This window comes from Leptospira ryugenii (assembly GCF_003114855.1).
GTDB lineage: Bacteria > Spirochaetota > Leptospiria > Leptospirales > Leptospiraceae > Leptospira_A > Leptospira_A ryugenii.
This window is the reverse complement of sequence record NZ_BFBB01000003.1, coordinates 1-109907: the sequence shown is the minus strand read 5'-3', so window position 1 is coordinate 109907 and position 109907 is coordinate 1. Positions and strand designations below refer to the sequence as shown.

Annotated in this window: 135 protein-coding genes, 2 tRNA genes and 1 pseudogene (1 of these 138 running past the window's edge); 66 read left to right on the top strand and 72 right to left on the bottom strand. The window is 37.8% G+C overall.

All coding sequences use genetic code 11. The annotated features are described in order from the left end of the window. Together DI060_RS04840 and DI060_RS04835 are read left to right on the top strand one after the other, a co-directional pair. Nucleotides 1-669, top strand: partial view of a hypothetical protein gene (locus tag DI060_RS04840; RefSeq protein WP_108974341.1) — the 3' portion only. It extends 51 nt beyond the left edge of the window; 669 of the gene's 720 nt are visible here — the last part of the coding sequence; the start codon falls outside the window, past its left edge; its stop codon occupies nucleotides 667-669. A gap of 291 nt (nucleotides 670-960) precedes the next feature. After that, nucleotides 961-1182 (top strand): hypothetical protein, encoded by a 222-nt coding sequence (locus DI060_RS04835; RefSeq protein WP_108974339.1) that lies wholly within the window; start codon nucleotides 961-963, stop codon nucleotides 1180-1182. 387 nt (nucleotides 1183-1569) lie between these two features. On the opposite strand, the gene DI060_RS04830 is transcribed toward DI060_RS04835, so the two are convergent. After that, the gene (locus DI060_RS04830) at nucleotides 1570-1851 is read right to left on the bottom strand and encodes a hypothetical protein (protein ID WP_135354995.1); all 282 of its coding nucleotides are present in this window, start codon (nucleotides 1849-1851) and stop codon (nucleotides 1570-1572) included. A 230-nt stretch (nucleotides 1852-2081) separates the two neighbouring features. Beyond that, complete coding sequence (locus tag DI060_RS04825; RefSeq protein WP_108974335.1) at nucleotides 2082-2300, bottom strand: helix-turn-helix domain-containing protein; 219 nt, start codon at nucleotides 2298-2300, stop codon at nucleotides 2082-2084. Between the two features lie 142 nt (nucleotides 2301-2442). Here DI060_RS04825 and DI060_RS04820 point away from each other — a divergent pair, with 142 nt between their 5' ends. Next, a complete protein-coding gene (locus tag DI060_RS04820; RefSeq protein ID WP_108974333.1) occupies nucleotides 2443-3381 on the top strand; it encodes a hypothetical protein in 939 nt (312 codons plus the stop codon). Nucleotides 3382-3483: 102 nt separating this feature from the next. Here the strand turns inward: DI060_RS04820 and DI060_RS04815 are convergent, their stop codons facing one another. Then, nucleotides 3484-5574, bottom strand: coding sequence for a bifunctional DNA primase/polymerase (locus DI060_RS04815; RefSeq protein WP_108974331.1), 2091 nt, complete (start codon nucleotides 5572-5574; stop codon nucleotides 3484-3486). 363 nt (nucleotides 5575-5937) lie between these two features. Continuing rightward, nucleotides 5938-6546: a hypothetical protein gene (locus DI060_RS04810; protein ID WP_108974329.1), complete on the bottom strand. Its 609-nt coding sequence runs from the start codon at nucleotides 6544-6546 to the stop codon at nucleotides 5938-5940. Nucleotides 6547-7132: 586 nt separating this feature from the next. On the opposite strand from DI060_RS04810, the gene DI060_RS04805 reads away from it, so the two are divergent. The 7 genes from DI060_RS04805 (at nucleotide 7133) to DI060_RS04775 (ending at nucleotide 10777) form a co-directional block, all read left to right on the top strand. Next, complete coding sequence (locus DI060_RS04805) at nucleotides 7133-7360, top strand: hypothetical protein (RefSeq protein ID WP_108974327.1); 228 nt, start codon at nucleotides 7133-7135, stop codon at nucleotides 7358-7360. Nucleotides 7361-7410: 50 nt separating this feature from the next. Further along, nucleotides 7411-8076: a tyrosine-type recombinase/integrase gene (locus DI060_RS04800; protein ID WP_108974325.1), complete on the top strand. Its 666-nt coding sequence runs from the start codon at nucleotides 7411-7413 to the stop codon at nucleotides 8074-8076. A 186-nt stretch (nucleotides 8077-8262) separates the two neighbouring features. Then, nucleotides 8263-8877 carry a hypothetical protein gene (locus DI060_RS04795; protein ID WP_108974323.1) on the top strand — a complete coding sequence of 205 codons (615 nt, stop codon included), beginning with the start codon at nucleotides 8263-8265 and terminating at the stop codon, nucleotides 8875-8877. 255 nt (nucleotides 8878-9132) lie between these two features. Further along, complete coding sequence (locus DI060_RS04790; RefSeq protein WP_135354994.1) at nucleotides 9133-9324, top strand: hypothetical protein; 192 nt, start codon at nucleotides 9133-9135, stop codon at nucleotides 9322-9324. Nucleotides 9325-9359: 35 nt separating this feature from the next. Next, entirely contained in the window at nucleotides 9360-9956 is a 597-nt protein-coding gene (locus tag DI060_RS04785) for a metallophosphoesterase (protein ID WP_135354993.1), read from the top strand. Between the two features lie 18 nt (nucleotides 9957-9974). Next, nucleotides 9975-10349: a hypothetical protein gene (locus DI060_RS04780; protein ID WP_108974317.1), complete on the top strand. Its 375-nt coding sequence runs from the start codon at nucleotides 9975-9977 to the stop codon at nucleotides 10347-10349. Between the two features lie 29 nt (nucleotides 10350-10378). Further along, nucleotides 10379-10777 (top strand): hypothetical protein, encoded by a 399-nt coding sequence (locus tag DI060_RS04775; protein ID WP_108974315.1) that lies wholly within the window; start codon nucleotides 10379-10381, stop codon nucleotides 10775-10777. A gap of 490 nt (nucleotides 10778-11267) precedes the next feature. On the opposite strand, the gene DI060_RS04765 is transcribed toward DI060_RS04775, so the two are convergent. Genes DI060_RS04765 through DI060_RS04740 form a run of 6 tightly spaced genes read right to left on the bottom strand, consistent with a single transcriptional unit; the run spans nucleotide 11268 to nucleotide 20239 of the window. Continuing rightward, the gene (locus tag DI060_RS04765) at nucleotides 11268-11585 is read right to left on the bottom strand and encodes a hypothetical protein (protein WP_135354992.1); all 318 of its coding nucleotides are present in this window, start codon (nucleotides 11583-11585) and stop codon (nucleotides 11268-11270) included. A 40-nt stretch (nucleotides 11586-11625) separates the two neighbouring features. After that, the gene (locus DI060_RS04760) at nucleotides 11626-12345 is read right to left on the bottom strand and encodes a hypothetical protein (RefSeq protein WP_108974309.1); all 720 of its coding nucleotides are present in this window, start codon (nucleotides 12343-12345) and stop codon (nucleotides 11626-11628) included. Between the two features lie 41 nt (nucleotides 12346-12386). Beyond that, nucleotides 12387-14303, bottom strand: a complete 1917-nt coding sequence (locus DI060_RS04755; protein ID WP_108974307.1) for an RNA-binding domain-containing protein — start codon at nucleotides 14301-14303, stop codon at nucleotides 12387-12389. Further along, on the bottom strand, nucleotides 14300-17389 hold the full coding sequence (locus DI060_RS04750; RefSeq protein WP_108974305.1) for a type I restriction endonuclease subunit R: 3090 nt from the start codon (nucleotides 17387-17389) through the stop codon (nucleotides 14300-14302). Before DI060_RS04750 ends, DI060_RS04755 begins: the two co-directional genes overlap by 4 nt. Further along, complete coding sequence (locus tag DI060_RS18910; protein WP_167836919.1) at nucleotides 17386-18690, bottom strand: restriction endonuclease subunit S; 1305 nt, start codon at nucleotides 18688-18690, stop codon at nucleotides 17386-17388. Before DI060_RS18910 ends, DI060_RS04750 begins: the two co-directional genes overlap by 4 nt. After that, nucleotides 18680-20239 (bottom strand): class I SAM-dependent DNA methyltransferase, encoded by a 1560-nt coding sequence (locus DI060_RS04740; protein WP_108974303.1) that lies wholly within the window; start codon nucleotides 20237-20239, stop codon nucleotides 18680-18682. The genes DI060_RS18910 and DI060_RS04740 overlap by 11 nt, the downstream gene beginning before the upstream one ends. A gap of 577 nt (nucleotides 20240-20816) precedes the next feature. Here DI060_RS04740 and DI060_RS04735 point away from each other — a divergent pair. Then, nucleotides 20817-21026: a hypothetical protein gene (locus tag DI060_RS04735; protein ID WP_135354991.1), complete on the top strand. Its 210-nt coding sequence runs from the start codon at nucleotides 20817-20819 to the stop codon at nucleotides 21024-21026. 461 nt (nucleotides 21027-21487) lie between these two features. On the opposite strand, the gene DI060_RS04725 is transcribed toward DI060_RS04735, so the two are convergent. Then, entirely contained in the window at nucleotides 21488-22408 is a 921-nt protein-coding gene (locus DI060_RS04725; protein WP_108974297.1) for a hypothetical protein, read from the bottom strand. A gap of 1010 nt (nucleotides 22409-23418) precedes the next feature. Here DI060_RS04725 and DI060_RS19380 point away from each other — a divergent pair. Further along, nucleotides 23419-23565 (top strand): DUF4884 domain-containing protein, encoded by a 147-nt coding sequence (locus DI060_RS19380; protein ID WP_476737848.1) that lies wholly within the window; start codon nucleotides 23419-23421, stop codon nucleotides 23563-23565. Nucleotides 23566-23588: 23 nt separating this feature from the next. Here DI060_RS19380 and DI060_RS04720 read toward each other — a convergent pair whose 3' ends face one another. Both DI060_RS04720 and DI060_RS04710 read right to left on the bottom strand, forming a co-directional pair. After that, nucleotides 23589-24545, bottom strand: coding sequence for a hypothetical protein (locus DI060_RS04720; protein ID WP_108974295.1), 957 nt, complete (start codon nucleotides 24543-24545; stop codon nucleotides 23589-23591). Nucleotides 24546-26103: 1558 nt separating this feature from the next. Beyond that, the gene (locus tag DI060_RS04710; RefSeq protein ID WP_108974291.1) at nucleotides 26104-27021 is read right to left on the bottom strand and encodes a hypothetical protein; all 918 of its coding nucleotides are present in this window, start codon (nucleotides 27019-27021) and stop codon (nucleotides 26104-26106) included. 341 nt (nucleotides 27022-27362) lie between these two features. Between DI060_RS04710 and DI060_RS04705 the strand changes: the two genes are divergently transcribed. The 23 genes from DI060_RS04705 (at nucleotide 27363) to DI060_RS04600 (ending at nucleotide 42548) form a co-directional block, all read left to right on the top strand. Further along, complete coding sequence (locus DI060_RS04705) at nucleotides 27363-28649, top strand: transposase (RefSeq protein WP_244594286.1); 1287 nt, start codon at nucleotides 27363-27365, stop codon at nucleotides 28647-28649. Nucleotides 28650-28714: 65 nt separating this feature from the next. After that, nucleotides 28715-29545 (top strand): tyrosine-type recombinase/integrase, encoded by an 831-nt coding sequence (locus DI060_RS04700; protein WP_108974289.1) that lies wholly within the window; start codon nucleotides 28715-28717, stop codon nucleotides 29543-29545. A 166-nt stretch (nucleotides 29546-29711) separates the two neighbouring features. Further along, nucleotides 29712-31178 carry a VapE domain-containing protein gene (locus DI060_RS04695; protein WP_108974287.1) on the top strand — a complete coding sequence of 489 codons (1467 nt, stop codon included), beginning with the start codon at nucleotides 29712-29714 and terminating at the stop codon, nucleotides 31176-31178. Between the two features lie 55 nt (nucleotides 31179-31233). After that, nucleotides 31234-31401, top strand: a complete 168-nt coding sequence (locus DI060_RS18905; protein ID WP_167836918.1) for a hypothetical protein — start codon at nucleotides 31234-31236, stop codon at nucleotides 31399-31401. Nucleotides 31402-31491: 90 nt separating this feature from the next. Next, a complete protein-coding gene (locus DI060_RS04685; protein WP_135354990.1) occupies nucleotides 31492-31914 on the top strand; it encodes a hypothetical protein in 423 nt (140 codons plus the stop codon). Nucleotides 31915-32256: 342 nt separating this feature from the next. Beyond that, entirely contained in the window at nucleotides 32257-32457 is a 201-nt protein-coding gene (locus tag DI060_RS04680; RefSeq protein WP_108974281.1) for a hypothetical protein, read from the top strand. Further along, on the top strand, nucleotides 32454-32891 hold the full coding sequence (locus DI060_RS04675; protein WP_108974279.1) for a hypothetical protein: 438 nt from the start codon (nucleotides 32454-32456) through the stop codon (nucleotides 32889-32891). Before DI060_RS04680 ends, DI060_RS04675 begins: the two co-directional genes overlap by 4 nt. Further along, nucleotides 32869-33102, top strand: coding sequence for a hypothetical protein (locus DI060_RS04670; protein ID WP_108974277.1), 234 nt, complete (start codon nucleotides 32869-32871; stop codon nucleotides 33100-33102). The genes DI060_RS04675 and DI060_RS04670 overlap by 23 nt, the downstream gene beginning before the upstream one ends. Further along, nucleotides 33099-33443 (top strand): hypothetical protein, encoded by a 345-nt coding sequence (locus tag DI060_RS04665; RefSeq protein ID WP_108974275.1) that lies wholly within the window; start codon nucleotides 33099-33101, stop codon nucleotides 33441-33443. Before DI060_RS04670 ends, DI060_RS04665 begins: the two co-directional genes overlap by 4 nt. Continuing rightward, nucleotides 33433-33600 carry a hypothetical protein gene (locus DI060_RS18900; RefSeq protein ID WP_167836917.1) on the top strand — a complete coding sequence of 56 codons (168 nt, stop codon included), beginning with the start codon at nucleotides 33433-33435 and terminating at the stop codon, nucleotides 33598-33600. The genes DI060_RS04665 and DI060_RS18900 overlap by 11 nt, the downstream gene beginning before the upstream one ends. A 33-nt stretch (nucleotides 33601-33633) precedes the next feature. After that, nucleotides 33634-34173 carry a hypothetical protein gene (locus DI060_RS04660; RefSeq protein ID WP_108974273.1) on the top strand — a complete coding sequence of 180 codons (540 nt, stop codon included), beginning with the start codon at nucleotides 33634-33636 and terminating at the stop codon, nucleotides 34171-34173. Nucleotides 34174-34397: 224 nt separating this feature from the next. Further along, nucleotides 34398-35480 (top strand): hypothetical protein, encoded by a 1083-nt coding sequence (locus DI060_RS04655; protein WP_135354989.1) that lies wholly within the window; start codon nucleotides 34398-34400, stop codon nucleotides 35478-35480. Between the two features lie 10 nt (nucleotides 35481-35490). Beyond that, on the top strand, nucleotides 35491-35688 hold the full coding sequence (locus DI060_RS04650) for a hypothetical protein (protein ID WP_108974269.1): 198 nt from the start codon (nucleotides 35491-35493) through the stop codon (nucleotides 35686-35688). Between the two features lies 1 nt (nucleotide 35689). Then, nucleotides 35690-36244 (top strand): hypothetical protein, encoded by a 555-nt coding sequence (locus DI060_RS04645; protein ID WP_108974267.1) that lies wholly within the window; start codon nucleotides 35690-35692, stop codon nucleotides 36242-36244. Nucleotides 36245-36304: 60 nt separating this feature from the next. Next, on the top strand, nucleotides 36305-36952 hold the full coding sequence (locus DI060_RS04640; RefSeq protein ID WP_108974265.1) for a hypothetical protein: 648 nt from the start codon (nucleotides 36305-36307) through the stop codon (nucleotides 36950-36952). A 60-nt stretch (nucleotides 36953-37012) separates the two neighbouring features. Further along, a complete protein-coding gene (locus DI060_RS04635) occupies nucleotides 37013-37816 on the top strand; it encodes a hypothetical protein (protein WP_108974263.1) in 804 nt (267 codons plus the stop codon). A 1-nt stretch (nucleotide 37817) separates the two neighbouring features. Continuing rightward, nucleotides 37818-38468: a hypothetical protein gene (locus DI060_RS04630; protein ID WP_108974261.1), complete on the top strand. Its 651-nt coding sequence runs from the start codon at nucleotides 37818-37820 to the stop codon at nucleotides 38466-38468. A gap of 5 nt (nucleotides 38469-38473) precedes the next feature. Beyond that, nucleotides 38474-40234 (top strand): hypothetical protein, encoded by a 1761-nt coding sequence (locus DI060_RS04625; RefSeq protein WP_108974259.1) that lies wholly within the window; start codon nucleotides 38474-38476, stop codon nucleotides 40232-40234. 1 nt (nucleotide 40235) lies between these two features. Next, the gene (locus DI060_RS04620) at nucleotides 40236-40520 is read left to right on the top strand and encodes a hypothetical protein (RefSeq protein ID WP_108974256.1); all 285 of its coding nucleotides are present in this window, start codon (nucleotides 40236-40238) and stop codon (nucleotides 40518-40520) included. Further along, nucleotides 40492-41022 carry a hypothetical protein gene (locus DI060_RS04615; protein WP_108974254.1) on the top strand — a complete coding sequence of 177 codons (531 nt, stop codon included), beginning with the start codon at nucleotides 40492-40494 and terminating at the stop codon, nucleotides 41020-41022. Before DI060_RS04620 ends, DI060_RS04615 begins: the two co-directional genes overlap by 29 nt. A 4-nt stretch (nucleotides 41023-41026) precedes the next feature. Beyond that, complete coding sequence (locus DI060_RS04610; protein ID WP_108974252.1) at nucleotides 41027-41518, top strand: M15 family metallopeptidase; 492 nt, start codon at nucleotides 41027-41029, stop codon at nucleotides 41516-41518. After that, nucleotides 41515-41862, top strand: a complete 348-nt coding sequence (locus tag DI060_RS04605) for a hypothetical protein (RefSeq protein WP_108974250.1) — start codon at nucleotides 41515-41517, stop codon at nucleotides 41860-41862. The genes DI060_RS04610 and DI060_RS04605 overlap by 4 nt, the downstream gene beginning before the upstream one ends. Before the next feature lie 8 nt (nucleotides 41863-41870). Further along, complete coding sequence (locus tag DI060_RS04600; RefSeq protein ID WP_108974248.1) at nucleotides 41871-42548, top strand: hypothetical protein; 678 nt, start codon at nucleotides 41871-41873, stop codon at nucleotides 42546-42548. An 82-nt stretch (nucleotides 42549-42630) separates the two neighbouring features. Here DI060_RS04600 and DI060_RS18895 read toward each other — a convergent pair whose 3' ends face one another. Further along, nucleotides 42631-42789 carry a hypothetical protein gene (locus tag DI060_RS18895; RefSeq protein ID WP_167836916.1) on the bottom strand — a complete coding sequence of 53 codons (159 nt, stop codon included), beginning with the start codon at nucleotides 42787-42789 and terminating at the stop codon, nucleotides 42631-42633. A gap of 366 nt (nucleotides 42790-43155) precedes the next feature. Next, nucleotides 43156-43356 carry a hypothetical protein gene (locus DI060_RS04585; protein ID WP_135354988.1) on the bottom strand — a complete coding sequence of 67 codons (201 nt, stop codon included), beginning with the start codon at nucleotides 43354-43356 and terminating at the stop codon, nucleotides 43156-43158. Between the two features lie 225 nt (nucleotides 43357-43581). On the opposite strand from DI060_RS04585, the gene DI060_RS04580 reads away from it, so the two are divergent. From DI060_RS04580 to DI060_RS04570, 4 genes are all read left to right on the top strand, one after another. Next, complete coding sequence (locus tag DI060_RS04580; protein ID WP_108974239.1) at nucleotides 43582-44316, top strand: hypothetical protein; 735 nt, start codon at nucleotides 43582-43584, stop codon at nucleotides 44314-44316. Beyond that, entirely contained in the window at nucleotides 44291-44557 is a 267-nt protein-coding gene (locus DI060_RS04575; RefSeq protein ID WP_135354986.1) for a hypothetical protein, read from the top strand. The genes DI060_RS04580 and DI060_RS04575 overlap by 26 nt, the downstream gene beginning before the upstream one ends. Then, nucleotides 44535-44687: a hypothetical protein gene (locus DI060_RS18890; protein ID WP_167836915.1), complete on the top strand. Its 153-nt coding sequence runs from the start codon at nucleotides 44535-44537 to the stop codon at nucleotides 44685-44687. The genes DI060_RS04575 and DI060_RS18890 overlap by 23 nt, the downstream gene beginning before the upstream one ends. A 109-nt stretch (nucleotides 44688-44796) precedes the next feature. Next, a complete protein-coding gene (locus DI060_RS04570) occupies nucleotides 44797-44994 on the top strand; it encodes a hypothetical protein (RefSeq protein ID WP_108974235.1) in 198 nt (65 codons plus the stop codon). Between the two features lie 70 nt (nucleotides 44995-45064). On the opposite strand, the gene DI060_RS04565 is transcribed toward DI060_RS04570, so the two are convergent. From DI060_RS04565 to DI060_RS04555, 3 genes are read right to left on the bottom strand one after another with little or no spacing between them, the layout of a single operon-like run. Then, on the bottom strand, nucleotides 45065-45565 hold the full coding sequence (locus tag DI060_RS04565) for a protein-export chaperone SecB (RefSeq protein WP_108974233.1): 501 nt from the start codon (nucleotides 45563-45565) through the stop codon (nucleotides 45065-45067). Then, nucleotides 45547-45975: a hypothetical protein gene (locus tag DI060_RS04560; RefSeq protein WP_108974231.1), complete on the bottom strand. Its 429-nt coding sequence runs from the start codon at nucleotides 45973-45975 to the stop codon at nucleotides 45547-45549. Before DI060_RS04560 ends, DI060_RS04565 begins: the two co-directional genes overlap by 19 nt. Next, nucleotides 45968-46384 carry a hypothetical protein gene (locus DI060_RS04555; RefSeq protein ID WP_108974229.1) on the bottom strand — a complete coding sequence of 139 codons (417 nt, stop codon included), beginning with the start codon at nucleotides 46382-46384 and terminating at the stop codon, nucleotides 45968-45970. Before DI060_RS04555 ends, DI060_RS04560 begins: the two co-directional genes overlap by 8 nt. Nucleotides 46385-46703: 319 nt before the next feature. Here DI060_RS04555 and DI060_RS04550 point away from each other — a divergent pair, with 319 nt between their 5' ends. Further along, a complete protein-coding gene (locus DI060_RS04550; protein ID WP_135354985.1) occupies nucleotides 46704-46892 on the top strand; it encodes a hypothetical protein in 189 nt (62 codons plus the stop codon). Nucleotides 46893-46938: 46 nt separating this feature from the next. On the opposite strand, the gene DI060_RS04545 is transcribed toward DI060_RS04550, so the two are convergent. The 4 genes from DI060_RS04545 to DI060_RS04530 all read right to left on the bottom strand — a co-directional run bounded on the left by DI060_RS04545 (nucleotide 46939) and on the right by DI060_RS04530 (nucleotide 49556). Next, a tRNA-Leu gene (locus DI060_RS04545) sits at nucleotides 46939-47020 on the bottom strand. 160 nt (nucleotides 47021-47180) lie between these two features. Beyond that, complete coding sequence (locus DI060_RS04540; protein ID WP_108974224.1) at nucleotides 47181-47912, bottom strand: SPOR domain-containing protein; 732 nt, start codon at nucleotides 47910-47912, stop codon at nucleotides 47181-47183. After that, on the bottom strand, nucleotides 47909-48535 hold the full coding sequence (coaE, locus tag DI060_RS04535; protein WP_108974222.1) for a dephospho-CoA kinase: 627 nt from the start codon (nucleotides 48533-48535) through the stop codon (nucleotides 47909-47911). Before coaE ends, DI060_RS04540 begins: the two co-directional genes overlap by 4 nt. A gap of 82 nt (nucleotides 48536-48617) precedes the next feature. Continuing rightward, nucleotides 48618-49556 (bottom strand): alpha/beta fold hydrolase, encoded by a 939-nt coding sequence (locus tag DI060_RS04530; protein ID WP_108974220.1) that lies wholly within the window; start codon nucleotides 49554-49556, stop codon nucleotides 48618-48620. 73 nt (nucleotides 49557-49629) lie between these two features. On the opposite strand from DI060_RS04530, the gene DI060_RS04525 reads away from it, so the two are divergent. Beyond that, a tRNA-Phe gene (locus tag DI060_RS04525) sits at nucleotides 49630-49702 on the top strand. Nucleotides 49703-49711: 9 nt separating this feature from the next. Here the strand turns inward: DI060_RS04525 and DI060_RS04520 are convergent. Then, nucleotides 49712-49966, bottom strand: coding sequence for a hypothetical protein (locus DI060_RS04520; RefSeq protein WP_108974218.1), 255 nt, complete (start codon nucleotides 49964-49966; stop codon nucleotides 49712-49714). A gap of 67 nt (nucleotides 49967-50033) precedes the next feature. After that, complete coding sequence (locus DI060_RS04515) at nucleotides 50034-50378, bottom strand: hypothetical protein (protein WP_108974216.1); 345 nt, start codon at nucleotides 50376-50378, stop codon at nucleotides 50034-50036. Between the two features lie 129 nt (nucleotides 50379-50507). Here DI060_RS04515 and DI060_RS04510 point away from each other — a divergent pair, with 129 nt between their 5' ends. Together DI060_RS04510 and DI060_RS04505 are read left to right on the top strand one after the other, a co-directional pair. After that, entirely contained in the window at nucleotides 50508-50693 is a 186-nt protein-coding gene (locus DI060_RS04510; protein WP_108974214.1) for a YegP family protein, read from the top strand. After that, nucleotides 50686-51408: an ankyrin repeat domain-containing protein gene (locus DI060_RS04505; protein ID WP_167836914.1), complete on the top strand. Its 723-nt coding sequence runs from the start codon at nucleotides 50686-50688 to the stop codon at nucleotides 51406-51408. Before DI060_RS04510 ends, DI060_RS04505 begins: the two co-directional genes overlap by 8 nt. Here DI060_RS04505 and DI060_RS04500 read toward each other — a convergent pair. After that, nucleotides 51392-51913: a nucleoside 2-deoxyribosyltransferase gene (locus DI060_RS04500; RefSeq protein WP_108974210.1), complete on the bottom strand. Its 522-nt coding sequence runs from the start codon at nucleotides 51911-51913 to the stop codon at nucleotides 51392-51394. The two genes, DI060_RS04505 and DI060_RS04500, sit on opposite strands and share 17 nt — an antisense overlap. A gap of 84 nt (nucleotides 51914-51997) precedes the next feature. On the opposite strand from DI060_RS04500, the gene DI060_RS04495 reads away from it, so the two are divergent. Beyond that, entirely contained in the window at nucleotides 51998-52342 is a 345-nt protein-coding gene (locus tag DI060_RS04495) for a hypothetical protein (protein ID WP_135354984.1), read from the top strand. 15 nt (nucleotides 52343-52357) lie between these two features. Continuing rightward, nucleotides 52358-52789, top strand: coding sequence for a hypothetical protein (locus tag DI060_RS04490; RefSeq protein WP_108974206.1), 432 nt, complete (start codon nucleotides 52358-52360; stop codon nucleotides 52787-52789). Between the two features lies 1 nt (nucleotide 52790). Here DI060_RS04490 and DI060_RS04485 read toward each other — a convergent pair whose 3' ends face one another. Beyond that, a complete protein-coding gene (locus tag DI060_RS04485; protein ID WP_108974204.1) occupies nucleotides 52791-54875 on the bottom strand; it encodes a PP2C family protein-serine/threonine phosphatase in 2085 nt (694 codons plus the stop codon). A 30-nt stretch (nucleotides 54876-54905) separates the two neighbouring features. Next, nucleotides 54906-56228 (bottom strand): radical SAM protein, encoded by a 1323-nt coding sequence (locus tag DI060_RS04480; protein WP_108974202.1) that lies wholly within the window; start codon nucleotides 56226-56228, stop codon nucleotides 54906-54908. Nucleotides 56229-56419: 191 nt separating this feature from the next. Between DI060_RS04480 and DI060_RS04475 the strand changes: the two genes are divergently transcribed. Then, nucleotides 56420-57601 carry a lipoprotein LipL45 gene (locus tag DI060_RS04475; protein WP_108974200.1) on the top strand — a complete coding sequence of 394 codons (1182 nt, stop codon included), beginning with the start codon at nucleotides 56420-56422 and terminating at the stop codon, nucleotides 57599-57601. Nucleotides 57602-57660: 59 nt separating this feature from the next. Here the strand turns inward: DI060_RS04475 and DI060_RS04470 are convergent, their stop codons facing one another. Together DI060_RS04470 and lipA are read right to left on the bottom strand one after the other, a co-directional pair. Continuing rightward, nucleotides 57661-57948 (bottom strand): hypothetical protein, encoded by a 288-nt coding sequence (locus DI060_RS04470; protein WP_108974198.1) that lies wholly within the window; start codon nucleotides 57946-57948, stop codon nucleotides 57661-57663. Beyond that, complete coding sequence (gene lipA, locus DI060_RS04465; protein WP_108975621.1) at nucleotides 57935-58843, bottom strand: lipoyl synthase; 909 nt, start codon at nucleotides 58841-58843, stop codon at nucleotides 57935-57937. The genes DI060_RS04470 and lipA overlap by 14 nt, the downstream gene beginning before the upstream one ends. A gap of 48 nt (nucleotides 58844-58891) precedes the next feature. Between lipA and DI060_RS04460 the strand changes: the two genes are divergently transcribed. Both DI060_RS04460 and DI060_RS04455 read left to right on the top strand, forming a co-directional pair. Next, the gene (locus tag DI060_RS04460) at nucleotides 58892-59608 is read left to right on the top strand and encodes a pseudouridine synthase (RefSeq protein ID WP_108974196.1); all 717 of its coding nucleotides are present in this window, start codon (nucleotides 58892-58894) and stop codon (nucleotides 59606-59608) included. A 59-nt stretch (nucleotides 59609-59667) separates the two neighbouring features. Beyond that, entirely contained in the window at nucleotides 59668-60693 is a 1026-nt protein-coding gene (locus tag DI060_RS04455) for a DUF1574 domain-containing protein (protein WP_108975619.1), read from the top strand. Between the two features lie 23 nt (nucleotides 60694-60716). On the opposite strand, the gene fsa is transcribed toward DI060_RS04455, so the two are convergent. Genes fsa through purN form a run of 5 tightly spaced genes read right to left on the bottom strand, consistent with a single transcriptional unit; the run spans nucleotide 60717 to nucleotide 64998 of the window. After that, nucleotides 60717-61361, bottom strand: coding sequence for a fructose-6-phosphate aldolase (gene fsa / locus DI060_RS04450; protein WP_108974193.1), 645 nt, complete (start codon nucleotides 61359-61361; stop codon nucleotides 60717-60719). A gap of 42 nt (nucleotides 61362-61403) precedes the next feature. Beyond that, nucleotides 61404-62084: a hypothetical protein gene (locus DI060_RS04445; protein WP_108975617.1), complete on the bottom strand. Its 681-nt coding sequence runs from the start codon at nucleotides 62082-62084 to the stop codon at nucleotides 61404-61406. A 37-nt stretch (nucleotides 62085-62121) separates the two neighbouring features. Further along, on the bottom strand, nucleotides 62122-62829 hold the full coding sequence (locus DI060_RS04440) for a hypothetical protein (RefSeq protein WP_108974191.1): 708 nt from the start codon (nucleotides 62827-62829) through the stop codon (nucleotides 62122-62124). Nucleotide 62830: 1 nt separating this feature from the next. Next, on the bottom strand, nucleotides 62831-64372 hold the full coding sequence (purH, locus tag DI060_RS04435; RefSeq protein ID WP_108974189.1) for a bifunctional phosphoribosylaminoimidazolecarboxamide formyltransferase/IMP cyclohydrolase: 1542 nt from the start codon (nucleotides 64370-64372) through the stop codon (nucleotides 62831-62833). Continuing rightward, nucleotides 64369-64998: a phosphoribosylglycinamide formyltransferase gene (gene purN / locus DI060_RS04430; RefSeq protein ID WP_439956898.1), complete on the bottom strand. Its 630-nt coding sequence runs from the start codon at nucleotides 64996-64998 to the stop codon at nucleotides 64369-64371. Before purN ends, purH begins: the two co-directional genes overlap by 4 nt. Nucleotides 64999-65087: 89 nt before the next feature. On the opposite strand from purN, the gene fliS reads away from it, so the two are divergent. Genes fliS through DI060_RS04415 form a run of 3 tightly spaced genes read left to right on the top strand, consistent with a single transcriptional unit; the run spans nucleotide 65088 to nucleotide 66406 of the window. Next, nucleotides 65088-65534 carry a flagellar export chaperone FliS gene (gene fliS, locus DI060_RS04425; protein ID WP_108975614.1) on the top strand — a complete coding sequence of 149 codons (447 nt, stop codon included), beginning with the start codon at nucleotides 65088-65090 and terminating at the stop codon, nucleotides 65532-65534. A gap of 9 nt (nucleotides 65535-65543) precedes the next feature. Further along, complete coding sequence (locus DI060_RS04420) at nucleotides 65544-65939, top strand: flagellar protein FlgN (protein ID WP_108974185.1); 396 nt, start codon at nucleotides 65544-65546, stop codon at nucleotides 65937-65939. Further along, nucleotides 65918-66406, top strand: coding sequence for a DnaJ domain-containing protein (locus DI060_RS04415; protein WP_108974183.1), 489 nt, complete (start codon nucleotides 65918-65920; stop codon nucleotides 66404-66406). The genes DI060_RS04420 and DI060_RS04415 overlap by 22 nt, the downstream gene beginning before the upstream one ends. Before the next feature lie 34 nt (nucleotides 66407-66440). Here DI060_RS04415 and DI060_RS04410 read toward each other — a convergent pair whose 3' ends face one another. From DI060_RS04410 to DI060_RS04385, 6 genes are all read right to left on the bottom strand, one after another. Next, nucleotides 66441-67745, bottom strand: coding sequence for a TRAP transporter large permease (locus DI060_RS04410; RefSeq protein WP_108974181.1), 1305 nt, complete (start codon nucleotides 67743-67745; stop codon nucleotides 66441-66443). After that, nucleotides 67742-68440 (bottom strand): TRAP transporter small permease, encoded by a 699-nt coding sequence (locus DI060_RS04405; RefSeq protein ID WP_108974179.1) that lies wholly within the window; start codon nucleotides 68438-68440, stop codon nucleotides 67742-67744. Before DI060_RS04405 ends, DI060_RS04410 begins: the two co-directional genes overlap by 4 nt. Before the next feature lie 31 nt (nucleotides 68441-68471). Next, complete coding sequence (gene dctP / locus DI060_RS04400) at nucleotides 68472-69479, bottom strand: TRAP transporter substrate-binding protein DctP (RefSeq protein WP_108974177.1); 1008 nt, start codon at nucleotides 69477-69479, stop codon at nucleotides 68472-68474. A gap of 14 nt (nucleotides 69480-69493) precedes the next feature. Beyond that, nucleotides 69494-70429, bottom strand: coding sequence for a TRAP transporter TatT component family protein (locus DI060_RS04395; protein ID WP_244594285.1), 936 nt, complete (start codon nucleotides 70427-70429; stop codon nucleotides 69494-69496). A gap of 137 nt (nucleotides 70430-70566) precedes the next feature. After that, nucleotides 70567-71046, bottom strand: coding sequence for an LIC11661 family lipoprotein (locus DI060_RS04390; protein WP_135354983.1), 480 nt, complete (start codon nucleotides 71044-71046; stop codon nucleotides 70567-70569). A gap of 11 nt (nucleotides 71047-71057) precedes the next feature. After that, nucleotides 71058-71672, bottom strand: a complete 615-nt coding sequence (locus DI060_RS04385; RefSeq protein WP_108974173.1) for a DedA family protein — start codon at nucleotides 71670-71672, stop codon at nucleotides 71058-71060. A 51-nt stretch (nucleotides 71673-71723) separates the two neighbouring features. Here DI060_RS04385 and DI060_RS04380 point away from each other — a divergent pair, with 51 nt between their 5' ends. Beyond that, nucleotides 71724-72896, top strand: coding sequence for a deoxyguanosinetriphosphate triphosphohydrolase (locus DI060_RS04380; RefSeq protein ID WP_108974171.1), 1173 nt, complete (start codon nucleotides 71724-71726; stop codon nucleotides 72894-72896). Nucleotides 72897-72929: 33 nt separating this feature from the next. Beyond that, nucleotides 72930-73544 carry a glutathione S-transferase family protein gene (locus DI060_RS04375; RefSeq protein ID WP_108974169.1) on the top strand — a complete coding sequence of 205 codons (615 nt, stop codon included), beginning with the start codon at nucleotides 72930-72932 and terminating at the stop codon, nucleotides 73542-73544. On the opposite strand, the gene DI060_RS04370 is transcribed toward DI060_RS04375, so the two are convergent. From DI060_RS04370 to DI060_RS04360, 3 genes are read right to left on the bottom strand one after another with little or no spacing between them, the layout of a single operon-like run. After that, nucleotides 73527-74123: a phosphorylase gene (locus DI060_RS04370; protein WP_108974167.1), complete on the bottom strand. Its 597-nt coding sequence runs from the start codon at nucleotides 74121-74123 to the stop codon at nucleotides 73527-73529. The genes DI060_RS04375 and DI060_RS04370 overlap by 18 nt on opposite strands. Next, a complete protein-coding gene (argC, locus tag DI060_RS04365) occupies nucleotides 74107-75126 on the bottom strand; it encodes an N-acetyl-gamma-glutamyl-phosphate reductase (protein ID WP_108974165.1) in 1020 nt (339 codons plus the stop codon). The genes DI060_RS04370 and argC overlap by 17 nt, the downstream gene beginning before the upstream one ends. Nucleotides 75127-75164: 38 nt before the next feature. Further along, nucleotides 75165-76028, bottom strand: coding sequence for an MBL fold metallo-hydrolase (locus tag DI060_RS04360; protein ID WP_108974163.1), 864 nt, complete (start codon nucleotides 76026-76028; stop codon nucleotides 75165-75167). A 114-nt stretch (nucleotides 76029-76142) separates the two neighbouring features. Between DI060_RS04360 and DI060_RS04355 the strand changes: the two genes are divergently transcribed. Further along, a complete protein-coding gene (locus DI060_RS04355) occupies nucleotides 76143-77381 on the top strand; it encodes a C40 family peptidase (RefSeq protein ID WP_135354982.1) in 1239 nt (412 codons plus the stop codon). Between the two features lies 1 nt (nucleotide 77382). After that, on the top strand, nucleotides 77383-78270 hold the full coding sequence (locus DI060_RS04350) for a patatin-like phospholipase family protein (protein ID WP_108974158.1): 888 nt from the start codon (nucleotides 77383-77385) through the stop codon (nucleotides 78268-78270). A 1-nt stretch (nucleotide 78271) separates the two neighbouring features. Here DI060_RS04350 and DI060_RS04345 read toward each other — a convergent pair whose 3' ends face one another. Both DI060_RS04345 and DI060_RS04340 read right to left on the bottom strand, forming a co-directional pair. Continuing rightward, nucleotides 78272-78643, bottom strand: a complete 372-nt coding sequence (locus DI060_RS04345; RefSeq protein ID WP_108974156.1) for a photoactive yellow protein — start codon at nucleotides 78641-78643, stop codon at nucleotides 78272-78274. Between the two features lie 62 nt (nucleotides 78644-78705). Next, nucleotides 78706-80181 (bottom strand): aromatic amino acid ammonia-lyase, encoded by a 1476-nt coding sequence (locus tag DI060_RS04340; protein WP_108974154.1) that lies wholly within the window; start codon nucleotides 80179-80181, stop codon nucleotides 78706-78708. A gap of 88 nt (nucleotides 80182-80269) precedes the next feature. On the opposite strand from DI060_RS04340, the gene DI060_RS04335 reads away from it, so the two are divergent. The 3 genes from DI060_RS04335 to DI060_RS04325 are packed head-to-tail and all read left to right on the top strand — an operon-like array spanning nucleotide 80270 to nucleotide 81640. Beyond that, nucleotides 80270-80515 (top strand): hypothetical protein, encoded by a 246-nt coding sequence (locus DI060_RS04335; RefSeq protein WP_108974152.1) that lies wholly within the window; start codon nucleotides 80270-80272, stop codon nucleotides 80513-80515. Nucleotides 80516-80519: 4 nt separating this feature from the next. Beyond that, nucleotides 80520-80948: a PAS domain-containing protein gene (locus DI060_RS04330; RefSeq protein WP_108974150.1), complete on the top strand. Its 429-nt coding sequence runs from the start codon at nucleotides 80520-80522 to the stop codon at nucleotides 80946-80948. Then, nucleotides 80939-81640, top strand: a complete 702-nt coding sequence (locus DI060_RS04325; RefSeq protein ID WP_108974148.1) for a hypothetical protein — start codon at nucleotides 80939-80941, stop codon at nucleotides 81638-81640. Before DI060_RS04330 ends, DI060_RS04325 begins: the two co-directional genes overlap by 10 nt. Here DI060_RS04325 and DI060_RS04320 read toward each other — a convergent pair. Next, on the bottom strand, nucleotides 81551-82462 hold the full coding sequence (locus DI060_RS04320) for a hypothetical protein (RefSeq protein WP_108974146.1): 912 nt from the start codon (nucleotides 82460-82462) through the stop codon (nucleotides 81551-81553). The two genes, DI060_RS04325 and DI060_RS04320, sit on opposite strands and share 90 nt — an antisense overlap. Continuing rightward, entirely contained in the window at nucleotides 82452-82769 is a 318-nt protein-coding gene (locus DI060_RS04315) for a YkvA family protein (protein WP_108974144.1), read from the bottom strand. The genes DI060_RS04320 and DI060_RS04315 overlap by 11 nt, the downstream gene beginning before the upstream one ends. A gap of 103 nt (nucleotides 82770-82872) precedes the next feature. On the opposite strand from DI060_RS04315, the gene DI060_RS04310 reads away from it, so the two are divergent. The 4 genes and pseudogenes from DI060_RS04310 to DI060_RS19135 form a co-directional block, all read left to right on the top strand. After that, on the top strand, nucleotides 82873-83262 hold the full coding sequence (locus tag DI060_RS04310; RefSeq protein ID WP_108974142.1) for a YvaD family protein: 390 nt from the start codon (nucleotides 82873-82875) through the stop codon (nucleotides 83260-83262). A 361-nt stretch (nucleotides 83263-83623) separates the two neighbouring features. Then, complete coding sequence (locus tag DI060_RS19140) at nucleotides 83624-84964, top strand: M23 family metallopeptidase (RefSeq protein WP_244594284.1); 1341 nt, start codon at nucleotides 83624-83626, stop codon at nucleotides 84962-84964. After that, nucleotides 84961-85653 (top strand): hypothetical protein, encoded by a 693-nt coding sequence (locus DI060_RS04300; protein ID WP_108974139.1) that lies wholly within the window; start codon nucleotides 84961-84963, stop codon nucleotides 85651-85653. Before DI060_RS19140 ends, DI060_RS04300 begins: the two co-directional genes overlap by 4 nt. Before the next feature lie 745 nt (nucleotides 85654-86398). Further along, nucleotides 86399-86584, top strand: a pseudogene (locus DI060_RS19135) (IS3 family transposase); the annotation flags it as partial. Nucleotides 86585-86779: 195 nt separating this feature from the next. Here the strand turns inward: DI060_RS19135 and DI060_RS04290 are convergent. The 3 genes from DI060_RS04290 to DI060_RS04280 form a co-directional block, all read right to left on the bottom strand. After that, complete coding sequence (locus DI060_RS04290) at nucleotides 86780-87730, bottom strand: hypothetical protein (RefSeq protein ID WP_108974135.1); 951 nt, start codon at nucleotides 87728-87730, stop codon at nucleotides 86780-86782. Nucleotides 87731-88375: 645 nt separating this feature from the next. Further along, on the bottom strand, nucleotides 88376-89350 hold the full coding sequence (locus tag DI060_RS04285) for a hypothetical protein (protein WP_108974133.1): 975 nt from the start codon (nucleotides 89348-89350) through the stop codon (nucleotides 88376-88378). Between the two features lie 340 nt (nucleotides 89351-89690). Further along, complete coding sequence (locus DI060_RS04280; protein ID WP_108974131.1) at nucleotides 89691-90458, bottom strand: hypothetical protein; 768 nt, start codon at nucleotides 90456-90458, stop codon at nucleotides 89691-89693. Between the two features lie 153 nt (nucleotides 90459-90611). On the opposite strand from DI060_RS04280, the gene DI060_RS04275 reads away from it, so the two are divergent. Then, nucleotides 90612-91073 carry a VOC family protein gene (locus DI060_RS04275; protein WP_108974129.1) on the top strand — a complete coding sequence of 154 codons (462 nt, stop codon included), beginning with the start codon at nucleotides 90612-90614 and terminating at the stop codon, nucleotides 91071-91073. A gap of 11 nt (nucleotides 91074-91084) precedes the next feature. On the opposite strand, the gene DI060_RS04270 is transcribed toward DI060_RS04275, so the two are convergent. The 5 genes from DI060_RS04270 to DI060_RS04250 are packed head-to-tail and all read right to left on the bottom strand — an operon-like array spanning nucleotide 91085 to nucleotide 94595. Continuing rightward, on the bottom strand, nucleotides 91085-92059 hold the full coding sequence (locus tag DI060_RS04270; RefSeq protein WP_108974127.1) for a lysylphosphatidylglycerol synthase transmembrane domain-containing protein: 975 nt from the start codon (nucleotides 92057-92059) through the stop codon (nucleotides 91085-91087). Nucleotides 92060-92075: 16 nt separating this feature from the next. Beyond that, complete coding sequence (locus DI060_RS04265; protein ID WP_108974125.1) at nucleotides 92076-92429, bottom strand: histidine triad nucleotide-binding protein; 354 nt, start codon at nucleotides 92427-92429, stop codon at nucleotides 92076-92078. Next, complete coding sequence (locus DI060_RS04260) at nucleotides 92426-93328, bottom strand: ROK family protein (protein WP_108974123.1); 903 nt, start codon at nucleotides 93326-93328, stop codon at nucleotides 92426-92428. Before DI060_RS04260 ends, DI060_RS04265 begins: the two co-directional genes overlap by 4 nt. Beyond that, the gene (locus DI060_RS04255; RefSeq protein WP_108974121.1) at nucleotides 93325-93996 is read right to left on the bottom strand and encodes an ABC transporter ATP-binding protein; all 672 of its coding nucleotides are present in this window, start codon (nucleotides 93994-93996) and stop codon (nucleotides 93325-93327) included. Before DI060_RS04255 ends, DI060_RS04260 begins: the two co-directional genes overlap by 4 nt. After that, complete coding sequence (locus DI060_RS04250; RefSeq protein WP_108974119.1) at nucleotides 93996-94595, bottom strand: FtsX-like permease family protein; 600 nt, start codon at nucleotides 94593-94595, stop codon at nucleotides 93996-93998. Before DI060_RS04250 ends, DI060_RS04255 begins: the two co-directional genes overlap by 1 nt. On the opposite strand from DI060_RS04250, the gene DI060_RS04245 reads away from it, so the two are divergent. Together DI060_RS04245 and DI060_RS04240 are read left to right on the top strand one after the other, a co-directional pair. Next, nucleotides 94595-96139 (top strand): restriction endonuclease, encoded by a 1545-nt coding sequence (locus DI060_RS04245; protein WP_108974117.1) that lies wholly within the window; start codon nucleotides 94595-94597, stop codon nucleotides 96137-96139. The genes DI060_RS04250 and DI060_RS04245 overlap by 1 nt on opposite strands. Nucleotides 96140-96142: 3 nt before the next feature. After that, nucleotides 96143-96691 carry a hypothetical protein gene (locus DI060_RS04240; RefSeq protein WP_108974115.1) on the top strand — a complete coding sequence of 183 codons (549 nt, stop codon included), beginning with the start codon at nucleotides 96143-96145 and terminating at the stop codon, nucleotides 96689-96691. A gap of 1 nt (nucleotide 96692) precedes the next feature. Here DI060_RS04240 and ruvA read toward each other — a convergent pair whose 3' ends face one another. After that, complete coding sequence (ruvA, locus tag DI060_RS04235; protein WP_108974113.1) at nucleotides 96693-97286, bottom strand: Holliday junction branch migration protein RuvA; 594 nt, start codon at nucleotides 97284-97286, stop codon at nucleotides 96693-96695. Further along, a complete protein-coding gene (locus tag DI060_RS04230; RefSeq protein WP_167836913.1) occupies nucleotides 97283-98119 on the bottom strand; it encodes a DUF2225 domain-containing protein in 837 nt (278 codons plus the stop codon). Before DI060_RS04230 ends, ruvA begins: the two co-directional genes overlap by 4 nt. Before the next feature lie 79 nt (nucleotides 98120-98198). On the opposite strand from DI060_RS04230, the gene DI060_RS04225 reads away from it, so the two are divergent. Then, a complete protein-coding gene (locus tag DI060_RS04225) occupies nucleotides 98199-98852 on the top strand; it encodes a class I SAM-dependent methyltransferase (RefSeq protein WP_108974109.1) in 654 nt (217 codons plus the stop codon). Here the strand turns inward: DI060_RS04225 and DI060_RS04220 are convergent. The 15 genes from DI060_RS04220 to DI060_RS19050 form a co-directional block, all read right to left on the bottom strand. Further along, nucleotides 98830-100122 (bottom strand): chloride channel protein, encoded by a 1293-nt coding sequence (locus DI060_RS04220; RefSeq protein ID WP_108974107.1) that lies wholly within the window; start codon nucleotides 100120-100122, stop codon nucleotides 98830-98832. The two genes, DI060_RS04225 and DI060_RS04220, sit on opposite strands and share 23 nt — an antisense overlap. Nucleotides 100123-100147: 25 nt before the next feature. Then, nucleotides 100148-100735, bottom strand: a complete 588-nt coding sequence (locus DI060_RS04215; RefSeq protein WP_108974105.1) for an NAD(P)H-dependent oxidoreductase — start codon at nucleotides 100733-100735, stop codon at nucleotides 100148-100150. A gap of 101 nt (nucleotides 100736-100836) precedes the next feature. Then, nucleotides 100837-101994: a serine hydrolase domain-containing protein gene (locus DI060_RS04210; protein WP_108974103.1), complete on the bottom strand. Its 1158-nt coding sequence runs from the start codon at nucleotides 101992-101994 to the stop codon at nucleotides 100837-100839. A gap of 249 nt (nucleotides 101995-102243) precedes the next feature. Beyond that, nucleotides 102244-102624 (bottom strand): VOC family protein, encoded by a 381-nt coding sequence (locus DI060_RS04205; RefSeq protein ID WP_108974101.1) that lies wholly within the window; start codon nucleotides 102622-102624, stop codon nucleotides 102244-102246. 74 nt (nucleotides 102625-102698) lie between these two features. Then, entirely contained in the window at nucleotides 102699-103448 is a 750-nt protein-coding gene (locus tag DI060_RS04200; RefSeq protein ID WP_108974099.1) for a helix-turn-helix domain-containing protein, read from the bottom strand. Between the two features lie 40 nt (nucleotides 103449-103488). Further along, nucleotides 103489-103917, bottom strand: a complete 429-nt coding sequence (locus tag DI060_RS04195) for a VOC family protein (protein WP_108974097.1) — start codon at nucleotides 103915-103917, stop codon at nucleotides 103489-103491. A gap of 183 nt (nucleotides 103918-104100) precedes the next feature. Next, nucleotides 104101-104655 carry a chlorite dismutase family protein gene (locus tag DI060_RS04190; RefSeq protein ID WP_108974095.1) on the bottom strand — a complete coding sequence of 185 codons (555 nt, stop codon included), beginning with the start codon at nucleotides 104653-104655 and terminating at the stop codon, nucleotides 104101-104103. Nucleotides 104656-104766: 111 nt separating this feature from the next. Beyond that, nucleotides 104767-105213 carry a DUF6428 family protein gene (locus DI060_RS04185; protein ID WP_108974093.1) on the bottom strand — a complete coding sequence of 149 codons (447 nt, stop codon included), beginning with the start codon at nucleotides 105211-105213 and terminating at the stop codon, nucleotides 104767-104769. A gap of 61 nt (nucleotides 105214-105274) precedes the next feature. Next, nucleotides 105275-105604, bottom strand: coding sequence for an ArsR/SmtB family transcription factor (locus DI060_RS04180; RefSeq protein WP_108974091.1), 330 nt, complete (start codon nucleotides 105602-105604; stop codon nucleotides 105275-105277). Between the two features lie 705 nt (nucleotides 105605-106309). Next, nucleotides 106310-106756, bottom strand: coding sequence for a VOC family protein (locus tag DI060_RS04170; RefSeq protein ID WP_108974087.1), 447 nt, complete (start codon nucleotides 106754-106756; stop codon nucleotides 106310-106312). 60 nt (nucleotides 106757-106816) lie between these two features. Beyond that, a complete protein-coding gene (locus DI060_RS04165; RefSeq protein ID WP_108974085.1) occupies nucleotides 106817-107632 on the bottom strand; it encodes an AraC family transcriptional regulator in 816 nt (271 codons plus the stop codon). 140 nt (nucleotides 107633-107772) lie between these two features. Continuing rightward, nucleotides 107773-108258: a GNAT family N-acetyltransferase gene (locus DI060_RS04160; RefSeq protein WP_108974083.1), complete on the bottom strand. Its 486-nt coding sequence runs from the start codon at nucleotides 108256-108258 to the stop codon at nucleotides 107773-107775. 262 nt (nucleotides 108259-108520) lie between these two features. Further along, a complete protein-coding gene (locus DI060_RS19130; protein WP_244594283.1) occupies nucleotides 108521-108682 on the bottom strand; it encodes a leucine zipper domain-containing protein in 162 nt (53 codons plus the stop codon). Between the two features lie 204 nt (nucleotides 108683-108886). After that, entirely contained in the window at nucleotides 108887-109534 is a 648-nt protein-coding gene (locus DI060_RS04150) for a hypothetical protein (RefSeq protein WP_135354981.1), read from the bottom strand. A gap of 99 nt (nucleotides 109535-109633) precedes the next feature. After that, nucleotides 109634-109907, bottom strand: a 274-nt coding sequence (locus tag DI060_RS19050; RefSeq protein WP_209451983.1) for a hypothetical protein, incomplete at its 5' end; no start/stop codon positions are given.

The window sequence follows — 109907 nt, the reverse complement described above, 5'->3', positions numbered from 1 at the left end:
GGGGCGATAATAATACTTTATTCTATTTATCTAACAGCTCTTAATTTAATAAATATTACTACAATTTGGAATTTCGGGATAATTCAGTATGCTAAGAATATAGTACATATTCATGCTGATAATTACATAAAATTAACTCGAAACTTTGATGTGTATGATGGTCAATTGTCAATTGAAGACACTGAAAATCAAGCTAACATAAAATATAAATTGAAGAGTGGTCAAATAGTTAAGTATAAGGGTTATTCTGGCACAAGTAATATATCCTACATAGCAATTCAATTTTTTGAAGAGTCAAAGAAAGTTTCTGGCTACATACTTTTACCTAAGCCAAAAAAATGGGATTTTTTTGAGTTGGAGAATGAGGAAAATTTTTGGTATAATATTAAGATAGATAATTTCAAAAATTCATTACGAAATAAGTATTTGCATGAAGTGAAGAGCAAAATTAAATTTCAGACAGAATCAAATTCATTAAAAGCTGAAAAATTAATTCAATCTAAGGAGTTTCAAAGTGAATATAGGGTAATTGATGATCCAGATTATTACACGATTCCTAAAGTTGGTATTCTTTACATACCAAACAATGATTATCCATTACTTAAAGAAATTTATGGGAATTATTTTGGAAAAGATATTGAAGTAGATTTTTTACAATTGTCGAAATAATGTTTCCTTATCACTATCTGTTTCGCCTAGACAAAATAGTAAAAAATGTTATACCTTATCATTGCTGAACTTGAGAAAAGTAATCTAGGAATATCAGGTTTAGATTCAATAGGATGGTGGTAGAGGAGATTATGCCATCCGCTATTGAATCTAGGTTAGCCGAACATGTTCAAGACATGAATTTAAAATGCTGAAAATCTAACAACGTAGCCTATATTTTAAGTAATAATATATTCTCTAAATAGAATAAAAAAGAATAACATTTCTTATTGTTTGTGAGAAGGTAAAAGTGTGGATTTCGATTTAGGACGTTATCAAGATATAGATTACACTCTCAAAAAGCATCAAGTTGGAAAGGACGGTGCAATGTATTGGTTTGTTGTGGAGGGACATCTATCTGAAAAGTTCTATTATCCCAAAGAGATAAAGAAAATGGAGATCATTAGAGAATTAAAAATTAAATGCGAAGCATATATGAATAAAGAATTATTAAAAAAGCTAGTAGGAAATTGAAGAAAGAATAAGTCAGTATTCATTTTCAATATATTTCAATTCAACTTCCTTTAATCCGCATAATGTCGCCTTATGTCTCAAAGGTATTATTTGACAATCTGGTTTGGTGGGATATAATCCATGGTTTTATTAAAAGTAAAGAATGAATTTAAATGCACATATATTAGAGATTACTAATTCAAGAGTGGGTAACTTACTTGTAGAAATAAATTTTGCTTAAATTACATAAGAAAAATTAAACTCTGAAAAAAAAGTAATTTCTTAATTATACCTATTGTTATACGAAAAGAGAAAAATATTTTACTAATTCTGATCAAATTAATAATTCGATTCATCCCGTTGCAGGTGTAATACCTAGTGTATATCAGTTAAGATTTTAGAAAATGGTTATTCCTTCATTAAATTAAATAGAGATAAATATGATTCACCATATAGATCTGGAAATTCCTTCATTAACCTAAAGTACTTTGTTATCAATTGTCTATGTTTATTTTTCTCTAATAATGGTAATTCGCTAGGTGGAAATGTCGAGAGAATATCGTCTAACCCGATCTTGTGAGAGTAGTAGTCCTGAAGAATAGCGTCAATATCCAATAACCTATCAGCCTCCATATCTGCCTGGAATTCATTCCAATCACTGACAATGAATTCGTCATTGACCTCTCCCATGGAGAACCTTAATCTCTTATTTTCCTTAAAATTCATAAAAAACCTCTCTGGAGGGCATTCTCCCTAAAGGATATATTTATTCAATAACATTTGTTAATGTAAGAACTTTACTTGACAAATATTCTAAAAAAAAAATATAAACTCGGAATTCATTTGAGAATTTTTTCATTGGGAGATGAAATTTCCCAAATTTTTAGAATTCGTTCTCACCTAGACAACTAATTATTTTTCTAGATATCAATTAGGTCTGATGGTTTAATTTTTAAATGTTTTGAAATATAAAAAAGCGATTTTGCGGTAAAATTAGTTCTTCCAGCCTCTATTTCCTGTATAGTCCGCACTGAGATGGCATAATCACCGAAATCAAATTCCTCCTGATTTAATCCTTTTTTCAATCTTTCGTTTTTAACTTTTTCTCCAAATTTCTTCAAAAAATCCTCAAATTTCATACGCAATATAATGCGGGGTAGTTGACAAAAAGTGAACGCAGTATAATGTGGGTAACTTGTTAACTGTATTCGAAATTCAAAGTATCTGGAATTTTTAGATAAAATAATGTTTTGTAAATTTGGTTAGTGAGGTAATGAAATTATGAAAGATAAAAGCTTTGTGATAGTTTTGATTTTAGTTGTCTTACAATTTCAATGTCAGTCGGCGGAAGAGCTAGAAAAGAAGAATCAAATAGAGAGAGATTTGATTATAAGTCAAAAGAAAGCTATGTTGCAGTCGAATCTCGATAAAATAGGAAATTATTCTTTTCCCATTCCTTCCGAAGATTCTGTTATATTGGTAAAAGAGGCTGAGGACATAAAGATGACAATCCCGAGTTACAGCAATAATTGGACTCTCGTAATGCCAAAAAAATTTATTGGATTTCCTCAACATCATGACCGAGGAGGCGAAAGAATTTTTCCAGAATTGACAGGCAATATTCCAGACAAGATAAGAAAAGTAGATGTTCGCCAATTCTTCGGATCAAAGCATCGAATTGAAACTGAAAATTACGAGAAAATAGACCCTTTTGAAAGGGAAAAGATAAAAAAAATTGATTTTGATTTAATTTATAATCAAAATAAATACTTCATTTATTTACTTGAATTTGATTTAAAAAATTATAATGCAGAAACTAAGAAATATAATTTCAAGGTAAGCTTTGCATTTGATGGTGAAATTACCGTAGAACACGAATTAATGAAGAAAGCTAGAGATTATAAGAATAAAGTCTTCTTAACATTACTAATTGAATTAAAGAAAGGAAAAAAATACTCGGAACCAAAGAAAGAATGTGTCATCTATAACCAATTTGCGGAAGATAAATGCCTTAAGTGGAAGTACTATGAAAAGCCGATACTTCTTTTCAGCGGAGCAATAATTAATTCAAGTTTTTTATTTACTAGTTTTGACCAGGAAACTGGTCTCTATATATTAAACGAATATTTTCAATTTCCTGTAAAAAGAAAAGAAATTAGTAAAATCTACTGGAGCAATTATACTCCCGATTATTTATATAGGTGCGAAGAATGTAAATAGAACCTTTATCTATAAACGGGCATAATCGTCTCTTGGAAATTTACATCTTTCATTTTTGATAGAAGAATTTTAACAAAAAATTATAACATAAATATACTATCTTTAGCCTTTTTCTCTTCTCTTGTTAATGAAATAGGCTTCCTGTTTATAATTAGTTATTTTTCTCTTAAGTGGATTCAATGCCCGTTCCTTTTTTTCAATATTTTTCTTTCCGAATTTTTCATTCACAAATTTTTCATAAATTTGATTTAATGGTTTTCCTGAAAGCTCAAGCTTTTCATTTTTTTTGATAACGACCTGATACCTTAACAATGTTTGTATTGTTTTATAAATGACTCTACGATGATCTTTTATATCCGTAAAGTATGCATATATTTCAGATGCACTTAAAAAGTCATGCTGGCGAAGCAATTCGATTATCTGCATTCCCTTTTCACCAATCGAAGGAATATAGACCAGGGGTTGATTTCCATCTTGAGGAATAAACCTAGGTAAATCTAGTTTCTTAGGTATCTTTAAAGTTGTTAGACTCTTTAGGGTGAATTTAATTGGATATGCCATTCTGTTTTGATTATAATCCATCCATTCTATATTTTCTATAATTTTATGTTTCTCGAAAATTTTAAGATATTCTTTGAGCGACTTATTATTAATCCGACCATTTGAGAGTAGAGAGATCTCTTTTAGGTTCATATTTATTTCAAGATCATTATTTATTGATGCGAGATTGAAAAAAACGTCTAATGCTAGTCTCATTTTCTCGCTATTCCTCTTACTGAATACCCGAAAATCAATTTGCCTTAGGATCGAAATTGACATTAATATATTTACCCACGTTGTATCTTGATTATTTAAGTATTGTGGGAAGTGTTTAAGAGTTTCTCCAACTCTAAGTGCTTGCTCGAGAAATTTAGGAGATGAAATGCATTTTGTTCTTTTTGAAAAATGCTTTCTTACCATATAAATTATATAAGTATCAGGAAAGTTTCTTACTTTTAAATTGGTTATGAATGCCATTTCAATTTCAGACCTTTGTCCTTCTTTTGCATCGTTTACCTTTTTGATTAAATTAGGTGGGAAAGAATGAAATTCACTATTTCTGTTAAATAATGTCGAGGCGATGTCATACTTGTAATTAATATTAAAAATTTGTTCTGTCTCAATATTGGAACATAGTAGTTCTTTAATTTCATTTTCTAGTTTTGTTTTTAAGTTTTTTTCTATTTCCTGCATTTCATAAGAGTAGGCGTTCTGGTAACCCTGAAGAATTAGAGAATCTTTTTCAGAGGCGTTCAGTAGCTTTTTATTTACCTCATCATATTTTTTTCTTAGCTCTTTCATTTGCTCTGTATTCAATATTATTCCTTTTATATTTTCTAATTCCTTTTCTTTCTTAATGGTTTCAGATATAATTGTATCTATATCTAAGCTACCTTCTTTTCTATCTTTTATAATAATTCTCCTTTTCTTCTCCTCTTTAGATTTTCCTTCGGTTTGTGCAAATATATAGCATAAGATGTTTTCTAAATCTTCTGAAACAGATTGAATATTTGAATTATTGAGAATACGATAGTCCCGATCTTGGATGAATCCTTTCTTGTTGATTTCTTTGAGAGATAACCCTGGAGCAATTACTAAACCTTTTGGAAGGTAATCAATTTTTATTACATCCACTTTTTTATCTATGGTATCGAATTTTTCTTTATAACTTTTTAAGAGATCACCATTAAGATGCAAGTTTACTTTAATCGCTCCAATTTTCCTCTCCTGAATTAACTTGCTAGGTCTTTTGATGTAATAGTGAATTCCTCCAGATGGAGTTCTTACGGAGAAGGTTTTTTCGAGTAGCTCCTTTTGGAATACAAGCCATTTTAAATTAAACTCTGGGTTATTATCCCTTAGGAATTTAATTTTTCTTTCAGTGCATTCTATGTCATCGAAATCTAGTACGACCAAATCAGACGCAAGAGGGTTTAAGAAGAAAGTCCAGTTGAAGTCCTCTAATTTTGATTTTCTAAAGCTTTCTATCGTTTTTTTTCGAATTATTTTAGAGTTTTCTATATTTGGTTTTTCATAAATAATGTAGTCAGCATATTTGATAGATGTGTAAAATTCCTTACCTTTGAAGTTTTTTGGAATTGGAATAAGTATGACATCGTTGGATTTTATCTTTGTGGTATGTATTAATTTCATATCTCTTTACCTATTTTTTTTAATTTGTATCTATAATTATTTAAAGGTGTATTTATTTAAGTATATATATTAGTAAATAAGGTATACCTTCCCATTATATTTGTGACTCTATATGAACAACATTCAAGATTATATAAAATTATAGTTTTAATCCAATAAGTTAAAAATAAACACCTATCATATGTTAAAATATATTTTAAATAGTTCATTTTTATTTATTTTATTCCTCCTCGCTTAAGATTATTTACTATCGAAAATATACCATATACTTTAAAAACACTGATTTTTGATATAAGCATGAATGATCCGTTCAATTTTCTTATATAGGAGGGAAGATCCATTTAGAATCAATCCCTCCAATACTTAGTTTTTCAAAATGTCTGGAAACGCAGTCAATATCAGCATCTCCAGTTTACCTAATGTAGAGTTTTTAACTCCATCCCAAGGCTTTTCGTAATTTGGAACACCTGCAATCGTTTCGCTAAAATGCCATGAGAATTGAAATCCTTTGAATTCTAAATAGTAAACAAACCGATGATATGGCTGATTCTCATCGAGTGAAAAACCATGAGTCAAGTTTAGGTCGTCCGCTAATGAAACGAGTGTTCTCAGAAGTGCTACCTTTTCATCATAGTAATTTCTACTAGTAATTCCAAAATATCTTTTAGCATTTAAATTTGCATCCTCAATGTCTAAGATATTTCTTAAGAGACGAGCTTCCTTGAAGAGAAAACTCCTTTTTGTTAATCGTCGCTTTACCCTATTTGTACCAATAGTGCAAAACACTTTCCGTGCGAGTCTTATACTCATACTTCTGTAGCCCCGTTCACGCTCATGAGGTGTAGTTAAAATTGAATCTATTACTTCTGTTATAGATTTACCAATTTCTTTAATCTTAACTTTAGAAGATAATCCGACTGTCGTCTTTATTACCTTCTCCCTTTCAATACTCAAATTCTGACAGCTTTTCATAATTTTTCCTCCTCTTAATCGCTATGCGATAAAGTATTGATTTGCTGTATCAGAATTTGAAATTAGCAGTAGCACTGATCGATACTCTTGTAACAATCGTTAAGTAATGGATTAACGATTGGTCAAAGTACAGAGCAGTGAACGGCTTTGTTCGAAATCTTTGATTTGAAATGTGTTTTGATTTGCTTGTAAGCATAATCTCTCCTGCCAATTCCGAAGAATTGGAAATTATTTAAAATTTGTTGGAGAGCAAGGTGAATAGAAATTCAGCTCTGGTTACAATTGGTATGTAATTCTACGTTCGAAGTGTGGGGAGTTTTGTCAACTTTTTTCAACTTTTTTATACAAACTTTTTTGAATTTTTTAAAAAGACTGAGTTATATGGTAATTTGATTTCCTCTCACCTAAAATGCCTTTCAGGTTAAAAGATTGAAGATTTCTGTATAAAAACTTCAATTTCTAACAATAGGCTAAGGTAACTTTGAAAATTCTGTGAAGTAACTGCCGAAATATTGCAGAATTCAGCAGTTAGATCGCTCATTTTTAAGGCTTGAAAAATTAAATTTATCTCTGATCGAATGTTGTTATGTCATTATCTATTGTGAAACAGGAAGTAATTACCGCAATTAGAGAAGAAGTTAAAAGGAGAGGGCTATCAATAAGGGGCATTGTTGATATTTCTGATTTATCATATACTCAGATTCAAAAAATCATATTTGAAGACCATCCCAATGTATCGCTCGATTCGCTATTGACCTTATGTGAAGCACTTAGAATTCCTTATGGATTGTATATAAAGAATAAAAAAACTTGACAATTAGTTAGCTGATCATTAAAGTGATCAGTCCATTAGGGGGTGTAACTATGGAAAATGCTAGAGTAATCCAATTTCCCTCTGAAAGAGTCTCAAAACCCAGCTTAAAACCTCACAGAATCGATTCTGAGCCATCTTTAGGACAAATGGTAGGTAAAGGTCTTACCGATGCAACAATGCGGGAATTAGCTATGAAATTTGCAAATCCAAAGACAGAAAAAGACCTCAGGAATAGACTCATTTTCTTATTAGCCTCATCCACAGGACTACGAGCCAAAGAGCTTGTTGGTTTAAGGTTCTCAAACGTTACTCACTCTCCTGAAGGCGATATCCTCGTAAAATATCGTAAGAAAGGAGGGAAGTTTGGTTACACAGTCATTTTGAAACATGTATTCGAAGAAATAAGTAATTATCAGAGCAAAATTGGAGAGAAATCTGATTTCTTTCTCTTGTCATTACCTAAAAGGAAGAATGGTAAACGATCTCCGTTAAGTACACGTGGACTTCAGTGGATTGTCAATAGCTGGAATGTAACAACTGCTTCAGGTAAATTAATTCACCCCCATGCGTTGAGACATACAGTTGCACAAAAGACTTTTGATCATTTTGGCTCTATAGCGACACAGAAGCTCCTTGGGCATAGCTCCGCCAATACGACATCTAATTACTACACTAGACCATATTTTAATGCGGGTTCTGTGCTAAATTGGGGTTAAAGATTTCATTTTTATAATTCCTCATTCAAAGTTTTCACAAGTTACGTCTGTTGTTCCCTTTTTTAGAATTCAAATCCTTCATTAAATTAGTAGAGTCTTTAAAAATATGTTGACAAAACTCTATTGGTGATATAGTGGGGCTGAAAATATTTTCGAAAGGAATTTAGAAAAGAGAGGTACCCATTTATGAATGAAAAAACAACGGTTGAAAAAGTAGCAAAAGACTACTTCACACAGACAGAGTTAAAAAACAGAGGTTGGACAAACAAAGCAATAATGCTCTTTTATTCTGAACCTGATCTATTGAAAAATAATCCAAGATATGCTTCGGCACCAAAAATGAAACTGTATGATATTGATAAAGTAAAAGAAATTGAAAGTTCCGAAGAATTTACGCAATTTCAAGAAAGAAATCAAAAAAGAGTTTTAGGTGCCGAGAAAGCGATATCGACGAAATATGAGAAAACTTTAGAGGAGATTGAGAATTTTAAAGTTGAAATCCCAATTTTACCAGAAAGAAAACTTTTTAAACTTGCGATTGAAAACTATAATGAAAATCAAATGGCTAGAGGAAACTTCCATAAATTTGCAAATCTTGATTCTGATACCGATTTTCTTCATAGAATAACTGTTAATTACATACGGCATGTACTCACGGACTACGAAATGAAATTACAAGAAATAAAGAGAAGGGTGGGTAGTGGCACAGCATATGAGATGCTACGTAAGAAAGTTTTTACAGCAATTAAAGAGGCTTATCCATATCTTATAGTAGAGGATACGTATTATCGAAACTTTTGAGTATCTCCTTTATCTATCAAAACTGGTTATCGTTACATAAGCAATTAAACAAAGAAATTGTACAATATTTGGAGGTGCTCTATTAAAAAAATTATTACGTCATACGGTTTCATCGCTTCATTAAAATGGAATGGCGAATGGTTCAGCGATAACCATAAGACATTCTCTCGAATTATCTTGCCAAACTTTATGGGCAAGGACGTCCCATTCGATAGTTTAAATTTAATTTCACTGGTGATTCCGAATTGCATTTTTATGAAAAATCATACGGAAGATTCCAATAGTTTTGATTCAACTTCTATGGTGATGAATTTAGATTCTAATTTTCTAAGACTCAATAAACCTGAATTCAAAGACTTCGGCTTTCTCTGGGCATTTAAAGAATCTAAATTTGCATTCATAAAGTATTTTACCATGGAGGAGATAAACAAATTATCACTGAACTAAATCAATTGGAAGTTAGCAGTTTTAAGGATCAGAAAATGTTCGAGAAATGGATCTCAATTGGCGATATTCATTCTAATTTTAATAATCTTTCCAAAATCATGCGGAAGATTGAGGAATTTCCACTTCATAAGCTAATCTTCCTCGGTGATTACCTAGAAGATCACGGAAAGAATTTAGGCGATGTGCTCGATACTTTTATCTCAATTGAAAGACCTGCTGTATTCCTTAAAGGAAATCATGAAGAGGAATTTTTAAACTTTTACTCAAAATATGGAACGGATAAGATTAAGAGAGGAAAAATCTTAAACTATTTTGGTATAGGGCTAGATCACATCGATTGGCTAAAAAACAATTTGGTTTATTCTTATGAAAATGATACTGCCTTCTTCAGTCATGCAGGTATTGATGATCGAAAGAGTTTAAGAGAGCAAACAAAATATGACCTATTAAACTCTGCATTTAAAGAGAACCTAGATCATATAACATCCAAATTTATAATTCAAGGGCACATTATAATGGGTAGCGTAAAATGCTTTGGGAATCATTGGTTCGTAGATACTGGATGCGGGCTAGGAGGACATTTAAGTGCCCTGGTTTTTCCTGAGTTAAAGATCATATCTTGCAATAATTGATGAAGGGAGGTGCTGATTATGGAAATAAATATAAAAAACAATGCAGGTGAACTGAAAATAGCTACTCGAAGGGTGGACTCTGAATATAAAGAAATTGAATATTCAATTGAATTGAATCCTCAGATTGATTTTAATCGATTATTCTCCAGGCTCGAACCGATGCCTTACAATGTTTCAGATTCACGGTGGGTATCGGGATATAAGGGAAAATTAGGGATTATTAAATCAGATACTGGAAGAACGATCTACTCAGGATTAAGGGATTTGTCAATTAATACTAACAAACTAAAAGGAATTGGAAGAGAAGAATATGGTAATGAGCACTTTCACCTATATTTAAAATCTTTCATAAATCGCTTCATTTACTTAGATGAAATCATTTTTGAACTTTAGCAAAACAAAAGGAAAAATGTGATATCGATATGTATAAACTTCGATTCAAAACAAAGAATATAGATGTATTGATTCGATATACGAAATCAACACAACCTAGAGGTCGAGGACAATTTGAAGATTTATACGATGGGAAAATCATTTTTAAAATCAAGTTTCCATATTTAAGTGATTATCTCCTACGAAAATTTGAGGAAAAACTGTATATTGAATTTGATGAGGAAGGAAATCATCTTTATTTTGCATCGTCTCCTCAAGTAATTTTACCTACTCGGAATGGTGGTCGATTTGAATCAAAATTTGTCCATCCGACATATTTGGATGATATAACATACAATTTGCGAAGTTATGTAAAAATTCTAACAGATTTAGATTTTTTAATCAAAGAGGCATTTTGGGAAAAAGACGCGAGTGAAATATCTTTTTAGATTTTAATTAATTGCAATTAGACGCCGTAATTCATCTAAAATTTAAACAATAAAATTCTTATATCTGAAAAATGAACTAATTTAAAATACGAAAGATTCTCTAGTCCCAATTTCCAATTTTTCCATTTTGGTTCATTTTTGTTTGGCATTTTGGACAAGGTTTTGTTTGCAAATTCCAAGGACTTAGCGTTTTTTTAACTCTGCAATTAGGACATTTAAAAAAATTCTCCTTTTCGAGCGGATATCTCTTATTGTGTTCTAATGCCATTTCTTCTGTAAATTTTTTACCACGAATCCCTACTAATACATCAACTAGCTCCATACATCGAGAACAATGGTAAGTTTCTAATACTGAAACAAAACCATAGCCATCAAACTTGTCGAATTCATAATTGCAATTAGGGCATTCGTAACCTATTAATTGACCCATTATTTTTTACCTCATATTATAAAAATAACAGCTAGGTGGGACAAAAAAATAGTTAAGTTCTCATTTATTTTTTTTTGGTTTTTCCCTTTGCTGATCCCAATATTTTACCTCTAAAATTTTCCCAAGATGAAATTCTAACTCACGATTCTTTTTATTCTTCATCACTTTAGTGACAATGATAGTAGCCTCAGGGACAGGAGGTAGCATCCCATTCAGCAATCGCAATTTGAATGGTGGCTTCCCGACTTTTTCAAGTCTAGTTAGCCAATAATCCGACATTGTTCTGTATTCTATTTTTTTACGCTGAGGTATTGATAGGATACTCGCAAACCAATCTCTCTTGATATTCATTGTTAAGGTATTAAGATTCTTTTTCATTGATTAAAAATAAGTGATTTAAAAATATTGAATTCATCTGTCAATTTAATGAGACACGATAGAGCTTAAATGAAGACCCTACCCAAACGATAACATTTACGAAGGTATTCGATCTTATTTCTAAAAAATACTCTTTCTTAAAATTATAAATACCTTCAAAAATTGCCGAAAGGTCGGTTATATTGCTATTATCTATAAATATCAAGATTTCTGTGTTTGCTGTTTGATTAATGGTATATTGTATTTCAGATATTTGTCTATTTTTTTCTAAAAGCTTCTTTTTGATATTGAAGTTCGGTGAAATAGGGCTGTAGACTTGGCAATTTAGCATAAGTCTATCCTTATTTGGTTTAACAAGATATAATATACGATCAATGTCAGTTGAGTATATTTTTCCCCTTATGATATGATTTGCCCAATACCAGAAGCTCTTTCCCTTCGTTGGATTCGATCCGAATGGATTAATGATGATTTCCTCACCCAAAGTTGGATTCGGATTATTTAAATATTTGACGGAACAGTATTGAGCAAGAACCCAAACTGCCGAATCTTCTTTTATTTTTGGAGAAATATCAGCATTCCTCTCATAGAATTTTTTAAATATTCCCTGATCAGGAAGAAGATTCGGAATCTTAAGTCGTTCATCGTAGAAATAATTTCTAGATTTTCTTAAAAATTCTGTTGCCGTTAATCCGAAATTACACTCGTATAATGTGTATTCCATTCTGTAGAAAAAGAGCGTTACCTCACTTATTTTCATTATTCTTTTTCTTAAGTATTGAGAGCAACTATATTGCCAAGTTATCGAGTGAATCGTTTATGATTTCTAACGTATTCGGTTAAATTTTTTCCTGTCAGTTTTTCGGATGAGGCAGGAGATCTTGCATAGAAAGTTTCATCTAAATTATTATTTTTATCTTTAGATTTTAAAAAGCAAGGTTCTTCCGAGGGAGAGCATTCGATCATTAAGACTTTTTTCTTTTCACAAAGTATAATATGTTCTTTGATTAACGGATAGAAAGCTTCGCCTATCCTGTTTTTAAGAACATTTCTATAATACAACAAAAAATCATCCTGGCTGTTCTTGTGTAATAATCTAATCTCTTCATCGATACCCGAAATAGATCCAGAATCCGTCACTCCTACCAATAATTTTCCTCCATCTGTATTAAGAAAGGCGACAATTGTTTTGAAAGCTGAATCTTCAATATAGACTTCTTTTCTTAAATTTACTATATCCATACTAAGAGTTTGCTTGAATTCAAGAATCTTAGATTCGCCAGTCCTGATAAGACTATACATTTTATCAGCATCGGTCGCTGTTCCAAGCACTTCCGATATTGAGTCTAATTGAGTTAATACTTCATATGAAGTGGTTGGGTTTAGAGCTAGCTCTTGTTCGAAATCTTCGATAGTATTTTTAAGATTTCTTAATTTTTCTTGAATATTTATGATATTCTTCTGTTCTTCTAAGGTAGGTATTGCAACTGGAATTTCCTTGAGCTCCTCTATACTTAGTGGTGTTAGAGTTAAGTTTTTTTTATGGACAGACTTTAAGATTAGCTTCCCCAAATCTGATTGAAAAAATAAATATATATAGTCTGAGAGAACTTTCTCGTTAAGAATGATTTGAAGCCACCTTTCTAAGCTATGATCTAACTTTTCATAAGCTTTAAAGGGGATTATTTGATTTCTCTGTATGAAGATTGAGTTTTTGTTTTCGACAATACTTCTATCAGAAGATATTAGATGTAAATCTAAAATTAAGTCTCTAAAAGTAAATTGGCTAAATACTTTATATTGGGTCTCTAGTTTTTCGATCTGTAGTTTTATGTGATGATTTTCTATTCCGCTATAACTATTAGGTCTAATATAGAATATGTTTGATAAATCATTTTTTCTTTCAAAGTAGTTAGTAAGTATAACCTGATTTTTGTCCTGATTATCTGTAAGCTCTGTAAGAAAAATTTTATCAATCGATTTCCTTCTAAAAATGATTAGGTTGGTTGGGATGCTAATACTGGTGAAAGTTTTTTCTGAAAGTGCGAATATAGCATCAATAAAGATTCCATCTTCGTTTAGTAATTTCTCATTCCTGGATTTGTTTGCAAAAAAACTATTTGTAACTAAAAAGACTGCAGTACCATCATGACTGAGCAGTTTGCACGACTTGATAATGATTTGAGTTGATAAATCGCTTGATTGTATTACGTTGTCATTTCGTGTTTTTACTCCCAAAGGAGAGAGTGAAGTAATTAAATCGAAAGCAGTATTCGTGGTGTTTAAAAAATCTATAACATCTGTATTGACAATCTCCAATAAGTGATTGGTGATTATTTTCTTTAATTGCTCAATTTCACCTTTATTGTTAGAGATTGCGGTGGTTTTACCTAAATCTAATAAGATACTCATAGAGGCGGGTGAAAACCATGGTTCTAAATGATTACTATATTTTTCTTGAGCGTATAGATCCTTAAGGAACTGCACTAAGTATTTCGGGAGGAAAAGGCAGTGCCTATCTGAAAATAAATTTGATAAGTTATCATCCTCGAGTATACGAAATGTAAAGTCTTTACCTTTAAATGCATAAATTGTTTTAATTGCTGGTAATAATTTTGAGGCACTTGAAACATTTTCCTTCTTACCTCTCCCAACTTCGATCAATTTAAATAATTCTTTTTCTTCATCATCTTCGAAAAGCAAGTCTAGTGAACTCATGCAACCTCCGCCTCTACCCAATCACCATATAACTCCTCAGCTTGCTCTAACACAAGTGCAGTTGCCTTTGCTTGCATGTCAGGTGGGTAGCCATATTTCTTTAAAATTTTCTTAATGTTAACACGAATCAATGCTTTGACTTGTTCTCTCTCAGACCAATTGATCTTAAGATTACTTTTGAGAGTTTTAACTAATTCCTTAGCGATAATTTTGATATCATCATTCTTCATTTCTCGGACAGCAGATTCATTTTCTAATAGTGCATCATAGAAAGCGACTTCGTCATCGGATAGTCCCAGATCTGCACCCCTTTTAGATTCTTCTCTCATTTTCTTTGCGAGTTCGATTAGGTGTTCTATGACTTGTGCAGTTTCTATAGCTCTGTTTTGGTATTTCTTGAGTGATGTCTCTAGCATTCCTAAAAATGTGCGGGTTTTAACAATATTTCGTTTGCCACTCATTTTACTTACTTCTTCTTTTAAAAGCTTTTGGAGTAGTTCCACCGCTAGGTTTTTTTGAGGCATACCTTGGACTTCTGCCAGAAACTCATCAGTGAGAATGGAAATATCAGGTTTGTTGAGTCCAACCGCTGAAAAGATATCTATGACTTCATTCGAGGATACTGCACCTGCAATCAATTGCCTAATCGCATAGTCTATGTCTTCAGGTGACTTTTTTTTCTCCTCACCTGACTTCTTTGTTAATGCGGATCTTACCGTTTGAAAGAAGGCGACTTCATCTCTGATTTCATTTGTTTTATCGTGAGGTACTGACAATGCGAAGGCTTGCGTAAGTTCTGTCACCATTTTCTGCAATTTAGATTTTCCATCTTCTTGAGAGAGGATATGTTCTAACGCCAATGGGAGGAGGTTCAATCGGTCTTTTGGTGATCCTGTGAGCCAAATGCTATAATCAAATCCATGAAATAAACCTTTCACGATTTCGTATTTTTCCAACATGACGGCAACTGCTTCCGCTTGATCAATTGCTGTAGATCCTTTCCCGCCTGACTGAGTGTAGAGGGCAAGAGCAGATTTTAGACTATCTGCAATTCCAATATAGTCGACAACAAGTCCACCAGCTTTATCCTTGAAGACTCGGTTTACTCTGGCAATAGCTTGCATGAGTCCGTGTCCGTTCATTGGTTTATCGATGTAGATTGTATTTAAACTAGGTGCATCGAATCCTGTGAGCCACATATCACGTACGATCACTATTTTGAATGATGATTTTGGGTTTTTAAAAATTTCTGCTAAATCCTTTCTTCGTTTCCCATTGCGGATATGCTTCTGCCAGTCGGGAGGGTCTGTCGCTGAACCTGTCATAATGACTTTGATCACACCTTTGTTGTCATCATCACTTTCCCATTCAGGATGAAGTTTAATGATTTCATTATAAAGATCTATTGCAATTCGCCTCGACATGGTGACGATCATAGCTTTCCCTTCCATGACATTTAATCGCAACTGCCAATGTTTTGAAAAATCGTTTGCTATGAGTTTCAGTCGATTCTTAGCACCAACTAACGCCTCAATCGCTCCCCATTTTGATTTGAGTTTTTGTTTGTCTCGTTCTTCTTCATCTTCCGTGATGGATTCAAATGTAGGATCAATATTTGGTTTTTCTGATTCTTTTAATTCTAGCTTAGCAAGTCGGCTTTCGTAAAAGATAGGAACTGTTGCTTTATCTAATACAGCTCTTTGGATGTCATAAATACTGATATACTCGCCGAAAACCGCTCTGGTATTCTTGTCGCTTAATTCGATTGGAGTTCCCGTAAATCCAATAAAGGAAGCATGAGGGAGTCCGTCACGCATATGCCGAGCAAATCCATCTATGAAATCGTATTGGCTACGATGAGCTTCATCAGCCATGACAATAATGTTTCTTCTTTCGGAAAGTAGAGGGTAGGTATCATACTTTTCTTCTGGAAAAAACTTTTGCACCGTTGTGAACACCACTCCACCAGATGCTACGGATAAGAGCTCTTTAAGATGATTTCTGTCGTTTGCTTGAATGGGTGTTTGGCGAAGTAGTTCCTTACAATTGGAAAAGGTTCCAAACAATTGGTTATCTAAGTCTTGCCTATCTGTTATAATTACGATTGTTGGATTTTGCATCTCTGGTTCAAGGATTGCCCGACCTGCAAAAAAGGTCATAGTTAAGGATTTTCCTGATCCTTGCGTATGCCATACAACTCCGATTCTACGATCACCCTTAGGCTTACTTGCTTCTATCGTTTGTTTAATCGCAGTGTTCACCGCATGGTACTGGTGGTAGCCTGCAATTTTCTTTACGTAGGAACCATTATCTTCTTTCTCGAATACAGTAAAGAATCGTATAAGATCCAGGAAGCGTTTCTTTTCAAAAACACCTTTGATCATGACTTCCAATTGAGACATAGAATTCGAAGCAAGTTTTTCTCCTTCGATGGTTCTCCAAACGGCAAATCTTTCTTTGTCTGCCGAAATCGAACCAATTCTAGCTTCTAATCCATCACTTATAATGAGAACTTCATTGAAGGTAAATAGACCAGGGATTTGCTCTTTATAGGTCTGCAACTGGCTATATGCTGACCAAATCGTTGTTGTGTGGTCAGATGGATTTTTGAGTTCTATGACTCCAAGTGGAAGACCATTCACAAAGATAAGTAAATCTGGTCTTCGGTTGTTTTGACCTTCTATTATCGTAAATTGATTGATAACATGAAATTGATTCTGATTGGGTTTTTCAAAATCTATGAGTTTTACCTTTTCGGTAACGATTCGTTCTTTTCCCTTATAGGTAACATCAATTCCTTCAGTAAGAAGCTTATGAAATTCATGGTTGCAAGCAAGGGTAGTAGGAAAGGAGATACGAGTTACTTTTCTAAAAGCTTCCTCGATCCCATCCGCTGGAATCGTTGGATTTAGTTTGGAAAGTGACGCTTTCAGGATAAAAGGAAGGAAAGATTCGTTTAGATTTTCTCTTTGGGCAGATGGCTCTTCAGGAAGGATGTCCTTTCCAAATAAATAGTCATAACCAAGTTCTTTGAAAAGATCAATGGCTATTTGTTCTACATCTGCTTCAGTGAGATTTGCTGTCATTTGGCAGATTCCAGAATCTTAGAGATAGAATCATCAGAAAGTTCGAGTTCGCCTGAGATTAGTTTTGGGAGAAGTATGTCTCGAAAGGACGATAATGTTTGAATTTCTAATAAGTTTTCATTTTGTTTTTTAAACAGTGGAGAGGCTAAATTTTCATAAGTTTGTGATAAATGAATATTAGGAATTAAAATATTTAGATTTAATACATCCTCGGACTTAACTCTTTGATGGCTACCAGATGTTCCATTTACCAAACCTTCAATTTTCTCATAAAAGGAATCCTCATTAAGAAGACTAAATAGAAAGGAATGTTGCGTTTTAATCTTAGAAGTAAATACGAGGAATTCTGTTGAACATATTGAATTCAGAATATCTTCTTTAATAAACCATATCCGTTTTATTCTAGGATTTAATTTCGAAAGTAGAATATCATTTATTCTAACAAGGTACTTATTACTAAGTATGGTATTTCCAGATTCAAGTTTAGCATTTTTACCTTCATCATAAGAAGGAAGGCTATAATGTTTGAAAATTTCCTCAGGTTTTTTCATTGGAGTAATTGCTTCTTTCCTAATACTGGCGACATCCCCCAGTTTTCCCACCTTCCAACCTTTCGGAATCTCGCCTAACTCTGAATCCTCAAACTCGCTAGGAAACAAGTCTTCAATTTCTTTTGGCAAACCTGTAGGCAATCCATCTGCTTTCTTACGCACAGGGTCAAAGTCCACAAACCAAGATTGGAATATGGCTCTTGCCATTGCCTCTAGGGTTTCATTCATTTGGCGAAGGAGTTCGATTTTGTCGTCTAGCGTTCCTAGGATATGGGCTATGGCTTTTTGGGTGGGGAGGGGTGGTGCAGAAAATTCATAATCACGAAGTAAGCCGAGACCTACGTTTTTAATTGTAGTACCAGTTGCATTGTTTTTTATATAGTTCTGGAAATGGTCGCTTATAAAAAGATAAAATATAAAGTTCTTATCAAAATATTCGTTTATATTAAAATATGCTGCACTCTTTCCCAAAATGCACTTTTCATTATTATAAATTGCAACATTTCCGATTGTACCATTAATACCGAGCAATATTGTCCTTTCAGATAAGTCTTTTTTGTATTTGTCAAATTCCTTCTCGTTTACTCTTTTTGTTTTTGAATCGATTACAATTTTTCTCTCAACTAGATTGCTCCCATTGATAAAAAAGTAACCTCCCTTAGTGTCATAAATTGGAGTACCGTGAAGTCCATCACCTAATTTTGTGACAGCATCCCTTCCCAATTTATAAGTTTTCCATTCAATCGCCATATCCAAGCACCTTTAAATTCTTGAATATTTCTTTTGTTAGCCTATCAGATTGAGTTACTTGCTCTTTGAGTTTTACAGTCAGTCCTTTCATCTTTTCCTCAAAGTCGATCCCATCCTCTTCTAGTTCTTCTGCACCGACAAAGCGACCTGGAGTCAATACATAGCCATGCTCGACGATTTCTGCTTGTTCCACTGATTTGCAGAAACCTTTAACATCCTCATATTTCTTTTTGCAGTCCTTATCCCCTCTCCATGCATGATAGGTTTCAGTAATTTTTGTTAAGTCCTCTTCTGTTAATTCTCGGTGGACTCGATCCACGAGGGTTCCCATCTTTCGGGCATCGATAAATAGAGTTTTCCCTTTTCGATTCTTAAACCTCGGATTATCTTTATTGCGAGTGAGAAACCAAATGCAAACAGGAATTTGGGTAGAATAGAAAAGTTGACCAGGCATGGCCACCATACAATCCACTAAGTCCGCATCCACGATTTGCTTACGGATTTCCCCTTCCCCAGAAGAATTAGAAGACATAGAACCATTCGCCAAGACAAAACCTGCCATTCCGTTTGGCTTTAGGTGGTGGATAAAGTGTTGCACCCATCCATAGTTTGCATTATTGGCGGGAGGAATCCCATACACCCATCGTTTATCATTGAGTAAGGAAGGCTGACCCCATTCCTTCATATTGAAGGGAGGATTCGCCATAACTAGATCAAACTTCTCATGAGGGTGTTGGTCTTTTAAGAAGGAGTCTGCTGGTTCTTTGCCTAGGTTCGCTTCGATTCCTCGAATCGCTAGGTTCATCATACAGAGTCGCCAGGTCGTAGGGTTTGACTCTTGCCCATAGACGGCAATGTCACCAATCCTTCCTGCATGGTGTTCTAAGAATTTCTCTGACTGAACAAAGAACCCACCAGAACCACAAGCTGGGTCATAGACCGACTGGTTCTTGGTAGGTGCTAACATTTCTACTATAAGTCGAACAACACTGGCAGGTGTGTAGAATTGACCTCCAAGTTTTCCTTCGGCAGAGGCAAACTTTGTGAGGAAGTATTCATAAACTCTTCCTAGTACGTCTTTGGAGCGGTTCTCTTTATCGCCTAGACCAATGGTTCCAACGAGGTCTACGAGCTCTCCCAGTTTGGTTTTGTCTAGGTCTGGACGTGCATAGTTTTTATTGAGAACACCCTTTAACTTGGGATTTTCTTTTTCTATAATGTCCATCGCATCATCTATGATTTTTCCAATCGAAGGTTCTTTGGCTTTCTTCTGGATGTAGTCCCACCGAGCCTTTTCAGACACCCAGAAGACATTCTTCGAGGTATATTCATCCCGATCTTCTGGGTCTGAGCCATTCTTAACATCAGCTTTTAGCTCAGCATGGAGGGACATGAAACTGTCAGAAATGTATTTGAGGAAAATTAATCCTAAAACGACATGTTTGTATTCCCCAGCATCCATGTTATTTCGGAGTTTGTCTGCCATCGTGAAGAGTTTTTCTTCAAAACCGATATTTGCTGTTGTTGATGCTTTCTTTGGCTTTGCCATTTAGAGTCCTAAAAAGAATAAAAATAGTCGATTTTCCCACATTTCATCTGTCAGCTTGTTGAATTCAAGTAAAAACCATTTATTTTAATTTAACCTGATAGGTAGGACAAAAAAGTAAAAATCCATGGAAATTTTTCTTATTTTTTCAAACTTGAATTTTCTAAAATACAAATTTTGAGAATTTAAATCAGAAAATTATATTTCTTTGATGAATACAAAAAAGTCTTTGCGTAACAGCGATAATATTTTCTAATTAATGAATAGGTAGTGATCTCTTGCATGCCAGAAATTAAGATAAGCGATGCAAAAATAAAAAAGAATATCTGAGTAAAAATTGAAAAACTGGAGTATTTAGGAAAATATCCAGGGAGAATTAAGTTAAATTATCGTTTATTCTGTCCCGCACGTTCACACAAAGATGCAATGCTTAATGCAGAGTCGGTTCATCAAGTTAGAACGTAAGAAAGATACTTTCATTGTTCGAAATGTAAAACTAAGACAAAGTGTATTCTTGATATCGATTTTAAAAATTACTTAGATTCGATTGATAAAGCAGAGAAAGAAAAAGAAAAAAAATGTGAAAATTCCAGAAAAGAATTCTGACAAAAATGATGGTCGTAAAATTATTCGTGAAGAAAAACCAGATTCAGGGCAAAATTTATTTTTTAATCAAATTCCTTTATCAAATTCAAAGAACGAAATTTATCGAAACTATTTTTCTAGCTCAAATTCAAAGAGTGGTTGTGGAACAATTATTTTAATAATACCTATTATTCTAATTCTCTAAATATGTATTATAATTTTTGATTCAGAAAAAGATAACTCTGCATACATACCAGAAGAACAAAAAGAATTCATAAAAATGAATGATTTGATTGTTTCTGAGATGAAATATGCTATTCTCTATGATGAAAAAGACTATAACAAATTGATTTCATTTCTTAAAAAAATAAGTACATCATTTATGGTTGGTATGTTAAGAACAAAAAAATTAAAATATACAATGAAAAGACTTACTTTGACTTCGAATTGTATGGGTCAGAAATAATATTTAAAAATCACCCATATTTTGTTCCAATTTCAGAAGATAAAATGGTTATAAAAATGACACTGAGATTAGTAAGTTTCTGTAAGCGAACAAAGATGCTGATTTTTTTATCAAAAATGCTGGATATAAAAACTTTGGAACCGTAAATTAGAAGAATGAAATTGGATGCTTTGAATTGCTTGAAATAAGATTACCTGATACTAAAGGCTGAGTGACTTTCTCCGATCTCTTGAGCTACTAATTTGATTTTGCTTCAGAGGATTTTTATAGCTTATGTTCTTTGACAACAAGGAGAAGTCTCCAGAACATACTTTCGTTGTGTTCGAGCTCAATTGTTTTTTTAATTTCCAATTGATAAACTCTTTAACAGAGTCGTCAAAATAGCAATAAAGAAGTTTAACATTATTCGATATACAAAGATTTAGCTTTAGTCTATCCCTTTTAATCTGTTTCCTGAACGCTCGCTTTCCTCCAAAGTAATCAATCGGTCGAACGTGTTGAGCACCTTGATACTCAATGGCGTATTTAATGCCATCTTTCTCAAAATAAAAGTCGAGTTCGAGTCCGCCGAGCCATTGGGGTCGATACCACCTTTTGATTCTTTTTGGTTCGATAACTTTTATTAGTTCTTTGTATAGGGTATGTTCTTGGACATTGCCTTCACCAATTCGCTTGTATCCTAATTTCTCTCTAAGTTGGTTTTCTGATTCACGAAGGCATTGTTTTAGTTTTTCACGAAGGAAAAGATAATAATAGAACTTGTTATTCTCATAAGATTCAAGTTTCGGAGCCCAATAGTCTTCATCTTTAACCTCAGAGATATAATGATCAATGAGTGGTTTTCGATAATTTGTTTTGAATTTTGGAAGATTCTTTTTTAGGATACGGATGTATAAATCTAAATTTGAAATAATCAGATCGGAAATTGGATATCGATCCTTAAAATAAAATAGAAACACTTTGTAGTCGATAGGATTTCGTTTTTTCGCATTTCGTTTTAGGAATTTTAAAGCATCTATGCTCAAGATATTTATTCCTACTTTTCCATTGTTAAGGATATAGCGATAGAGATAAGATTGGAAGAGTTTGTTAGAAAAGAATGGTTTTAAGACATTGAACACGTAGAGGATAAATTCTTCTCTGTGGGATAGAGGAAACTTTTTTAAATATATTTTAAATAGTTTGATCTGAATAAATTCTAGGTTATCATTCCAGAATTTCAGTGCAGTTGTGTATTCACCAGATCGACGCTGAATATCTATTTCGTATAGTTTGGATCTGAAGTCTTCTTTTGTATTACAAAGTAGAAGTTCTTTTTTGTATTTTGTTTCAATACTCTCTAATTTTAGTTTGTCATTTAATGTATCGATAGAATTACCCTCTCTTTTATTAAATATTTTTCTGAAAAGAAATCGACAATTCCCGACCTTACAGTTAAGCGGATTCCCTTTCTATAACATTTTTTGGTTCAGTTATCAATGTTGTTAAAGCCTTTTGTTGGTCTACGTTTAGGTAATAGCCGTTTCTTAAATTTAAATAGCCTATAAGCATAGCTATCGCCTATGCCCGAATGTCTACTTTTTTGATTTTGTATAGTTCTGGTGAAGAATTCACTTCGTTAAAAGAGAAAAGTTTATTTAGCTTCCGATAATTAGATGAATTCATCCATCAGTAATTTGATACCTGAAATTTCATTTTTTTGCAAATCCCATAGTTATCAATTTCCCTTTATACACTTTAATCGTCTTATAAACATATAGTGGTCTCCTTGCCTCTAACTTCTCTCTAGTTTGAAAAGGGGCAGGGATAATATCACGATCTCAGACTTTTTGTCAACTAAAAAAATAACCTGCTAATTAATTCTAAAAGAAAATAACGGCTAAGTTTTGCGTTAGGATGGGATAACAAAGCTGGGTTTTTATAAACTCAATGCTTGAAAATTATATCGTAGGGTTGAGATGACTGGTCTTATATTAAGTTAAGTTACTTTCATATAGTAGATAATTAACATTTGTAATTAATTTTCGAATATAAAAATTAGAGCGATCGTTTTCCAGAATAAGGTCACGAAAAGGTCAGGATAATAATTGGAGCTATTCTATTTCTAGTAAGCGTTAAAGTTAAGGTATCCATGGGAAGAGATCGAATTGCTTTGAAAAGGAAATATAATAACGACCTATTTAATGTAGAAGGATGTAAGTTGTATAGAATAGACGATGGGATGGAAAGACAATATTTTACAATATGTCCTCCCTATTGTAAGAATAAGAAGCAATAGTGTTCAATAAGGATACTCTTTGATTATTCTTCGTCTTCTTTGCCAAATATGAATGTTTTGAAATAATGCCATCTATTCTTATAAACAATAGGTTTCGGTGTTTTTCTTTTTAGTATATTTTCGAGATAAAAATTGGGATTTTCTTTAATTTCTCGATTATTAATAGAATTAATTTCTATTTTGAATTCAGTTTGAATAGGATGTTTAGCACAAATTAATCGTATTGATCTGCTGTTTTCTTCTCGTAAATTAAATTCGCCTTTTCTTTCAACTTCAACGTAGGTAGTACTCCAAGGCAAAGGTTCTATTTTTTCTTTTAATTTTATCTTAAGGTATTTCTTTAATAGTTCATCATCAAAACACTCAACTATGTATATGTAGTCATTAATTTTATAATATACTCTTCCAACAAAAGTTAAATTTTTATTAAAAAACGTTATTTTACTTTCTTTCGTTAGGAAGGAGACAAGCTCATCCTGTTCGAGTAATTCATTACTTTCTAAAATTTGTAAATATGGTTTTTTTTCATGGGATTTTAATAAATTAAGTAAGATTTCAATGATTGAAATAGATTGTTTGGTGATTTGATTATTTAAATCGATTTGCTTTTCCAGCTTACGCTGAAGATTTTTAATGTTATTTAGATGAATTTCGAGCTTCTCTTTTTCCTTTCGATTTTCAATGTAAGTATTAGTTTTCTCTTTGAAGTAAGTATAAACTATATCACTTAAATTTTGAATGAATATAGGAAAAACAAGCATCATTCCTGCTGGTAAACCTATTCGGTAAAGCGAATCACTATAAAGCGAGTCTTTGAAAAAAAATACAGCTAGAGGGTCTTGTATGTTTACAAATAATTCTATTAGAATGTCGTAGTTTGTTAAGATAAAAGTAAAGAAAAATGAACCTATGAAAGGATGTCCAATTCTCTCAAGTAAAGCTTGAGTAAATCCTCTGGTTAATTGATCGTCAGCAGACATATATTCTCCACAATGCATAAATAAAGCAAGGGTTTTTAGCTCTCGCTTCTATAACCTAACAAAAGGTTAATTCTGTCTATTTGTTAATTAGGGATAATTTTAATAAAGACTAAAAATAACGGCAAGGGGGGCAGCTTCGGATTTCCTGACTTGCTTCTCTAGCCACTCGCCTTACTTGGATAATTACTTCAAAAAAAGGAAACTAAGTAGGGAATTGCTCCATTGAATGATTGATCAAATTTTTATACAATAACTTCCTTATAATGTACAGTCTCCTCGCTACTGGTTATTTGAATTTTCAATGTTTGAGGTATATGGGGTAGGATTTCGAAGACCAATTAGATTGAAAGAATTAGTCATTGAGCTAGATTATCCCGTTTTTTTACTATTTATCCTTAAACCTTGATAATAATAGGAAAATCCTCTCCCTCTAGGATACCTTGCCTGAGGCATTAGTCGGATTTCCACAAGTCCGATGAGGCAATCCCAGCTCCAATTTTATCATGAGAATTCTAAGTGTTTTGCGATATAAATATATCAATTTGTGTTTTGCACCTTCGTGAGTAGTATTTTTCCTTTTCGTTGCTACAGCTAGATGTAAATAAGTAATTCAGAAGTTAAGAACGATATCGAGAATTTGTTGCTCTTGAAATTTTATCAAATGGTAGTAGAATCTTTATTTTATACATTCAAAATTTTTGACGGAATTGATCTTAACCGTATAACTTATATATCTAGTCAAGTATTCGATCTTTCAAAAATCAACAAAGTAAAGGAAAAGTCGAGGAACTTACAAAATTACGAAAAACTCGTTTCAAAAAGATAATCAGCAAAACAATCAGAAAATTCAAGATTCTACTTAAAGTAAATATTATAACAAAATGAACGATCTCTACAAATTTCCTTACTTATCCTCCGAGCCAACATTTCTAGTTTGGAGATTAGGAAAATTTATCCGACTCCTCGTAAAGCCCGTTCTCTCTAGCAATGGTTTATTCGGCGTAGATGATTTTGCAATTTTATCTCACATTGATTATTTAAAGTCCTGTTCCAAAATGGAAGCAATTGAAACGAATATTATAGATAACTCCACTGGAATAGAGATAATAAAAAGACTGATTCAACAGAAATTGATTATCGAAAAGGATAATCCTTAGGATAAAAGTCAAAAATTAATTTCATTGAGCAGTAAGGGTAAACATGTGTTAATTACAATTTACGAACAATTTGCAGGAATTCAAGACTTACTGGCTGATATGAATAAGAAGGAGCGGGAACAGTAAATTTCTCTGCTGAAAAGATTAGATTATTATCACAGAGAAAAAGTTTCAGGTTGAAGATGATCTTTCAATTTAAGGCTGATCATTACGGACGAGGAATTACATTTTTTCAACCAGCCTTCTCTATCACATACATTGCCCGATTTTGAAATGGATCGGGAACCATGCTTTCTTTTCCAAACTTGTTCATTGGTCATCTCGAAAGATTTCGAATTTTACCAATGACAGCAATGTATATGTTAGACGAATTTAAAATTTAGTTCTTCATTTTTTTTTGTTTATTGAAAGACTTCTAGATGGTTATTTTCTAAATAGAGATGAGCTTTTATTGAATTTAGCACTAGACCACCAAAAACATTTTTTGCCCGATATGCCATAGTTATATCAATATATTTTCCCTTATCGCTGTAAACAGTTTTCACATGTTCAAAACTACTCGGATCATGTAATCTATCCTTTACATATTCAACTAAACGTTTATTCGAGCCATTGAAATAAGAAAAGTGACTATCTATTTTCTTCTGTCTTTCTTTCTTTTCTGCAACAATTAATTTCATTTCTTCCAGTTTCAATTGTTCTAATTTCATTTGAGTCCATATTTTTTTATTATTTTTTAAGGTTTGGCTCAATAGTTTATTTAAATCATTGTTAGGAGTTAAATTGAGAAAATTTCCTTCCTCTATGGATAAGAACTGCTCTTCTGTAATTGATTTCAAAAGGTCGTTAAAATGTTTTATCTCCCTTATATTCTCTTTCGCACGTATTTTTATTGCTAGGAGTGTATTTTCATAAAGTAATAGTTCCTCATCCTTCAATCTATCTTTAATTGATTCTAATTTGGTGAGACCTTCGTCTATATTTCCAATTTCGATTAACTTTTTTCCTTCTTCATAAGTAAGATTTTTTTCCCTTATGGAAAGTAACTCAGGTGTTTTTATAGAGATCATTATACATGCAGAAATAATGTAGCCAAATAAAAGCATTTTGCCTAATGTATATTCTCCTGTTTTTTTTATAGATTTGAATAAAAGTAATATTTTTTTTCTTAAAAGTATAACACCTATCGGGAATAATAAAATAAATAAAGGGAGATCTTTTAGAGCTACAATTAATAAAATACATCCAACTAATTCTATGAGCGTAAGTTTGCTTTTATCATCAACTTGTTGATTTGAATCGGTTTCGTTTTCTGCCATGTTTTTTACCTACGATAATTTAATTGATAGCACAATGTAAACGTATAACGGGTAGCAATCTATCAAAAAGCTAACGTAGAGAGATGCGATCAAGAGAGCAACAAAATTAAATTTTGGATATCGATTTTTATTTCTCTGCGAGAGGAACTCGGAGGACTTGGTCACTCACCGCCAACCAGAAATGAGGTGAGGGACGGGAGCGAATAGCGGACTCCGAAGAACTCCGACCCCGTAACGAAGTGTAGGGGACTCGCCCAAAGCAAAGATTCTTAGCGATTACTCATGCCTATGTACATTCTTCCTTGACAGTTCTCCAAGCATCGTATAATGGAGACCAAGGCATGATAAATACCAATTCGAAAGAAATTCACCCTAATACTGCTATTCTATCCAATTCCACAGACTTACAAGCCCAGAGCCTTAAAATGACAAGAACCTCCCCAAGAAGCCACACAAAATTTACCTCTCGCCGTTCTCATTCACTCCCACCCTCATCTCTCTTATCCAAGTTCCTTCCTAACACCTATAGACCATACCCTAAGCATATCAACATCCTAGATACTCCTATCATCAGAAAGGAATACACTCTTAGAACACTCCATATCCTCCAAACTCTTTTCCCCAAACAATGTGATTGTAAAGAATCCAGAAAAGACCCAAGGCTCAGTTACTTTAAGGTAAAGGGAAGGGAATCCGTGGCACGCTGTTCTCATTGCCATAAACAAATCAGCCTAACAGCCAATACTCCCTTCCAGAATACCAAACTACCTCTATCCTATATATCCTTCATCTTACAGGATCAAATCCTCCAATACCCTAAGGTAGTGACCTCCCAAGAGATAGCAAGAAAGCTAAACCTTCCCTACAATACTGCCTATTTTTTAAAGAAGCGAATCCAAGTATTCCTCACACTTCTAAATGTAAGCCTGAAGAAACAACTCTACCAAGAACTAGAGGAAGCAAGTAAAGAGGTAAGGTTACCCTTAGAAGGAGACCTCAAAAAATCCCTTATGAATCAGCCTGTTGCGGTTGCGGATAGTGTAGTGCTCTATAGTTCCAGCCTAAGAGCCAACAAACACCGAAGTAGGCGGTATAAGACGGGAACTTCATCTATCTACTTAAGTAACTCACTTGGAGGGGAACAAAAGGGAGTATTAGTTCATACAGTAGGGATAAACCACGGAATGACTTTTTATAAGAGTATACCCTTAAACCATGAGAGGTATCTCGCAAAAGACTTAGATGACAAGATACCAAAGAACACCATACTTTTCACAGATGAAGGCTACACATTTATCTGGGATAGAAAGAACCATAGGATGGTGAATCATAGTAAGAAGAGTAATGATCCTAGGTATAACCTAAGTAGAGAAAGGTGGGTGACGAAAGAAGGAGTATCCTCAAATGGAGCGGAAGCAAGGAATAATATCTTAAAGCAGTCCTTTAGAAGTTACCACTATATAAGTCCTAAGTGGAGCCAGCTATACTTAGACGAGATGAGCTTTCTAGGGAACGTAAGGTATGCAGATGGTCTGAGGAGTCTTCTTCTAGGGAGTCGAGAGGAAGGAGAGTTTGTGTGGGATGTTAATGAGAACTGCGGGCGGAGGGACTTGAATTCCTCAGCCTAATTTAGAGATAATATCACCTAACTAATTTTTAATTTTAGACTCATGGTTATACGATTAGTATAACAATGAATAGAAGTATATCGCATAACAAAATTAAATTTAATCTCCTGAATAAGAGAGACAAGAATAGAGTTTTATTTTTCTTTAAAACTACAAATTGCAAAAAAATAGATCCTGAAACTTTAGTTAATTATTTATTAGAGCGAAGAAGGTTAGGAATTTCCACAAAAACATTGAAGGCTGATAAATTCGCCTTATTGCTCGCTGTTAAATTATCGACAGTTGGAAATCCTAAATTTGAAGGATTTGTAGAATATTTACACAAAGTTATTAAAGACTCAATAAAAATGAAGATCCCGAATAACAGACTGAGGGAATCGGATCTTTTGACGGTCTCAGAAATGGAACGTATCGTAAAACACGCTACAGATCGTCAGAGAGTCTTATGTAGATTCCTTTGGGCTACTGGAATTCGTCCAGGTGAGATAACACGCATAAAGCTTAAAGACTGTGCACCTTTAGATGGTGACATAGAAATTAAAATCAATGGAAAACAGGAGCGAATTCGTTTTATCTTAATTCCTAAATTACTATTTGAAGAGATTCGATCAACCTATGAAGGGAAGACTCATCTATTCGAATCAGTAACCGGAGACCCTCTTTCGGTAAACGCCATTGAAAAGATGGTTAATAAATTATCTAAGAATCTTCTTAAAAGAAGAATCTATCCTTACTTATTTAGGCATACCTTCGCAACAAATCAAATTAAAGATGGGAATGATATCGGAGCAGTATCCGAGTTTATGGGAAACAGTCCAGATATCTTAGCTCGTACTTATTTACATTCAAATTTATCGAAAGATGCCATTATGAAAAATTTCGGGAAGATCGCGTAGAGAATGAATAATCAGTATAAAGAAAAGGAAGTTGAGATTCCAAAATGTGCAAGTTGTGGTGCAATCAATGTTAAGTTATACCAATATAATTTATGCAAATTCTGCTTATCAGATTATTTTAAGAAAATCAAAGTCAGTATTTTAAAGCCTTCAAGGATTCGAGGATATGTCTGATCAAATTGAAAATCAAATAAAGAAAGAAATTGAAAAGGTCATTCCTAAAATGTATTATGATCGTTTTTTTAAGGAGTTTGCACTTCATAAATTAACTGATGCAAGAGTAATATTTTCATTAAATGGAACAGGTGCACTCAGTGTAAAAAAGCATATCGAGAATAAATACTTTGATCAGTTAGGCCAAGCAGTGGCCAATTCTATCGGTAAGAGAAAGGTCGAATTAATTGTATCGGAAAAAATTGATACGACAAAAGTTCAAAAGAAATCTGATAAGATCGACTATGACGGAGAAGTCCATAAACTTGAGAATTACCTAAATGAAAATTTGGTAGCAAGATTCAATGTTTTAAACCAATGCCTAGAATTTAAACCGAAAGGCTCCAAAGATTATATTCTTTGGAGTGATAGAGATTTTTCAGATCTTTACCTTAGCCTTAGAAGACAAAAAGAATTTAAGTATATTTCTAAAGATACACTTCTTTCTATCCTTAATTCGAGTTTCATTCCTTCTTATCATCCAGTTAAAGAATACTTTCCTTCAATAGCTGACCAATGGGATGGAAAGACCGATTGGATCGGGCAAGTATGCTCTTGTATTAAGGTTACGAATGAAATTAAATTTAGAACCTATTTTGAGAAGTGGCTCTTGGCTTCTCTTCATACTTTATATTCAGATTTGCCTTTTAGAAATGAATTTTGTCTCATTCTTCAAGGAGCACAGGGATGGTATAAATCTACCTTCATTAATGGATTAATTCCGAAAGCATTGCTTCCATACTATACAGCTCGGATTCCCGAAAATTTCAAATCTAAAGATTTGGTGATGATGGCTTCCGGAGTCTTTATTTGGAATTTAGATGAGATTGACCGGATAACAAAGAAAACCGAAGCCGCTGATTTAAAAGCCTTTCTTTCAAGTTCATTCGCAATCGAAAGAGCTGCTTACGGTAAGAACGCTCGACAGTGGGATAGGATGGCCAATTTTCTTGGTGCATGCAATAAGGTTGAGTTTCTAATTGATAATACCGGAAACCGTCGATTCATAGTCTTCTCTTTAGCAGAGCCAATTAAAGTTTCAAAATTCCAAAGAATACCTATAGAAAAATTTTGGTCGCAAGTATATCAAAAATATACTAAGGCAAAGATTCAAAACATTCGAATGACTCCGGAAGAGAATTTTGCGATTACAACAAATAATCTTCAATACGAATATTCTAATAATGAATTTGAGATCATTCTTAGATACTTCCGGCCACTACCTTTAAACCAAATAAATCTTAAAAATAAAAAGCATAAATGGTTAAGTGCTACTGATATTTACCTATACATTCATCCAAAGCATCCTTTCTTCAAAATGGACGTTCGTTGGATAGGTAGAGGCTTGGTTCAATTAGGATTCGAGAGAAGAAGAACGAATTCTTCCGGTAAACAATTCCTGGTAAATGAGCAAAATTAAGCCATGTCGTCATGTCGTCATTTTAACAAAAACTTTCAAAAAGGAGAAAAGTAAAATGGAGATACCGATTCAAAAGATTGAGGATTTGAGATCAAAAGCGGAAGCGGAGGCGAGAAAACTCTATAGTGGAAGTGAAGATCAAGTCTTGGATGATATAGATTATTTCAAAAGATCTATATTTATCTTAGGTGTCGAATTCGCCATTACGACGTTATTAAAATGATACCGATTTGTGATGTTTCTATTGATTCAGAGACGATGATAGTTCTTGTATCATTTGTCATAGGTTATGTTATCGCAAGGATATTTTAGTATGAGTGATTTTACATTTAAGCAACGAATAAGCCCTCTTGATTCGATGGATGCGAATAGATTTACTAAGGCGCAACTTGCAGAACTAAAAAAGAATCCAGAATGGATTAGGAATAGTATTAAATTTTCAAACTATTATCTCAAGTTTGGAACTTTAGGTAAGTCTATACCTAAATTCTCTGCTCTCATCGAGGTGCTTGTTGTTAACCTAGAAGACTTGAGTGAACCTTTCTTGAATTATGATACTCGATATCCAGGAGGAACATTCAAACTAATGAAGAAAGGAAAGTATCTATTATTATTCTTTCAGGATCATTACAACTTCACTATCTTTACAACTCTTAGAAAGTATTCGAAACGAAAGGAAGATTATTACAGAAAGAGAATTGGAAAGCTATTCCGAATTGAGATAGGATACGAATGAGAAAGCTGATAATCATTGTTACTTCATTTATCCTTACCTTTTGGATTTTTCGTCTTTCGGGATCAAAGAACTTTTGGGCTCCGGAGCGCATCCCGTATAGTCTTTTAGTTTTTATTGTACTAATAGAAATTTTGGACTACATATCCAGGAAGGACAGGAGAGAGCTATGAGACCGGCTGTGAGATTGGAACCTATTACCGGTGGCCTATTCGAAGAAATGTTTAGAGCCTTCATTTTTGATTCTCTAGTTCATACAGGAACGTTTGAAGAATGCCAAAGGATTTTACGAACTCATGGCGAGTATGTCACTCGATCTTCTATCTATCGAGGAAAAGAAAATTAATGGCTTTCTCAGATTTTACGCAAAAAAGAAGACTTCAAGAATTTTGTGAAGCTCAAGGATGCGAGTCTTTCGGAAAGCAAATCGTTAATGGCCGTTTATTATGTGATGATCATGTTTTAATAGAATATGATAAAGAGTTTTCATTTATAAAAGCGAAAATGGAAAGAGATAAAATATTATTCATCGGAGGAATAAGATGAGAACATATTTAGAAATTGCTGTGATTTTATTTGAAAACCAAGTCCCAGCAAGTACGGATTTGGAGCAATTCAGAGCTGAGGTAAATGCCTTGTTGGTTAATCGTAGTTTTAGCCCAATTACTACTTTCGAAGCCTTTCTGGTTTTGCAAAACTTAATCTGGGTGAGCTGGTGTTACCACCATAAATTTAATCCAGTATATGAAGGCTATCCTTCAGATGAGGATTTGATAAATATCTCAGAGTTTCCCCAACGTTACCTTGGTTTATCAATGCACAAGGCAATTCAAGATAAATTGTCCAAAGAGAATCAAAACCCATCTACCAATCAGAACAATTCACATGTTGAGCAAGCTAGCGGAGCAGATGCTTCTATTATTGAACCAAACAACAATATTGAGGAATCAAGTACAGATGGGCGCACTCAAGAGAACTGAACCGGCAAAGGCTTATATGGATTCATCAAATCTTAAACCGATATGGAAAAAGGAATTGGAGAAAGTCGAAGCTGAAATGATGGAGGTCGATAGGGAACTATCGACCACGATCAATAATCTTAACTATGTTAACGATAAGAGGGACAAGCTGGTTAAGAAGAGGGAAACCATACTTCAGAGAGCCGTGGAGCAAGATCTATTTTCGCCATGAAGGAGAATATTTTTAATTTTGAACCAAGCGAATGGTTCTTCCAGTTTTTTTACGATGAAGGTATCAATCGCACACATGTTGAAGATCATGGATTACAATTTCAGGACATTCATGCATTTTTTACTTATGGAAAATATTTGGAATTCAAAAGGAAAGATGGCTGTTTCGAGGCGATTGGCTATCTTGAAAAAGGAAATCCAACTGTTATTAAGGTTATTTACCGTAAGTTAAAAGATACCAAGCGAATGAGGCTTTATTTTATCATTACAGCCTACGATTATATGCTTGATCAAGATGAGAAAATAAATCTAAATGAAGGAGATGAAAAAGATGAAAAATAAGGTTACTTTTCAAGTTGTGGTTCCAGGCAAGTCTGAGGCTAAAAAATTGAGAAAGATAATTACTGAATCAGCAAATGAAAGATTTGATCTTTCCAAGGCGACTCATCCGGATGGAACTCCTGTTAAACATAAGAAAAAATCTAAAAAAGCCTCTTGACTTAATCCTTGATTTCCACCCCGAATTTCGACTATGCGAAAAGTTGAAAAGATCGGGGAATACACCCGCACCACAAAACCATTAATTTCTTACAAAGATACAGTTGCCGATTGCTTTGATTTAGCAAGGCTCTATTGGACAGATTTATTACTCTTCACTCACTGGGGAAGGCCATTGAAAGATCTTTCTATCAAAGAGTTTTATGAATTGATAAAATCTATCCGGTACGTACGCGATCCAGAAAAAAAAGAGCACGTTAGTAGGCCAAAGATTCTTTTAGAGAATGCAAATACAGATTTTCCATTTGATTGCGACGATAGATCCATTCTTTCATTAAGTTTCTTTCGATTGAAGAATGAACTCTTTAAAAATAATTTTGAAACTCGTCTCGTAGTTACCGGAAGATATGAAAGACCAAGACATATCTTTGTAGAATTCAGAGACAAAGACATTATAGGAAGCGAATGGACTCCATACGATTGCACCTATCCTTACAATGTCTTTGGAAAAACTCTCTATATACCTCAGTTTCGAAGAGTTTTCTATGAAAAAAACCACCCAAAGAAGAGTTAAGTGCCAGGATACAATGCATCCAAATGGATAACTTTGACTAAGTTGGATGCAACTCAGCCAAATGGATAACATTGACTAACTTGTATGCATCTCAGCCATTTGGCTAACTTTAAGACAAGTTACGTTCTGAGAATATTTTATCTTTACAAATTATAAAAAAGATAAGTGATTCATTCCAAGCGAAAATGACACAAGTGGAATCAGTAAGATTAGAGGGGGACGAAATGCCCCCTCAATCAATTCAAAATTATTTAGTAAGCTATAATTCTACTCTTCATGGTGAAGAGATAGTCGCTCCCATATTCTCCGATGAACCTATATTGTTATCCGGTGACGATGGAGAAGAGTATTTTCTATTAGGTGAAGATGAAGATACTGGTCTACTTGTTTATGGCTTTGAGGATGAGAATGAAGACACTGTCTTAGTCTACGGTGACTATGATGGAAACATTCACGAAATAGAAACCTTAGAAGGATTTGGCGGATTCAAAGGCTTTAAAGGTTTCAAGGGTATCAAGTTACCCAAAGCTCCAAAACTTCCAAAATTCAAAACAAAATTCAGAGCTCCTAAATTCAAAGCTAAAGGCTTAACCAAAGGATTTAGAAACGTCGGGAAATCGGTCTCCAAGGCCACTAAGGGCGTCCAGAAGGGCATTTCTAGCGGCGTAAAGGCCTATGGAAAGGCTTGGTCAGACGTTGGCAAGGGATTGAGTAAGGGAGTTTCAAATTTGGCCAAAGGAGCCGGGGATGTGCTTTCTCAGGTAGCTGAAGGAGCTGGAGGCCTACTCAATCCGGAAGGATCTCCGGAAGAGCCAGAAGAAGAGGAAGAAGAGCAAACCGAGGAAGATTTTGAAAGCGGTGAAAGCTATGAAGACATTCAAAGCGAAGAAGATCCAGAAACAAGCGAAAGTATCGAAGAGGATGAGATGAACGGAGAATTAGGATTTGCTCAATTTATACCGATGGCCATGAGCGCGGCAAGTACCATGCAACAGGGAGCTGCTCAAAAGAAACAAGCACGTAACCAAGCGAAAAACAAACGTAATACTGCTATTTTAGATTTAATAAGAAAGACAAAAGCTCCGGTAAAAGTGAAGCGAGCCTCATCTTCGAAAGTATCGAGCATTAAAGTTGCAAGGCCAACTGTCACAGCCCCATCGAAGATAACAGATAGATCTGCAAAAGCCGGAGGAGTTTTCGATTCTGAAATCACTCACAGCATAAAAGAAGATAGTAAACTTCCTTTGATACTAGGAGGAGTCGCTGTCATTGGTGTCATTTTTTTAGTAGGAAAGAAAAGCAAATAGGTAAGCGAAAATGAAGAAACCCAAACTCATTAAAATGCCTAAGCGTCCCAAGGAATCAGCCTCCGCTGAGGTATGGTTACGCTATGAGCAAAGAGTCAAATCCGTACAGGATAGGAATGCTAAGAAATTAGCTCCGTACTTGAAAGCCCAGTCGATTAAGGAACGAGTCAAGAAAAACGTTTCCAAAATCTCTGGCAAGGTGGCGTAAGATGTCTTTTAAAACAGAACTTATGTCAGGCGCAAAGATCGGAGGAGCTGCCTTTGTTGGTTATGCTCTCAATCGATTCCTTTCAACTATGGATTATGCAAAGCAGATCTTGAAAGAATCTCCGGAAACCGGAACAGTTCTTGTTTCAAGTGGGATCTCCGTGGCTGCGATCAAATTCCAAGGATCTGTAAAAGATAAGCTCGTTAGAGTTGGTCTAGTAGGTGGAAGCATTGCCGCTTCGATTCATCTTGCAACAAAGATACCTACGATTCAAAAGGCTCTTCCGGCAGGTATCGTAGATGCATTGTCAGGTGAAGAAGACTACGAGGAAATGTCTGGTGAAGAGTTGGAAAACCAAATCAATCAAGAGGTTGACTCTCGTATTAGAAAGGCCTTTCAAGATGGAAAGATCCAGTATGTTCAGCCAAGCAATAGTCAATTGTCTCTAGCTGGAAATGTAAATGAAACTCCAGAATTTGAATTAGATGGTGATCCTGATCCAATTTATTCTCTTGCTGGCACTGATTCGGATATCTATTCCGATATCGGAAAGTAGATCAAAAGAAGAAAAGAAATAGTTAAAGCCTAGTTAGGCAAGGAGAAGCAACAAATAACTATGGAAACACAAGCGAAAAAGAAAAAAGACCCGGTACGAGATGTAATCTCGTCCGGTAAACTCTTTGATACAAAACAATCTGTCTTCAAGTATGAAGCAGGTTCTACTAGAATCATTTTGTTTGGTGGTGAAGAGGTAAGAAAAAATTACCCTGGAAAGGCTCTTTACAATACGAATGGAAAGAACCCATTCGATGGAGCTGCGGGAAAGACATTAGGTTTGAAACTATACAGTTTTGGTCCTGATTTCACTCCTTTGAATCTAGCCGGTCCTGCAAACGATTATGCGCCGTTAAGCGCTTTAACCAAGCTTTTGAATCAGACAAAATTCAAAGTGACTCTTGGTAAAGATGAAGTGCGAAGCTTTCTTGCTATCGAAGCGCATGATCCTCTTCCTCAGATTCTTGGTTACCAAAAAGTTGGCAATGGTATCAGCCCATCCAATGAAACGGTAGCTGGATGGGTTTATCCTGAAGGTTCAATAGAAAATGAAAGAAATATCATTCGTCTTCCTTTGAATGTTGAGCAAGGCCAAACCTTCTCAATTATTGGTACACCTGAAGATGGTGTAACTCCAGGAAATACTCTTGTTGACTATTTGTTAGTTGGAAGACTCTTCGTGATCGAAGAGAAATCAGTTAACAAATAGCATTTAACCTTTTCCAGGGAGGCCAAGCTCCCTGGAATTCGAATTTTTGGGAAATAACATATGTCGGCAACTCAAATCAAAAATAAGTTCACATTATTATCTGGATACTCTAAGGCAATCGGAGCAAATTCCAATTCATTTCAGAGAGCAATTATATTAACTTCTAAGGTAAACATAAAGAAAAGAATCCATGGTATAGTACTACGGTACAAACCAGGATTGGAAGATGTTGGCTTCAATTTAGAAAGTAAATCGATAAAAAATCTAATCAGAGGTTATCTTCCTCTTTCAGTCATTGGTGCACCATATGGACAACCGGGATTTCATTGCTTTCCTCTGCTTGGCAGAAAGCCAATGATAGGATCTGGTGAAACAATTGAGATTAAACTCCAAACTCAGGCCGTTGGAATATCCGAAAAGGATGTATCTGTAAGTTTACTGGTAGAGGAAGTAGTTGAGGATGATCCTGAGTATGCAAAGAAGAAACCCTATTACTTTCTAGCAGGAAACTCTGATTCTGTTCTTCCTCAAAAAAACTCCCAAACTGCAATAACTCTGGCGAATTCTTTTGATACAGATATTCGAATCAATGGATGGATTTTAAGATATAAACCTGGTCTCGATAATGTAATGGTCGACTTAATTTCTTCGTCGATTCAACGGACAGGTGGAATCATTGAAGGATCAATGTCTCTAGCAGTAGCAGGCGCAATACATGGTTCTCCAGCGTACAATGTTTTTCCTATACCTGGCAAAAAACCGGTTCTTGGAGTAACAGATAACTTAGAAGTTCAATTAAGTACGAATAATGTTGGTGTAGATCCGAGAGATGTAGCTATTGCATTGGTCGTAGAGGAAATTTAGCATGTTAATTAACGTTTCTCATGCGTTTATATTTACTCAAAGTTTTAGACGTGAGAATGAACTTCCAGCACCAGATCATTTCTCGCGTTATACTGAGACAGCTTCTATCACAAAGGTAAATATTGAGAAAGCGAGAAATCTAAAAATAAGTAATCCTCTTTTTATGACTTATTATTTTAGATCAAAGCTTGCATTAGAAAATCCAGTTCAATTGGCTTTTCTTCTAGCGAATGAGAATATTGAGAGTGTATATAACGATGATTTCGATAAAATCATAGATCCAAACATTGGGATTTTCAATACCTTAATTTCTGCAAACTCAGATATTCCTCAGATCGCTCCAGAGGCTCTACAAACAAATTTTCCATTCCGTATCAATTACAAGGAGATTCCGGAGTTTGCAGACTTCCCTGCCAATTCACAAAACAATTACTTGGAGGCAACGACTGGAAAGATCGTACTTTCTAGAAAGGTGAAGAAACAGCTTGTAGGTGTATATATCGTTCAATCGAATACATTTTCTTCAACTGAAGAGATCCTGATTGAAAACACGAATGATTATGAGTTTTTGTATATCGTTCCTTTCTTACCTAAAATTCAACAAACTGAAATTGCTGTCGCAGGTAGAGTTAACTTTACCTTGGAGTATTAAAGAAAATGTCCTGGGAAGATAAAGCTACATTAGATGAGCTCTTACCGCAATTAGAAGCGTTAGCCGACTTTTGCGAAGCTAATTTTGATAATCCAGGACAGCCTGAACATTTTGACGCTACCTATAATGGATTTGATATCATAAATGATAAGCTTAAAACAATTGAAGAAGATATTTCTGATTTAAATACCGAATTAAACAATGAAGAAGCTGCAAGAATAAATGCAGATGCCATATTGCAAAATAATGTAGAGTTAATTTCTCAGCGTATAGATAACTTGTTGTATGATCCTATTCCAGAAACAGAAGTTTTAAATGGTTCAAGACAATACCTTAATGAATTTGTGGAAGTTTTTTCTACTGATCAAATAGATGGACTAACTCAAAAATTTGCATTTTTTACAAATGCTTTATCCGCAAAACTTTCTGATATTTTTGCGTCAGCCGGTACAGGACTAGTAATAGATAAATCCAATCCAGCGTTTCCTGTTATCATTCAAAACCGTCCATCTTATAATCAAATTCAGAATAAGCCCTCATCATTTCCATCATCGATACCTGAAGTTTCTGGACTCTCAAATGCTTTGGACTCAAAGGTTTCTCTCGATGCCGGAGGAAAGATTCCTGCTTCACTTCTTCCTAGCTACGTAGACGATGTATTAGAATTTTCTAATCTTGCAAGCTTCCCGGCTTCCGGAGAGTCTGGAAAGATCTACATTGCATTAGATACAAATCTATCTTATCGATGGAGCGGATCAGCTTATATACCGATTGTTTCTAGTCCAGGATCTACCGATTCATTAGCTGAAGGATCTATAAACAAATATTTTACAGAAGACCGGGTAAGGAATTCTATCTTAACCGGATTAACAGAAATTTCAGGAAATATTTTATCTTCCGATTCTATCTTATTGGCTTTCGGAAAAATAAAAAACTTCATTTCAAATTTTATCGTAAACGTTCTCAATGTAAACCTAACAGGTCTTTCAATCTTAACCGGTGGAAATATCACGGCTACCGATACAATCCTTGGAGCTCTAGGGAAGCTTCAGAATCAAATTTCAAATATTTTTTCTAGGCCACTTACAGGACTTAGTTTAACTTCCGGAGGAACGATCTCCGAAACAGATTCACTTTTACAAGCAATAGGTAAGCTTCAAAAACAGATTTCCGATCTTGAACTATCCTCCGATGGCTCAGAAGTTGGAGATATAAAATACACCATGCGAAATCAAACGTCTGGTAGGTGGCTATATGTCAGAGGAGGAACTATTGGAAATGATTCTTCCAATGCAACTGAACTTGCCAGTAACCAAGCATTAGATCTATTTTTATGGTTATGGAATAATTTCCCAAATTTAGTAGTGCGTAATTCTTCAGGAACAATTGTCACGCGGGGAGTAAGTGCATCGGCTGACTGGGCAGCCAATAGAACAATTCAGCTTTGGGATAGAAGGGGACGTTCTCCAAGGATCTGGGGTCAATCTGGAAATGGAAACAAAGCCAATGGACAGCCTTACAATGGTGGCAGTATTGGTGATTATGCTGATGATAAAATGCAGAGGTTTAGATTTGGTAAGGCTAACGGGATTCCGATTAGATCAACTAACGTAAATGCAGGTTCTGGAACAATCATTGAAATCATCACTGCCGATGGAAACTTAACAAACGATATTTTCCAAATCGAGGATGGAAATGGATCTCCAAGACTTGGTGACGAAACATCCCCGGCTACATATACGGAAAATTGCTGGATTCGATACTAACATGGAAAATATCAAAGACCTATATCCTTTAATTTCAATTCTTTCACTTGTATTAACTTACTTTGTACGTACTCAAGTTCAAATTAAAATCATGCAATTAGACAAGGAAATGACTAAGAAGATTTCCGGACTTGAGAAAGAATACAATGAAAAGATTCAAGAGATTCTTCTAAATAACAAAGAAGTAGAATCTACCGTTAAAGAAGTGAAAGGATTTGTATCCAAAATTTATGAATTATTAAGCAAAGGAAAAAAAGATGGCAATATTACCGCAAGATCAAAATAGATTTATTCAAACGATGCCCGAGGCTTCCTTTATTCCTGGATGGGATGTTCCATGGGAAGCAAATAGTAAGAATAGTGTTCCTCGATATGCTATTGATTACTCAGAGAGCGGATTGACTCAGCCAATTGGATTTTCCGTTGAGGAATTATCATATCTATCAAAATTCAAAAATTTGAAATTGAATCCGGAGCTGAAGAGAATTTCCTTCCAAGTTAAGCAAGGAACAGTATTCAAAAAATCCTTTACTACGAATTTATTTTCCACCGATCCGGATATAAACGACTTCAGGGATTTCATTTTATCCAAAAAGAGTAATCTTAAAAATTTAAAAGAATATGTATTTGAAGAAGGTGGTTGGGTAGATCCAGTTCGAGTAATTGCTGATGTAACCGGGAATAAAAAAGAAGATGTAAAGGCTGCGATTGATTGGACAAAGTTTCTTATTATCGGTGGAGGGATTGCTCTTATTTATTCTAAGTTAAAAGGTTCATCAAGAAAGTAGGAATATGAGTCTTGCTCTCGAACAAGTTGAGAATTCTATTGAGAAGGTAACTCCAAGATTAAAAAAATTTTGGTTAGATTTGCATTCTCTTATTCCAGAATCAAAACTATACGAAACGTATAGAACCAACGAAAGGCAAGAATATCTTTATGGCCAGGGAAGAACAAGATCCGGATCGATAGTCACTTATGCAAAAGCTGGCCACTCACCACATAATCATGGAATGGCTTTCGATATCGTTGGAGTAAACTTTTCTAAAAGAGAAAACGATATCAGAAAGCTCTTGGAAAAAAACTCAGATATAACTTGGGGAAAAGATTTCTGGAATATCGATCCGAAAACGAAAAAGAAAGTACGCTTCCCGGATGAGTCGCATTTTCAGATTAAGAATTGGAGACGATTTGTACCATCATTGAGTAATAAAGCAGCGATTACATTTCCACTAATCGCAATCATCGGATTTGCAATTTATAAAATAAGGAGTAAGCGAAAATGAAAGGACGATTCTATGTATATCTTCCAACAAATAAAAAGTACAACTATCCAAAGGCTGAGGGACTACTTTTTAACACACAAGAAAAAAGGTTTTCTTTTTTAGTGGATCTCGATGCTAGCGGAAAGGCCACCGGTGAAACGTCAGGAAGAGTTATCAGAGATTTTCAGAAGTTGAATCCGGGAATCTCAATCATTAAAGTTGAAACGAAAGCATTGAATACAAGTGTACCAATCGTGCAAACTCCTGTTAGAAATCAAGTTAAGCCCTCTGTAAAGAAAGATGACGATTCCTCCGGAATGGTGCTCGTAGCCGGACTTCTTATCATCGGTTCATTGTTGTTTTAAGAAAGCTTATGCCACTTTACACAGATACTTTTTTTACTCAGACAAAGTATAAAACTCAAAGAGATAATATTAATCCTTATACAATTGAGGATGGAATTGTTTATGATTTGAAAGGTAAGAAATTATTCTTACTAATAGACTTTGAAAAGTATGAGCATCTTCTCTTTGATAGAAGTTCTAAATGCTTCCTTTCTGCAGGTTCTATGTTTTGTGGAGCTCTAAAGGAAAAAGAAATAATCAAAGATGAAATCGATGAGGTCGCTTACGAGATTGCCTTAGATAATATTTTAAAGAAAGGTGAGACAAGATTTCATTGGGAAGCTCACAAAAGACTTTTAAATAATTTATTAAAAGACACTGACTTCACATTTGACTACGAGGTCTCCTCGATGTCTGGAATAATTGAGAGATCAGTAGAGGAAATGCCTTTTATGTGTTCGCTATATATAAAGCCTTGGTATCCTTCAGGGAAAGGACATTTAACTTTATTTAGTGGAAAAAGAAACAATTATGAAAATAAATTCATCGGTGGATTTCTGAAAGATCCTTTCGGTAAACTTCTTACCGGTTATAAGGACCATGATGGTGATAATTGTTTCATTCCAATTGAGGATCTACGAAAGGCAATTAAAGGACCGGCGAAAAGTCCATGTCATATAGGATTTATTAAAAAGAGGAAAAAATGAAAAGCGAAAATAAAATACTTCAATTCTTACAACGATTCGGAATAGTAATATTCTTTTTAGGATTTATTGCGGATGCGGTACTTCAATTCTTTGGAAAGGCTCCAATGGTATCTCTTACTGAATCGATGGGCTTCCCGGCTTTTTGGTCTTTATCAGTCATAGGACTCATCTTCATTGCATCACCAATCTTTCCTTTTGCTTGGGACAAATGGCAAAGGAGAAAATAATGAAAAGGATCCATTTTTACTTAGGTTTTTTGATTCTTTTATCTTTATTCTATTCTTGTACATCGATATCTAAATCTCCCGGATCTATCGCAAAACAAGTAGAACTTGTCAGAGACTTAGAAATCAAACTACCAATTGAAGACCGGCCAAGATATCAGAAATTTCTGAAGAACATTGTGGAAGAAGAAAGTATTCAAGATCGAACGATTGAAAGTACAAAGAGAGAGAGTGAGAAAAACTCTAAGCTGGCCATGAATGCATCGGAGGATGCCGGAAAATGGCAAGGGATAAGAAATACTTTCATAGCAATCGTTTCTATATTAATACTTTGTATTATTGGATATATAGTCTTTAGACTAGGAATTTTGAAGATCCCAATTCTAACCTAATTTCTTTTCGTCTTCAGTTAGATTCTCTACGAGCTCTGAAAGAAGGCGGAATTCTCTCTCTTCCTGATTTGATCTCTCTTTAAGTTTCAAAACATTCAGCCTTTTTACGTACAAATAATTTGTTTCTTTTGCCTTGTACAGAATTGAGCCTAGCACATCTGAGTCGGTAGGGTAGATCCCGTTTTGCCGCATGAATTCTTTTTTGTAATCATCCCATATTAAAATCAAATTATGTTCGCTTAACCTGGCTTGAATCCTGAGAGTTTTGTGCATAGAACGTAGTTATAACATAGTTTTCACTTGACAAGCTTAATAAAAATCTTTGAGTCACATAGTTAGAACATTGTTGGAACGATCTTTATACATTGTTTTAACGTTGTACAGACAATAAGCGAAGAAAAAAAGGACAATAATCAGATGATAAACTCAGACGAAGCTTTTCGATCGATGAAAACAGCTCACGGAAAAAGGAAAAGTGAGTATCCGGAATCCATATATACCTTTGAATTTTTTACCGAAACAGGAAAAACTATCGTCGATGGTGAAAATATTCCAACTTCCTTTAAAGTTTTGAATCATTTACTCAAACAGCCTTTATTTATTACTTATGAAATCAAAAAAGACGGTGAAGTATTTACAGCCGGTCAATTGAAAGTATTTGAACCGGAAGAAAAGGAAATAGCTCCACCTCCTCAAGTTATCGAAACTAGTCCTTTGGATATTATGAAGGCAACTTTCGAAATGAACCGACTTTACTCCGAGGATTTAGAACGAGTTACAAAAAAGTATTCTTCCAAGTTTGCAGAGTATGACCAAGAAGTTGAGCAAAGAATCAACAAGCAAAAAGAGGCATTGAATGAAAAGCTTGATACTATCGAGTATGCTAACAAACGGAAAATGGAGATCCAGCAAGAAGAGTTTGATTTGGAAAGAAAAAGATGGAATTTAGAGAAGGAGCAAATTTTAGCGAGAAGAAAGACTAGGGAAGAAAGATTTTCATTTGGTTCTGTCTTTGCTAAAGTGACTGAAGGCGCATTGGAAGCTTTGTCAGCGAATCCAGAGCAATCTATTAATCTTGCAATACATTTGGCCAAGATTGCCGGTAAAGCATGGCGTGGTGAAGCGATTGAAATCCCAGTCGAAAACTCATAAGATAGAAAGCGAACTTCCGAAGGGAAAGATTGCAATGGCAATTTTGACTGCGATTGCAAGAGAAGGATTTCCGTTTTTGCTTAAACGAATAGATCCTAAGATAAAAGAAGAAATAGAAAAGCTTCAATTATACATAGAGCAGACCGCCAAACAGGAAAAGATTAGGAAGAAGAATTTTCCGAATGCAATTATAGTAGAAGATTATAAGGTGATAGAAAATGACCAACGAACAGAAGATTAGTCGAATCATTGAAGTACTAGATAAAGTAGAGAGATTTGTTTCTGGTAAAATGCCAGGAGATGCCTTACTGAATCCTGAATTGAAAGCAATCAGGAAGGATATAAAAGAGTTAAAGAGCCAAGAGGCTTAAACAGTTGAACCAATTTCTGTTTGGAAAAGAAAGAAAGGTAGTCAGTTTGTTGAATCTTTAAAAAGAGGAGACCCGGCGGGGTTCTGATCAAAAATCCCGCCACTTGTTTATGAGAAAAAAAGAAGATCCCGATTCTATGGTGTTCTTGGAAAAATCTTCAAAAGAGATCATAGAAGATATTCACAAAATGAACGAATTATTTTTTGATCAGATTAAATTTCCAGATTTGTGGAACGATGAGGATGAGCCAGAGTATACTACAGAAGATCTGATATGGAAAAATCCAACTTTTAAAAAAAACATTTAAAAATTAATCTTATATAAAGATAACTACAAGAATTTAAATTTCTCCATAAATGTGTGATTTAGATACGAAACTACTCAACAACTCTAACTTCCATTGCTTCGCCGGCCTTTTTTGAGAGTTCATTAATATTTAATATAGGGAATAAGAATGCAGGAAAACCGGCTAGGGAGAGTAACAGAGTCATAGCAGCTCTGGCATAAGGAAATAATATAGTTGGTCCATTAATTTTAATGAGCCTCTCTTCAACCTCTAATGGAAGACGATTCTCATCAACGACACTAAACATCCCTGCAATACCAAGTTTTAAATCTATCATGCTCTCCGCTTTCTCGCGGTCTTCAATAGCTATTTCACTTTTATAAAATTTTACCTCAAGATTAAAACCAACGACATACAGCTTATCCGCCTTCAGAAACGTAGGCTCTCTTAAACCATAAGAAAACCAGACATTTACAAAATCCACCTGATTGTAATTTGCTAGTAGCTGAAGATAAGGCTTCATTTCTATATCCGCTTTATCAATCCTGTAGCTTTCGAATGCGATCGGGGCGATTATGCTGCTAGCTTCCATTCTTCACCAAAAATATCATAAAATGCTACCTCATTGTTTTCTGGGATCGAAATAATCGATTCAACTGAAAACTTTAGTTGAATTGAGCTAGTAATCGTTGTTTCGGCAACAGTCCGAAATGAGACAGTGTACTTATGAGCAAAGGCAGAAGAGATATTCTTTCCGCTTTCAATCTGATTTAATAGCCAAACTAAATAATCATAATCATTCTTATTTTTTAAAATTTTATCACCGATTAAATTTGCAAGATCTGTATCTTCTTCATTAAATTCAGAAGAAATCTCATCCAAATTACTTAATTTCTCGTAAGCTGTAGAGAAAGCTAATTCCGGTTCCAAATTTTTTATTCTTTCTTGCTCTAACTCAAACTTGATCCATTCAATTAAATAGGATTTTACTTTTTCATTCATGTTTATTAGACCAAAATAATCTAGTGCTCTCTAATGCATTTTTATATGATTGGTATTCCATTTCTTTCGTGGGGCAAACCAGAATGCCCGAACCGTTTTTTTTCGAGATTCTTGTCAAGAGTTCGTTTTCTAACAATTTCGTCTTAATGTAAAAGTAAGTTAGTAATTTTCCACCAAAATTTCTTTTTTCTTCCATATGTCTGAGATTCCTGACTTCCGAAACGGACATTCCTCCAGTGTTCGGAAATACCCTTCCATCCAAGGAAACGTCAATATCTACATTTTTTTCATTGTTTTGATTTTCACCATTTATACTTATTCTTACCCCTAGTTCCCCTAGGCGTTCACCAGTTAAGGGATAGCCATCTTCACAGGAAACCATCAGCCTAAAAACTGAATCATCCTTCATTGGATTTAACTATGATCCTTAATCTCGATAACATTAATATCTAATTTGCAAAATTGTTAAGATAAGAATCGAATCCCTTCAACTAACGTCTACAAAAAAACGATTTTCCCCTTTCAGGATTCGAAATTTCTCCACCACTTCTGGGTAGGGGGAGAATGCTCCCGGATTGGTTTTTTTTGAATCTGGCCAATTTTGCTAAAATGACGACATGACGACATGTTTAAAAAAAAAGTAAAAAGATTATAAAAGTTTAACATTTTTAATTGCATTTTTTCTTGTTATGTTTCATTATGTATCTATCCTAAAAGGAGGTAAAATCGTGGCTGTTACCAAAGATACTCAAATCGGAGCCAAGTTTGAACAGAAAATTGTCTCTGAAATTGATAAATATGCCGCATTGCATGAAATGGATAGATCTAAAGTAATCCGTTTGGCAGTGAAGCAATTTCTTGGGTTAACGCCTTCTAATCAACCTAGTCAAAAAGGAAAGTTAAGTAAGGTAGGTTAATCTTTTTTTCTGGTGGGGTTAAAGAACCTTGGTCTCGCATAAGAACTGCGGGCGGAGGGACTTGAACCCCCACGCCTCACGGCGCCAGAACCTAAATCTGGTGCGTCTGCCAATTTCGCCACGCCCGCAAATGCTTTATAGGCAGGATTTCAAAATCATGTCCCTTGTCTATTCTGTTTTTCAAGGAACGCTTGAGAGCCCTCGGAGAAAAAGAAAGGGTCTTTCTTTGCGAAGTCTCGCAGAGAAAAACCCGAATGCCAAGGTTGCTATATGTAGGAAAGAGCTATTTTAATGCAGAGGTATGAACGAAACTACCATCGACTTCCCTCGGACATCTAGTGGTAGTTTTTGTTGGATTTTTTTCAAAGAATCCTTATCCGAAGTTTTGCCCATTTGAACAACAAAGTATCCGTTTTTAAAGACTATGAAGGCCTTCGCTTTTGTTGAGCTTTGGTTAACTTTCGTGAGAAGAGACTCCGCGGCTTCTCTTTGTCCGAAAGCGCCCAATTGTAGAGTATATAGTTTTTGTTTAGCCTCGGCTTCTGGTGCAATTGCCTTTTTTTCCTTTTTGGGAGCTACATTCTTCAGAGCTACTTCTTTCTTTTTGTGGCTCGTTTCCTTTCTGGAAACAGACTGTTTGTTCAAATCAATGACATGGCTCTTGGCTTCTTCCTCTTCGTCTTTGGCTGTGGAGGTCTCCGCATAATAAGGGTTTGTGTTTGTTTGGCCCTGGTTTACATCCGCCAAGGGCACTTCCATACTCACATTGGATTTCGGATTGGAAACGACCATCTCTTCTGTTCGGTTGGTTTGGTTCTGGCTAGCCAAAGCAAGGTTTTCTTGTTTGGGCAATTCTACATTTTCCTGTGGGGGAAGTGTACTTGCTGAGATCTCTTGGCGGCCTTTACCTACCGATACTCCCAAGAAAAATACCGAGAAAAACAGTGCGAATAGAAAGAGAGAAAGGATCCCTATCCTTTGTTTATCTAAATTGATGACATAAAATACACGTTCTTTCATAAGCTAACCTTAGTTTTGTTTTTTATTTCTTGGAATACTAACCATGAGGATTTTTTTAGGTCCTCTATAGAATTATCGTTCGGAATGGAAAATTGGGAGAGAGCCTTTTTCTCCTCAATTGGCAATTGGGTAGCCTTTCTTTTCTCGTAGTCTTCCCTTGTCATTCCGCCTCTCTGGATGGCCCGCTCTTGTGCAATCTCAGGGCTTGTGTAGACACAAACAGTAAAATCGCAGAGTGTATGAGCATCCGTTTCAAAGAGGAGAGGCACTTCCCAGGCAACGAGACTTTCTCTCTCTAGGCTTTGGATTTTCCGTTTAAATTCCTTTCGGACCAAGGGGTGTATCAATTCGTTGAGTTTAGAAAGTAGGTTTGGGTCTGAGAAGGCTAAGTCCGCGATCTTTTGTTTGATTGGATTACCCAAGGAATCAAAGATCTCGCTACCAAAAATAGCGCGAAGTTCGCCTTTTATCGGAGAATCAGGGTCCGTAAACCCTTTGGCGATTTCATCAGAGCTGATCCTGAATGCTCCAAAGGACTCAAAGAGTTTTGCAACCGTAGATTTACCGGAGCCAATGCTACCCGTAATCCCGATCAAGTAAACTCTGTCCTCTGCATAAGCCATGAGGCTTATAACATTTTTTCTAAGCCAAAGTACAAGTTTTTTTTAAACCGATCTTAAAAAAAATGCTCAATTTTTTGAAGCATTAGGGGGAGGAATGAGCTATGTTAGATTGCCATTTTAGCCAATGTTCGGCGACCTCCCTGGGAGATTCAATCATAGGCGCATGGCCCATTTCGGGTAAGATGATTAACTGTTGTTTGGACTTAATTTTTTTTACCAAAACTTCTGTAGAAGAAACATGGATAATTCGGTCTTCCTTTCCCCAGATGATACAGGTTGGTGCTTTGATTTTATTCAACACACTTTCTAGAAGAAAAGGATCCTTTCGTATTTGAGTGAAAATCCCTTCGTTCCAATCTCTATTTTGGATCGCCCTATTTGTGAAGTACGTTTTTAAGGGTCCAGGAATGTAGGGTGGTTTTACAAAGCTGAAGGCAAGAAGACGGTCAAAGTCCTCTACTGAACCGACTAACAAGGGGTTGGGTTTGCCTGCTTGGAGGAGGTTTGCTAGTTCACTTGGTACCGGACTTTTCACGCCTGCTGTATTGATTAATGTTAAACTCAATACATCTTCTGGGTAAGTCGCTGCATAGTAGCCAGCAATAGCTCCCCCCATCGAATTCCCTACGATATGGAAGGATTTAAGCCCTAAGGATTTCACAAATTCATGCAAACGCTCTACTTGGTGTTTGATATCATAGGATTGGTTGGGTAGACGGTCATTTTCCCCAAATCCCGGTAGGTCTGGTGAAATGATACGATAATCGTCAGAGAGAGTCCTTACAAACCGAGTCCAGTGATCCTTGTCACCACCAAATCCATGTATGGTGAGAATGGTTTCCTTTCCTTCGCCACCCTCTAAATAGACCCATTTGAATTCGCCCACTTGAAGACTTTGTTTGGAAAGGTCCGAGCGCGAGCGCTCCCATGTAAGTCCTGTTTTGTGGAGTAGGGATGCGCAATTAAAAAATGTAAGACTTAACCCGAAGAGGATAGAAAATCGAAAGCTGTTTTTGTTCATACCGTGATTCCAGAATAATTTATGAAAGGATCGTTGACAATGGAAGCCCTTTTCTTACCTTGGCTTTAACCGCGGCCCTGTAGCTCAGTCGGTAGAGCAGAGGACTGAAAATCCTCGTGTCGGCAGTTCGATTCTGTCCGGGGCCAAGGTTACCTTCATTTTTTCTTCTCTTCTCCCATCTGCCAAAGTCCTAAAAATTCATTTTCTTCCACTTTCTTACATAGTTCAGGCTTATAGAGTTTTTTTACAGGAGGTTTTGGGTAAATGTGAATCTCATCATTGTCAGGAATGAATGTCAACATCCTTAAAATGGTATCTTGTCCTTCAATTTCATACATGGTATAGGACATACCCTTCGATGGTATGATCTGGCTTGTTTCTAAATAGCGTAGTGATGATCCCTCTGGCATGTGTTTATGCTCCCAAACCGAAAGCAAGAAGGCAATCCAAATCTAGCACCACATTTAAAATTTATGGCTATCGGCCTTGAAAAATACTTCCAATTGGAATTGGGTTAGCGGTTGTTTGGTGAGACCGCCCTTCTTGGGAACGATTTTGCAGTTTTTCGCGAAGGGTATATTCCCGTAGCGATCGTCCCTGGAAACTTCCTTGTCCGTGCTGAACTTGGTAAAATAAAAAAGGATCCTCTGCATAGTAGGGATAGGCGCCAATGGCTATGGAAGATTCCCTTGGACCTATGGACTTTGCTCGGACTTGGCTTTCGGGAAGAAAGGGGTCATGTTGGATGACCTCTCTCTCGGATGCAGTACGGCATTGTATGAGAGTGGCAAAAAACGCAAGTGCTATCAACAGAAGTTTCATACTATTTAGTATAGTCTTGTTTTGATTCTAAATCCATGAGTACTTTCTTCCCAATGTGGAAATCCCCTAGGACTTTTTCTGCTTGAATTGCGCCAATCTAACGTCTACGCTTGGGCACTGGGGGTATCCATGGCAGCAAAATTTGAAGTGTACCAAGACAAAAAGGGTGAGTATCGGTTTCGACTTAAGGCAGGGAATGGGGAAGTGATCGCTTCGAGCGAAGGTTATTCTTCCAAACAAGCTTGTTTGCAAGGCATTGAGTCCGTGAAAAAAAATGCGGCAGATGCGAAGGTAGAAGAGCTCTCTGGTGATTGAAAACGGAATCAAACAAACGGAGGCAGAAACCCTCCGTAAAATTTTAGAAACCGGAAATCGTGACGAACTGTTAAAATTTAGAAAGGTCTCCGTGGGTTCTTGGGAACGTTTGCAATTCCCTGACTTGGGAATCCATGGTTGGTCTGCCTTACATTTTGCAGTGAAATACCAAAATTTAGAGCTCTGTGAATGTTTGCTAACATCGGGTATGGACCCAAACATCCAAGAATACCAAGATGACGCAACTCCTCTTCACTATGCGGTTGCCTGCAACCGTAGGGATCTGGTCCAAATGCTCTTGGATAATAAAGCAAATCCTGACCTCCAAAAAGTAGATGGTGATACGGCACTGATCCAGGCAAGTTCCGATGGCTTGCAGGAAATCGCCAATCTCCTCATTGCTAGGGGAGCCGATTTGAATATCCAGGATTCCTTGGGCTGGACCGCCTTGCTTTGGGCATCTACCAATGGGCACACGGCCATTGTACAGAGCATCGTCTCGCAAAAGATCAAATCACACCAAGCGGAGTCAGAGGCTGATCGAACAGCCCTTCTCATTGCAACCTCAGTAGGTAACCTTGATATCGCAAAACTCCTTGTCCATGAAGGTTTTGACTTTGGAGGACTCGAATACCAAAAGGCCTTGATGTTAGCAGCCAACAATGGTCATAGTGAGATCGTAGATCTACTTCGCAGCTTTAGTTTTCCGCTCTAATCCTATCCAACAAAATCTCTAAGTTTCCCTCAACAAGCTTTCCGCCAGATCCATAGATCGCCATCTCAATCATCAAATTCACAGAATTCCCGAAATCCTCATTCACCAAAAATCCATCTTGGTCAATTTCGTAGCCAGATGCATGGGGTTTTGTGGCTATCTTTCGTGGAACCATTTGGAGCAAAGGTCTAAGCAATTTAGCAAAGCCATAAATGGTTTTTCCAGAATGAAAGGCATACCCTATCTCGAATGAAGTACCATCATCCACAAGGGCACCGCGAAATTGGGTGAGATCGGCAATGATGAGATCTGAAGCATCGATCAAACGACAGTTGTTTTCAAATATCCACCTTGCCTTCTGCAAACCTATCTCTTCACTTGGATTTCCATCAAAAGGACAAACAGCGTTCAAAGAGTATTGTTTGCAGATCTGTTTTGCCCGAGCAAAGTAGGCTTGGGCATCAGGAAGAAATACCTGTGGACCAGCCAAATATACTTGCTTCAATTGATTCCTCACCAAACAAAAGTTTTACTAATTTTAAAGAAAGAAAATACTTGTTTGGATTTTTCTCATATCTATACTTGGAATATGAAACAATCTAGTTTTTTACTTTGCATTCTGCTTTTTTTTTCCAGCTGCGTATCGAGTGAAAAGGCAACTAAATTCAACGCTATGCCCGCCGTAACAGAGAAACCCGATCATTACCTTCGGACAACTTCCTATGGCCTAAATGTTTTTGTGTTCTTCCCACTCAGACGAAATGCCGAATTTCCAGAGGCATTGGAATCATTCTCTGAAATCGCTAAAAAGAACAAAGGCTCAAAATTTCGACTCATTCAAAAAGAAACCACTAAGTGGGCTCTTCTCCTTCCTCCCATTTCGCTTGTGCTTACTCCAGTTGTCACTGAGCTAGTGGGAGAGGTGTATGATTGAGGCAAGGAAACATATATGCAATTAGATTTAAATGAAAAAGAAATCCACCAACTACTAGAGGCAGTCTCTGTTTACGAGTGGATCGTCAATTCCGTTCACGATGAAAGTGATCCTGGAGTTGATGAATTTTGCCAAAGTATCTTCCAAAAAATCAAAAAGGTAGCTCCAGAGGCGCCGATTGAAAAAGGAGAAGACCAGTTACTAACATTGTCTGAGGAAGTCTTCCAAAGTTTGCATGACGATTACATTGAGCCATACAATGAATTTCATTTTTGGTCAGACTTGGCCTATGAACTAGGAATGCGAGATCTGAGCAAAAAGGTTTCGGAAAGCCAACTCACTCAAATGTCAGAAGAAGAGCGGGACTTAAAGTTAGATTCTGAGATTGAAAGTTATGAAAAAGAATTCGAAAGCCATGGAGTGGAAAGACTCTATATTAAAAAATAATTTATAGATGTTCAAAGAGCAAGAGGGTGGTATCATCCTCTTGTGCATTCGCTCCTCTAAAGTTTGTTAAAGCAGAGGTGATATCTTTCATTGTATTGTCAGTGGTACTAGCTATGTTTTTTGCCATGAGATCCATCACTCGTTCTAAACCAAATTCCTCTCGATTCGTATTTTTTTGTTCTACGATCCCATCTGTGAAGAGAAAGAGCCTATCTCCTTTTTGGAAAGGTATGATTTTCTGAGAGTATTCCTGCTCTTTTTTGAGACCAATGATATTCCCAGTCCTTGTCAAAAGTTGAGTTCCATTCTGTTTAGAATCTAAGATTTGGTCAGGATGTCCCGCAGAGGTATAGTAAAGTTTGCTCAGTCGGGTATCGATATCGACCAAAAAGCAGGTAAACACTATCTTCAAACCCGAGAACTTATTCTGTATCTTTTGGTTGAGGTGCCCAATTAGATCATCCGTTTTTGTAACAAATTTTTTGATCGCCTCATACTCAGATTTGATAGCCATCGTATATAAAGCTGCCTGGATTCCATGCCCAGTCGCATCTGCTAAAAAGATCCTAGTGATTCCCGTATCCAATTCAAAAACATCATAAAAATCTCCGCCAACATCATCCTGAGGTTCAAAGTGTAACTGATAAGAGAGAGATGGGTATTGGATGTCTGGAGCCGGTAAAATCTTCTGCTGGATTTTTTTTGCCAGTTGCAGATCTTTTTTCAGCCTTTGTAAAGTGCTGTTCAATTGTGAAGTACGGTCTGTAACGATCGATTCTAAATTTTCTGTTAACGCAACTAAAGACTCATTAGAGATTTTCAAACTTTCAGCCAATTCTTCCGCTCGTGTAAAGGCGCTGGCAATCCTACTGGAGAGTATAAGGGATTGGAAAAAAATAAATACCAAAAGTCCATACGGAGTTAAAGAGATCCCCCGAGAGTTGAGGCTATGCCGAATGATGTCACTAGCAACACAAGTTGCCAGTACGCACAATCCTGCAAAAAACAATCTGGCATTTGGCCTACGATTTCTTACGGCACCCAAGTTCACATGAATCACCGCAAGGATAGTAACAAAGGCGATCAATTGGAATCCAAATAATAAAATGGTATAGATAGAGACAGGAAGCACCAAAGTAAGAACATAAAAAAAGGAAGAATAGAGAATCCAACGGATTAGCCGATGGTTTGCATCCAAGGGAAATAAATTTCCGATGAATAGAATACTTACCGGAATGGCCAGATAGTAGGATAAAAATTCTAATCGAAACGCAATTTGCCAGGATAGATCAGGCAGCAGATCAAAGATAAAACGATTTCCTGTGCAGGCAATCCTAAGTCCCAATAAAAAACAAAGGATAGCAAAATAGAAAATAGACTTTTCTTTCCTGCGGTAGAAGTACAAGCCCGAATGGTAAAAGCCGATAATCAAAACAGCACCTAACAGAAATAAATCTCTGGCAGTGGAGATCAGCCTTTGGCGGTCCAGAGCAAATTTATTTCCTATGCTCGGTTTGTCCCAAAAGCCTCCAAAGTTATTTTGGTAGTTTGAAATATGAAAAACGATTTCTATGTTTTCTGAATCAGGGATGAGAGTGTAATACTTTGCTTGGATTTTCGGAACCTCATCAAACCGATTGATACCAGGTTTCCCTTGCCCGCCTAACAAAACTCCGTTTGCAAACACGCGGTAGGCAGATGCTACGTCCGGTACGTAAAACCTCAGTTCTTGGCCCACGGTCTCTTTGTTTACAATCAAAAAACAACGGATGGTTACATGTGCAAGCCTTGGCAATTCTTTCCCTGAGACTTCTTGTCCCTGCCAAGATTCTTGAAAGTTTAAATAGGCAGTTAGGGATTTTTCCCCATGAAAGGGAGGGTAGTGGAGTTCGTTGAAGTAGAGTTCGCAATCTCCTTGGAAAGGAACCACCGTATCTTCTCCAAAGGGAACCTTGCTTAGGTCCATGGTGCCCTTTCGGAATAGAATTTCTTCTGATTCGAGATCTTCCCAGGTCTCACATGACAAGAGGAGAGGCAAGATGAGAAAGAGTAGAAAAATCCTTTTGACAAATTGAACTCTTCTCATAGGTACCTGGGAATACCTTCTAGAGAATGCTCAATTCCGTCCAGAATATCCTATGACATCCATAAAGGCAGAGACAGAAAATACAGCTTTACCAGGTCCAGGTTCACCGTAACCAGGAGGAGTCGGTAGCTTATACAGTTCAAAGGTTTCCTTCCAAGCTCTCAATAACTCACAAAAATAGACCAATGGTGGCCCTGCTTGTTGGCCCAATGTTGTGTAAGGTTCTGGGCACCAAGCTGTAAAACGAGGCACTATCCCTTTGGACATAAAGAAATCTAATCCTTGTTTGGTGGATTGAATTGCCTCTGCTACGGTTTTAAATCCATATGGTTCGGAAAGTTCCACACCACCGACAAAATTTGGGATCACATGCTCTGGTCCAAAGACCTCTGCGGATTCCACAACGCGACGGATCCAACGATCGTAGCCTATCCAACTTGCTTTCCCAGGGCAGATCTTTTCAAAAAGAGCCTTGTCCCAAACTTCGTAATTGGGATGGTAGATCTGAATGCCAGCATCCTTGAACCTTTGGCAGTCCTCCTTTTCGAAGGCTTGCGCAACAAGCTTCCCCATCCAACGTTTGGGGAATTGTCTCTCGATCGCTTCCGGGTATTGAAGGTAAAAGTCAACTTCCGATTTTTTCTTTAAGTTAGTAAGGACAGAACCGCCCGTAATGGTGTAGACTTTGGCAATCTGGTCCTCCGCATTGATCCAGGAGAGAACTTCCAAGATATCTTCCACATCCTTTACCCCAGTATAAGGACGACCTGCGCCTTTTTGTTGTCGGTAGTTGTGGTTGATGTCGCAATAAGCACATTCTTCGTCTTTTCCGAAGTATTGGCAGTTCCTAAAGACAGTTAGGTAGATCAAATAGCCCCATTCGATTACGGGTGCAATTTCCCCAGGAAGTTTTCCGGATTGGGTTCTATGGCGGTACCAATCTGGTATAGGAGGGTATTCGGCCCTGCCAATCTCCGTCTCGCCCAGGTACAAAGTTGGCTTGCCCTCTTTGGAGCGCATTTCGTAGGGAGAGAGGGGGTTGTTCCGAGTTGAGATAACGGTTGGGAGCAGTTGGAAATGTCCGCCTGAAATTTTGATCTCTTCCGGTGCTTTGGTATCTATGCCGTCCTTCATCTCAGCCAAGGGGATGTGGTCGAAGGAAAAGATAAAATAGTCCTTTGCTTTGTAGGCCCCTACACCTTGGAATGATTCTGGTCGGAAGTGGATTCCCTGTCTCAAAATGTCCTGTTTGATGATGGCTTCCATGGGGAGGTCTTTGTATTGCCTCTCCATTTCTTCGAGGAGGGCCAGAGAGGAGGGGGGACGGTTTGCTAAAGTGTTCAATTCTGCCATGGATACGTACGTTGGTCTTGATTCTGTAGATTAGACAAAATTAGATTGCAGCCCGATCTTGTTTGCTAGAAATTATCCTGTTGTCCTTTTTTTTTCTATTTAACAAAAAAAAAGAATTCAAATTGAAGAAATTTTTCCACCGATTTGTTGATAAGGATAGCAATTTCAATTTCTCTAAGGGATAGAACGATATGAAAGCATCAAAATTAGCGTTAATAAGCGCACTGGTAGCCGGCTCAGCTTTAGCAGTTTGCAAAAAGCCAGATGTAGCGGTCAGTGAAACCTCCAAAGAATCCGGTGGCCTTTCGGCCGTTGTTGTGTATGCCGTGGGTGATTCTAAAATCCGTCACGCTGACAATACAGAAGAAAAGGCGCAATTGGGCACTAGCCTAAAAGCTGGTGATAACATCGTAACAGGAGACAATGGCAAAATTGACGTTCAATTTCCAGATGGCTCAAATATGCGAATCTCTCCAAAATCCGTTCTAGATTTCAGCAAACTCTCTCAAAATGCTGCGGGCACGACGCAAACAGAGATCGCCTTGGTCTCAGGTAAAGTCTTTGCAAAAGTCAATAAGGCCAAAAAAGAAGACGACTTCACTGTCGTGACACCAACTGCCATTGCGGGTGTGCGTGGAACTTCTTTCATCGTAGAATCTGAAGAAGGGAAACCTTCCGCTGTGAAAGTTGTAGATGGAGCTGTTGCATTCTCTAACCGAGTACCTGCTTTGGAAAAATTATCCGAAGAAGAAATCAATGCTGATGCCAACCTGAAAAAGTTGAGAGATTCTCTTGCAAGCACTGAAGTAGTTTTAGAGAAAAACCAAGAGTCTCGCCAATCAGCAAAGGCATTAGAACTTTCGAAAGTTGAGTCTATAAAAGAAGCAGACCTTACAAAAATTTCCAAAACAGCTGAAAAAGAAAAACCAGTTGTTGAAAAAGCAAAGTTGACTCTTTCAGAAGAGCAAGAGATCAAAACGATCGTGTCTGTTGATAAAGATACTGCGCAGCAAATTGCGAAGTTGAGCGAAACAGCAGAAACAGATAAACTCGATGAGATCAAAAAACAAGAAATCGATAAGAAGCGTGCAGAACTGGAAAAAACTGTAGCAGCCGCACAAGAAGTAGAGAAGAAAAAGTTTGAAGAGAGCCTTGCATCTGATCCAAAAGCATTGAAGTCTCAAAAAGACATCGTAAACTATTACGAAAGAATTGAGAAGATCATTCTTTCAGATGGAAAGGTGATCATTGGGGCAATCATCAGCCAATCCAATGATAAGTTAACTGTTCATACTGAAAATGGCGTGAAGGTCATTGATAAAAACAACGTAGACGAAGTGATCTACGATTTACAAACGAAATCCAAATTCTAAAGAATAGGATTCCCTTACGCAGAAAAGAAGCCCGCTCCTGTAAAGGAACGGGCTTTTTTTTATCGATTGGCTAAGTACTCTGACCACAAGACACGAATGGTATTGATGAGTGCTGTCGATTCCACGACGAGTAGGCTTTGGCCTTTTTTGATGAGGAGTGTTGATTTCCCGAATCGATCTGCCTCTCCCCATTCCACATCCATCTCGGGAACCTTTTGTAAGGCTCTAAGGACCAGTTGTTTGATTTCAAAATCACTCAGATCATCCTCGATCAGAGCAAGGTCGGTCAGGATAGAATGAAAGAATACACTCGCAAATTCCTGTTTCCACTCATCAGCTGATTTCATTGGGGCTGATATATTCATCGGCATGGTATGAGGATCGTACGAGAGGACCGGAAGAAATAATTTTAAAACCAATCTGGTAGGCTATTTCTTTCCACCTTTGGAATTCCTCGGGTGTAGGAAAGGATTGTATGGGATAATGGCTTGGACTAGGTTGCAAGTACTGGCCAATGGTTAGGATCCTCACACCATTTTGGTACAAATCCTCTAGGCAGGATTGCACATCGGACTCTGTTTCGCCTAGACCTAGGATGAGTCCACTTTTTGTGGCAAACCCGTGCTCTGAGATGTGCTTAAGAACCGCAAGGGAGCGCTGGTAGTTCTTTTGCGGGGTGATCATGGGAAATAATCGCTCAACGGTTTCGATATTATGGTTTATGATTTGGGGTTTCGAGGCATACAAAACTTGCAGATTCTCCTCGCTACCTTTGAAATCTGGGATCAAAACTTCTATTGTGCATAGGGGGTTTTTTTGCCGTACCAATTGTACGGTTTTTGCAAAATGACCCGCACCTCCATCCGCTAAATCATCCCGATTCACTGCAGTCAAAACAACATGCTTCAAACCTAATTCAAAAACAGATTCAGCCACGCGGCCTGGCTCTTCTGAATCTAGAGCCTTTGGTTTTCCAAAGGCTACGTCGCAATATTTACAGCGCCTGGTGCAGATATCGCCAGCAAGCATATAGGTAGCTGTCCTTCGACTCCAGCAGTGGTTTAGATTCGGGCAAGATGCAGATTCACAGACTGTATTCAGTCTTTTGCCATCCACCTGAGACCGCACGACGCTTAAGGCATCGCCCTCTTTCGGAAAGGAAATCGGGACCTTCATCCAATCCGGTTTTTCGGGGATGGGATGTATTTCTTTGGTCCTAGGCTTTTTTTTCAGAGGGTTCATCTCACATTTAGACTTTTCCAGGACGGTGGCTGTGTAAAATGGAAAAAGATGCGTATCAATCAATTTCTAGCGAAAAACGGTTGGGGGGCCCGCAGGAAGGTAGAAGAAATCATTCTATCTGGTCGGGTTAAGGTGAATGGAAATACACTGACCGATTTGAGTTACCGTGTGGAAGAAGGGGATAATGTCCTCGTAGATGGCAAAAATGCCCTTGCGGCAGCCTCAGATTTGAGGAGCCAGATCTTAGCCTTCCATAAACCCAAGGGTTATCTGACCTCCCATGAAGACAAACACAATGAAAACCTTATCTTTGATCTACTTCCGGAAGCCTACAAGAAGTTTAATTATGCTGGGCGTTTGGATTTGGATTCGAGGGGCCTGATCCTTTTATCAAATGATGGTGGATTTATCCAAAAGATTACGCACCCTAGTTTTAAGATTGAAAAGGATTATATTGTCACACTGAACAAAGCTGTCGAGGTAAAGTCCATAGCAGAAGAATTCACGTTAGGCGTTCGGGAAGGAGGTGAGACTCTCCGAGCCTTCAAAGTGCAAGATGCTTTTCCCAAACCCGGTAAAACACAATCAAATCATTTGCGAGTCACTCTTCTAGAAGGGAAAAAAAGACAGATTCGACGTATGTTTCATAGCAAACATTTAAGCGTGATCGATCTATTTCGAACCCGTATCGGAAGGTTTGATTTAGAAAAAGTCGCGATCGAAGAAGGTAGCTTTCTTGAGATTTCAGAAGATGATATTATTTGAACTAATTGTTCTTGCTCTTCCTTCCATTTTCTCACAGTTTGAAAGGAGCTGAGGTTTTCGTGACGAAACGGACTTTTCTTTTTTATCCTCTCATCGTTTTGATTTGCATTCTGATTTTAGATAAAATCTTTCTCTTACCTATCTTTCATACCGACTTCTTGCAGGCTGGGAATTCTGTTTTTTATGCGCAAAGAAACCACCAAATAGAGCGACTTGTGCAAGATACGGAACTTTCTAAGAAAAAATTAGCACTTGTTTTTGGAGACTCCAGATCCTATCCTTTCTCTGAAAAAGGCATTCCCGAAAAGTTGCAAAAGGATTGGACTCTTTATAATTTTAGCGGTCCGCAGGCCGTTCCCATGTATTCCTATTTTATGTTTCGCAAGATTTTGGATACAGGCAATGTTACACCAAGTTTAGTGATACTTTCTTTGAGTCCGGAAGCCTTTGATGATTCAAAGGGTTTTATCAATTCACCGTTTTTACGTCTCTATTGCAAATCTGATTGTATTAAAGAAATCTGGGACGATTTGGATTGGAGAGTAAAGTATGATTTTATTTTGGACAAGGTGTTCGCCATACGATCCATAGAACCAAATTTTGGATTATTTTTCTCCCGTCTCAAATCAAAAAAATTAAATGAATACACCCCAACCTACAACAAGGAATACCAACTGATCAATTATGGGAAAGGTGAGTATTTGGTCTACGCCACAAATGTGAACCCTACAGAGAAGCTAGAAAAAGATACGAGAAGAGTATCGAGTATTTATATGAAGTCTTTTCAAGTGAGCCAATCCCAACTCAAGTATACTGAAAAGTTTTTGGAATTAGCCAAAGCGAAGAAAATCAAAGTGATTTTGTTTTGGCCAAAGGTTTATCCTAAGTACTTTGAATCCTATGTGAAGTTCCGAGTAGAAGAAGAGTGGTGGAACAAAATCCTTGAAATCAATAGTCGATTTGGCATGCCAACCATGAACATGAACCGAGAGGATAGCTGCGATCTATTCAATGATGCGTCCCATCAGTCCGTATTTTGTTACTTAGAACATATGAAACGCATCTGGTCAGAACATGCCCCTTAGATTGGCAAAGGGGATTTACCTCTTTACCAAGTCAGTTTTTTAGCGTCTTCTAAGAATTTGCTTAATCCAATGTCTGTGAGTGGATGTTTGAACAACATTTCGAATACAGAGTAGGGAAGGGTTGCACAATCTGCACCGCGAAGGGCCACCTCTTTAAAGTGGATTGGGTTTCGGACGGAAGCTGCTAAAATTTCGGTTTCGTATCCGTAGTTATCGTAGATCTCTCTGATCTCAGATATCAAATCAAGACCATCGTACCCAACATCATCTAACCTTCCAATGAAAGGGGAAATATAACTCGCTCCAGCTTTGGCAGCGAGTAGAGCTTGGTTTGCCGTAAAGCAAAGGGTAACGTTTGTTCGGATCCCTTTTTTTGTAAATTCTACGACCGCTTTCAGGCCTTCTGGGATCAGAGGTACTTTGATAACAACGTTTTCTGCAATGGAGGCAAGTTCTAATCCTTCTTTGATCATATTTGCGCTATCGGTGGAAAGCACCTCAGCACTGACAGGACCCTTCACAAAGCTAGTGATTTCTTTGATGACTTCTGTAAACTTTCGTCCAGATTTCGCGATGATGGATGGATTAGTTGTGATACCGTCTAAAAGTCCTAAATCATGTACTTTTTTGATTTCTGCTATTTCAGCTGTATCTAAGAATAAGTTCATTGTCCCTCGTTGGGGAAAATTTCCCCTCGGGATACAGCTTCCTTATGGTATCAAATCTCGCAAGGTTTTTGTCTCTTGAACGGAGAAGAAATCCTTATAATCTTTTGCAATCATCTCGCGTATATTTGCTGAAAAATAATCGATTCTGCGGGTATATGGATTTTTTTTGTAACCCTCTCTCCACTGGACCGCATAACCACCGCGAGGTGAGCTGTCTCGTCGGTCAACCAATTCCCAGATACTTGCCCCTGAGACTTTATCATCTCCGATGCTTTCTTTCTTGGGTTTGCCATATTTCTTTTCCAATTTTTCCTTTATCTTTTCTGACGGTACAAGGTTGAAGGTGACACCAACGGAAAAAAGAATGCCACTTTCTCGATATTCGGTCTGTCCATTGATACTAGGATCCGTTTCTGGTCCTCTGTTTTCTTTAGGGCGGACCTCTTTCACAAGCTCAGGTGTTTTGTAAAAGCGATAGAGGTAAAAGATTCCATTCCTTTTGACAAGGAGCCTTTCATCTTTTTTCTCATTGATCAGCTGAAGGTCTTCTTTGCTATCAGGATTGGTTGCCATCGAGAGAAATTTTTCTCGGATGGATTCATAAGTCATTCCCCAGGAAGCCTCGGCAAATCCATCGAGGCTAGAAGTCGTTTGGTCCACCTGTGCAAGGAGAAATTGTGGGCAAAGGCATACTAAGAGGAGTGACGTTCGAAGGTTCTTCATACTGTTTCTATCGGCGATTTTTAAACTAAGAAAAGGCTTATTTTTGCTCTTCCCAATCATCTAAACTAGGCGCCTCAGCCCCTAGGCCTTCATCCGAATCCCAATCGATGTCGTCCGGCTGGGAATTCTCCTCCTGGTAGATATCATCACTGTAGTATGAAGAACTGGGGAGGGCCCTAGGCCCTACATACAAACCAAACCATTCCCTACCATTCCAGAGGTAAACAAAAGGATACAGCATAAAGAGCAAATGGAAGAGGGGGAAGACAAAGTAAAACTCGTGGTATAGACCCCAAGCAGAAAAATTGGCAGAGACAAACCCTATCCCAAAACCGGAAAGACTAGGCCTTGCATTTGCTACAATGCTATCTACGATTGGGTTTCCAGAAAAGCCCTCTTTTAGATAAGGAAGTGATATAAAGTAAGCCATCCAAAAGATAGGGGAGTGAAACATATAATTTCCCGGCGAATGGGCGTAGTGCGGCTCCCCGACAATACCTCCCAAAAGAGTCCAAAGCCAAGCGAGTAGCCCAAAGCCTAGAAAGAAAGGCAAACCAATCGGAAGGCTAGTACCTTTTTCTAATACATCCAGGAGTTTTTGGATGCTTGGGAGCCAAACATCCGTTATCTCTTCTCTTTCGTACTTTTGCTTTCGGTCAAAGAAAAGTAGCTCTGCGTAGTAAGCGCAAACCGACGTTACCAAAGAAAAGAAAACAAAGAAGAAAAGAAATAAAGCAAATTCCATACTAATGTCGGAAGTGTCTCATCCCAGTAAAGACCATAATCAAACCATGTTCATCCGCAGCTTGGATCACTTCCTCATCACGGATAGATCCTCCTGGTTGGATGATTGCCTTTGCTCCAACCTTTGCAATGGCATCAATGCCATCTCGGAAAGGAAAGAAGGCATCACTGCCTACATAAGAACCAACCACAGAGAGACCAACTTTCTGTGCTTTCATTGCGCCCAACTCGACAGAATCCACGCGAGACATTTGCCCTGCGCCAATTCCTAGGGTTGCATTGGTATCGGTGTAAACGATTGCATTTGATTTAATGAATTTCACACAATTCCAAGCGAAGAGCAGAGCATCGATATCCTCTTCGGTCGGTTTGAGTTTGGAAACTACTTTGAGCTGCTCTCGTGTAACAATATCATAGTCGCGATTTTGGATCAATAGACCATGGTGTAAGGAGCGCATGTCTAATTCGTCCAGAGCTTCCTGGAATTTCGCAATCGGGATCAAACGTATATTCTGTTTTTTGCCAAAGATTTCGAGAGCCTCGGCAGTGAACCCTTCAGCAATCACGCCCTCGACGAAATTCTTCGTGATCTCTTCTGCAGTTTCTCGGTCAACAATGCCGTGGATTCCGATGATCCCACCAAAAGCCGAAATGGGATCTGTGCGCCTAGCCAATTGAAAGGATTCTAAAATGGAATCTCCGTAAGCAATACCGCAGGGATTTAAATGTTTTACAATGGAAACTGCGTTTTTGGGCAAAAGGGAAGCCACATGAAAGGCAGCATCAAAGTCTAACATGTTGTTAAAGGAGAGTTCTTTTCCTTGTAAAGCCTCAAACTCGGACTTTGCAAAAATGGGTTCATAGAATGCAGCATCTTGGTGCGGGTTTTCACCATAGCGTAACTTTTGTTTTTTGATAAAAGCAAAGGAGATTTTATCAGGAAAGCGATTTCCTAATTGGTCATTGAAGTAAGTTGCTATTGCGGTATCGTAAGAAGCAGTTTCCGAAAAGACCTTGGCTGCATAACGGAAAGCGGACTCTTTTGAAATTTTGCCTTGGTTTTTCTTCCATTCTTCCTTGAATTCATTGTAATCTTTTGGATCGGTGAGTACAACTACATTTTTATGATTTTTTGCCGCCGAACGGAGCATAGATGGCCCACCGATATCAATATTTTCGATGGCCTCTTCAAGTTTACAATCTGGCTTTTGAACAGTCTTTACAAACGGATATAAATTAACGATGACCAATTGGATGGGTACAATCTGATTTTCATCCATCTGTTTGCGGTGCTCAGCATTAGTTGTGTCACCCAATAAACCTCCGTGAATCTTAGGATGGAGAGTTTTTACCCGACCATGTAGGATTTCAGGAAAACCAGTAAAGTCTTCTACTTTTTTGGCAGGTATACTTGCTTTTACGAGGGCATCATAAGTTCCCCCAGTTGAGAGTATTTCTACTCCTTCTTTTTGTAAGAATGCACAGAGTTCTGTGATTCCAGTCTTATCAGAAACTGAGACAAGCGCTCTTTTGATTTCAATCATGTAAGTATTTCTACCTTTCTACCTTTGATTTTTAATTTATTTTCACAAAACAACTGTATGGCTAAGGGCAAAAGTTTATGCTCTTCTTGTAAAATTGCCCGAGAGAGTTCTCCGAGTCCCCAATTATTTTGAACCACTATAGATTTTTGTAGGATGATGGGACCAGTATCCACCCCTTCTTCCACGAAGTGAACTGTGCAACCAGTGACTTTGGCCCCATACTCTAGGGCTTGCTTTTGGGCATCAAGTCCTGGGAAAGAAGGTAGGAGAGAGGGATGGACATTGATAATTTTATTCGGGAAGGCGCGCACAAATTCAGGTTTCAGGATGCGCATGTAGCCACAGGCAACCACCAAGTCTGGGCGAGATTCGAGGCTACGGGCTAGTAACTCTCTATGGTAGGCTTGTTTGTCAGAAAACGCTCGGTACGGGAGTAGGATGGTTGGGATTTTTCTAGATTTGGCGATTTCGAGGGCCTTAGCCTCAGGGTTATCTGAAATGAGGGCTAAGATCTGGTAGAGTTTGGGCTTTTTTTGAAGGGTTTTGACGGCGGCTTCAAAGTTAGAGCCCCTTCCAGAGGCTAGAAATAGAAGCCTTTTGGGTTCCTTTCTAATTCCAGTTGCCAGGAGATTTCTCATTCTTTATTCTAAGATTATTCCAATCTGTCATTAAGCAAGTATCCTTTTTGGTCGATGGGAATAGTCAGGAGAAAAAAATGTCACTTGCGAGAAAGACCGGCGGTTATTCCGGTTATAATGAATACAAAGCGAATGAGATTTCCACTGTTAGCCAAGTTAAGTTGATTGTTATGCTCTTTGACGGAGCCATTCGATTTTTAGGGGTTGCGATGGACAATATGACCCCACGCAAGTACGATGTTGTAAATAACCATATCATCAAAGCCCAAGATATCATCACCGAACTTCTTCTCTCCCTAAATATGGAAGAGGGACAGGAAGTTGCCAACAATCTACTTTCTCTCTACATTTACCTCAAAAAAAGACTCCTAGAAGCCAATATGAAAAAGGACAAAGCCATCATCCAAGAATGTGTAAAGATCCTTAATGAGTTAAAATCCTCTTGGGAAGAGTTGGAAAAAAAGGAAGCAGGCCAGGGACAAAATGCACCTGTACGACCTACAGGAATTTCCATAACAGGTTAAATTACGGATATGAGAATACCCTTTTACCAAAAGAAAAAAAAGTATCTCTTAGATTTAATCTCAAATCTCCAAAAAGAGGCAGAGTACCTTTCCTATGGGGATGCTGATTCGGCAGTTCAACTAGAATTTAAAAATGAGAACCTCATCCAGAAGTTAAAGGAATTAGACCAGCAGAATTTAGATATCTCTTTGGACTTGCCGGCGAGTAGTGAAGACATCCAAGCATCCCAAGAAGTGTTCCAATTGTTAGACCAGGCCCGAGAAATCCAATCCAAAGTACAAAAGGCACTCGAAACAGAATTGCAAAATGCAAAAAAGGAATATTATGAATTCCAGGTACAGAGAAAGCTCAAAGTACATTTTGCACAAAATTTAGGTCTTTCGTGGATCAAAAATTATTGTTAGAAGAAGCTCTCGCTTTTTTTCAACTCAATGAGTCCAGTTCAGAATTAGATCTCAAAAACCAATACCAAAGATTAGCCAAACGTTACCATCCAGATGCTGGAGAGTATGATTCCGCAGTTATGTTTCTCGAACTCCAAAGGCATTACGAATTCTTAAAAGAGTGGTGGAACACTCAGCAATCGTTTGTTTGGTTAGAGAAAAAATCCTCCAAAGCCAAAGATCCTATCTTTGAAATGTACAAACTTGCCAAAGAAAAGGAAACAATAGCAATCTTACAGTACTTTGAAAAAAATAAAAATACACCGCTAGTCCTCGAAGATGATAAAAATAAAGGAATTGAAAGTTTGCGAAAAGCACTTGAGCCGGTGCGCGAAATTTATCGTGAAATCACCTTTAAATACCCGAATAGCATCTGGGCAAAAGATTCCGAAGAATCACTACAACGAATTTCTGTTTGGTGGAAATAAACCCATCCCTGTTTTACAAGGATGGGTGTCCCAGCTAAGGACTAGCTGGTGGAACGTTCTCTGGTGAGATTAAACCCAGAGAGATTTCTGGAATCCAACTGATTAGGATCAATCCAAATAGAAACAAACCGACAATAGGCGCCACTGACTGAATGACCTTTCCTAATGGTTGTTTGAAAATACCTGATGCAACAAAGAGGTTGATACCTACTGGAGGGGTTAGGTAACCGATCTCTAAGTTTACAATCATGATGATTCCGAAGTGGATTGGGTTTATGCCATAATTAACAGCCATTGGTGCTAAGAGTGGTGCTAAAACCAAAATAGCACTCATGATATCCATAAACATACCTACGATTAAGAGAAGTATATTCACCCCGATGAGGAAGGTAACCGGGCTAGAAATTAAGCCAGACATGGTCGTCACCAAGTTTTGGGGAATTTCATTCTCGATCATAAATTTGTTTAAGCTAACAGCAAGGATCAAGATCAAAAATAGAATCCCTAATTGTTCCGCACTTTCTGCCATGATGCTCGGTATCTTTCCGAAGCTGAGCTCTTTGTGGACAAAGATCTCTACGATGATGGCATAGAAGACAGCGATTGCCGCTGATTCAGTTGCTGTGAAGAATCCAGAGTAGATACCGCCAAGAATCACAATGGGCATCAGCAATGCGAGGATTCCCTCTTTCCAAGATTGTTTCACTTCTTGGAAGTCCCATTTGCCTCGGCCAATCTTTCCTGCGCGGAACACAGAGTAGAGCATGAGTAAGGACATGAGTAGAATCCCAGGACCGATCCCTGCAATGAAAAGGTCGGTAACTGAGACACCCACCATAATCGCATATACGATCATGGGAATACTCGGTGGGATGATGATCCCCAAGGTTCCACCAGAGGCAAGGAGTCCCATGGAAAACTGAGAAGGATAGCCTGCCTTTGTTAAGCTTGGGTACATAAGACCACCAATCGCGATCAAAGTAACGGGAGAAGAACCTGAAATGGCCGCAAAGATACCACAAGAGAAAACCCCTGCGATGGCAAGTCCTGCCGGAATAGGAGCAGTCATCGCCTGCGCCATTCGGATGAGCCGCCTAGCAATGCTTCCATGAGTCATGAGATTTCCCGCAATGATGAAGAGTGGGATCGCAAGGAGGATCTCTTTGTCTCCAGCGAAGAATAAATCCCCAATGATTGCATTTAACTCCGTGACAGCCTCTAGGGGAGGGTCAGGTAGAAAATAATAACAAAATACTGTCACAGCGCCCATCAAAACGATGAGAGGCTGTCGTAAAATGATCAGAACAAGTAATAAACCTAAAATACCCCATGAGCTCATTTGTTTACCGCTCCTTGGTCATCCATTGGGAATTCCCCTTTCATTTCTTCTAAGGCCTCTGTCGCCTCATTTAAGTCAGCTGGGATAAGTTTGGGGAAGATTCCATATACGAGATGCCGAAAGCCCATCGAAAAAAACACATATGGGAAAATAAGCTGTACTTTCCAAAGGGAAATCTCTGTCACCGGATTGACTTCGTCCAAGCTTATACTCTCTTGCACATATAAAAAGGAAAGGTAGGTAAGAAACAGAAAGAATGTTGAAATCACAAACTGTTCAATCACTTTCACATAGGGTAACACTTTTTTCGGAAGGAGCTTGTCCGCAATCTCTGGTCTCAAGTGAGAACCCTTTGCACTCGCAAGCGCCGATCCAAACAATCCTCCCCAAAGCATAAAGTAAAGAGACAACTTTTGTGCCCAAACGATGCCGCCTCTACCTATCCATTCCAGAAAGGAGCTAGCTTCTTGGCCGAACCATTCTGCCAAATATACACTCCAACCTCCGAGTAGAGAGGCTACCGAGGTAGAAGGATAGGCCTCTAGGCCTTCAATCACCATGGATAAAAACTTGTCGACAACTTCACGTTTGGCGACATCTGCAATCATGAGAAGTGTGAGGAGGAGGAAACAAATCCCTCCCGCCCATTTCTCGCCGAAACTCAGGTAATTGAGAAACCTATCGACGAATTTCATTCATTCTTTCCTTTTTGTTAAATACGAACTGTTATTTTCCGCAGGCTGCTTTTGCTTTTTGGATTTTGTCGTAGATGGATTTGGATTCACCACCTATCTTGCCGATCACCGATGCAGAAACATTATTTGCCACGGCCTTAAAGCTAGCAATCTCAGCTGCCGAAGGTTCGTATACGTTTACACCAGCATTTTTCAGGGTTGCAATCATATTTTTTTCGATGGATCGCACCGCCACACGAGCGCCAGGTGCTAGGGAATTTCCATCGCCCATTAAAGTTTTCTTTTGCTCATCATTTAAGGTGTCCCAAAATTTTTTGGAGTAAACGATGGCCGCCGGCTGGTAAATGTGCCGAGTTAGGCTGAAGTGTTTGATTGCGGATTGCCATTCTGCTGCCAAGGTGAAAAGAGGGGTATTATCAAAGCCCTCTACCACACCTGTTTGAAGAGATGGTAATACTTCTGGGATAGCGATTGGGATACCACTCACACCCAAAGCCTTCCAGTAGGCAATGTGTACTGGGGACTCTTGGATTCTGATTTTAATCCCTTTAAGATCTTGTGGGGATTTAACAGGGTTTGTTTTGGTTCCAATCGAACGGTATCCGTTTTCTGCCCATGTAACAAAGATTAGACCTTTTGATTCGAAAAGTCTACGGAAGTCTTCTAATAGGTGGTTGTCTAAGACGCAATCCGCCTGGCTAAAGGAATCAAATAGATACGGAATTTCAAGGACATTGAGTTCCTTTACAGTATTGGCAAGAGCACCTGCGGTCAAACCACCACCTTGTAGCTTGCCTCGGATTACTTGCTGGAGGATCTCGTTTTCTCCTCCCATCTGTCCACCTGGATAGATTTTGATTTTGATTTGGCCATCCGACTCTTTCTCGATCTTTCTCTTAATTTTTGACAACTCATTTGCCCAAGGACTTCCCTCTGGTGCGACGGTTGCAACTTTAACGGTTGTTTGTGCAAAAATGCCTCCACTGATTGTGAAGGCAAACATTGCACCTGCGATGAATTTTACAGGTGTACGAAACATATAATCTCCTGGGATTAGATATCTTCTAAGAGTTTTTTAGCTTTTCTTTGCTCAACGATTTGGTCAGGTTCTAGCTCTGGAAGAGACTTTGGATTTCCTTTGATTACGTAATCAAGTTGAGACTTAAATTTTGCTTCATCACCTTTTAAACGGCTTTCTGCATAGAGTACTCGGACTGCAAAGTAGTTAGGGTGTCTTTTGATGGCTTCTTCAAAATACTTGTCTGCTAACTTTTTGTCTCCAGTAGGAGAGAGAGCGTTGCTAGCTGCATCGTAGCGAAGGGTAGCTGCGTAAAAGTATTCTTTGCCCATGTCTTTTTCTAATTCTTTAACACGGTTTATCATAGCTGTGAACTTACTTCTGTTAGCTAACAAAGTTGTAAATCCAGATAAACGGGACCATTTTCCTAGTGATGCATATCTCCAATAGAGGGCATCAATGTCTTCTGGACCGAGGGTATCCAATGCTTTCTCAACTTCGATACCGTCCTTGACTACTTTGTCACGGAACTTTGGATTGAGTGCTAGGGCGGCTTCACACCAGCCTACCGCTGCATCGTAAAATTTAATAGATTCTGCTTTGACTGCTGCGTCTGCATCTGCATCGCCAGTTAGCTTGAGCCAGAGGTGTCCATCACCCATTAGGTAATTTCCTCGGCAAAGGAGAACTTTTACGTCTGAGAACTGAGGGTTCTCATTTGCGAACTGTTCTAGTGAAACAAGGGCCTGTCGTAGGTCTGCCTCGTTATGTCGGTTCTTCCATAGTTTTTCGATCTCAGCAGGAAGTTTTGCTGGAGTTTTGGATCGTTCTACCTCAGAGGCAGAAATTTTTACGGTTCTCGATTTACCGCAAGCAACTAGCGCGAAAGAGAGGGCCGCAACTAGAGCCAGGGTTCCGAATCTTTTCATTTGCAACATTGAATTACCATCCATTTTGTTTTTAGGATCCAAGATCCTTCTTATATTTGTAGGGTGAACTACGGGAATGTTCTGAAAAAATTTAGAAATACTCTAAAAATTAACACTTTTTCCCCATGTTCGGGGAAAAGATTACAGGTGTATGTCTAAATTGCAAGTAAGTTTTACGTCTAAGGCAATTGGATGGCATTTGAGGGGCCAGAAACTTGGATGGTGCTGCTTCCGGATTGGACTTGGATGGAAAGGCTCAGGGCGCGGACCGCAATGAAATTGCCAGTATTTCCCTGGACCTTAAATTTGCAATCAATTCCTGAACCGGCGGCTATTGTGTTCTCGGATGGGTCAATTAAGAAGACATAATCCCTTGGTTGGACAGGGAGCACCACCAAAGACCCAGCAGAAAGCGTACAATCAGCTCCTGCGTTCAAATCCCCCGAATTCCGTGCATCATTTTCAGTAGTGGCCAGGTAGAGACGGTAACCAGAAAAGATGAGCTCTGGATTGGTGGCCCGAACATTGACATTAAAGGTTCCGTTTGTATTTTTGGTCGCGGAGACAAGGATAGGGGGGATCTGCACAGAGCTAGTCGTTGAATAATTTGTGCAGGAACAAAAGAGCCCCAAGGAGAAAAACAAGAGAAATCGTGTCATGTAAGATAGCGCTAAGATGGTGATTCTTTCTTTTGTTTCCAATAAAAAAAGATTCCAAAGCCAAGGAGAGCCAATGCCACCAAAACAAGTATGATGGTCTGGCCTCGGCGAACATAGGACATCAGTTCGTCAAAGTTATGGGCAAAGTAATAGCCCAAATACACCCAAATGGGAACTGAAATCAAAGCTGCAAATCCATCTGTCAGAACAAAGCGAAAGAAAGAAATCTGCCCTGAGGTGCCGGCAGTGAAAAAAATGGGCATCCGTAGGCCAGGCATAAACCTTCCAAAGAAAACAACCCATTTGCCATACTTTTTGAACTTTTCTTGTACCTTTTCAAACCGTTCTGGGTGTAGGACAGTGCGGAGAACCGGTAGTTTAAGGGCCCTCTCGCCATACACTCTCCCCAAGAGAAAGACAAACCCATCACCCAGGAGCACACCCGCCATGCCTACGAGAAACATCACATGGACGTTGGTATGGCCCAAACCAGAGATTACGCCCCCAGCGGTAAGCGAGATGTCCTCAGGAACGGGAAGGCCGAAACCGCAAAGGATGAGAACAGAAAAGACTGCGAAGTATCCATAGTCTGTGAAAAGAGAGACAAGGGTTTGTAAAAAGTCCATGCGGTATAATAGACTGTATTTACGATTTGGAAGAAAAAGGAAAGAGAATTTATGTTAAAAGGGAAGAGGGAACTTGAGAAAGATGAGGAAATTTTGGCCCCCTATGCAGAGCGGAGTTCACTCTCCCAGAAAAGAGAATTTCCTGAAGAAGACCATCCATACCGATTGCCATTCCAAAGGGACAAAGACCGAATTGTCCATTCCCAAGCCTTCAAACGATTAGAATACAAAACCCAAGTGTTTGTCTATTCGGTGGGAGACCACTACCGGAATCGGTTGACCCATACTCTGGAAGTAGCTGGTGTTTCCAGAACATTGGCAAAGGCCCTGGGTTTAAATGATGACCTCACAGAAGCCATTGCTCTTGCCCATGATTTAGGCCACTCTCCCTTTGGTCATGCCGGCCAAGACGCATTAGCAGACATTATGCGAGGTTTTGGCGGATTTGAACATAACAAACAATCTCTTCGTGTTGTCCAAAAGTTGGAACGTAAGTATCCTGGTTTTTCTGGACTTAATTTATGTTATGCGACATTGCAGGGTATCATGAAACATGGAGGTGACTACGCAAAAAGTTCCGCCAATGAAGAAAGAAAAGAAAATGGTCCGAGTTTGGAGGCACAGATAGTGGATCATTCCGATGAGATAGCGTATTCCTCGCATGATATAGAAGACGGTTTGGAGAAAGGTTTACTAAAACCAGAAAGTTTGTTGGATGTGCGAATTTGGAAACAAAATTACTTGGTGGTGAAAGAAAAATACCCAAATGAAAAAGAAGAGATCATTCTCAGGACGACGTATAGAGCCATCTTAAATGAATTGATATCTGATTTATTGACCAATACACATGCCAACCTAGAAAAGCACAACATCCTCAGTCCAGAAGATGTTCGAGTTGCCTACCGAAACAAAATCCCATTGGTGAGTTTCTCAAAAGAGATGAATGAATACCGAAAAGAGTTGAAATCTTTTTTATTTGAGAATCTGTACAGGCACCCCACGGTCTCGAAAATGAGCGACCAGGGAAAAGAAATAATCCATCTTCTGTTCCAATATTTTTTGAAACATCCTGAGAAGATCCCACTTTCCTATCGAGAAAGAGAAGAAGAAGATGGGCGTTACCGCATCATCTGTGATTACGTTGCCGGTATGACTGACCGCTATGCTATTGAGATCTGCAAATCGGAAGGAATCTTTGGATTGCCGTATTCTGTTTTATTTTGACAGAATAGGAAATGATAGGATCCTTTAACCAACATGTTACAACTGTATTCCCATCCAAATTCAACCTATTCGCAAAGAGTTCGTATCTATTTTGTTTGGAAGGAGATTCCCTTTGAAATCCTCCCTGTCGCCTTGGAAAAATTAGAAAACCGCAAAAAACCATTTATTGAGATCAACCCTCATGGTAAAGTACCTGTTTTGAAAGACGGAGATTGGATTTTATGTGAGTCTTATGCCATTATGCGTTATGTGGAAGAGAAATTTCCAGATACCAAACCTCTCATTCCGATCGGCATGAAAGAACGGGCACTCCTCACTCAATATGCCTGCCAAGCGGAAACAGAATTTACCATCCCCGCAAGTTTCGTCTACTTTGCGAAGAAGTTCATCAAAGAAGAAAAATGGGATCTAAACCGAATGAAAGAATCCACAAAACGTGTGGGCAGACATTTAGATTCTCTAGACTCCTTTTTCCAAAGTAGAAAGTATTTTTTCGAGGAACAGTTTGGATTTATGGAAATCATGTACGCTCCTTTTATCAATAATATCTCTTATATGGAATTGGAGGTTCCTACAAACGTACAATTATGGATAGATCGTGTTTTATCAGAACCTGCCGTAAAATCTGTATTAGGTGAAAAAAGTTAGGACTTTGTCTTGCAGTTGATTTGATAATTCACGCCAATTTTTTTGCCATTCTACCGAGCCATTGGGGCCTACTTCGTTCGTAATGGCAAAAAAGGCGGTAAAGGAAATACCAAACTGTTTGCAAACTTTTGCGATACCATAGCACTCTAGGTTCTCGATCTCGCAGAGAGCAAGCTTTTCCTTCCAGGCATGGTTTACATCTTGTAGAGTAATGAGACTTGGGCAATTGGACCGGAGTTGAGGAAGGGTAGACTGACTCTTCAGGAAATGTATGGGTTCGGTGGGCAATTGTTTTCCAAAACCAGAAAGACCTGCAGTCTCTATTTGGTAGAATTCATTGGACTGGACGAGAGCACCAGTCTTGTAATCTGACCAAGGGTAGGAGCCGCCTGAACCCAAAAAGAAAACATGTTTGGTATGTGGATTTGATTGTAAGTAAACAAACAAAGATAATGCGGCATTTAGATTCCCAATGCCCAATACCTTTATCTCAGCTAATGATAGAGATGAAGATAAGCGATCAATCTCTCCAGAAAATGCACTAACAAATAGAACATCCTCCCTATCTTTGTAAACCAATCGTTTCCTCGAGTGAGTGCATTAGGTTTAGATTTTGTAAGGCTTGCCCAGCAGCTCCTTTCATCAAATTGTCCAAAGCGGAAACGATGGTCAGGATATTTCCCTTTTTGCGAAATGCAAAATCCAAATAATTGGAATTCTGTACAAAGCGTAACTCAATGTCCTCCGGAAGTTTTTTGAATCGTAAAAAAGGCTCTCCCTGAGTGGCGTTTTCGAAACATGATTCTATTTCTTCATCTGAGACGCTTGGGTCAATGGGGATGTAGATGCTTGTGAGGATGCCTCGGTAGAGAGGGAGAAGATGGGGAGTGAACACGATAGAAATCTCTTTCGGTGAATTGGTTTGGATGTATTCAGAAATTTCAGGTTCGTGTTGGTGCTTCAAAACTTTGTATGCCCGAAAGTTTTCATACACGTTGGTATAGGCAAATGTAATCTCTTCGGTTCGCCCACCGGCGCCGCTCACACCAGATTTTGCATCAATGATGATGGTTCCTTGGACCTTTGACCTGAGCTTGCCCAGCAAAAAAATGGGTAGGATGGCAGATGTAGAAAAGCAACCAGGGTTGGAGACAAATGAGGCACCTTTGATCTGAGAACGAAACATTTCGGGGATACCGAATACAACGTCTTTCATCAGATGAAAATGTGTATGGGCAAATCCGTAGGCACTTTCAAATAAAGATTGGTCGTGGATCCGAAAGGTTCCCGAAAGATCGATGACCTTGTGGCCTGCTTGCAAAAGGCGGGGAGCCATCGTGAGAGAGGCTTCGTTGGGAGTTGCCAAGACCACAGTTGCACCTTTGGGAATGTCAGCCTCATGAGAAACAAATCTAAGGTTTTGGGTGAAACTTTCTTGTGGGAATACTTCTTGTAAGCTTTTTCCAGTGACTTGGTTCGAAGTGATCATTACCACTTCAAAATGTGGGTGTTTGGCAATCAATTTGAGGAGTTCTCGGCCCGTGAGACCTCCTGCACCAATGATAACAATTTTTTCAGACATAGATAGTTACATCTAGGGAAAAAAGAAGATTCTCTTTGTCAATCACCTTTGAACGAGTAAGTGTCACCTATCGAAAGTATGATGGCCTTTTTGCCAAGAGGTGCTAAAACTTCTTGTATGTGTGGAAGTTCGGATTCCATGGATCGATAGAAAGTACCGAAATGCATGGGGATCATGTATTTTGCATTTAGATCTAAAAATGTATCCACTGCCTCTTCTGGATTGATGTGGACTGGGTTTCCAGGGCCTTTGCTTGGTCCCACAGGTAGAAGTGCAATATCAATGGAAAATCGTTTTCCGATTTCTTCGAATTCTTTTTTTTGGTAACCTGTATCCCCTGCAAAGTAGATGGTTACATCTTTGTATTTGATCACATAGCCTGTGTAAGGTTCTCCGTCCCAGAGATTGTCAAATAACCATCGCCCTCCGAAATGCCTTGCTGGCACAGCTGTGATCTCTAGATCATTTTGTGCATCCATTTGCCATGGAACCATTTCCTTCTTTCGGGCATCCCAACGGGAAGGGATATAGATACCTGCTCCTTTGGGAACATATAACTTTCCGGAGAGAGGAATTTGTTGTAAACTATCTTTGTCCAGGTGATCAAAGTGGGAATGGGAAATCAAAACCGCATCAAACTTTGGTAATTGAGTGCTTTCTAGTGGGCTTGCGATGTAGCGTTTTACCACAAGACCTAAGGATTCGGAAAAGTTGGGATCCGTTATGATCCATTTATCATAGATTTGTATGACGAGGCTTGCATGTCCTAGCCAATGAAGTTTTACTGCCTGCGGGTTGGATTGGTCGAATTGTACCTGTTTGCTGGGTTTCTCGATACTTCGGAATAAAAAACAGGATGGTAATAAAAAGCAGAAGGAAAGAATGAATAGGCTCTGTCTCATACCTGGATTAGACCCTAGTAGAGAATGGCAAAGTTCCCAAGAGTAAAATTTTAAAGGAGAAAGCTCGTAAATACTTTCTTTACAAAGCGATTGTTCTTTGGTTATCTCCAGAGAATGAAGTTTTATTTTGCAGCAATGGTTCTCTTTGTTTCCGTGGGCCTTCAGGCGCAAAACATAGATCCACTGGTTTTCGAGGCCTACCAGAAACAACAAGCCCTTCTTTTAAAATCGGAAATCAGAAAGGTTTTAGGGGATAAGGCAAACCGACCAGAATTCAAAGAAGACACAAAGATCCTCTTGCCTTGGGCCATGATGGAAGAGATGAGCCCGAAGGACTTTGCAAGAGCTGTTCTTTTTGTAAGCAAAGCAAGAGAGATGGGCATCCCCTTTGAAATGGTGGAAGACCTTCTGCCGAGTTTGCGCGGGGCTAAAGTAAAAAGTGATGAATACCCTTATTTGATCATGGCTATTTCAGAGGCAGAGAAAGCAAGTCTTGCCACTGACCTTCGGGATATGATATTCAATGGAGCTTTCCAGCGAAACTATGATGGATTGAGCACATTGACAGCCGTACGATTTGTGATTTTAGCAAGGGCAAAGAAAGTTTATACCGAAAGCACAGTTCCCTTGCTTTGGAAACACCTCACAGAACAGAGCCTCAGCACAAATGACATTGCCTTTGAAAAGAATCTACGCAGTTTAGAAACAAAATTAGGGCTAAACCTTTCTCGTCAAGAGAGAGAAACCTTTCTTCTCAGTTTGAACTCATACAAGCAACTGGCTAAGTCTTTGCCTTCCCAAGACTGGACAGCAAAGCAAAGAAACATAGATGAAACGCTTGCCGATTATTCTGTATTGGAATTGAGAGAAAGACCAAGGTTAAACTGGACGGCAGAGGATTTAGGGATCGTAGAAACTCCCAGTCCCAACCAAACAAAAGATTGGCGAGATTTATCTGTATCCCGTCTCAAACAAATTGTCTCTACTTGGATAGGCACAAAGTACGTTTACGGTGGGACAAGTAAATCCGGTACGGATTGTTCTGGATTTACGAGATCAGTTCTTGTTGACCGAGGGATAGATGTGCCAATCAGATTGATCCCGAGAGGCGCGCGGGACCAATCTCAAATCGGAAGTAGTATTTCTCGTGCCCAAATCGGTCCCGGAGATTTAGTGTTTTTTTCTGCCTCTCCCAATACTTCTAAGATCACTCATGTAGGATTGGCTCTGGGCAACGAACAATTTGCACATGCATCCAGTACGAGAGGAGTGGTCATCCAAAGTTTGGAAGAAAAGTGGTGGAAGACTAGATTGCAAGTGAGTCGTAGGATTTTTTTAAAAACGGTACAATAACATGAAAAAAAGAGCATTGGTTCTATCAGGGGGAGGTGCTCGAGGTGCCTACCAAGCAGGTGTCTTTCGGGCATTGGAAGAAAGGAAATGGAAACCAGATATCATTTGTGGAACCTCTGTAGGTGCCATCAATGCCTGTGCGATTGGATCTGGAATGAAGAGCCAAGAACTCATCAATCTTTGGTTAGACCTTAACCAAGGAAAGGTGATGAGATACTCACTAAACAGAATTTTTACAGAGCTTTTTCGGAAATCTTATGCACCTCTTGCGGATACCACTCCTTTGCGAAAGCTCTTAGAACAAAAGTTAGATTTTACGAAATTGAACCACTCCGAGATACGAGTCATCATTTCTGCCGTGAATATTCTCAGTGCGGAATTGGAGTTTTTTAGAAATCCTGATCTAAAGAAAGAACATATTTTAGCATCAAGTGCCATTCCTTTGTTTTTCCCTTGGTCTTTGGTTAATGGTACGCCATACTGGGATGGAGGTGTTATGGCAAATACCCCCATCTTGCCGGCAATTACAGAAGGAGCAGAAGAGATATTGGTCATATTGCTTTCACCCGTGGGACGTGATACTCGGATGTTACTTCCTAAAAATAAGACGGAAGCTCTAGAAAGATTGTATGAGTTGTACCTTTTGGGTTCTTATAAAAACATTGAGCAGGGCATTGAGTTCCAAAAGGAATTGAGCCAACCAAAATCAGCGATTGAATATTTTTTGCGTTCGTTTCAGATCAAATTCGAAAATATAAAAATTAAAACGATAGCACCGAGAGAGTTTCTCGGTTTAGGGAGTTTTTTGAATTTTAAAAAGGAGCAGGCGCGCGATTTGATCGCCAGAGGCTACCAAGACGCCTCCGACTTTTTTGTGCAGGAACATTAGGTCATTTAGGCTTCACAAAGATCCAATAGGTTTTAGAGGAGGGGTCATGGTAGAGGTGTATTTGAACATTTGTAGGCTTCATTTTGTAAGTAAATACATAGCTAAATGAGACATCCAATTGGCCCTTTGCTACGCCTTCTCTAAATTTACCGTAGAACAGTCGATTGTTCGTACAGATGGCAATGTCTGTAAAAAAGTTTTTCCCGACAGCCTTTTCGATGGGAACGTTTGCGAGGTTTGATTCGAACTGATTGTAAATCAGAATTTTGCCGCTATCATCCACTTTTACAATTCCGAAATTCTCTTCATTGGCTTGGCTTTCTGTGATTTGTCCAAGGCGAGATAGAAAGGAAGCATCTACAAATGATGACATGAATGATTAACCTCAAAAAAAAATACTTCTAATCATTTGACAGGTAAGAGAAAGGAATGGTTTCAATTTTTACCCATTCTCTCGGGATAAAGCAAAGAATTGTAATGGCAAAGGCAAAGATTGATCTCCTCCCTTAGATCCCTGTCCTCTTTCAACATACGATTTTTGGAAAAGGCAGACACCTGGCTCATCTCCTGGGACACAAGAGAGCCCGCTTGGAAGATATGGTAGGAAAAAATCGCAGCGAGATGAATCAAATCGTCAATGGTGCGGCGGTTTCGGTAGATGGAGATGGCACCCATAGGTACAATGTCTTGGTTTCCTCCATTCGTAGCGAGAGATTGGACACTCCCTGGCATACTATCCCTTCGTATTTCAGAAGTTAGGTGAGTACTTAACAATGCCAATCCGGAAAGGCCAGCATACCTTCCAGGTTCCGGCGAAAGAGAGAGTGTAAATTGGCCGTTTTCCTGGGGGTTTTGTAAGTATTGCATAAATCTCTCTAACCAAGTTGCTAAAACTGCAATGACATTCTGTAGACGGTCAGCAGCAAAGCTTACGTGCGAAGCATAGAAATTGCCTCCTTCCGCAAAACGATTTTCTGAATGGATGTAAATTGGATTGTCGGAGACAGAATTGAGCTCTTTTTCCACAAGGTTTTGGATCTCTCTCACCTCATCGAAGAGTGAGCCCAATATTTGGGGGATACATCGTACGGAATAGATGTCTTGAATTTTACTTCCCACTTTTTTTTGTTTTGGGTTTTGTTTTGCTTTAGCATACAACCTTTCGGCCACATAAATTGGGCCTGGGAACTCCTTGGTTTTGTGGTACTCAGGGAGGAAGGCATCGGGAAAAACAGGGTGAAATGAGAACAATATCTCTAAAAAAGAAAGAATTTCTTCGAGTAGCAGTCGGATGGTTTCTGATTGTAAGGCTAAAAGTGCAGTAGTGAAACTTGTTCCGTTGGTGATGGAAAGGGCTTCCTTTGCCTGGAGGACTCTGGGAAGTCCCTGGATGGCAGACTTCTTTTGATTGGCTAGGCTTGGTCCCATGTGTGCATTCTGTCCGATCCATTCGTTCTCTCCCATAAGGGCAAGAGCTATGGAACTAAGTGGGATCAAATCGCCCGATGCAGACAGGGAGCCACGGAGAGGAATTTTGGGGATACAATCTTTTTCTAGTAAATCCAGAAGGATATTGCAGAGAGAGGGGTCTACCGCACTCGCCCCAAGACCAAGGACTGAAATCCTTGCGGCTAAAACGGCTCTTGCTTCTTCCAATTTTAGAAATTCTTTACTAGAAACGACTGTTAAGTGATACACCAGAGATCTTTGGTTTTCTAAGCGGTCTTCATTGTTCAAAAACGCATGGGGGCCGAAGCCAGTATCTATCCCATACAGGAGAGATGGTTTGTCTTTTTGCAAATACTCTTGTAGAGCCTTGGCAGAGGGAGCCAAACGAGAGAGATCAGGATGCAATCGTTCTTTTCTGTTTGCTATATTCCAAAGTCGTTTGGGGTTGAGGCGATGTGTCATGGCTGTGTTTTCCAAGGAGTAAATGGGATTCTACTTTTTTAGTCAAAAAGAAAACATTTTTGGTTCAGACTTAGTCTAAAAAGCGAATATGGAAGAGCTAATCGAAAGCTTTGAAAACCAATTGATCTATCTTTACGATGAAAAGTTGCAATTGGAGAAAGGATTGGGAACTTCAGATCCTAAAGAAATCGTAGGGCAATTCAAACAGCTCGAACAAGAGTTGGTGCGATTGTATGGCATCAAAGAAAGATACAAAAAAGTCCCCAGCAAGGAAATTACTATCTCTGATATCAAAAATGTATTCATAGATAAAAATCGCATTCGGGAGAAATGAAATAATGTCAGACCAATTAGTCCAAAAAGTCCAAAAACAAGCTGAGTTGTTTGCCAAATCGGATATGCGTTTTGTAAGCGATGAACTGATACAAAAGATACAAACATTCACCGCGAAAGAATTGGATGATTTAGATTTTGGTATCATTAGTTTAGACGACAAGGGGAATATTAAGGCCTTTAACGAATATGAGGCGACAAAGGCCAATGTGGACCGAGATTCTGTCATTGGCAAAAACTTCTTCATTGACGTCGCGCCTTGTACAAATAACCAAATTTTTTATGGTAGTTTCAAACGTGGAGTAGAGGAAAGGAAGATGGATATGATCTTTCCTTATACCTTCACTTACAAAATGAAACCGACCCCTGTCAAAATCCACCTTTATCGAGGTCCTGCTCGTCCTAACAACTGGGTGTTTGTGAAATGGAATTAATTCTCAAAGCCGACGTCAAAACGATCAATGAAGTCTTAAATGATCCGAAGTTCCGTGATGACATTCAGATCAATCTACAATCTTGGAAAGAGGATTACTCTGTTTCGGATGAAGATTACGCCTCAACCAAAACTTGGATACAAGACACCATAGATAAATTCTTGCAAACCGTAAATGATGTTGAGGTTGAGGCGGAGCTTACCTCACTTGTTTTTTTTAAATACATCGAGCTCAAGTCGCTTTGGAAGCAAATGAATGTGCAGATCCAATACCAGAACTTTTTGATGGGCCAGGCCGATCCTAATTTGGTAGGGAGAGCTTCCCTTACAACGTTTATCTTGATTGCCATTGAGCCTTTATTGCACGACGGAGAACTTGCAGAAATCCAGGAATTTCTTACGAAACCGATTCGTGAAATGCTCCGAGTGGAAAGCAGTGTTGATATTTTTGCAGCAGATAACCAATCTAACGATTTAGCCTTAATGGAAGCACAGCTGGACAGTTTGTACGCAGATAAAGAATACATCTTTAAGGAAATTGGTTTGTCTCATGCGGACGAAATTTTGGAAGCCATCGAAAATCTGAAAGAACAAGTGGAGGATCTAAAACAAGAGTTTTCTGATTCCATAATCATTTCTGACAAGATTACCTTTCTCGGGAAACGTAAAATCACCATCCAAAAGCAAGGCTAGGTCCATTTCTCCCCAATCTTCGGGAAGACAATGGATCAGGGTTTTAGGTGCGGTAAGGACATCCTTTTCCATTTGTTCAGCTTCTTTTTTTGCAAACCATACCCTACGCAAACCATCATAGTTTTCTGTTAGCTTTAGTACATTCTGTACTGTTTGTGACTTATTTGGAAAAAAGAGTTCGGAACGGCTGAAGAAGGATGATACGAAGTCCAAGACAAAACCAGTTGGGGTATTCCAATCTAAGGTCTGGATGCGGATGTTTCTTTGGTAGGAGGCTGGTATTTTTTTGAGTAGCGAAAGAAGAGCAGGTGCCTCAATTATTTCCGTCTTTTTAGCTTTGTCCCCATGTATAAATCCTATGCTCTGTTTTCTTACAGGATCTTCCTTTGGTTGGCAAGGTTTCCTTTGGGAGAGTGTATAGTCTCTATGGATTGTAAAATGGCTCTGGTCTCCTTCAGATAAGAGCACCGAATCATTCGGAAAGCCAAAGCCACCAACCATTGCCTCCGGAACCAAATCCACACTGATCTTTTCCCAAAGACAGGTAATGATGGCAATTACCCAAAGCGGGGATGGAGGTAAAGAGATGTAGATCTTTCCTCCTTCTTTCAATCCAGCATTGCGAAAGACCTCTTTCCATACACTCAGGTATGACCAAAGAGCAGAAGCAGAGATGATATGCTCACTCTCGATCAGGATGGGTTCTGCTTGTTTGACAAGTAATGAAAATAAAATCTGTTTCCAGGGGTCTTTTTCATCCTCTTCGATGTTCTGGTACAGAGACCAAAGATGTGAATCGAAATGGCTTTGTTTAGGTTCCATCAGGTTTCATAAATGCATCTGCCTTTTCATAATGAATGGGTTTCAGTTGTGTCTGTAACATATATATGGTGGAGGCGATGATTGTGGCGTCATCAGTAAACCCCAAGACTAAAAATAGATCGGGAATTGCGTCGATGGGTAAGATGAAATAGGCGAGAGCAAAGGCAATGGATGCCTTGGCCGTTAGGGATGTACTTTCATCTAAAAGACAATAGTAAAGTGCAATGGCATCTCGCAAAAAAGGAACTTTGCCGCCGACCTCTTTGACCTTTTTCCAAAAGTTCTCTTTTACATAGGTCTCTTTCATAGGTTCTCAAATTTTGTGAATGAGTTTCTTTGTCTTGCGGATTTTTTTATGCGAGATGAGAAAATGTGAAAGTAACATAGTTTGTTTCTGTCCAATAAATGATATGCAAAGACTTCGATATTTCTTTCTAGTTGTTGACATCGGATTTATCATCTATTGGATCATCACATTGCTTGGGGTGATCCCCAATGAATATTTATTTAAGGATTACGAAAACCCCATTCTAAGTGCATGGAATTGGTCATTTTTACCTTTAGATCTTATGATCTCCTTTACTGGACTCAGGAGCCTTTGGTTGTATCGAAAAGATAGGCCTGTTTGGAAATCTTGGGCCTTGGTGTCCCTTACACTGACATTCTGTTCTGGATTGCAGGCGATTTCCTTTTGGGCATTGCGGCAAGATTTTGATCTTTCTTGGTGGATTCCGAATCTCTTTTTGCTTTTGTATCCGATTTTCTTTATCCCAAGCTTATCCAAAGAAGAGAGTGAGTGAATTTTAGAAAGTTTTAGTCGGATGAAGGGAGATAAAAAGTCTACTTAGCCGATGTCTTCGAGTAATTACAATACATGAAGACTGAAATGAAGGTACTTGGAACATTCGCGGCAATATATATATATTCTCTGATAATTTTACCTTCACACCCTCATTTATACCGTTGGTTTGACACAATCTTAGTTGTAATGTTTGACTGGACAGAGTTAAAAAGAAGATTACCAGATATATACATCTCGTTACCAAGTATTGTGTTTTGGTTATATATTTTTTATCTTTTTGCTCGCACCATCGTCAGAGATAATTATCTATGAGTTAAATCGAGAATTGTTTTCTATGAGGCTTTAGTTCCTCACTGGAAATGGATTATGATTATGAGGGATCTGCTTTACTCAAGAAACAAAAGCAGGCACTGCTGGAGACTGGTAAAAAGAAAGCCGCAGAAGGAAATTATAGTCAACTTACAGCTGCAGAAAAGGCAGCCTTAGCTGAAGACCAGGAGCAAAGAGCGAAGGCAGCTGAGGCGAGGAAGAAGGAAGGGGAGAATGTGTTAGGAGGGCTTGGGTATGTCTTAACCAGAGACGAAGAAGACCATGACCATACAGGAATTGGTGGGGATGAAGATACGACAATGAATGCTCCTTATTCTAGAAAACACGGTACAAAGGAGCAAACTTTAGTAAACAAAATTAAATTAAGGAAATTAAAGCCTGATAGTGAGCTGACATTAAATGGAGTTACTATCAAAAAATATAAAATACTTGATGATTCAAAAGGCTCTCAAGTTATCACAGAACTTGAAGAAACAATAGGAAAGGATGGTAAATCTACTTTCAAATTCAAATATCAGGAATACTTTACTTTGGCTGATGGGGTATTTGCACCTGTAAAACCTGGTAAAGATGGTAAAATTCATATAAACTCAGCATTCGGACCTCGGGATGTTACGCCAGTTCACTTTGGAAATGATATGTTGGGTGGAGATGAATTTTATTCTCCAGTTGATTTGGAAAACATTACAGTAACAAAAGGGCAATCCCGGACAACAAAGATAACTACTAATAAAAAGGACGCAGATGGGAATTTTATAACGGTAGATAAAGACGTTGGGATTTGGAAGACAATTGTTAAAGTCAAAGCAACAGATGATGCAGGTAATCCTATCATAGAAAAAGGGAAAACTAAAATGATAGACAAGGAGGTTTTATATACTTTTATAAAGGATGAGAATAATAAAGACAAGGCTGTTCCGTATACAAAAGAAATGGCAGATGCCGATTATTCGAATAATCCTGGTAAAAATAAAACCTATCAAGAATTATTAGATACACCTATGAGTGAATTATCTGGCGATGGAAATTCTGTTAGTGGACAATACAAGGTTGGAAATCAAGTTTATACGTTGAGATTTAAACATTTAAAAGATTTAAGTAGCGTGATTGATGAAGAAACAGGAAAGTACAAAACAACCATAAAGGGCGGTGCTACATTAGGTCAAATATCCACAACGGGTTACTCAACGGGTAATCATGCTCACTTTGGAGTAGATAGCGGCAGTACTAAACCATCGCACGGGTATTTTCTAAACATGAACAATCCTGGAAAAACTCCTATTTATGCGATAGATCCGATTTATTTTTTGAATCAGATTGCCGCGCCCAATGAGCGCTCAAAAAGGAACCTACTTAAGAAACCATCATGAATTTAGCAAAGTTTATCTTAATATTTGGAGTTGTCGTAATTGGAACTATGGCGGAGAAGAAAACTGCCAGGAAATATAGGAATATTACACAAATTGCGAAAAATGTTTATTTAGATACGAGCAAAAGTAGAGAAATCGAGAGTCTTGATTTAATAGGAATTGATGCTGTCGAATACACCAAAAAGAAAATACTTCCGACGGTCCTTAGATTTAAGCAAGCAATCATTGAAAAAAACATCGATGAAATAATGACATTCTATTCAGAGGAAGAATTCTACCCTTCTGCACAAGATGACTATGCCCGCAGCGGAGTCAAAACCGAATCCATGGAGGAATTTAAGAGCGTTTGGAAAAAAGATATCGAGGAATGTAAAAAGTACAACAGGGAAAAGGAACGTCTAAGAGACCAAGATAGGAAAGTGTGCACTCTATTTTGGGTTAGTGAAGATTTGAAAACTGGTGAATATATCATCCAGATTCAATTGGAGACACCATTGATCGCTCAGAATTATCATGCACAAATGAAGTTTACTTTAGTGATTTATGACAAAAAAAGGGAAGTAATGTGGGTAGGTATCATCTTTGCTCAGGAAGGAAATGAATTTAAAATTATGGATAATGGCGGATACGATTTATTATATATTAGAAATCGTTATGATCCAGAACATCCGCCAATGCCTGATATGTAGGTGAGGTTTTGTAATACGCAAAAACAAAAATATTGCGCTAGATATCAGATCGGCGCCTATTAGGTAAGCGATTTTTTATTCGTGAAAAGAATCTCTCGAGACAAAGACTCTTCGCCAAACGTAGAAAATAGTTTATTTAACATAGCAGGACTAGTCTGATCAAAAAATAGTTTGACTTATGTAGTAAAATCACTTCCGTGCCAGGGATCGAAGCGAAATCCTTTGCTTAGAACGAACTACTTTTCCTACCAAATAACATCGCAAAGATTGCAGCTGAGAGCGTGGTCGATTAATAGACGGAAGCATCCTTTATCTAACGAATTCGAGGCGAACCAAAAACCTAACGGACACCAATGCGATCATGTCCTCCAACCTAACCGGTGGAGAACTGGGAGCAATGGTGAGCATGGCATACAAAGCCATGGACGTGGAGTTCAAAAAACAATACGATCCAAGAGAAGAAGGTAAAGGTATCACCTATGAAACCCAGAGTGCGTATTCGAATGCCCGACAAGCGCGAGCCTACCAACAGTGGGCAAGTTCAGGCGATGGATCTAATTTCAAGTGGGATAATAAGAACTACTTCCTTGTTGGAGAAGTAGAGTATGGAACCTTCGGAAAGAACCACCATGATGAGTTCTGGCGTATACTCACTACAGCAGAGAACCTAACGTTTATTGAAGAGGCTTATGCTGGCCAACAGAGACTCAAAGCGCAACAGAGGGCGCATCGCGAACAAATCCAGGATACCGCCGTTGCGGAATCCTTCTTTTCTACATCAAAAAGAGAAATCGAATTCAATGTGTTTCTAAATCGGAATGATGCAGAACATACAATTTTCAATTACATAGATGTTTTTTATAATAGACAGAGATCACATTCATTTCTACGTTATGTGAGTCCTGAGGAATTTGAATTAAAAGCTGCATAGAAATATGTCCGAAAAAACGTCAGCAGGCTATTTCATTTAATACCTTTAACTATAAGTAAGAATCATCAATGCAAGATATTGTCTCTCTTTTTTAATCTTATATTTTCCTAGGTTTCAAGATTGAGGCGAGATATCCGATGGCAAAAAGATTCATCTTTCACTTATTTTGCAGGCAAACGATCAATTCGAAGAGTATCAATAGCTATTCGATAGTCTAAATGAAAAGTCATTCGCGTTAGAATTTGAATAGGCTCCTTTCACATAGCGCCCCTGTCCTGCCGAAGTAGTTAAATTTGAAATAGTGGCCGTTGTGGCACTTGTATTGGTAGCTGAACTTACAAATGTTGTTGTTGTAGAGGTAACGGGGGACGAAACAGACAACACCATTGACACCGACGTTCCACCAGTGTAGGTGTTTGTCTGATTAAGTTGAGAGATTGTTTCTAGAGGTGAGACGAATAGGTAATAACAATCAAATGTGCTGAAGCTCGAGAGAGTCGGAATAGAAACGCCAGTTTCATCGAAACGAATCACTGCGGAAGAAGGAATTTGCTGTGAACCTCTCGTAGACGTGCAGGCATCTCGCGATGTATTTTTTGTTATTCCAAAGGTAATTAAGCAATTAGAGGTGCAGTTAGTAGCATCGGCAAGGATGATTCTGTATGAATTAGCCTTTTGATAGAAAACATAGTCATTAAAATCGGTAGAAGATCCTAAATTTATGAATATATTCTCACTATCAAATGAAGATGATTTTGCAGGCAAATTCGTTTGGTTTTTGTTTGCGAGACCAATATGATAAAGGACATTGTATTCATTTCTCGTGTTAATGAGGTATGTATCAGAAGTAGGTGCCACAAATTTAAAATAACATTGCTTCCCAGCAGGAACCCTTGCAGCAATTGTGCCGGAGGAATTTGGCGGAATGAATTGAAAGGAACCGCTAGTATTGGAAGTTATTGTAGGAGCAGATTGTGGTGAGAAAGAGGAGCATTCTGGTCTTAGCAAGATGGGAGTTAAAAAAGCAATAAGTGCGATATCTTCATTATTATTTTTCTCGGGCTGATTGCAGCCAGAGAAAATCGCAAACAAAACCGTAAAAATGAAAAAATGATGTGTTTGAACGGATGCTAATGTTTTACCCATAGTTTAGATTGAAATATTGCGAGAAAAATGTCAACTAATAGCAGTTTAGACCGAAAATTTTTAAAAACGGCCTCAATTCAAATATAGAAATTTCCGCTATGTTCATTAATCCTAAAAATGTAATAACAAGCCAAAGTTCTCACCGATTTTAAATCGATTTGAACTAATCGTTGATTTTCGAAGGAATGATTAACAGAAGGGATACGAAAGTAAAAAAAGAAAAACGATGATGTTAAAAATTCAGATTAAGATTGATTTAGATTATTGGACTAATGTTCGTTAGAAAATGAAATAGAACTTCTTCATTTAAAGTAATTCGAATCTGAAAAGGTTTAAAATCTTCCTTAGCGGATGCTCAATGAGCTTAGATAAGTATAAATACAATCAAATTATTTTACGATTCATTTACTGCGATAATTTAGTCATGCTCGTGATGTTAAAAGCTATTGTTTCTTTTGGAAGAACTTTACCAAAATCGTCGATGAAAAAGGCTTGGAGGTGAAAAGTTAGATATGAATCCTGAGAATATCGATTTCACACTCCTTAGTTTTCTCCTAAAATCACAGATTATTTAAAAATCATTCAAAATATCAGGATGCAACAAGCCCAAGAGTGGAACCTTTGAGCTCGTCAGCAATGAAATTACTAATAGCTATTTGTAATCCTATAGGCAAAGCCAGTTGGAGTAGGGGAGAATCTTGTTTCAATATATCTGCCGGAGCCAGCTGGAGTGACAAGACCATTCAAAGTGGCCGCAGTGGTACTCGTAGTAGAGGTGGCGGACGTAAAAGTGCTCGCGGTATTGGTAACTGCATTAGAAACAGATAGAGTCATAGTTGGGGTGGTCACACCTGAGTCAGTTCGCGTTTGTGTTAACTGCATAATTGTGCTTCTCGGAGAAACAAATAGCATATAACAAGGTGTGCCAATAGAGCTAATTGAAACTCCAGTTTCATCAAACCTCACGGTGTTGATTGACTTTGAGTCCGTTCCGCTACAGCTTATATTGGCTGATGCCACCCTTTCTCGTTTTACGATCTTTAATCCAATCTTGCAATTGGAAGTGCAATTCGTTCCGTCAGCGATAATAAAGCGCGTGGAGTTAGCTGACTGATAAAACTGCGGGTCAGTAACGACAGTAGTTTCGGATGGATAACTAGCTGGCACATTTGTAAATAAATTTTCATCATCAAAAAAGGATGTTGTGCTTGGTATCTTTGTAGGTGTCTTCCCTACTAGACCTAGATGGTAAATACCTTTGCTAGTGCTCGTAGAACTAAATGATCCCGTGCCTGAACCAAAGGCGCTGAATACATAAATGCCAGCAGAGGTAGGCGTAAATTTATAATAGCATTGCTTACCAGGCGGAACGGAAGCAGTGGCGCTGATATCTCCATAATAATCTGGGACCCCATTGCTTTCATTATTTGAAAGGGTTACCGCGGTTTCTGGTGTAAAAGACGAACAAACGGGGTCTAATGCAAGATTATACAAAAGGAGACCTGTAAAGAAGTCAGCGTCATTGTATTGGTCTTTTTTCTCGCAGCTAAAAGTTTGAGCCAAAAAAATAGTTAAAATAACTACTTTTTTGGCGTATGATGTTAGTTTCTCATTTACCATAACCTAACCTTTATACATGGAAAAATCTGGTCAATACATTTCTTGTAACTTAAAAGAAGTGAATTTTTTATACCGAAAAAATCGAAAACTTCAATTTGAGGATCGCATAAAGCTCTCAGAAACTAGACTAACTGTAGTTTACTTTTGGACTAACGCCACTCTGAGGACGTGAATTTAACTCTTTGAAGATTATATATGAAAAAGATGATAAAGATAATGATGTTTTAACTAGGATACTCTTCAATTAAATCTCAAGTAAGTTTATTTCCCAATCTAAAAAACATCTAATCCGTCTACTTCTTAAAAATATTCAGCTTATTTCAGTAGTTTGCTTCATATCTCACTCTGATACTCTGCTGAATTGACTCCAGTAGCCTGATGGATGGCTTTCTTTTAATAATTGATAGAAATGTTTCTCCCCGCCTCGGAAGGTCATTTCATGATCACCAAAAAATTGTTTCTGGAATCTTTGGTTTCCTGAACATTTTAAGATTTCTTCACCAGTTTGTAAAATTCCTTTTTTGGTCTCGCCTATTCGGAGTCTAGGGATTCCTGGCATATCAATCGTTTCATGTATGCCAAAAATTCCACGGTAGTGAATGGAGTTTGGCATTACTGTAAAATTCAAGAGTTTTTTATTTAATTCTATATCCATGGGTAGTGTGACAAAATAGGTGCGATCTGATGTTGTACCATTTTGATTAAAAATTGAAATGGTATAGGAATAGCTAACAGATCGTAGTGTATATTCATTGGTAGTATCTAAATCGGATATTAGAAAAAAAACATTCCTACCTTCTTTTTTGAGTATGGTATTGCTACTTGATAAAATCTTAACATTGTCAATTTTCTTTTCAATTTTTGTTTCACCTCGTGTAAATGGGAAATCGGTATTTTTGGTTTTTGAGAGATTGGTAAATACAGTACTAAAGTGGTTAATTTCTTGGATTTGGAATGATTGTTTTGATTGGCTTTCTTGAGAAGTAAAGATAAATAATCCAAATGCAACTGCTCCAGGACTTATTCCATTTTGTGGTTCGCGTAGGACATATTTTTCATTAGAGCAGTGTGAAAAAAAAATGATACTCAGGAGTAAAATTCTGCACATAACACGAATTTATTTTTTTCTGAAAAATTGAAAAGAATATTGTAAATGTCAATCATCTCTTCTTAAAAAAATAGTGTTCACTAAAGCAGTCTCCAAAGACATTGGCGCAAGAATTACGAATTCATTCAAAAACAATATAGGAGAGAAGAATCAATGTCCCGTCCATTCAAAGTATTAGGTATCCAGCAAGTTGCTATCGGAGGAGAGTCCAAAGATAAACTTTCCAAATTCTGGGTTGATGTTATGGGCCTTACAAAGGTCTCTGATTACAAAAGTGAAAAAGAAAACGTAGATGAAGACATTCTTTCTATGGGGAATGGTCCCTTTAAAGTAGAAATCGATTTGATGCAGCCTATCGACCCCAACAAAAGCCCCAAGGTGCACGATCCTAAACTCAACCACATTGGTTTGTGGATTGATGATTTAGCAAAGGCTGTGGAATGGCTTACAGCACAGGGTGTTCGCTTTACTCCTGGTGGGATTCGAAAAGGTGCAGCAGGATATGATGTATGTTTTATCCACCCAAAAGGAAATGAAGAATTTCCTTTGTCCAGTGAAGGAGTTTTAGTAGAACTCGTCCAAGCACCTGCTGACGTAATCAAAGCCCTTTCGTAGATACGAAAGGTTTACTGGTTTGGATCATTTGTCTTAGGAATGGAGTCTTTAGCGACTATGGTCCAAGCGAGGTAAAAGATTACAGCTAGAGAAGTTAACACGACAAATTGAATCAAGTGTGTAACGGTCGCAAAAACCAACCCTTCTCCTGCCTCCCTTCCTAATAGAAGGAAGCCTGATATGATAGAGGCATGGAACACACCTATGCCAGAGGGAGCGGAAGGTACGGCCACACCCATGGCTCCCATAAACATCAAAAGCAATATCTCTAAATAATTCACTTCGATGGAGATCATTTTTGTAGTTAACCAATAAGAAATCGCATAACCAAGCAACCAAGTTGGGATAGTTAAAAGTGCTGGTTTTAACAAATAGGTTCCTCTTAGGAATGCACTAAATTCCACTAAGTGTGAATCCAATTTGTCTTGGTAAAAGTGCTCTTGTTTGATAAGAGCAAAAGTTTTTCCGAGTATACGCCTAATTGGAGATAGAAAATATCTTACTGCAATTAAAACGACAAAAATTCCTATCAATATTATACTTGATAGAAAAACCAAACCAAGATTTTTTTCTTCTCCTAATCCAAGATAGATCATCGCTATCACTCCAATGATGACAACCATTGTGAGATCCATAATTTTTTCTAAAAATAGTTTTGAAAGTACGTTTGGTACGGTTAAGTTGGCATCTCTTTTAGCTATCAGGATTCTTAAAACATCTCCACCTCTAGCCGGTAATACCATATTCATTCCAAAGCAAATGACAGCAGATACAAATGCGTTGTAGAAGCTTAGCTTCTTATCAAGTAAGTAATACCACCGGAGAGAGAAAGGTATAAATGCCCAAAGATTAGAAAGGAAAATTAAAAACAAGTAAGACCATTCAATTTTTCCTTTTAATCGATCGAATTCATGTATATCGAAATTTTTGAATAAGATAAAGAGTGCAAATACTGAAATCCCTGCGCCAAGAATCCATTTTTTCATTTTACATTTTCCTAGTTTAACCTGGAGGCCAGGTAAGGTGTCTGCCACCCAAAAGATGAAAGTGAATATGGTGAACAGTTTGTCCGCCAAACTCGCCACAATTGTTTACCAATCTATAGCCATGATCAGAAATACCGAACTCCTTAGCTAAGAGACTCGCTCTAAGAACAATTTGACCCATGAGGTCAATGTCTTCATGGAGTAACTCATTCAGGCTTGTTATATGTTTCTTAGGTATGATCAAGATATGCAAAGGAGCAACGGGTGAAATATCATGAAATGCAAAGAGCGCCTCATCTTCAAAAACTTTTTTGGATGGAATTTCATTGGCAATGATTTTACAAAAGATACAATTTTCTGGGCTTGTCATGCGTTACTAAATACTAAACTGGCGGCGCCAAGGCTTCCAGCTAAATTTTCTCCTTTTCCAAAGATCAATCTATCATTCAAAACGGGAAAAATACGTTCTCGCACCTTCGCCTCCAATTTGTCCCCGAAGAGATCCCAGGCCTTGGTAATACCACCAACCAAAACAACAGCTTCTGGATTCAACATATGGATGGCTGACCGTATGCACTCTGCCATAGTTACAATTCCAAAATCCAGAATCTGGACTGCATCGGGATCTGATCCTTTGACCAAAGAAAAAAAGTCCTCTGCATCTCTCAGTTGTCGTGAGGTTCGTTCCAAGTATCGATTTAAAAAACCCTTTGTCGAAAAGTAGGCTTCCTGGCAACCTCTTTGGCCACAGCCGCAGAGTGCACCATCGATCACAGCGGTTGTATGCCCGATTTCAATTCCGTTGCCATGGTATCCTCGAAATAGAATGCCATCTTCTACAAACCCACCGCCTAGTCCCGTACCTAAGGTAAGCACGAGATGTGAACTGGCAAAGTGGTATTTCCCAAATTTAGCTTCACCTAATGCAGCACAGTTGGCATCATTTTCATAGAAGATGGGTAGTTTCCATTGGGAGGAAAGGTAATTTGTGATAGGTACATCCTTCAGATAGTGTAAATTGGCACTCTCCAAAAGGATACCGTTCTCGTTGTCCAAAGGACCAGGAGAGCCAACCCCAATGCCTTTTAAGTTTGGTGACTTAGAAAATGGTTCAATTGCCTTATCTAAACAATTAAGAAACTCATCAGTTCGAACATCTTTCGGAGTTTCGACAACGGTCGTTGAAATTTCTTTCCCAGTGAAATCGTATAAACCAGACTTAATCGAGCCACCACCTATATCGATGCCTATGGAAAGAGAGGTGCTCATATTCCTTTTACGACTTGGTCGAATTTGCCCTGCTTCATTTCATAAATGGTTTGGGCATCATAAGCAAGTTGCATATCATGAGTCACCAAAATAATGGATAGATTTCTTTTGTTGAATTCGTTTAACAGGTTTTGGACAAGGAGGCTATTTTCGGGATCCAGGTCACCAGATGGTTCGTCAGCAAAGAGTATGGAAGGTTCATTGATCAAGGATCTTGCGATCGCTGTCTTTTGGATCTGTCCACCGGAAAGTTCTCTTGGCAGTTTGTTTTGGAAATTGCTGAGTAGAAGGTGCTCCAATAAATAGTCACACTTTCTTTGGTACTCTGCATTCGAAAACTTTCGAGTGAATAAACCAGGCAGCAAAATATTGTCTCGAATGCTCAAATTTCCCACTAGTTCGGAAAACTGAAATACCAATCCTAATTCTCTAGCCCTCAGTTCATATAGCTCGCGTTTGGTGATTTGGCTCAGCCTACGGTTGTCATATAAAATATCCCCTTCCGTGGGAGATAACATGCCAGTGAGAAGCGATAGTAGAGTGGTTTTACCTGAGCCCGAGGGTCCTATGATGGCCACATAGTCGCCTTGGTTGACATCAAAGGAAATTGAATCCACAGCTTTGTCGTTTCCAAAGAGTTTGCTCAGTCTGTGTACGCGAAGTAACATTACCTTTGTCTCCGGATTGCGCGGTAGGGATCCACAAAAGTAGTGAGGCCAATGCTCGGGATGGACACCCCAAAACAGAGCAGGATGAGTATGGCGGTCCCTAAAAAAAAGCTGTAAATCTCCGAGCTGAGTGTCCAGGTAGCGGGGGGAGCGACTATTTGGGACAGGAAAAAACCAAGGACAGAGGCAGGGATCACTAGGAGGACTAGAACTAGGCTTTGGAGCCAAATGCAGCCCCAACGGTTCCCTCCGACCGCCATCATCACCCCGATGTCACCTAAGCGCTCTACACATTGAAATAGAACTAGGCAAGAAAGCCCGAAAAAACTGGAATAGAAAAGAATCTGGGGAGTTTGGTCAAAGGAAACGATATTAGAAATAGAGAGACCGCCGTAAAGATGGATGTGGACACGAATCGCCAGAAAAAAGAAGCCAGACAGGACCATTCCCGAGACTCCATAGACAAGGGAAAAGAGTCGGTCCCTTATCAAGATTTTCCAAGCAAACGAGATATAGGAAAGCGATTTCACTTCAGGGACATCTTCTTCTTGTTCCTCATTTTTACAAACGATTATTAAGGTTAGGGAAGTCAGAGACATTGGTATTTTTCATTTTAGTTGGGGCAGGAGTGATCATTCTTGGTTTTCTCGTTACCTTTATCATCACACAAAAAAGAGATGGATATAGCAAAGCCCTAACACTTGCAGCTATGGGAAACTTTTTAGATGCTCGGGCGATAGTAAGAGATAAATTGGAAGAAGACCACCATAATCCTTACGGGCATTATGTGATGGCAAAAATTTATTCAATGGAAAATGATCCAATGAATGAAGCAAAACATCTCGAGATAATCAAAAAAAATGCTCGTTATACGAAGGATATTGATCCCGTAAGTGTTTCCAATAGAGTTGCAGATATTTATTACCAAAAAGATTTTTACGAAGAATCATTTTTTCACTATTTGGACACCATACAACATGATAGATCCAATCCTACCGCCTGTATGCGTTTAGGATTTATGGCACTTGGCCAGAAAGAGTTCAAGATCGCCGACAATTTCTTTGCAAGACTACCCGAAGAAAAAATGAATTATTCCATATATCACATTGCGAGAGGAGTGATATCAGGGGTAACAGGGCTTGGTAAAGAGCGGGAATACTTTGAAAAGGCTTTTAAATTAGAAAAATCTCCCGTCTGTGGATTTTTATACGCTCTTTCTCTTTCGAGAGAAAACAAACACAAAGAAGCCATCCAAATTGCAAACCAAATTGTGGATTCAATTGATGATGAATATGTAAGATATACAATCTTTCAATTTCTCATGACTGAAGCTGTTCTCATGCAAAATTTTCCTGATGCTTTGAAGAATGCTAGATTGTGTTTGGAAATGGCAAAATTAGATGGATGGCAGAGTGAGATCATTGAAAGCAACATTCATTTTTCTATGATCTGTACATATATGGGAAAGTATGAAGATGCTTCTGAACCATTGATCGAAGCAGAAGCAAATCGCTTGGACGACCCCGAGGTCATTGCGCTTGCAAATCTTAAGTTTAAATTAGAACGCGGCATGGGAAATATAGATACCCTTTCCATTGAGTATGATCTGAAGCGAGAATTGAACTTATTGTCCGTGACTTTATTTCCTAATTCAAGGTACTTTGAACTGAGTGGAATGCGTTCATCAAAACCCTTTAATATCAAAGGACTTGTGGATGAGCAGGGAAATAAACTAGCAAAGAAACTGGATCTCATTGGAGAAGATAAATTTGAAAAATTTATCAGTATGCCTGGCACACAATTTAAAAACCAAGCAACAAGGATGATTTTAAAATTTGGCTATCGCGTAACAAAAGAAATGGCAAACTCAGAAGGCGATGGAGTCAATTACCTTTGTTCTTCTAAAGACAATGTGAATGAAAGGGCAATCTTTCGAGTGAGAAAATGGAAAGATGCAAAAGTTTCAGATGTTTTTATCCGTGATTTACTCCAGCAGATGGAAGAGAATGGAGCGGAAAAAGCATTTATCATCGGAAATTTTGATTTAACAGAAGCGGCGAGAAAGGTTTTATCACAAAGAGATGGCGCAGTAGAATTGATCAACGGTGACCGATTGGAAGACATTCTAGAAAAAACAATGTAATCTATGCATTACTTTATTTTTATATTCTTTTTTTATCTCTTTCATTGTCAGGCTATCCAAACAAAACACGTGGGCAAGCCAAATGATTGTAAAATCAAAATCAATGAAGGAGTCCACTATGGGCAAGAGGGCAATGCAGAAGACCGGAAGGGGATCATTTTTGTCTTAGAGGAATTGCTTACGGACATCTGCCATGGAAATTTAGAACATTTGCCCAAACATGTAGATCCAAATTTAGGTCTTTTTATTGATGCAAAAGGGTATTTGAACTACCAAGAAGTTTTAAAGGATCTAGGAGAAAAGAACGGATACTTTGCTACTTATTTTTTTAACCAGGAGCTGTTAGATCAGCGGAAGGCTTCACAGGGAAATCTTACTGTTCAACAGGTATTTGAAACAGCAAATGAAATCAAAATAGATTTTTACTTTGAGAGTATGGATGAAGCAGAACTTAAATTTCACTTTTCAGAAAATCAAAAAAACACTCGTTATCTCATAAATCCAATCTTTCGTAAGGTGAAAAAGGAATGGAAAATTGTTCGAATGTTTTAGTTTACTTTGTGATGACCAAACGAACGATTTCCCCGGCTTCTAAACTTGGCTGAGATTTACGGATGGATTCCACTTCTTTGGAAGCAGTTTTTTCATCATAACCCAGTTGTTGAAGAGCTAAAACAGCTAGGTCGGATTGAACTAAATTTGTGCCTACCGTTCGTTCAGTACTATGAATGAATGATTCTAGCTTCTTCAGGTTTTGTTTGATCTCAAAAAGAATTTTTTCAGACGTTTTTCCCTTTACTTTAGGGATTTTTTCCAGACTTTTTTTATCATCCTCATTGGCAATTTTATAGAGATCATCGGCTTGGAAAAAAGATAAAATCTTGAGTGCCGTAAGTTCTCCTATACCATGTAATGATTTCATTAGCTTAAAGAGTTCTCTATCTTGGTTGGATGTAAATCCAAAGAGTTTTTGCGATCGGTCCGTTATGGAATGGTATGTATGGATAAACACTTCTTTGCCGACCTCTTCTCTTAGCTGGAGGTGTAAGGGAAACGGAATCAGTACTTCATAACCAACGCCCGATACTTCAATTAAAATCGAGTCCAGATCTAAACGAAGTAATTTGCCTCTTAAACTGCCAATCATTGGATAAGATCCCATACTTTCGGGTCATGTCTATTCTGCCATAACTCCTTTGCCTTGGTATTCCATTTTGTTACATCCGTTAGGGGAGCACGCGGATTTGTTTTGGCCTCTTGGGCAATTTCAGCACGCGTTACGTCTAAGACCTTAATATAATCGGCAGCCTTTGCTTCATCACCAACTTTGAGTGAGCAAACTATAATCAAATAAAGAACTTCAAATTCATAAATTTTTTCTGGAAAATCAGAGAGCCGAAACACCTCTTCCAAATCTTCAATCGCTTTCTTTAAGAGAATTGTATCGGCTGCTAGATTGTATTTTTGCCTCAAACAAAAAAGACGGATGTAGCGGTGAGCGCGTTTGATCAGAGTGAAAGGAACCTTTGCATGGATTTCAATTGTACTTTTGTAGATGGCGAGATTTACGCTGAGGATTATGGCATCCTCGCTTCTTGGGTGTTGGAAGGCATCAGGTGACAGCTCTTTCTGATTGAACTGTGTTTTGATTTGTTTGTAATTTGCGGCCCAATAGTTCACTACCTTTTTGTCAGTCGTAGAATGTTTCTCACCCAAACTTCCATGGAAATGAAAGTCACTGCGATTGGCACCGTTGAAAAAACAAACAGGGCATACTGTGAATTGTAACTCATTAAAATCTACATAGGTATACTTTGGGTTTTCATCATAGACAGGGACTTCAAAGATATTGTGCCGAATGGGAAGTGTTTTGGATTTCAGTGAATAATTCTTTACCTCTTTGTAATGGCAAACTGGGCATTCCACATCCTGTAAAATAATTGGGCTGATTATTTTCTCACTATTTTCGCTTTCCGACACTGTTACCTCTGAAATTTTTGTCCTATAATTTCATTTCTCTTCATTTGACCTTGCAATTCAAGAATTAATTTTTTCATTTATGGTAAATCAGATAGTTTCAAATCTTTGTCCGCTTTGTGGAAATAGTTCGGAACAATTTTTTAAGAATCGATTGAGATCATATTTGAAATGTAATGGCTGTTATTCTGTATTTATGGATCCAATCTATCATCCGAGTCAAATACAGGAGAAAACGAGATATCTGGAACACAACAATCGATTGGATGACCTGGGATACCAAAACTTTTTAAAACCACTCATAGACTATGTTTGTTTACATACTGGTCAAAATGAGATAGGACTAGACTTCGGCTGTGGTACGGTACCCATTGCTTCCCACTTATTGCAAAAAAAAGGATATCAAATGTGGAGCTATGATCCTTATTTTTTTCCAGAAACGAAAGCATTGGAACAACGCTACGATTTTTTAGTGGCTAGTGAAGTCATAGAACACTTTCGTAAGCCGCGCGATGAATTTTTCAGGATGAAAAGTTTGTTAAAAGAGAAAGCCCAATTATTTTTTATGACTTCACTGTTTGAAGAAGGAATGGATTTTCAAAAATGGTATTATAAAGATGACCAAACTCATTTATTTTTCTATGAAAAAAGGGCATTCGATTGGATATGTGACTACTTTCAATTTAGTTCCGTTGAAGTAAATGGTAAATTGATTAGGTTTGTTCTGGATCCTTGATCTCGTTTTGATTTGACTTACTGTAAAATATATGTTTTGGAGAGTCAATTGTTTGGCTGTGGTAGATACCTTTTTCTCCACTGGAAAGGTAAGCAAATATGACAGATATGGCGAGCGGAATGCTGATGCCTGTCCCAAACAATTCGATACCCATGACTATGCCCGCTAAAGGTGTGTTACTTGCTCCTATAAAAACAGAAATCATACCTAGTCCGGCCAAAAGTGAGAGAGGTAAATCAAAGAGTGCAAATAGTGCATTGCCAAGGCATGCTCCAATAAAAAATAGAGGTGTGACCTCGCCGCCTTTTAGACCAGCTGAAAGAGTTATGGCAGTGAAAAGAAGTTTCCAAAAAAAATCAAAAGGACCCATACCCATATTAAATGAATTTTCAATTGTACTGATACCTAGTCCAAGATACATCCGTCCATCTATGATAAGGCAGAGGCCGAGCAAAAGGATGCAGAGAACAAATGCTTTTTTATAAGGCTGGTCTTTTATTGGCTGAAAGACTTTTTGAAATCCATCCATCACAAAAGTATAGGAGAATGCACAAACGCCAAAGAGCATACCAACAATTGCGACTTGGAGTATCGAAAAAGGATTTAGTGAGATAGAGGGAAGATTAGGAAAGTTTGTATGGTGAACTCCATACAATCTACAGATAAGGTCAGCAGTAATAGATGACACCAAACAAGGATATAGTGACCTTGTGATCGCAATTCCCCGCGAAAACAATTCCATGGCAAATACCATTCCTGCTAAGGGAGTTCCAAAGACAGAACCAAATCCAGCAGATACCCCAATGGCTAGAAACAATCGTCTAAGCTCAGGTTTTTTGGGAGTGAGAAGGTGATACATTTGGTCAGCGGTAGCGGCTCCCATTTGGACCGCTGTGCCCTCCCGACCGGAGGATCCTCCAAATAGGTGAGTTAAAAGGGTGCCGAGCCAGACAAAAGGTACAAACCGAAAGGGAAGTTTTTTGTTTGGACTGTGGAATTCTGTGATGATAAGATCTGTCCCTTTTTGGAGAGATTGGCCGTATTTCTCAAACAAAAAGACGATGAACACCCCAGCAATAGGGAGAAAAAAAATCAAATTTGGATTTGATTCCCGTATCGAGTTTACCTTTCCAAGGCTAAACAAAAAGCCAGCTGACAAAGAACCTATGATTCCACCGAGAAAGACTGCCAGGCAAGTCCAATAGAGGACCACAAACAATCCTTCCAGCTTATTTCCGCGCATGAGTATTGAGGAAAGTAAAATTTTCATCCTTTGCCGTGCACGACACTAATGCTTACTTTCTCTTTCTGCCAAAGGATTCCATGCGATCTAAATGTTTTTTGCGAAAGCTATCCTTTGAGAGCCGAATGGGTCCAATGCTTGTGATCTTTACTGGACGGATCCCAGAGAATTCTAGTGTTAATAATTTCATAGCTCGGTGGCTTGGGGCTCGGTACACCAACCAATAGTACCAAGTTGGTTGGTCCATCGTTGAAATGATATGAGCCGACTTGCCCACAAGTAGCTTATCCCAAAACAAAGAGTTCTCTCTTTTTTTGAAGGCAAATCCTGGTAAGAAAACGCGGTCAATGAATCCTTTGAGGAGGGCCGGAAGACTGCCCCACCATACAGGGTAGAACCAGACAATATGATTTGCCCAAAGGATGGAGTCTTGCGCCTTCTGCAGATCAGGTTCGAGCTCCGTTCGTTTGCGATAGCCATAGGAGAGAACAACTTGGAATTTGAGTTGGTGAAGATGGATACTGCGAACTTCTGCACCCGTTGCCAAAGCACCTTTTTCATAAGCTAAGGCTAATGCTTTGTTATAGCTCTCTGGGTCAGGGTGTCCATTGATGATGAGGATCTTATCACGAGGATTCATTTAGAAAACTTTCCAACACAAGGCTCTTTTGGCTATTAGAATCTTTTCTTTATAAATATGGTCTTAAAACGTTACGGTTTGCCATAAGTTTTCAAAGGAGTTTATTGTTTTTGCATTTTCTCAACCATTTGCACAACCTGCAACATCCACCGAAAGCTTGTTTCTAATTGTTCAGTGCCTCCAAAGTTAGCGATCACATGTAGGTCAAGCTCAGGATTATAAAAACAGAGTGTAGATAGGATGCCCGAATGCCCTTGCATTAAAGGAGTACCTTTAAAGAGAAAGAAAAGGTCGCCGTAATCTACCGTCATCCAGCCACGACCATAGAAAATTCCATCGTGGAATACCTGTTTGCCGGCAAAGTCTATTGGTTTTGCAGACTGAAAGAGTTTTCCTTGCCAAAGTGCTTTCTGGAAGAGGAGAAGGTCTCCTGTAGTCGAAACTATGCCTCCACCTGCCCAATCTGCTGTCACACTTTCAAATTGAGTGACATCAACTGCACCGAGAAAAATAGGAGAAATATCATTCTCTTTCGTAACATCAAGTGGCCTTGAGCGTTTGTACATGTAGCTAGCTTTCATTCCTAAAGGTAGAAAAATCTTTTTTTCTAAAACAATTTCATAGGATTCTTTTGCCACTGACTCAATGATTAAGCCAAGTAGAATGTAACCCGTGTCAGAATAGAGAAATCCTTTTCCGGGAGGGAAGGCAGCCTTTTGTTCTTTTTGAGTGTAGGCGATAAGTTCCAATGGTGAAAATCTTTTCTGCGGATTTGATTTGATCACTTCCATAAAATCGCTTCCATCAATCCCTTTGCTTTCAAAATAGTCAGCGACTCCAGAGGTATGGTCTAGGAGTTGTTCAATCGTAACTTCCTTTTGGTAATCCTTGCCCTCAAATACAAAAAGGGAATCTAGCACATCCTTAGAAAGGTATTTGTGGATGGGGTCAGTCAATCGAAGTCGTTTTTCTTCTTCCAAAATTTTTACGAGGCTCAAGGTAAATAATTTTCCCACACTGGCAATATGGAAGCTTTGGTTTGGGTTTCCTTCTGGGAAACTACCTTGGAAGGTTTCTCCTTTCCAAGAGATGAGATACTGGCCTCTTTTGAAATTTTCTTTTCCTTCGAGCATGGATGAGAATTCTTTTTGGAAATAAAGAATTCTTTCCTCTTTCCCTTTGGGAATACTGCAAAACAATGCCAGAGTAGTGGAGAGAACCATTAGAATTGTTTTAGGCAGGAAGTTTTTAGTGAGCATATTGCATAATTTCCAAGTGTACTCTTTTTCGTAAAGAAAATATGAGGTCTAACTGGATATTGTGAAGTTTATATCACATTGGAATTAAATAATATACTAATATATTGTCTAAAAAAAATTTATTAGTATTTCAGAATTTTTTTTAATCGATTGGAAGAGGTCAGAATTGATTTTAAATATACTATAAGATTAGATCTGAGGAAATAAACTTGGTAGAGAGTAAATCCTTACCCTCTACCATTGGTCAAACTATTTCATAGAGTTCAAACCAATTAAGTTACCCTCCGTGTCTTCGCAAAGAGTAACAAAACCAAACTCTCCTATCGAGAACTTAGGTCGAATGAGTTTTCCCCCTGCTTTTTTTACTTTTGCTTCACTTAATTCGCAATCCTCAACAGAGAAATAAACGAGAGTTCCGCCATTGCCAGGTTTTGCAAATTGTGATTTCACGAGAGCTCCACTTGCTCCATATTTGTCCATGGCTCCGACAAACATTTTCATTTTGGTCTCCCCTGTGGGATCGCCTAAGTCAGTTAACTGCTGTTGGCAAATCGTTTGATAGAACTTACTTGCCCTTTCCAAATCATTTACATAGATATCAAACCAGCCGATTGCATTCGGTTTTTGCATATTGTATACTCCTACATGCTACTTTCTTTTATGAAATGAGCTTAGCAAAAAAATAGGGGGGAGTATTGTATAAATCAGACATGGAAGGTCTTAAAGTATTCTTTCGGAGTAAAGCCTGTAATTTTTTTAAAATGATTAATAAAGTGGGATTGGTCGACGTAAAAGTCTAAGTAGTCTTTCCGAAAGGCTTGTTGGAGTCTTAAGATTTTAAGAAAGTCGTGTGGTGAAAAGCCAGTAGATTCCTTGAGCTTTCTTTGCAATTGTCGGGTTGATAGATTGACAGCTGCTGCCATTTCCTCGACTGATTCAATCTCTTCTATGTCATTGAGGATACGTTCGGTAACCACATTCTGTCTGAGTATGCCATCTTGAATTAGGATGGTTACGAGTTGGTTCAGTGGATTTGCGAATTCTAAAAAATCAACACCAATCATTTGTTTTGCGGTTTTGATGAGTGGAAATTTTCCCTTGTACTCAGAATTTACGAAACCAAATTGAATTTCGTTTTTTTCACCCTGCCAAACACCAGGAAAAAATTGGATTCCAGCATAATGAAAGGATCTCCCAAGGTTGAGCTCCACATAGGTTGTTTGGCGGTAGGTAAAGGCACAGATCAGAGGGTTTCTTAGATTTAGAAGCGCATTGACACAAGCATCAGGAATGACATGGAGTTTGAAGTCTTCTTCTAGATCGTGAACGGTTTTCAATTCCCAATAGGAGTGTACAAAGTCCTGGAATTTCTCAGGAGGCTTTTGTTCCTGAAAAAGAACGGAAGATTGTTTTTTTTGTATGCCATCTGGAACAGGATCGTATTTGGAATTCATGGAGTATCAATCAGAGGAAAAAAAAGGGATGAGTTTCTTTCTAGGTCTTCTTTGCATTGAATTCGATGATCCACTCAATACCGAATTGGTCTCTGAGCATCCCAAAGTAAGTCCCCCATGGGCTATCACCGATTTCTGCTTCCACTGTTCCCGTTTTGGCTAAGCGAAGGAAAATAGTATCTGCTTCTTCCTTGCTATCTGTACTCACGGATATCTTTGATCTATTTTCCTTTTCATCGACTTTACCAAGAAAAGAAGGTACGTCGTTTCCTATGAGGAGAGAATTGCCAATCGGTAGGGAGATGTGCATAATCTTATCTGCATCAATATCCGGAATGGGAAAATCTGGCCCCGCGAGATCTTTAAGTCTGACAATCTGATTTAACTTACCACCAAAAACGGATTGGTAAAATCGGAAGGCCTCTTCTGCATTTCCATTGAAATTGATATGTGGGTTGATTTGTGCCATAGGTGAAAATATAGGAAGGGGTTCGTGATTGAGTCAATCTTTATTCATGAAAGTAAAAAAGAACGTTTTGGAATAAATAAAATTATACCTTATTGTTATAACAAATGTAACGAATGTACATTGTGAACGTTGGAAATGAAAGACATTTGGAATAACAATAAGCTGTTTGCGATTTTGAAATTTTTAGAATTCTATCCTTTCTAAGCGAATTTCCATTTCTGATTCTACATATTCCCATTCTTCAGAAGCTCTCAATGATTCAAGTAGCAGATCAAAATCTTTTCTATTTTCTGATGAAAATTCGAACCAAGTAAGAAAATCATATGGCTCACCTATGTCTCTACAATGGAAGAGCTTTCTTGCAATTTGAGGTAAGAATTTGATTCCAATTTCCGTATGATGGGATGACTCTTCAAAAATGTGTCTCCTTTCATCTTGGGAAAGTTGCCACCATGTTTCGCTTTTTTTAATCGGGATGAGTGCTGCAAAATTCGAATCCTCTCTACCTAAGGGAGCTTGGATCGAAGATAGTACATTTAGTTCCGTTCTATTAGCATACCTTACATTGCTTGTAAATCCTCTAAGTCTCCAGATACCAGACTGCTCCTTTTCGAAATCGCTTGGAACAATGTTTAGATGGGAAGGCGAGGGCAATCCTTCGCCCTTTATCTGATAGGTATTCAAAACTTTCCATTTACCCCAATCACCACCAATAAAATCATAAAAGTTTTTTTCCATGACAACTATCCTTTAATCCAAAGCATACCGTTTGTAAGATGCCTACATACGGAAAGGCAATCATAGGCCTTACAATTGGCCTCGGGAGATTCCTGAGCTCCTAAGTCCATTTCAATTGCAACAGGAATTTTTGGTCGTGACTTTTGCTTGCGAGTCCTGTTTTTCAGAATTGCCACATTGACTGCTAGCAAGACAAGCAGTGTTTTTGTTTTGTAAAAGGAAGGAGGAACCGCGAAACGTAAGGTCATACTTTCCAATGGTATCTTGTTGGTATTCCACTTCAATCTCCGCATCCCCTAAAGGCAATTTTTCTTCTGCTAAATGAAGAATCTTTAATAACTTTTGCGAATCCAATCTATGTTCTATATCATTAGAATTCCATAGCTGAAAATTAATTGTGGTTTCCTTTCGAAGTGTGCCACCACAATCAATGAAATCTTTAGTGAGAAGGCCTACCTCTGTGATATGAAAATGAGAAGGAACAGAGCTTCCATTTTCTAGCTTGAAGGTAAGTGTATTTAAATTCGGAAGTAAGTTTTTAATTTCTGAAAGTTTCATGTGACTCCAAATGATGATTGAGACCATTTCATCGTAATATTACGATAGAATCAACAAAATTTTAACAGCAATTTGTAGATTTTTCATGTTTGGAGAAAAAAGTGCCAAAATAATCAGAAATTTCGCTCCAAGCTTTTTCGTTTATGCAATAACATACGGAAGGTCCTTCGATCGTACCTGATATAAGATTTACTTCTTTTAAAGCTTTTAGATGTTGCGAAACAGTAGCTTGCGCCAGTTTTAACTCATCAACCAAGTCTCCACAGATACAGGATCTCTTCTTGATGATCGTTTCAAGGATTGCAATACGCGCAGGATGGCCTAGTGCTTTTGCATACGAGGCTATTCGATTTTGCTTTTTGTTAAATAATTCTAGTTTGCTAACACCCATGGTTCAAGTGTAATCAGACTTGCATTTGATCAATGAGAATTTCAAAAGTGACTGTTTTGAAAAAGAGGAGCTTACTACTTGGTCCCGAAGACAGTCCCGAGTTAACGGGGTTTATCAATGTTATCGTCCATCTTAATGGCTACATGAAAAGAAATTTAAGCTGGAACCTTTTGGCAGATGATATAATAAAAAATTTCAGGTGGCTTATTTTCTGAGGTAATTTTTGGCTCCTGAATTTCCTTGCATTCAACTAAGCCATATTTGTGAAATTCAGAATGAACAGATATTTCATCATAGAAAAAAAGTGTAATTCCATGTGTGGTCAAAAAGGTATCCATTTCCTGCTGTGTACCTTTTCCATATCGACTATCTTTTTATGAAAGTGTAACAAATACCATGATGCCGTTTTCATTGAGATGATTGTAGCAATTCTCTATGAATTTATATCTTTCCACCTTTGTAAGTAGGTGGAGCAAAGCGTAACAAAAAATACCATCATAGAGATTGTCATCGAATCAATTTAAATCATATGATACAATATTAGAAATCAGACTTTTTTTATATACGAATAGCATTTTGTTTCTTTGGAGCAACACTTTCTCATTAGCAGGGTTTTGTTCATTGGGAGAGTCAGAAACAAAAATTCGCCTCCTCTGCAGATGAAAATGCATGCTTATACTCTCACCTCGTATCTGGAAACGTTGATTAATCGGAAGAGTGCAAACCTAATTTGTTACCATCAATGTCGAGAAAAATTGCGAAAAATCCATTCTGGTCAGCATGCGGAGTTTTGGGGATTAGGATCTTTCCTCCATTTTTTGGGATGAGATCTAACGTCCTTTCCAAATTTTTTCCTGCATTTAAATAAATGGTTACTCCGTTTGCGGAGGGTTCATATCCTTCAGCTTCAATTATTACTCCGGTGACTTGCTGGTCTTCCGTTGGAAAGATGGCCATTTTCATTCCTTCAAATTCCACATTTAGTAATTTGATTCCAAAAATGTTTTCATAGAATTGAATAGATTTATCGATCTGCTTGGATGGTATCTCAAATATAGCGACATTGCTTATCTGTTTATTCTCCTTTTTGCCGCATTGCGCTAAACTGAAAATAGATAGAAGTAGAAATAGAGTGGAAGAAAATTTTTTCATGAATCAAGGATACCATTTTTATTCTGTATAAAATTGTAAAAAAACGACATTCAATATAAATTATTTGTAAAAAATGGAAGAAAGCGCCATCGCATCATTGTTTAAAAAATCTTTCGGATTAAGACTTGTAAAATCTTTAAAGTCTTTGATGAAATGTGCTTGGTCATAGTAGTCAAACATATGTGCAATCTCAGTTAAGTTTTCCGATTCCCGGTTAAGTAGCATTTTCAATGCAGCCTGAAATCTTACGATCTTGCCATATTGTTTTGGACTCAATCCCATTTCTTTCTTGAACTTCCGTTCAAGTTTTCTCCTCAAGGAAGGAGAATCTCCGACGATGGTCTGGATTGATTTCTTTCCTAGTGTTTCAAAAATTGTATCAAGGGTAGATTTGACTAAGCAATCAATCTTTTGAGGATTTGATAGTTTTTTTCGAAGGAATGATTCAATATGGGAAATTCTTTGGGCTGCGTCTTTCGCATTGATAATTTGTTCCTGCAATTCCTTCGCCTCGGTTTCCCCAAGTATAGTGTCAAGCGGAGTCTCTTTATTTACTAACGAATTTAATTTTATGTTGAATAGATGGGATAATCCATAGGGGATAAAACGAATCGAAAAGGTATCAACATAGCCAGTTGGCTCAATATAAAAAGGATCTATCGTCTGGCCTAAGATCATAGCTCTTGGTTGCAAAATATAATCTTTTGTTGAAGTATAGCGCTTTATGTCATCGCCGAGAATGAAGGCCATTTCAAGGAAGCCATCGGGGATAATTCGTTGCTTCTTTGGGTTATCTTGTTTTGGGACCAGTAGAGTCCAATAGCAATCAACGATCCATGAGAGATCTTTATGAGGTTTAAAGGTTGTGTATTCCATTTAATTTATTTATCAGATCGTAAGCACTTCGCAAAGAATGAAGTCGTTTTACTACGGATCCAATACCTCTGAGCATGAATGAGGATAGCTAACTTTGCGTTCGGCGCAATTTCATTATTATCTTAAACCTAGCTACTAAATCAATCGATCGTTTTCTCCATTTTATAATTTATTAAATCAACTCCATTACGATCGTTCTTTTGTTCTAATGTAATCTTAAATCCCATTTTATGAAAAAAAGGTGCTGCGGTTTTGCTTACATCAGCTGTTAACCTTTTTTGTTTTGAAATATTTGATTCATTCAAAATTTCAAGAAATAAAGTTTTGGCAATTCCAAAGTTTTGGTAGTTTTTATGTACATAGAGTAGATCTATATGATTTTGATTGGCAAATGATACAAAACCCAGCAAATGGTCGCCATTCTCTGCAATCAATGTAATTTGTTTTTGAATGATCTGAATCCACCTTTCTCTATTCTCGATCCCTGAAATCCAAGCGCTGATTTGATCTTGACTATAATCCTTTGAACAGATGGTATTGACTGTATCAGCAAATAAAATTTGCATTTGGCTAAGATCTTCCTCTTTCGCTTTTCGTATCGTAAATGGTATTTTTTTCTGAATCATTTTAAAGATATAAATCCTACTGAAAAGACCTAACTTTCATGGTTAAGCGGCGTGAGAAGGGTAACGCTTTTTGGTAATCTTTCTTGGTTTATGATCTTTGTATGCAGTAGGGTTTGAAATAAGCAAGAAAAAATCCTTGTCTTTAACACCTAATTTATTATTAGCAAACTAGATAGAATAAGTATCTTGCTCTTGCAGAGTTCTAGTATCTTCTTTGAACCCCAAAACTTCTTATTGTTCTTGAGCTTAATGAGCTCGAGAACTACATCCTTGGGAATTTCTTAGGCGAGTTCTTAGGAATTCTCTTCTTGTCGAGAAGCCCAGCCTTTCCCTCAGTCAGAAACCTTTCTTTCCATTTGTATCCACACTTTATCGATTTATCATATTCTGCACAGAGCTCTAGTGAAATTGATACCTTTCTCAAAGCTCGCCATAACGAATTCTAATCTTAAATGCACGACCTGATTCTCTTTCCAAGGCATTCCCATAGCCCTCCTATAAAGGTGTTCTAGGGGATGAGAAACCAGAAAGTGTTACCTATGTCCTGAGTCATACAATAGAAACATTTCGCAGACCGAGTGAGGGCGCAAGTCCCGAGCGGAGCGTGTCAGCCGCAGTTATACGCCGTTTAAAAAGTTCGAGAGAGAGAAATGAATGTATTTGCAAATGATTCAAAAGAAACAAAACTATTAAACAGAGTCCTGAGTTGAATCGTTTGCTCGGTTGAATAACCTTGCAATTTACTTCTATCTTCTGAAATTCTTGCAAATTGTTCAATTAAACCAATCGATAGAATAGTAGATTCATTAATTTCATATCCCAACGCAATTTTATATTCATTAAGAAAATATTTAGTAAAAACATTGTCTTTATAAATGGAAAAGTTAATCAATCTAGCATTTTCAACTATAGAATAATTTAAACTTATATTTCCATATAACATTGAATGTTTAAAGCCTAGATTTAAATAAAAACTATAAATACGAGGAGTCTCAAGATTTAGTCCGAAAGTAACTCCTTTGAAATTTTGACTAAAATCATAATTGAAATAATAAGTCGAACTTTGAGACAAATTACTCTTTATTTGTTGAATTCCGGCGAAAGTAGAGATTCTGTTTTCTCTGAAATGATAGTGAATCAGAAAATTAGATTCAGTTCTATAATAAGTTCCTAAATTGCCATAAGAAACGAATGGATCATTTCTAGGGATGAAACGTAACGATTGAGTCTCCATACTAGTTTTTTTGTTTTCAAAGAAATTAGTTTCTAAACTCAATTTCGAATTTTTAATAAATCTCTGATAGCCGAAAGTATTGTAATTGAAATTGTTTGTATCATTAATATTGGTAAATGGAAACAAAGATCGATAGATATATTATTCAGTGGCACTGTAATTGGTAGAATTTCTCCTAAGATAGATTTTGTTTAAATCTTTTTCATTATTTTTTATCTCATTTTCTTTTGATTCATCATTTCCATATAAAGAGAAGCAAGAAATGATCAGGAAGGAGATTATTATTTTTTTCATAAAATATTTTGGTATGACTTCAGGAGATAGGTAACGGTTAAGCGGCAGTAGAAGGGTAACGCTTTTTAGTAACCTTTCTTGGTTTATGATCTTTGTATGCATTAGGGTCAGAAATAAGCAA

What these genes read in the sequence shown, in the direction of transcription:
- DI060_RS04470 (WP_108974198.1), bottom strand. Translation starts at nt 57,948, where the DNA reads ATGAAATCAGCTGATGAGTGGAAACAGGAATTTGCGAGTGTATTCTTT.
- DI060_RS04475 (WP_108974200.1), top strand. Translation starts at nt 56,420, where the DNA reads ATGAAAGCATCAAAATTAGCGTTAATAAGCGCACTGGTAGCCGGCTCA.
- DI060_RS04740 (WP_108974303.1), bottom strand. Translation starts at nt 20,239, where the DNA reads ATGGCAAAGCCAAAGAAAGCATCAACAACAGCAAATATCGGTTTTGAA.
- DI060_RS04520 (WP_108974218.1), bottom strand. Translation starts at nt 49,966, where the DNA reads ATGCCAGAGGGATCATCACTACGCTATTTAGAAACAAGCCAGATCATA.
- DI060_RS04385 (WP_108974173.1), bottom strand. Translation starts at nt 71,672, where the DNA reads ATGGACTTTTTACAAACCCTTGTCTCTCTTTTCACAGACTATGGATAC.
- DI060_RS04815 (WP_108974331.1), bottom strand. Translation starts at nt 5,574, where the DNA reads ATGAAATTAATACATACCACAAAGATAAAATCCAACGATGTCATACTT.
- DI060_RS04170 (WP_108974087.1), bottom strand. Translation starts at nt 106,756, where the DNA reads ATGAAAAAATTTTCTTCCACTCTATTTCTACTTCTATCTATTTTCAGT.
- DI060_RS04540 (WP_108974224.1), bottom strand. Translation starts at nt 47,912, where the DNA reads ATGAAAGAACGTGTATTTTATGTCATCAATTTAGATAAACAAAGGATA.
- DI060_RS04190 (WP_108974095.1), bottom strand. Translation starts at nt 104,655, where the DNA reads ATGGAAAAAAACTTTTATGATTTTATTGGTGGTGATTGGGGTAAATGG.
- DI060_RS04250 (WP_108974119.1), bottom strand. Translation starts at nt 94,595, where the DNA reads ATGTCTCTGACTTCCCTAACCTTAATAATCGTTTGTAAAAATGAGGAA.
- DI060_RS18895 (WP_167836916.1), bottom strand. Translation starts at nt 42,789, where the DNA reads ATGGATCCTTTTCATTATTTTCTCCTTTGCCATTTGTCCCAAGCAAAA.
- DI060_RS04655 (WP_135354989.1), top strand. Translation starts at nt 34,398, where the DNA reads ATGCCCCCTCAATCAATTCAAAATTATTTAGTAAGCTATAATTCTACT.
- DI060_RS04600 (WP_108974248.1), top strand. Translation starts at nt 41,871, where the DNA reads ATGCCACTTTACACAGATACTTTTTTTACTCAGACAAAGTATAAAACT.
- DI060_RS04185 (WP_108974093.1), bottom strand. Translation starts at nt 105,213, where the DNA reads ATGAAACTTTCAGAAATTAAAAACTTACTTCCGAATTTAAATACACTT.
- DI060_RS04205 (WP_108974101.1), bottom strand. Translation starts at nt 102,624, where the DNA reads ATGCAAAAACCGAATGCAATCGGCTGGTTTGATATCTATGTAAATGAT.
- DI060_RS04275 (WP_108974129.1), top strand. Translation starts at nt 90,612, where the DNA reads ATGTCCCGTCCATTCAAAGTATTAGGTATCCAGCAAGTTGCTATCGGA.
- DI060_RS04780 (WP_108974317.1), top strand. Translation starts at nt 9,975, where the DNA reads ATGGAAATAAATATAAAAAACAATGCAGGTGAACTGAAAATAGCTACT.
- DI060_RS04565 (WP_108974233.1), bottom strand. Translation starts at nt 45,565, where the DNA reads ATGGAAGCTAGCAGCATAATCGCCCCGATCGCATTCGAAAGCTACAGG.
- DI060_RS04785 (WP_135354993.1), top strand. Translation starts at nt 9,360, where the DNA reads ATGTTCGAGAAATGGATCTCAATTGGCGATATTCATTCTAATTTTAAT.
- lipA (WP_108975621.1), bottom strand. Translation starts at nt 58,843, where the DNA reads ATGAACCCTCTGAAAAAAAAGCCTAGGACCAAAGAAATACATCCCATC.
- DI060_RS04760 (WP_108974309.1), bottom strand. Translation starts at nt 12,345, where the DNA reads ATGAAAATAAGTGAGGTAACGCTCTTTTTCTACAGAATGGAATACACA.
- DI060_RS04225 (WP_108974109.1), top strand. Translation starts at nt 98,199, where the DNA reads ATGGTAAATCAGATAGTTTCAAATCTTTGTCCGCTTTGTGGAAATAGT.
- DI060_RS18890 (WP_167836915.1), top strand. Translation starts at nt 44,535, where the DNA reads ATGACCAACGAACAGAAGATTAGTCGAATCATTGAAGTACTAGATAAA.
- DI060_RS04195 (WP_108974097.1), bottom strand. Translation starts at nt 103,917, where the DNA reads ATGGCACAAATCAACCCACATATCAATTTCAATGGAAATGCAGAAGAG.
- DI060_RS04660 (WP_108974273.1), top strand. Translation starts at nt 33,634, where the DNA reads ATGCGAAAAGTTGAAAAGATCGGGGAATACACCCGCACCACAAAACCA.
- DI060_RS04685 (WP_135354990.1), top strand. Translation starts at nt 31,492, where the DNA reads ATGAGTGATTTTACATTTAAGCAACGAATAAGCCCTCTTGATTCGATG.
- DI060_RS04830 (WP_135354995.1), bottom strand. Translation starts at nt 1,851, where the DNA reads ATGGGAGAGGTCAATGACGAATTCATTGTCAGTGATTGGAATGAATTC.
- DI060_RS04820 (WP_108974333.1), top strand. Translation starts at nt 2,443, where the DNA reads ATGAAAGATAAAAGCTTTGTGATAGTTTTGATTTTAGTTGTCTTACAA.
- DI060_RS04335 (WP_108974152.1), top strand. Translation starts at nt 80,270, where the DNA reads ATGGAAGAGCTAATCGAAAGCTTTGAAAACCAATTGATCTATCTTTAC.
- DI060_RS04560 (WP_108974231.1), bottom strand. Translation starts at nt 45,975, where the DNA reads ATGAATGAAAAAGTAAAATCCTATTTAATTGAATGGATCAAGTTTGAG.
- DI060_RS04410 (WP_108974181.1), bottom strand. Translation starts at nt 67,745, where the DNA reads ATGAGCTCATGGGGTATTTTAGGTTTATTACTTGTTCTGATCATTTTA.
- DI060_RS04485 (WP_108974204.1), bottom strand. Translation starts at nt 54,875, where the DNA reads ATGAGAAGAGTTCAATTTGTCAAAAGGATTTTTCTACTCTTTCTCATC.
- DI060_RS04480 (WP_108974202.1), bottom strand. Translation starts at nt 56,228, where the DNA reads ATGGCAGAATTGAACACTTTAGCAAACCGTCCCCCCTCCTCTCTGGCC.
- DI060_RS04285 (WP_108974133.1), bottom strand. Translation starts at nt 89,350, where the DNA reads ATGGTAAATGAGAAACTAACATCATACGCCAAAAAAGTAGTTATTTTA.
- coaE (WP_108974222.1), bottom strand. Translation starts at nt 48,535, where the DNA reads ATGGCTTATGCAGAGGACAGAGTTTACTTGATCGGGATTACGGGTAGC.
- DI060_RS04580 (WP_108974239.1), top strand. Translation starts at nt 43,582, where the DNA reads ATGATAAACTCAGACGAAGCTTTTCGATCGATGAAAACAGCTCACGGA.
- DI060_RS04325 (WP_108974148.1), top strand. Translation starts at nt 80,939, where the DNA reads ATGGAATTAATTCTCAAAGCCGACGTCAAAACGATCAATGAAGTCTTA.
- DI060_RS04260 (WP_108974123.1), bottom strand. Translation starts at nt 93,328, where the DNA reads ATGAGCACCTCTCTTTCCATAGGCATCGATATAGGTGGTGGCTCGATT.
- DI060_RS04440 (WP_108974191.1), bottom strand. Translation starts at nt 62,829, where the DNA reads ATGGAATTTGCTTTATTTCTTTTCTTCTTTGTTTTCTTTTCTTTGGTA.
- DI060_RS04280 (WP_108974131.1), bottom strand. Translation starts at nt 90,458, where the DNA reads ATGTGCAGAATTTTACTCCTGAGTATCATTTTTTTTTCACACTGCTCT.
- DI060_RS04810 (WP_108974329.1), bottom strand. Translation starts at nt 6,546, where the DNA reads ATGAAAAGCTGTCAGAATTTGAGTATTGAAAGGGAGAAGGTAATAAAG.
- fliS (WP_108975614.1), top strand. Translation starts at nt 65,088, where the DNA reads ATGTCACTTGCGAGAAAGACCGGCGGTTATTCCGGTTATAATGAATAC.
- DI060_RS04605 (WP_108974250.1), top strand. Translation starts at nt 41,515, where the DNA reads ATGAAAGGACGATTCTATGTATATCTTCCAACAAATAAAAAGTACAAC.
- DI060_RS19140 (WP_244594284.1), top strand. Translation starts at nt 83,624, where the DNA reads ATGGATTATGATTATGAGGGATCTGCTTTACTCAAGAAACAAAAGCAG.
- DI060_RS18900 (WP_167836917.1), top strand. Translation starts at nt 33,433, where the DNA reads ATGAAAAATAAGGTTACTTTTCAAGTTGTGGTTCCAGGCAAGTCTGAG.
- DI060_RS04515 (WP_108974216.1), bottom strand. Translation starts at nt 50,378, where the DNA reads ATGAAACTTCTGTTGATAGCACTTGCGTTTTTTGCCACTCTCATACAA.
- DI060_RS04800 (WP_108974325.1), top strand. Translation starts at nt 7,411, where the DNA reads ATGGAAAATGCTAGAGTAATCCAATTTCCCTCTGAAAGAGTCTCAAAA.
- DI060_RS04495 (WP_135354984.1), top strand. Translation starts at nt 51,998, where the DNA reads ATGAAACAATCTAGTTTTTTACTTTGCATTCTGCTTTTTTTTTCCAGC.
- ruvA (WP_108974113.1), bottom strand. Translation starts at nt 97,286, where the DNA reads ATGATTGGCAGTTTAAGAGGCAAATTACTTCGTTTAGATCTGGACTCG.
- DI060_RS04630 (WP_108974261.1), top strand. Translation starts at nt 37,818, where the DNA reads ATGTTAATTAACGTTTCTCATGCGTTTATATTTACTCAAAGTTTTAGA.
- DI060_RS04700 (WP_108974289.1), top strand. Translation starts at nt 28,715, where the DNA reads ATGAATAGAAGTATATCGCATAACAAAATTAAATTTAATCTCCTGAAT.
- DI060_RS04460 (WP_108974196.1), top strand. Translation starts at nt 58,892, where the DNA reads ATGCGTATCAATCAATTTCTAGCGAAAAACGGTTGGGGGGCCCGCAGG.
- DI060_RS04165 (WP_108974085.1), bottom strand. Translation starts at nt 107,632, where the DNA reads ATGGAATACACAACCTTTAAACCTCATAAAGATCTCTCATGGATCGTT.
- DI060_RS04210 (WP_108974103.1), bottom strand. Translation starts at nt 101,994, where the DNA reads ATGCTCACTAAAAACTTCCTGCCTAAAACAATTCTAATGGTTCTCTCC.
- DI060_RS04380 (WP_108974171.1), top strand. Translation starts at nt 71,724, where the DNA reads ATGTTAAAAGGGAAGAGGGAACTTGAGAAAGATGAGGAAATTTTGGCC.
- DI060_RS04420 (WP_108974185.1), top strand. Translation starts at nt 65,544, where the DNA reads ATGAGAATACCCTTTTACCAAAAGAAAAAAAAGTATCTCTTAGATTTA.
- DI060_RS04710 (WP_108974291.1), bottom strand. Translation starts at nt 27,021, where the DNA reads ATGGCAGAAAACGAAACCGATTCAAATCAACAAGTTGATGATAAAAGC.
- DI060_RS04610 (WP_108974252.1), top strand. Translation starts at nt 41,027, where the DNA reads ATGAGTCTTGCTCTCGAACAAGTTGAGAATTCTATTGAGAAGGTAACT.
- DI060_RS04765 (WP_135354992.1), bottom strand. Translation starts at nt 11,585, where the DNA reads ATGAAAAAGAATCTTAATACCTTAACAATGAATATCAAGAGAGATTGG.
- dctP (WP_108974177.1), bottom strand. Translation starts at nt 69,479, where the DNA reads ATGTTTCGTACACCTGTAAAATTCATCGCAGGTGCAATGTTTGCCTTC.
- DI060_RS04625 (WP_108974259.1), top strand. Translation starts at nt 38,474, where the DNA reads ATGTCCTGGGAAGATAAAGCTACATTAGATGAGCTCTTACCGCAATTA.
- DI060_RS04340 (WP_108974154.1), bottom strand. Translation starts at nt 80,181, where the DNA reads ATGACACATCGCCTCAACCCCAAACGACTTTGGAATATAGCAAACAGA.
- DI060_RS04200 (WP_108974099.1), bottom strand. Translation starts at nt 103,448, where the DNA reads ATGAATTCCAAATACGATCCTGTTCCAGATGGCATACAAAAAAAACAA.
- DI060_RS04350 (WP_108974158.1), top strand. Translation starts at nt 77,383, where the DNA reads ATGAAAAAAAGAGCATTGGTTCTATCAGGGGGAGGTGCTCGAGGTGCC.
- DI060_RS04510 (WP_108974214.1), top strand. Translation starts at nt 50,508, where the DNA reads ATGGCAGCAAAATTTGAAGTGTACCAAGACAAAAAGGGTGAGTATCGG.
- DI060_RS04530 (WP_108974220.1), bottom strand. Translation starts at nt 49,556, where the DNA reads ATGAACAAAAACAGCTTTCGATTTTCTATCCTCTTCGGGTTAAGTCTT.
- DI060_RS04375 (WP_108974169.1), top strand. Translation starts at nt 72,930, where the DNA reads ATGTTACAACTGTATTCCCATCCAAATTCAACCTATTCGCAAAGAGTT.
- DI060_RS04645 (WP_108974267.1), top strand. Translation starts at nt 35,690, where the DNA reads ATGTCTTTTAAAACAGAACTTATGTCAGGCGCAAAGATCGGAGGAGCT.
- DI060_RS04750 (WP_108974305.1), bottom strand. Translation starts at nt 17,389, where the DNA reads ATGACAGCAAATCTCACTGAAGCAGATGTAGAACAAATAGCCATTGAT.
- DI060_RS04665 (WP_108974275.1), top strand. Translation starts at nt 33,099, where the DNA reads ATGAAGGAGAATATTTTTAATTTTGAACCAAGCGAATGGTTCTTCCAG.
- DI060_RS18905 (WP_167836918.1), top strand. Translation starts at nt 31,234, where the DNA reads ATGGAGATACCGATTCAAAAGATTGAGGATTTGAGATCAAAAGCGGAA.
- DI060_RS04570 (WP_108974235.1), top strand. Translation starts at nt 44,797, where the DNA reads ATGAGAAAAAAAGAAGATCCCGATTCTATGGTGTTCTTGGAAAAATCT.
- DI060_RS04310 (WP_108974142.1), top strand. Translation starts at nt 82,873, where the DNA reads ATGCAAAGACTTCGATATTTCTTTCTAGTTGTTGACATCGGATTTATC.
- DI060_RS04405 (WP_108974179.1), bottom strand. Translation starts at nt 68,440, where the DNA reads ATGAAATTCGTCGATAGGTTTCTCAATTACCTGAGTTTCGGCGAGAAA.
- DI060_RS04650 (WP_108974269.1), top strand. Translation starts at nt 35,491, where the DNA reads ATGAAGAAACCCAAACTCATTAAAATGCCTAAGCGTCCCAAGGAATCA.
- DI060_RS04675 (WP_108974279.1), top strand. Translation starts at nt 32,454, where the DNA reads ATGAGAACATATTTAGAAATTGCTGTGATTTTATTTGAAAACCAAGTC.
- DI060_RS04775 (WP_108974315.1), top strand. Translation starts at nt 10,379, where the DNA reads ATGTATAAACTTCGATTCAAAACAAAGAATATAGATGTATTGATTCGA.
- DI060_RS04635 (WP_108974263.1), top strand. Translation starts at nt 37,013, where the DNA reads ATGTCGGCAACTCAAATCAAAAATAAGTTCACATTATTATCTGGATAC.
- DI060_RS04255 (WP_108974121.1), bottom strand. Translation starts at nt 93,996, where the DNA reads ATGTTACTTCGCGTACACAGACTGAGCAAACTCTTTGGAAACGACAAA.
- DI060_RS04490 (WP_108974206.1), top strand. Translation starts at nt 52,358, where the DNA reads ATGCAATTAGATTTAAATGAAAAAGAAATCCACCAACTACTAGAGGCA.
- DI060_RS04270 (WP_108974127.1), bottom strand. Translation starts at nt 92,059, where the DNA reads ATGAAAAAATGGATTCTTGGCGCAGGGATTTCAGTATTTGCACTCTTT.
- DI060_RS04215 (WP_108974105.1), bottom strand. Translation starts at nt 100,735, where the DNA reads ATGAATCCTCGTGATAAGATCCTCATCATCAATGGACACCCTGACCCA.
- DI060_RS04345 (WP_108974156.1), bottom strand. Translation starts at nt 78,643, where the DNA reads ATGTCATCATTTGTAGATGCTTCCTTTCTATCTCGCCTTGGACAAATC.
- DI060_RS04355 (WP_135354982.1), top strand. Translation starts at nt 76,143, where the DNA reads ATGAAGTTTTATTTTGCAGCAATGGTTCTCTTTGTTTCCGTGGGCCTT.
- DI060_RS19380 (WP_476737848.1), top strand. Translation starts at nt 23,419, where the DNA reads ATGGGAAGAGATCGAATTGCTTTGAAAAGGAAATATAATAACGACCTA.
- DI060_RS04680 (WP_108974281.1), top strand. Translation starts at nt 32,257, where the DNA reads ATGGCTTTCTCAGATTTTACGCAAAAAAGAAGACTTCAAGAATTTTGT.
- DI060_RS04640 (WP_108974265.1), top strand. Translation starts at nt 36,305, where the DNA reads ATGGAAACACAAGCGAAAAAGAAAAAAGACCCGGTACGAGATGTAATC.
- DI060_RS04695 (WP_108974287.1), top strand. Translation starts at nt 29,712, where the DNA reads ATGTCTGATCAAATTGAAAATCAAATAAAGAAAGAAATTGAAAAGGTC.
- DI060_RS04180 (WP_108974091.1), bottom strand. Translation starts at nt 105,604, where the DNA reads ATGGGTGTTAGCAAACTAGAATTATTTAACAAAAAGCAAAATCGAATA.
- DI060_RS04705 (WP_244594286.1), top strand. Translation starts at nt 27,363, where the DNA reads ATGATAAATACCAATTCGAAAGAAATTCACCCTAATACTGCTATTCTA.
- DI060_RS04300 (WP_108974139.1), top strand. Translation starts at nt 84,961, where the DNA reads ATGAATTTAGCAAAGTTTATCTTAATATTTGGAGTTGTCGTAATTGGA.
- DI060_RS04320 (WP_108974146.1), bottom strand. Translation starts at nt 82,462, where the DNA reads ATGGAACCTAAACAAAGCCATTTCGATTCACATCTTTGGTCTCTGTAC.
- DI060_RS04445 (WP_108975617.1), bottom strand. Translation starts at nt 62,084, where the DNA reads ATGAAGAACCTTCGAACGTCACTCCTCTTAGTATGCCTTTGCCCACAA.
- DI060_RS04290 (WP_108974135.1), bottom strand. Translation starts at nt 87,730, where the DNA reads ATGGGTAAAACATTAGCATCCGTTCAAACACATCATTTTTTCATTTTT.
- DI060_RS04240 (WP_108974115.1), top strand. Translation starts at nt 96,143, where the DNA reads ATGCATTACTTTATTTTTATATTCTTTTTTTATCTCTTTCATTGTCAG.
- DI060_RS04805 (WP_108974327.1), top strand. Translation starts at nt 7,133, where the DNA reads ATGTCATTATCTATTGTGAAACAGGAAGTAATTACCGCAATTAGAGAA.
- DI060_RS04390 (WP_135354983.1), bottom strand. Translation starts at nt 71,046, where the DNA reads ATGACACGATTTCTCTTGTTTTTCTCCTTGGGGCTCTTTTGTTCCTGC.
- DI060_RS04670 (WP_108974277.1), top strand. Translation starts at nt 32,869, where the DNA reads ATGGGCGCACTCAAGAGAACTGAACCGGCAAAGGCTTATATGGATTCA.
- DI060_RS04220 (WP_108974107.1), bottom strand. Translation starts at nt 100,122, where the DNA reads ATGAAAATTTTACTTTCCTCAATACTCATGCGCGGAAATAAGCTGGAA.
- argC (WP_108974165.1), bottom strand. Translation starts at nt 75,126, where the DNA reads ATGTCTGAAAAAATTGTTATCATTGGTGCAGGAGGTCTCACGGGCCGA.
- DI060_RS04615 (WP_108974254.1), top strand. Translation starts at nt 40,492, where the DNA reads ATGGCAATATTACCGCAAGATCAAAATAGATTTATTCAAACGATGCCC.
- DI060_RS04720 (WP_108974295.1), bottom strand. Translation starts at nt 24,545, where the DNA reads ATGTCTGCTGACGATCAATTAACCAGAGGATTTACTCAAGCTTTACTT.
- DI060_RS04790 (WP_135354994.1), top strand. Translation starts at nt 9,133, where the DNA reads ATGAAAAATCATACGGAAGATTCCAATAGTTTTGATTCAACTTCTATG.
- DI060_RS04330 (WP_108974150.1), top strand. Translation starts at nt 80,520, where the DNA reads ATGTCAGACCAATTAGTCCAAAAAGTCCAAAAACAAGCTGAGTTGTTT.
- DI060_RS04795 (WP_108974323.1), top strand. Translation starts at nt 8,263, where the DNA reads ATGAATGAAAAAACAACGGTTGAAAAAGTAGCAAAAGACTACTTCACA.
- DI060_RS04265 (WP_108974125.1), bottom strand. Translation starts at nt 92,429, where the DNA reads ATGACAAGCCCAGAAAATTGTATCTTTTGTAAAATCATTGCCAATGAA.
- DI060_RS04360 (WP_108974163.1), bottom strand. Translation starts at nt 76,028, where the DNA reads ATGAGACAGAGCCTATTCATTCTTTCCTTCTGCTTTTTATTACCATCC.
- DI060_RS04315 (WP_108974144.1), bottom strand. Translation starts at nt 82,769, where the DNA reads ATGAAAGAGACCTATGTAAAAGAGAACTTTTGGAAAAAGGTCAAAGAG.
- DI060_RS04825 (WP_108974335.1), bottom strand. Translation starts at nt 2,300, where the DNA reads ATGAAATTTGAGGATTTTTTGAAGAAATTTGGAGAAAAAGTTAAAAAC.
- DI060_RS04620 (WP_108974256.1), top strand. Translation starts at nt 40,236, where the DNA reads ATGGAAAATATCAAAGACCTATATCCTTTAATTTCAATTCTTTCACTT.
- DI060_RS04160 (WP_108974083.1), bottom strand. Translation starts at nt 108,258, where the DNA reads ATGATTCAGAAAAAAATACCATTTACGATACGAAAAGCGAAAGAGGAA.
- DI060_RS04755 (WP_108974307.1), bottom strand. Translation starts at nt 14,303, where the DNA reads ATGAGTTCACTAGACTTGCTTTTCGAAGATGATGAAGAAAAAGAATTA.
- DI060_RS04585 (WP_135354988.1), bottom strand. Translation starts at nt 43,356, where the DNA reads ATGCGGCAAAACGGGATCTACCCTACCGACTCAGATGTGCTAGGCTCA.
- DI060_RS04555 (WP_108974229.1), bottom strand. Translation starts at nt 46,384, where the DNA reads ATGAAGGATGATTCAGTTTTTAGGCTGATGGTTTCCTGTGAAGATGGC.
- DI060_RS18910 (WP_167836919.1), bottom strand. Translation starts at nt 18,690, where the DNA reads ATGGCGATTGAATGGAAAACTTATAAATTGGGAAGGGATGCTGTCACA.
- purH (WP_108974189.1), bottom strand. Translation starts at nt 64,372, where the DNA reads ATGATTGAAATCAAAAGAGCGCTTGTCTCAGTTTCTGATAAGACTGGA.
- fsa (WP_108974193.1), bottom strand. Translation starts at nt 61,361, where the DNA reads ATGAACTTATTCTTAGATACAGCTGAAATAGCAGAAATCAAAAAAGTA.